At 63.1% G+C, this 87,440-nt stretch carries 69 protein-coding genes and 2 pseudogenes; 26 read left to right on the top strand and 45 right to left on the bottom strand.

All coding sequences use genetic code 11. From position 1 onward, the window contains the following. Positions 1-36: 36 nt before the first annotated feature. From ACF8K2_RS21475 to mnxG, 19 genes are all read right to left on the bottom strand, one after another. The gene (locus ACF8K2_RS21475; RefSeq protein WP_186553254.1) at positions 37-873 is read right to left on the bottom strand and encodes a CsgG/HfaB family protein; all 837 of its coding nucleotides are present in this window, start codon (positions 871-873) and stop codon (positions 37-39) included. Between the two features lie 34 nt (positions 874-907). Next, complete coding sequence (locus tag ACF8K2_RS21480) at positions 908-1,336, bottom strand: curli assembly protein CsgF (protein ID WP_186553255.1); 429 nt, start codon at positions 1,334-1,336, stop codon at positions 908-910. Beyond that, positions 1,333-1,728: a curli production assembly/transport protein CsgE gene (gene csgE / locus ACF8K2_RS21485; protein ID WP_186553256.1), complete on the bottom strand. Its 396-nt coding sequence runs from the start codon at positions 1,726-1,728 to the stop codon at positions 1,333-1,335. The genes ACF8K2_RS21480 and csgE overlap by 4 nt, the downstream gene beginning before the upstream one ends. Further along, entirely contained in the window at positions 1,725-2,252 is a 528-nt protein-coding gene (locus tag ACF8K2_RS21490; RefSeq protein ID WP_392467500.1) for a type II secretion system protein, read from the bottom strand. Before ACF8K2_RS21490 ends, csgE begins: the two co-directional genes overlap by 4 nt. Then, positions 2,227-2,601 (bottom strand): type II secretion system protein, encoded by a 375-nt coding sequence (locus tag ACF8K2_RS21495; protein ID WP_264234626.1) that lies wholly within the window; start codon positions 2,599-2,601, stop codon positions 2,227-2,229. The genes ACF8K2_RS21490 and ACF8K2_RS21495 overlap by 26 nt, the downstream gene beginning before the upstream one ends. A gap of 5 nt (positions 2,602-2,606) precedes the next feature. After that, on the bottom strand, positions 2,607-3,080 hold the full coding sequence (locus ACF8K2_RS21500) for a type II secretion system protein (protein WP_264234625.1): 474 nt from the start codon (positions 3,078-3,080) through the stop codon (positions 2,607-2,609). Continuing rightward, complete coding sequence (locus tag ACF8K2_RS21505; RefSeq protein ID WP_368972672.1) at positions 3,077-4,954, bottom strand: secretin N-terminal domain-containing protein; 1,878 nt, start codon at positions 4,952-4,954, stop codon at positions 3,077-3,079. The genes ACF8K2_RS21500 and ACF8K2_RS21505 overlap by 4 nt, the downstream gene beginning before the upstream one ends. Continuing rightward, positions 4,951-5,469: a hypothetical protein gene (locus ACF8K2_RS21510; RefSeq protein WP_392467504.1), complete on the bottom strand. Its 519-nt coding sequence runs from the start codon at positions 5,467-5,469 to the stop codon at positions 4,951-4,953. Before ACF8K2_RS21510 ends, ACF8K2_RS21505 begins: the two co-directional genes overlap by 4 nt. Then, complete coding sequence (gene pilO, locus ACF8K2_RS21515; RefSeq protein ID WP_392467506.1) at positions 5,466-6,020, bottom strand: type 4a pilus biogenesis protein PilO; 555 nt, start codon at positions 6,018-6,020, stop codon at positions 5,466-5,468. The genes ACF8K2_RS21510 and pilO overlap by 4 nt, the downstream gene beginning before the upstream one ends. After that, positions 6,007-6,549: a pilus assembly protein gene (locus tag ACF8K2_RS21520; protein WP_186553263.1), complete on the bottom strand. Its 543-nt coding sequence runs from the start codon at positions 6,547-6,549 to the stop codon at positions 6,007-6,009. Before ACF8K2_RS21520 ends, pilO begins: the two co-directional genes overlap by 14 nt. Position 6,550: 1 nt before the next feature. Next, complete coding sequence (locus ACF8K2_RS21525) at positions 6,551-7,333, bottom strand: hypothetical protein (RefSeq protein WP_186553264.1); 783 nt, start codon at positions 7,331-7,333, stop codon at positions 6,551-6,553. Then, positions 7,314-9,020 carry a GspE/PulE family protein gene (locus ACF8K2_RS21530; RefSeq protein WP_392467508.1) on the bottom strand — a complete coding sequence of 569 codons (1,707 nt, stop codon included), beginning with the start codon at positions 9,018-9,020 and terminating at the stop codon, positions 7,314-7,316. Before ACF8K2_RS21530 ends, ACF8K2_RS21525 begins: the two co-directional genes overlap by 20 nt. 69 nt (positions 9,021-9,089) lie before the next feature. Next, complete coding sequence (locus ACF8K2_RS21535) at positions 9,090-9,623, bottom strand: response regulator (protein WP_312156050.1); 534 nt, start codon at positions 9,621-9,623, stop codon at positions 9,090-9,092. 240 nt (positions 9,624-9,863) lie between these two features. After that, the gene (locus ACF8K2_RS21540; RefSeq protein WP_392467511.1) at positions 9,864-10,505 is read right to left on the bottom strand and encodes a SurA N-terminal domain-containing protein; all 642 of its coding nucleotides are present in this window, start codon (positions 10,503-10,505) and stop codon (positions 9,864-9,866) included. A 12-nt stretch (positions 10,506-10,517) separates the two neighbouring features. Further along, a complete protein-coding gene (locus tag ACF8K2_RS21545) occupies positions 10,518-12,038 on the bottom strand; it encodes an ABC transporter substrate-binding protein (protein WP_392467512.1) in 1,521 nt (506 codons plus the stop codon). A 5-nt stretch (positions 12,039-12,043) separates the two neighbouring features. Next, complete coding sequence (locus ACF8K2_RS21550) at positions 12,044-12,709, bottom strand: SCO family protein (RefSeq protein ID WP_368972677.1); 666 nt, start codon at positions 12,707-12,709, stop codon at positions 12,044-12,046. Next, positions 12,706-13,371 carry an SCO family protein gene (locus ACF8K2_RS21555; RefSeq protein WP_264234614.1) on the bottom strand — a complete coding sequence of 222 codons (666 nt, stop codon included), beginning with the start codon at positions 13,369-13,371 and terminating at the stop codon, positions 12,706-12,708. Before ACF8K2_RS21555 ends, ACF8K2_RS21550 begins: the two co-directional genes overlap by 4 nt. Continuing rightward, positions 13,368-15,344, bottom strand: a complete 1,977-nt coding sequence (locus ACF8K2_RS21560) for a cytochrome D1 domain-containing protein (protein WP_392467515.1) — start codon at positions 15,342-15,344, stop codon at positions 13,368-13,370. Before ACF8K2_RS21560 ends, ACF8K2_RS21555 begins: the two co-directional genes overlap by 4 nt. 18 nt (positions 15,345-15,362) lie before the next feature. Beyond that, positions 15,363-21,230, bottom strand: a complete 5,868-nt coding sequence (mnxG, locus tag ACF8K2_RS21565; protein WP_392467517.1) for a manganese-oxidizing multicopper oxidase MnxG — start codon at positions 21,228-21,230, stop codon at positions 15,363-15,365. A gap of 754 nt (positions 21,231-21,984) precedes the next feature. On the opposite strand from mnxG, the gene ACF8K2_RS21570 reads away from it, so the two are divergent. Both ACF8K2_RS21570 and ACF8K2_RS21575 read left to right on the top strand, forming a co-directional pair. Next, on the top strand, positions 21,985-22,371 hold the full coding sequence (locus ACF8K2_RS21570) for a VOC family protein (protein ID WP_186553273.1): 387 nt from the start codon (positions 21,985-21,987) through the stop codon (positions 22,369-22,371). A gap of 125 nt (positions 22,372-22,496) precedes the next feature. Then, positions 22,497-23,066 carry a hypothetical protein gene (locus tag ACF8K2_RS21575; RefSeq protein ID WP_186553274.1) on the top strand — a complete coding sequence of 190 codons (570 nt, stop codon included), beginning with the start codon at positions 22,497-22,499 and terminating at the stop codon, positions 23,064-23,066. 70 nt (positions 23,067-23,136) lie between these two features. Here ACF8K2_RS21575 and ACF8K2_RS21580 read toward each other — a convergent pair whose 3' ends face one another. From ACF8K2_RS21580 to ACF8K2_RS21595, 4 genes are all read right to left on the bottom strand, one after another. Then, the gene (locus tag ACF8K2_RS21580) at positions 23,137-24,807 is read right to left on the bottom strand and encodes an MFS transporter (protein WP_392467520.1); all 1,671 of its coding nucleotides are present in this window, start codon (positions 24,805-24,807) and stop codon (positions 23,137-23,139) included. A 225-nt stretch (positions 24,808-25,032) separates the two neighbouring features. Then, entirely contained in the window at positions 25,033-25,809 is a 777-nt protein-coding gene (locus ACF8K2_RS21585) for an alpha/beta fold hydrolase (protein WP_392467574.1), read from the bottom strand. After that, a complete protein-coding gene (locus ACF8K2_RS21590) occupies positions 25,809-26,228 on the bottom strand; it encodes a VOC family protein (protein WP_264234609.1) in 420 nt (139 codons plus the stop codon). Before ACF8K2_RS21590 ends, ACF8K2_RS21585 begins: the two co-directional genes overlap by 1 nt. 75 nt (positions 26,229-26,303) lie before the next feature. Continuing rightward, the gene (locus tag ACF8K2_RS21595) at positions 26,304-27,218 is read right to left on the bottom strand and encodes an alpha/beta fold hydrolase (protein ID WP_392467522.1); all 915 of its coding nucleotides are present in this window, start codon (positions 27,216-27,218) and stop codon (positions 26,304-26,306) included. Between the two features lie 190 nt (positions 27,219-27,408). On the opposite strand from ACF8K2_RS21595, the gene ACF8K2_RS21600 reads away from it, so the two are divergent. Beyond that, positions 27,409-32,268, top strand: a complete 4,860-nt coding sequence (locus ACF8K2_RS21600) for a dermonecrotic toxin domain-containing protein (protein ID WP_392467524.1) — start codon at positions 27,409-27,411, stop codon at positions 32,266-32,268. Between the two features lie 11 nt (positions 32,269-32,279). Here ACF8K2_RS21600 and ACF8K2_RS21605 read toward each other — a convergent pair whose 3' ends face one another. Further along, the gene (locus tag ACF8K2_RS21605; protein ID WP_392467526.1) at positions 32,280-34,751 is read right to left on the bottom strand and encodes a UvrD-helicase domain-containing protein; all 2,472 of its coding nucleotides are present in this window, start codon (positions 34,749-34,751) and stop codon (positions 32,280-32,282) included. Positions 34,752-34,971: 220 nt separating this feature from the next. Between ACF8K2_RS21605 and ACF8K2_RS21610 the strand changes: the two genes are divergently transcribed. After that, a complete protein-coding gene (locus ACF8K2_RS21610; protein ID WP_392467528.1) occupies positions 34,972-35,670 on the top strand; it encodes a pirin family protein in 699 nt (232 codons plus the stop codon). A gap of 117 nt (positions 35,671-35,787) precedes the next feature. Here ACF8K2_RS21610 and ACF8K2_RS21615 read toward each other — a convergent pair whose 3' ends face one another. The 7 genes from ACF8K2_RS21615 to ACF8K2_RS21645 all read right to left on the bottom strand — a co-directional run bounded on the left by ACF8K2_RS21615 (position 35,788) and on the right by ACF8K2_RS21645 (position 45,918). Further along, positions 35,788-37,170, bottom strand: a complete 1,383-nt coding sequence (locus ACF8K2_RS21615) for an MFS transporter (RefSeq protein ID WP_392467530.1) — start codon at positions 37,168-37,170, stop codon at positions 35,788-35,790. Beyond that, entirely contained in the window at positions 37,167-38,378 is a 1,212-nt protein-coding gene (locus ACF8K2_RS21620) for an acyl-CoA dehydrogenase family protein (RefSeq protein WP_392467532.1), read from the bottom strand. The genes ACF8K2_RS21615 and ACF8K2_RS21620 overlap by 4 nt, the downstream gene beginning before the upstream one ends. A gap of 10 nt (positions 38,379-38,388) precedes the next feature. Next, positions 38,389-40,101 (bottom strand): dipeptide ABC transporter ATP-binding protein, encoded by a 1,713-nt coding sequence (locus ACF8K2_RS21625; protein ID WP_392467534.1) that lies wholly within the window; start codon positions 40,099-40,101, stop codon positions 38,389-38,391. Then, positions 40,098-40,961 carry an ABC transporter permease gene (locus ACF8K2_RS21630; protein WP_392467536.1) on the bottom strand — a complete coding sequence of 288 codons (864 nt, stop codon included), beginning with the start codon at positions 40,959-40,961 and terminating at the stop codon, positions 40,098-40,100. The genes ACF8K2_RS21625 and ACF8K2_RS21630 overlap by 4 nt, the downstream gene beginning before the upstream one ends. After that, the gene (locus ACF8K2_RS21635) at positions 40,958-41,947 is read right to left on the bottom strand and encodes an ABC transporter permease (protein WP_225915596.1); all 990 of its coding nucleotides are present in this window, start codon (positions 41,945-41,947) and stop codon (positions 40,958-40,960) included. Before ACF8K2_RS21635 ends, ACF8K2_RS21630 begins: the two co-directional genes overlap by 4 nt. Continuing rightward, on the bottom strand, positions 41,944-43,536 hold the full coding sequence (locus tag ACF8K2_RS21640) for an ABC transporter substrate-binding protein (protein ID WP_392467575.1): 1,593 nt from the start codon (positions 43,534-43,536) through the stop codon (positions 41,944-41,946). The genes ACF8K2_RS21635 and ACF8K2_RS21640 overlap by 4 nt, the downstream gene beginning before the upstream one ends. A 216-nt stretch (positions 43,537-43,752) precedes the next feature. After that, on the bottom strand, positions 43,753-45,918 hold the full coding sequence (locus tag ACF8K2_RS21645; protein WP_392467537.1) for a TonB-dependent receptor: 2,166 nt from the start codon (positions 45,916-45,918) through the stop codon (positions 43,753-43,755). Between the two features lie 259 nt (positions 45,919-46,177). Here ACF8K2_RS21645 and ACF8K2_RS21650 point away from each other — a divergent pair, with 259 nt between their 5' ends. Further along, positions 46,178-47,038 carry a CAP domain-containing protein gene (locus ACF8K2_RS21650; RefSeq protein WP_186553289.1) on the top strand — a complete coding sequence of 287 codons (861 nt, stop codon included), beginning with the start codon at positions 46,178-46,180 and terminating at the stop codon, positions 47,036-47,038. A gap of 89 nt (positions 47,039-47,127) precedes the next feature. Here ACF8K2_RS21650 and ACF8K2_RS21655 read toward each other — a convergent pair whose 3' ends face one another. Next, positions 47,128-48,084 (bottom strand): GlxA family transcriptional regulator, encoded by a 957-nt coding sequence (locus ACF8K2_RS21655; RefSeq protein ID WP_264234599.1) that lies wholly within the window; start codon positions 48,082-48,084, stop codon positions 47,128-47,130. Positions 48,085-48,183: 99 nt separating this feature from the next. Here ACF8K2_RS21655 and ACF8K2_RS21660 point away from each other — a divergent pair, with 99 nt between their 5' ends. Further along, positions 48,184-48,795 (top strand): LysE family translocator, encoded by a 612-nt coding sequence (locus tag ACF8K2_RS21660; RefSeq protein WP_186553291.1) that lies wholly within the window; start codon positions 48,184-48,186, stop codon positions 48,793-48,795. Positions 48,796-48,868: 73 nt separating this feature from the next. On the opposite strand, the gene ACF8K2_RS21665 is transcribed toward ACF8K2_RS21660, so the two are convergent. Beyond that, positions 48,869-50,071: an MFS transporter gene (locus tag ACF8K2_RS21665; RefSeq protein WP_392467540.1), complete on the bottom strand. Its 1,203-nt coding sequence runs from the start codon at positions 50,069-50,071 to the stop codon at positions 48,869-48,871. A 113-nt stretch (positions 50,072-50,184) separates the two neighbouring features. Next, entirely contained in the window at positions 50,185-51,084 is a 900-nt protein-coding gene (locus tag ACF8K2_RS21670) for a LysR family transcriptional regulator (protein ID WP_186553293.1), read from the bottom strand. A 74-nt stretch (positions 51,085-51,158) separates the two neighbouring features. On the opposite strand from ACF8K2_RS21670, the gene ACF8K2_RS21675 reads away from it, so the two are divergent. The 3 genes from ACF8K2_RS21675 to ACF8K2_RS21685 all read left to right on the top strand — a co-directional run bounded on the left by ACF8K2_RS21675 (position 51,159) and on the right by ACF8K2_RS21685 (position 55,580). After that, the gene (locus ACF8K2_RS21675) at positions 51,159-51,488 is read left to right on the top strand and encodes a cupin domain-containing protein (protein ID WP_392467543.1); all 330 of its coding nucleotides are present in this window, start codon (positions 51,159-51,161) and stop codon (positions 51,486-51,488) included. A gap of 279 nt (positions 51,489-51,767) precedes the next feature. Beyond that, positions 51,768-54,185, top strand: a complete 2,418-nt coding sequence (locus ACF8K2_RS21680) for a glucose/quinate/shikimate family membrane-bound PQQ-dependent dehydrogenase (protein ID WP_392467545.1) — start codon at positions 51,768-51,770, stop codon at positions 54,183-54,185. A gap of 114 nt (positions 54,186-54,299) precedes the next feature. Continuing rightward, on the top strand, positions 54,300-55,580 hold the full coding sequence (locus tag ACF8K2_RS21685; protein WP_392467547.1) for a carbohydrate porin: 1,281 nt from the start codon (positions 54,300-54,302) through the stop codon (positions 55,578-55,580). 81 nt (positions 55,581-55,661) lie between these two features. On the opposite strand, the gene argE is transcribed toward ACF8K2_RS21685, so the two are convergent. Then, complete coding sequence (gene argE / locus ACF8K2_RS21690; protein ID WP_392467549.1) at positions 55,662-56,816, bottom strand: acetylornithine deacetylase; 1,155 nt, start codon at positions 56,814-56,816, stop codon at positions 55,662-55,664. Then, entirely contained in the window at positions 56,809-57,483 is a 675-nt protein-coding gene (locus tag ACF8K2_RS21695; RefSeq protein ID WP_186553298.1) for a DUF1028 domain-containing protein, read from the bottom strand. Before ACF8K2_RS21695 ends, argE begins: the two co-directional genes overlap by 8 nt. A gap of 335 nt (positions 57,484-57,818) precedes the next feature. On the opposite strand from ACF8K2_RS21695, the gene ACF8K2_RS21700 reads away from it, so the two are divergent. Together ACF8K2_RS21700 and ACF8K2_RS21705 are read left to right on the top strand one after the other, a co-directional pair. Beyond that, a complete protein-coding gene (locus tag ACF8K2_RS21700; protein ID WP_312154803.1) occupies positions 57,819-59,138 on the top strand; it encodes an NAD(P)/FAD-dependent oxidoreductase in 1,320 nt (439 codons plus the stop codon). After that, positions 59,138-59,554 (top strand): RidA family protein, encoded by a 417-nt coding sequence (locus ACF8K2_RS21705; protein ID WP_186553300.1) that lies wholly within the window; start codon positions 59,138-59,140, stop codon positions 59,552-59,554. The genes ACF8K2_RS21700 and ACF8K2_RS21705 overlap by 1 nt, the downstream gene beginning before the upstream one ends. A gap of 95 nt (positions 59,555-59,649) precedes the next feature. Here ACF8K2_RS21705 and ACF8K2_RS21710 read toward each other — a convergent pair whose 3' ends face one another. After that, positions 59,650-60,555, bottom strand: a complete 906-nt coding sequence (locus ACF8K2_RS21710) for a LysR family transcriptional regulator (RefSeq protein ID WP_186553301.1) — start codon at positions 60,553-60,555, stop codon at positions 59,650-59,652. A gap of 180 nt (positions 60,556-60,735) precedes the next feature. After that, entirely contained in the window at positions 60,736-61,656 is a 921-nt protein-coding gene (locus ACF8K2_RS21715; protein WP_186553302.1) for a LysR substrate-binding domain-containing protein, read from the bottom strand. 187 nt (positions 61,657-61,843) lie between these two features. Here ACF8K2_RS21715 and ACF8K2_RS21720 point away from each other — a divergent pair, with 187 nt between their 5' ends. The 4 genes from ACF8K2_RS21720 to ACF8K2_RS21735 all read left to right on the top strand — a co-directional run bounded on the left by ACF8K2_RS21720 (position 61,844) and on the right by ACF8K2_RS21735 (position 65,828). Continuing rightward, complete coding sequence (locus tag ACF8K2_RS21720) at positions 61,844-62,593, top strand: SDR family NAD(P)-dependent oxidoreductase (protein ID WP_392467554.1); 750 nt, start codon at positions 61,844-61,846, stop codon at positions 62,591-62,593. Positions 62,594-62,668: 75 nt separating this feature from the next. Beyond that, complete coding sequence (locus ACF8K2_RS21725; RefSeq protein ID WP_186553304.1) at positions 62,669-63,967, top strand: MFS transporter; 1,299 nt, start codon at positions 62,669-62,671, stop codon at positions 63,965-63,967. Positions 63,968-63,984: 17 nt separating this feature from the next. Beyond that, positions 63,985-64,833, top strand: a complete 849-nt coding sequence (locus ACF8K2_RS21730; protein ID WP_392467556.1) for a transketolase — start codon at positions 63,985-63,987, stop codon at positions 64,831-64,833. Beyond that, complete coding sequence (locus ACF8K2_RS21735; protein WP_186553306.1) at positions 64,830-65,828, top strand: transketolase family protein; 999 nt, start codon at positions 64,830-64,832, stop codon at positions 65,826-65,828. Before ACF8K2_RS21730 ends, ACF8K2_RS21735 begins: the two co-directional genes overlap by 4 nt. On the opposite strand, the gene ACF8K2_RS21740 is transcribed toward ACF8K2_RS21735, so the two are convergent. Then, entirely contained in the window at positions 65,812-67,026 is a 1,215-nt protein-coding gene (locus tag ACF8K2_RS21740; RefSeq protein WP_392467559.1) for an MFS transporter, read from the bottom strand. The genes ACF8K2_RS21735 and ACF8K2_RS21740 overlap by 17 nt on opposite strands. Before the next feature lie 257 nt (positions 67,027-67,283). Between ACF8K2_RS21740 and mexE the strand changes: the two genes are divergently transcribed. The 3 genes from mexE to ACF8K2_RS21755 are packed head-to-tail and all read left to right on the top strand — an operon-like array spanning position 67,284 to position 73,129. Further along, a complete protein-coding gene (mexE, locus tag ACF8K2_RS21745; protein WP_186553307.1) occupies positions 67,284-68,525 on the top strand; it encodes a multidrug efflux RND transporter periplasmic adaptor subunit MexE in 1,242 nt (413 codons plus the stop codon). A 12-nt stretch (positions 68,526-68,537) separates the two neighbouring features. Beyond that, complete coding sequence (locus ACF8K2_RS21750; RefSeq protein WP_186553308.1) at positions 68,538-71,717, top strand: efflux RND transporter permease subunit; 3,180 nt, start codon at positions 68,538-68,540, stop codon at positions 71,715-71,717. Continuing rightward, on the top strand, positions 71,714-73,129 hold the full coding sequence (locus tag ACF8K2_RS21755) for an efflux transporter outer membrane subunit (RefSeq protein WP_392467562.1): 1,416 nt from the start codon (positions 71,714-71,716) through the stop codon (positions 73,127-73,129). Before ACF8K2_RS21750 ends, ACF8K2_RS21755 begins: the two co-directional genes overlap by 4 nt. Before the next feature lie 408 nt (positions 73,130-73,537). Here the strand turns inward: ACF8K2_RS21755 and ACF8K2_RS21760 are convergent, their stop codons facing one another. After that, positions 73,538-74,560 (bottom strand): zinc-dependent alcohol dehydrogenase family protein, encoded by a 1,023-nt coding sequence (locus ACF8K2_RS21760; protein ID WP_186553310.1) that lies wholly within the window; start codon positions 74,558-74,560, stop codon positions 73,538-73,540. A gap of 214 nt (positions 74,561-74,774) precedes the next feature. Between ACF8K2_RS21760 and ACF8K2_RS21765 the strand changes: the two genes are divergently transcribed. The 6 genes from ACF8K2_RS21765 (at position 74,775) to ACF8K2_RS21790 (ending at position 81,928) form a co-directional block, all read left to right on the top strand. Next, positions 74,775-75,689 (top strand): LysR family transcriptional regulator, encoded by a 915-nt coding sequence (locus tag ACF8K2_RS21765; RefSeq protein WP_392467564.1) that lies wholly within the window; start codon positions 74,775-74,777, stop codon positions 75,687-75,689. 151 nt (positions 75,690-75,840) lie between these two features. Further along, entirely contained in the window at positions 75,841-77,106 is a 1,266-nt protein-coding gene (locus ACF8K2_RS21770; protein WP_060494678.1) for an integrase arm-type DNA-binding domain-containing protein, read from the top strand. A 267-nt stretch (positions 77,107-77,373) separates the two neighbouring features. Then, entirely contained in the window at positions 77,374-78,294 is a 921-nt protein-coding gene (locus ACF8K2_RS21775; RefSeq protein WP_060494677.1) for a LysR family transcriptional regulator, read from the top strand. A gap of 294 nt (positions 78,295-78,588) precedes the next feature. Next, a complete protein-coding gene (locus ACF8K2_RS21780; RefSeq protein ID WP_060494676.1) occupies positions 78,589-79,890 on the top strand; it encodes an MFS transporter in 1,302 nt (433 codons plus the stop codon). Positions 79,891-79,921: 31 nt separating this feature from the next. Next, a complete protein-coding gene (locus ACF8K2_RS21785) occupies positions 79,922-81,103 on the top strand; it encodes a M20 aminoacylase family protein (protein WP_060494675.1) in 1,182 nt (393 codons plus the stop codon). Positions 81,104-81,220: 117 nt separating this feature from the next. Then, positions 81,221-81,928, top strand: coding sequence for an OprD family outer membrane porin (locus tag ACF8K2_RS21790; RefSeq protein WP_081237911.1), 708 nt, complete (start codon positions 81,221-81,223; stop codon positions 81,926-81,928). Positions 81,929-81,943: 15 nt separating this feature from the next. Here the strand turns inward: ACF8K2_RS21790 and ACF8K2_RS21795 are convergent. Next, positions 81,944-83,093 (bottom strand): annotated as a pseudogene (locus ACF8K2_RS21795) (IS3 family transposase). Between the two features lie 196 nt (positions 83,094-83,289). Here ACF8K2_RS21795 and ACF8K2_RS21800 point away from each other — a divergent pair. Then, positions 83,290-83,607, top strand: coding sequence for a hypothetical protein (locus ACF8K2_RS21800; protein ID WP_063423934.1), 318 nt, complete (start codon positions 83,290-83,292; stop codon positions 83,605-83,607). A 312-nt stretch (positions 83,608-83,919) separates the two neighbouring features. Here the strand turns inward: ACF8K2_RS21800 and ACF8K2_RS21805 are convergent, their stop codons facing one another. The 4 genes and pseudogenes from ACF8K2_RS21805 to tnpB form a co-directional block, all read right to left on the bottom strand. Then, positions 83,920-84,246, bottom strand: coding sequence for a hypothetical protein (locus tag ACF8K2_RS21805; RefSeq protein ID WP_155737824.1), 327 nt, complete (start codon positions 84,244-84,246; stop codon positions 83,920-83,922). A gap of 147 nt (positions 84,247-84,393) precedes the next feature. Next, positions 84,394-84,909, bottom strand: a complete 516-nt coding sequence (locus tag ACF8K2_RS21810) for a hypothetical protein (RefSeq protein ID WP_063423933.1) — start codon at positions 84,907-84,909, stop codon at positions 84,394-84,396. Between the two features lie 97 nt (positions 84,910-85,006). Then, positions 85,007-86,539 (bottom strand): annotated as a pseudogene (gene tnpC / locus ACF8K2_RS21815) (IS66 family transposase). Positions 86,540-86,557: 18 nt separating this feature from the next. Beyond that, positions 86,558-86,917 carry an IS66 family insertion sequence element accessory protein TnpB gene (gene tnpB, locus ACF8K2_RS21820; protein WP_028699721.1) on the bottom strand — a complete coding sequence of 120 codons (360 nt, stop codon included), beginning with the start codon at positions 86,915-86,917 and terminating at the stop codon, positions 86,558-86,560. Between the two features lie 297 nt (positions 86,918-87,214). Here tnpB and ACF8K2_RS21825 point away from each other — a divergent pair. Then, on the top strand, positions 87,215-87,440 hold a 226-nt coding region (locus ACF8K2_RS21825; RefSeq protein ID WP_392467572.1), incomplete at its 3' end, for a hypothetical protein.

Consider the following 87,440-nt stretch of genomic DNA (forward strand, 5'->3'; position numbering starts at 1 on the left):
GCGGGCTTGCCCCGCGATGAGGCCGGCAAGGCCACCTCACTGTTGCTGGTACTGGCTCAGGTACTTGTCCACCGTCGCTTTGTCGCCGCTGCCTTCGACCTGCCACAGCCGCCGCTCGATACCCTGGGCCAGCAGATGCCCCACCGCCGCCTCGATCGCCGAGAGCACACACAGTTGGGCCGGCTCGTTGGTGGTGTAACCGACCTCGGCTTCGAGCAACTTCTTGAACTCGATGAACTTGAACACCCCGGCGCTGCGGCCAACCGAGTAGATGGTCTTGCTGGTCATGACGTTGGCCAGCACCTGGCCGGTGCGCACGTCGACCGCGCGCAGGTTGACCGTGACCTGGTCGACCCGGTACTCACGGGAGATGTCGATGCCCAGGTAACGCGCCCCCTCGCCGCCGCTGCGCACGTTGGTGTCGTAGGCGATGATGCCGCCTTCGAGCATCAGGTTGGCGGCCTGCAGCGGTGGCAGTTCGCTCTGGATGTTGGGCGCAACGTCTGGCTTTTTCTGCGAGGCGCGGATGATCTTGCGCTCGGTCAACAGGTTTTGCAGGCCTTCGCGCTCCAGCACCACGAACCAGCCACTGGCGCTCAGGGCGTCCATCAGCATGCTGGCCGCGCCCTGGGTGACGCTGGTGGAGAAAGAGCTGGCCGGAGTCGGTTTGTATTGCCCGGTCTGGTCGCGAAAGCCATAGACCACCGCCATCAGCCGGCCCTTGGGCCGGGGCATGTTGATCAGGTCGTAGTAGGTCGAGGCGCGCGGGGTCAGGGTGGGCGAATCGGTGTCCTGTTCGGCGGGCATCGGTTCGCGCAGGCCGCAGCCTTGCAAGGTGGCGAGGATCAGCAGTGTGCTCAGCAGACGTTTCATGGTCGTTCTCCCCTAAATGCTAGTCCCGTCCCTCTCAGGGGTTCAGGCCGCTGACCTCGATGATCGAAACTTCACCGGTCGCCCGATCGGTGACCTTGATGCTCAAGGCCCCGGAATCGTCGATGACGTCGATGAGGAAGGTGTCGGTGGACATGCTGCCGGTGTTGCCGTTGCTGATGTTGTCGAGCAACTGCGAAAGCATCCGCGACTCCAGTTGGTTGGTGAACCGCTCCAGGGCCGAGGTGCCGGCGAACGAGGTGCGATCCTTGAGGTCGGGGTCGTCATAGTCGTTCTGCGCCTGGGCGTTGTTGAGCAGCCAGGTGCCATTCAACGGGTTGCCACCGAACGCTGGGTTGACCGGGGTGTAGACCAGCTCGGTGGCCTGCGCCTGGCTAGCCAGGACACCAGCCAGCAGGCTGGCGGCGAGGCCACGTAGAAGCTGCTGTGGAATGTGCTTGCTCATAGCTCGTCCCTCTCCAGATCGGTGGTGTCCTGCAACAGGCGTTGCAACTTGCGTTGGATGATCTGCTGCTTGACCAGGTCGGCGGCCGCGACGGCCTCGTCGGTAAGTTGGGTGGTGTTCGGGGGCAGGAAGCGCCGGTACAGCACGTCGCTTTCAAACTCCACGGTCACCAGGCTGCCCCAGCGGGCGTCCGGGCGTTCGCGCACCACCAGGTTGAAGTCCAGGCGGCTGGTGGCGCGCAGGCGCTCGGTGAAGGCGTTGTAGAAGTCGTGGCCGATGTGCGAGATGGTGTTGTCGACGATAAAGCCCATCATCTCGTCCTCGGGGCCGGCATTGGCCGCGCCGTGGTTGAGCAGCAGGCACAAGGCCAGGACGAACGTTCTGCGGTTCATGGCGCATCTCCCTGGGCGCTGGGCCGACGCTCGCCGTTGCCACCTTCGGCAAAAGCTTGCTCGGCGACGAACTGCCAATCGCTGTAGTGTTCAAGGCCCTCGAAGGCCGACCATTGGGCATCGAAGCCGCTGCGTTTGAGCGGGGCGGCATCGGCGCGGCTGTGCACACCGGTGATGCGCCCGTCGATCGAGCGCAGCAGGCCCCACTCCTCGCCGACGGCAATCGGGTCGGGATACAACCTGCGGATATGCCGCTTGGCCGTGGGGAAGCGGTTGTCTTCGAGCAAGTCGTTGAGATCTTGCGGGTACTGGGCCAGGCCCGGTGATGCGCGGTAGTAGCTGCGCAGGGCCTGGGCGTACTGGCCGCCAACCCAGAGCAATTGCCGCTCACGGTCACGCAGGGCGCTGGTCGACCACAGGGTGCCGGTAGCGGCCAGGGCCATGCTGCTGATGGCGATCAGCAGCAGCACGCCCAGGTAGGTGAAGCCGGCGTAGGCCTTACCACTCTGCATAGAGGCTGCCATCACGCGCCCTCCCGCTTGCACCGCTCTTGATGTCCGCCACGCCGCCGGGCACGCCCTCTGGTGGTGGCACCAGCTGCCAGGCATCGCTGCGCTCGGTGATCGGATCGACTGGGGTGTTGCGCAGATAGCGCTGCTCGACCAGTTGCTCGAGCGATTCGGGGTAGCGGCCGGTGTCGCCGTAGTAGTGGTCGAGCGATTCGCGCAACACCGCCAGGCTCTGGCGCAAGGTGGCCTCGCGCGAGGCATCCAGGCTGTTGAAGTAGCGCGGCATGGCGATGGTCATCAGGGTGGCGATGATCGCCATCACTACCAGCAACTCGATCAGGGTGAAGCCTTGGCTGCGTTTCATGGCCGTCACCATTGCCCGTAGGGGATGCTGTTGAGGCCCTTGCCACGGGCCTTGGAATACACGTCGAAGACGTCTTCGCCATCGCGTGGGTTGTCGGCGCTGCTGTCGTAGGCACGCAGGCCCCAGCCTCCCTGGTCGTCGTCCTTGACCGCCAACAGCGGGTCATGTGGGATGCGCCGCAGGAAGTAGAACTTGGCGCCCTTGGCGCTGCGCACATCGCGCACGCCATCGACCAGCACTTGCAGGTTGGGCGGATAGCCGCTGGCATTGAGGCGCTTTTCGATGTAACCGGCGTCGAACGCACGCTTGTAGGCATCGATGGCATCGCGAATCTGGTACAGCGCTTCGCGCAGCTGTTGCTCCTTGCCGCGCCGTACCACGGTCTCGGTCAGTGGTGCGGCCATGGCGGCAAGCATGCCGAGCAGGGCCAGGGTCAGCACCACCTCGATCAGGCTGAAGCCACGGGCTTGGCGTTTCATGGCTGGACAGTCCGGTTGGCTGGGACCACGGCCATTTGGCCATTGACCAAGGGCGCCTCGGCGGGCGCATCGCCCGGTGTATCACTAGGCAAGGCGCTGGCCGGTAGCGGCTGGGCCAGTTGCCGCACTTGCAGGCTCGACTCGGTGCCAGTAGCGAACTCCATGTCCGAGGGGCTCTGGTACGGCAGGTTACGCACGATCCGTGGGGTGATCGCCAAGACCAGCTCGGACTTGGTCATGTCGTCCTTGTTGCTGCCAAACAGCCGGCCCAGGCCGGGTATATCGCCAAGCCCGGGGATCTTGTTGCCGCTGGCGTTGTGGTCGTTACGCACCAGGCCGGCCAGTACCTGGGTTTCGCCGTCGTGCAGGCGCAGGCTGGTCTGCGCGTTGCGGGTGTCGACCTGGACCGGAATGGTGCCTTGGCGGGTGGCCTCAAGCGGCGTGGCATTGCTCACTTCCAGCGCCACTTTGATTGCCACTTCGTTGTTCAGGTGCACGGTGGGCTGCACTTCGAGCTTCAAGCCGACGTCCAGGTAGGTGATGCTCTCGGTGATCACCGGGCCTTGGGTCGAGGGCACCGACGTGGCGCTGATGATCGGCACCCGCTGGCCGATGTGAATGCGCGCCTGCTCGCGGTTGCTGACCCGAATCACTGGGCTGGCCAGGGTGTTGATGTCTTTGTCCTGGGCGTTGATCTTGGCTTGCGGCGCCGGGGCGATGCTGATGCGGCTGGAGTCGATCCCGCGCAGCTGGTCGAGCACGCTGACCGATTTACCTTCACTGGTAAGCAGGCCGAAGGTGTTCGGCCATTGCAGGCCCAGGTCGAGGATCCGCGAGCGGGCCACTTCCATCACTTCGACTTCCAGCACCACTTCAGGGTTGGACTGATCCTGCGATTGCAGCAGTTTCTCGGCCATGCGCACGGCGTCGGGCGTGTCGCGCATGGTCAGGGTATTGAGCCGCTCGTCAACGAACACGTCGCGCGTCTTGAGCATGGTCTTGACCATGTTCATCGCGGTGTTGGCATCGATGCTGGTCAGGTAGAAGGTGCGCATGACCAGTTCCTGGTAGTCCTTGGTCTTTTGCGGCGAGTCGGGGTAGATCAGCAGGGTGTTGTCGTTGACGATCTTCTGGTGCAGCTGGTTCTGCTCCAGCAGCAGGGCCACGGCGTCCTCGATGCGCACATCGCGCACGAAGATAGTGGCTTTCATTTCCGGACGCAGGTCTTTGTCGAAGATGAAGTTGATCCCGGCGACCTGGGCCAGGACCTCGAAGATGGTCTTCAGGTTAGCGTCACGAAACTCCAGGGTCACCGGCCGTTCCAGCTTGCTGCGCAGTTGCGGGAACGGCTGCGCAGTGCGCGCCTGGACGTTCTCGATGTCGCTACGCAGCATGATGCCCTTCTGGTTTTGCGGATCCAGGCGCAGCACGTCACGCACGATACGCTCGGCGCCGAACAGGTCGCCCTGGCGCAGCGAGGCCTGGCCCAGGGCGATGCGGTCTTCGAGGGTGCGCATCAGCTCGATCTGGCGAATGCCTTCCTGGGCGCGGCGGTTGTTCGGCTCGAAGGTCAGTACCCGGCCGTAGCCCATGCGGGCGCCGGCAAAATCATGGCGGCTGCGGTCACTGTCGGCCTGGGTCAGCAAGGCCTCGACCGCCGCCTGGCGGCCATGGGCCAGGGCGATGTTCAGCTCGGTGTCGCGCGGGTCTTCGCGCAGGGCATCTTCCAGGCGAGCGATGCCGGCCTCGTACTGGCCCTCCTTGAACAGCGCATCGCTGTCTTTGCGCACCGCGCTGGAGCCGCACCCGGCCATCGCCACGCACAGCGCCAGGAGCAGGAATGGAGCAGGCTTGCACAACTTCGAAGGCTTCATGGTGCGCTCCCGACAGACAGGGTCTGTGGCTGGTGCAGTGGCAGGTAGACCAGGCTCAGCTCGGTGGCCGAGACGTGATCGAGGCGGTAGGTGTCGTCAATCACGTCGCCTTGGCGCACGACGTAGAGCTTTTCGCCGCTCTGCAGAAAGATCTGCAAGTCGTCGCGATCGCCGATGCGACCGATGAACTGGAACGGCAGCATGGGCGCCGTGGGGGCGGCGGCAGCGACCGGGGTGGGCAGCGCCGGTTGCTCGGTGACCGTGGCCAGGGTTTGCGCTGCGCTCCAGCGCTGTACCGGGAACAGATCGCGTGATGGCTTGCCTGCGGCCTTGTCGCCGGGCACGCCCGCCGTCACGCGCCGGTCCGTTGCCCGCTCGGCAACGGGGGCGCGGGCTTGCCCGGCCAGGGTTTCAACGCTGTCTTGGGTCTGGCCAAACCAGCGCCCAGGCGCCCAGGCCAACGCCGCGCTCAGGCCAAGAAAGCCAATCCATATCGCCGTGCGCTTGCTGTTCATGACGACCTCGACAGGTAAAGGGTCATGCGCAGGCGACCATTGAGTTCGCTGTCACCGATGCGCTTGCGCTGCAGCTCCAGGTCTTCGAGCACCAGGGTCGGCAGTTGCCCGAGCAGGGCCTGGAGGAAGCCGCGAATCTGTGGGTAGCTGCCGCGCACCGGCAGGACGATCTGGTAGCGCGCCAGCTGCGTCTTGGGGTCGACGCCCAGGGCGTATTCACCGCGCGCCAGGCTGATGCGCTCGGCACTGGCCAGGCGGTACAGGCGCTCGATCAGCTCGCTGGCCTGCGGTTGGCCTGGCAGTTGCTGGCGCAGGGTGTCCAGCGCCTGCTGTTCAGGCTTGACGGCAATTTTCAGCTCGCCGCGCTGCAAACGCTGGACCTGCACGCTGGCGTCGGCTTCGTTGGCGCGCAGTTCGCGCACCGCTTGCCACTGCGGCAGTACGCTGGCCACACCGAACACCAGGGCAAGGCCACTGACCAGCAGCGCGCCGAGGCCAGCGCGACCGAGGCGGCGCGCCTGTTCATGCAGGATCAGGCTAGGGACGCGCATGGCCGATCTCCCAGGTGGCGGTAAGGTTGAAGCGCACCGGGTGCTCAGGCTGGCCGGCGACCACTTCGTGGTTGAGCAGCGACACATCGCGCAGCTCGGCGCTGCGTTCCAGGCGCTGGTGGTACTGCAGCATCGCTTCCAAGTCGCGCGCTTCGGCGGCGATGCGCACCTGGCCCTTGCGCGCATCCGGGGTGATGGTCAGTAGCGCGACGTCTTCCTGCGGCATCGCTTCGAGCATCGCGAACAGTTGCTCCCACGGCCGTTGCAGCTGCTGCGAGACGTTGCGCATCTGCGCCAGTTGCTCGGCCTGTTCGCGGCTGGCGGCGCTGCTCAGCGGCGCGGCGGTAGCGGGTCGGCGGCCAAGCTTGAGCTCAAGGTTGTGCACGCGCGCCTCCAGGTCGACTTGCTCGCTCTGCAACTGCTGCTGCACCAGCAACAGCAGCGCCAGCACTGCGCTGCCCAAGGCCAGCAGCGACCAGGCCAATGCGCTGCTGCGGCGGGGTTGGAATTCCAGATCGAGGCGGCGCATCTCAGGCCACCGCCCGCCACATGGCGCACAGCGGGTCGCTGTCGCCTGCGCTCTGGCACAGCTGCACGGCGGCCAGCTGTGGTACATCGCTGCGCCCTGGGGCATGCAGGTAGATGCGTGGCAGATGCTCGCCGTACAGCTCGCAGGTGCGTTCGATCAGCGCTTGCAGGGCCTGGTCAGTGTCGGCGCAACCCTGGGCCAGGACTTGCTGCCAGGCGCCGCCAGCGGCCAGCAACAGCACACTGCGCCGGGGCTCGGCGAGGACGAACAGGAAGTCGCCCTGCTCCAGCTGGGCGCTGCAATGGTTGTAGGCGGCCATCAGGTAGGGTTGAACCGAGCGCAGGCCCAGCCGGCGCTCCTTGGCCAAGGCTTGCAGCCCTTGCATCAGTGCTTGCGGCAGCGCCGTGGCGATCCGCGCAGCGCCGGCAGCTTCGGGCGAGAGGACGATGCGCCAGTCATCCAGCGACTGCCCGTAGAGGTTCTCGAAGCATGCCCGGGCGTAGGCATCGAGTTCGCGGGGGTGGCCGATGGCATCGCTCCAGGGCACCAGGCAGAAGCGGCTGTAGCGCGCCGACAGCAGTACCCGCAGCTGCGCGCCAGGCAGCGCGTGCTCGCTGAGCAGCGCGTCCAGCGCTTGCAAGGCAGGTGCCCAGGCCGGTTGCGTGGCATCGCAGGTAAAGCCGCAGCTGCCCAGCCATTGATGTTGGTTAGCGTGCCAGCGACCCAGGCCGACACCCTCAGCGCCGAGTACGGCGCAATAGCGATCAGGCGATAAATGTGACACGGTTGATCTCCTCAAGCGTGGTACGGCCCTCGCGGACCAGGTCCAGGGCGGATGCGCGCAGCAGGCGCAGGCCGCGTTGGCAAGCCAATGCCTTGATCTGCGCCAGCGGGCGGCGCTCGACGATCATCTGGCGCAGGTCGTCATCCAGGTGCAGCAACTCGGCAATCGCGTTGCGGCCGCGATAGCCACTGCCGCGGCACTGGCCGCAGCCTTGGCCGCGAACGAAGTGCCACCCACTGACCGCCTCGCGGCTAAGCCCGGAGACCGCCAGCAGCTCATCGTCCGGCTCGCAAGCCACTGCGCAGTGCGGACAGGCCAGGCGAATCAGGCGCTGGGCGAGCACAGCGTTGAGTGCGGAGACGAAGCTGTAGGGGTCGACCTGCATCTGGCTGAAGCGGCCGATCACATCGAACACGTTGTTGGCGTGGATGGTGGTGAACACCAGGTGCCCGGTGAGCGCCGACTGCACGGCGATCTGGGCGGTGTCGGGGTCGCGGATCTCGCCGACCAGGATCTTGTCCGGGTCATGGCGCAGGATCGAGCGCAGGCCGCGGGCGAAGGTCAGGCCTTTTTTCTCGTTGACTGGAATCTGCAACACCCCCGGCAACTGGTACTCGACCGGGTCTTCGATGGTGATGATCTTGTCTACGCCATGGTTGATCTCGCTGATCATCGCGTAGAGGGTGGTGGTCTTGCCGCTGCCGGTGGGGCCGGTGACCAGGATCATCCCGTAGGGCTCGCTGGCCAGCCGGCGCAGCGCACGCAGGGTCTGCTCCTGAAAGCCCAGGGCTTGCAGCTGCACACCGCTGACCTTGTCCGACAGGTCTTGTTTGTCGAGCACCCGCAGCACCGCGTCTTCACCGAAGATGCTGGGCATGATCGAGACGCGGAAGTCGATCTGCCGCTCGCCCACCGCCACCTTGAAGCGGCCGTCCTGGGGTACGCGCTTTTCACCAATGTCCAGTTCGGCCATGACCTTGATGCGCGAGATCACCTGCTCGGCAAAGGCGCTGCCGCTGGCTTTACCGGCGCCGTTGAGCACGCCGTCGATGCGGTACTTGATGGTCAGGCCCTGGCCGGTCATGCCCAGGTGGATGTCGCTGGCATGTTGCTTGAGGGCATCGTAGAGGGTCGAGTTGACCAGCTTGACCACCCGGCTCTGGTCTTCGCTGATGCTGGTCAGCGACAGCCGTTGCAGCGGGTCGGCCTCGCTGCCGGGTTCGCCGTCCGGGTCCATGGCGTCGACGGCGTGGAAGCTTTCTTCGTGGCGGGCCAGGAACGCTGCCAGGTCGGCGGCGTGAGCCAGGTACAACGCGGCGCCTTGCAGGTTATCGTCGATCCAGGCCAGGCGGGCATGATCGAAGGGGTCGGCGAACACGCCGATCAGTTCGCCTGCCTGTTGGACCAGTACGAACTCGTGCTTCAGGCACTGGGCCAGGCTGACCCGCTCGAACACCGGGGTGCAGGCGAACAGGCTGGGGCTGTCCAGAAGCGGGTAATGCAGGGTGTGGGCCAGACGCTGGGTGAAGGTGGCCGGGGCATCGTTGCACAGCCGTTGCAGGCAGTTCAGCAGGCGTTCTTCACCGGCTGCCAGGCGGGCCTGGGCGAGCAGTTCACGGGGGAAGCTGACGATCTGCAGCGCCGGATCTGGATGCTCGGGTGGGTTCTGCTCAAGTACATCGGACATGGCCTGCGACTCCGCTCAGGGGCGCGTCGCAGGTTGGCTCGGTGGGGACCGGGGTGGCCGCGGGCGCCGCTATTCCCCGGTGAGCAGTTGGTCGTCGTCAGGTCCAGGAGGTCGTGCGCCATGACGGCGGCGGTCGGCCAGTACCCAGCTTCCATCGAACAACTGCATGGGGAACGTATCGTTCCTGTTCTGGCGTCGTTCGACGAAACCTTCTGCCGGGTTGTCGCTTGCCCTGCGCTGGCGCTCTACCCCGGTCAGGTCGGAGACTGCGCGGGCCAGTTCCACCAAGGGGAACGGCTTGAACAGGACATGAGTGACGCCGAGTTCGGCGGCCCGCTCACGGACCTCGGCGGTCGGGTGGGCGGTGATCAGCACGAAATGGCACTGCCTGTTCCTGCGCACGGTCTCCAGAACCTGAAACCCCTCCATGTCGGGCAAGCGGTAATCCAGCACGATCACATCGGGTTTGAGCTTCTCAGCCTGCTCAATACCGCTGAAACCGTCGTGGGCAACATCAACTTCCAGGCCTTGCGCTTGCAGATACGCCTGCAAGTTCAGCGCGAGGGTCTGCTCGTCATCGACTACCAATACTCTGTTCACCAAGGTCGACTCCCAAGAACTACCCGGTTTCCCGGTCTGCGAAGTGCGGCCTTGTAGAGGCTTGAGCAGGCTTCGTGCCAGGCATGAAAGGTCATGTTGCACCACTGTAAGTCTTTGATTTTGCTAAGCCATCCAGATACCCAGAAAAACACCCGAGCACCCAGTTCCCCACAAGCGGGGAGCTTGATGGCACTTTGCCCAGAGATATGTCCCCACACTTGGGGAAATCTATGCCAGAGCGTATCAGTCTGCGCGCTCGACGTGGGCCGATTCACGCAAACGTTGGCGTACCGTTTGCCGCGCCTGGGCGCTGAGCTGTTCGGCGAGCGCGAGCCTGGCCATCTGCAGGCCCTGTTCTGGTATGACAGAAGTGTTATCACTTTGGTTCTGCGCTCCTTGCAGTCTTTCTCGATTGGCCTGGTAGAAAGCGTGGACGTCAGCCTCGGACGGCGCCGCTACCGCGCTCAGCTGCGCGTAGACGCGCTGGGCAGCCATTTCGTGACGAGTGTAGTCGGCAAACTCTGCCCGATTAAAGCCCGCCTCGCCCAGCCGCCGCTCGAACACCACAGGGCTGCCGAAGGCCTGTTCCAGTTGGCCGATGTGCGCCGAAACCTGTTCATCGCTGACGACGATGCCGCGCCGCTGCGCCTCCTGCCAGAGCAGCTCCTTGTCGATCAGCTCATCCAGGGCCTGCTCGCGCAGGCGCTTGTACAGATTGGGGTTGCGGATACTGCTCAGCGCCCGCCCCTGCGCCTGCAGGTACTCGCTGAAATAGCGCTCCAGGCGCATGACGCTGATCTCGACGCCATTGACCCGCGCGGCGGCAAGGTCGGCCCAGCTGATCGGGGTGATCCCCAATAACAGGCACAGCAAGACGATACGCATGGCAACCTCCGTTCAAGGGGTGTCCGGCAGCGGCCGGTACGGCGCAACTTCGGCAAAGCGCGGCCCAGGCAGGGCCACCGCCACCACATGAGCCCCGGCCATGCCCTGGCGCCGGCCCGGGCCGAAGCTCAAGGCCGGGGTCAGGCCGGTGTCGATGTCATGCAGGCCTTCCAGGGCGCGCACCAGTTGTTCGCGGCTGGCATCGCGGCCAATCTGCTTGAGCGCCTCGCTGAGCAGGCGCAAGGCGCACAGGGTGTTGACCTGCAGTGAGGCCTGGCGCGCATCCAGGCCCTGGCGCTGATGCAGGCCTGCCAGCCGGGCGCGACCCTGCTCGGTCCAATCGCCGGGGACGAATGGATAGGCCAGGAACACCCGCTGCGACCACTGCGGCGCAAGGTTCGGCAAGCTCCCGGCGACCTGGCTGGCGGCAGCGAACAACAGCGGCGCTCGTCCAGCGGCGTTGAGCGCCTGGGTCAGTTGGCCAAAGGCGTGCGCGTGGCCGAGGAACACCACCCCCTGGCCGTCCGGCGCCTGCCCGGTGAACGCCTGCGCGGCGGGCACACTCCAACCGGCCTGCTGCAGCCGCTGGCGCAACTGTTCGGCCAACGTGGCCTGTTCGGCATCGGCGTAGACCACTCGCAGTCCATCGGCAGGCAAGCCCAAGCCGTCGCGAGCATGCACAGCCAGGCTCAGCAACTGTTCCAGCAGCCCCGGCATCGGGTCGAAGATCTGCGGGCTGGGGCCGCTGCGTGGAGTACTGCCGATCAACGGCACGCCACGCCGTTCAAGGGCTGCGGCCAGACGCTCATCGAGCATCGGCGCCAGCGGCGAAACCACGGCGAATACCCCCTCCTGGTCCAGCAAGCGGTCCAAGGCGCGGCTGGCGCTGCCCAGGTCTGCACCCGGATCCAGCACCACCAGTTGCAAACGCCGGCCATTGATCCCGCCTTGCTGGTTGAGCTGCTCCAGCCCGTCGTTAAGCACGGCCCGCACCACCCTGCCCGCCTCGCCCAAGGGCCCGGAGCCAGGCAACAAGGTGCCCAGGCGCAATACGCTGTCCTCCACGCCCGGATCACGCTCCTCGCCCAGGCGCTTGAGATAAGCGGTGAGATTGCGTTGATCGGCCTGGCTCAAGACAAAGCGCGGCATCGCCGGATCGAGCCGGTTGCCAGCCGGATCGATGCCCTGCTGCACCGCCCGGGCCAGGCCTGACGCGTCGTAGGCCGGGTAACTGCGGCCATTGGCCTGGCGCTCACCGGCGCCGACGCTCAGGCGCTGCCAATCCAGGCTTGGCGGACGCACACCGCCTTCGGCGCGGCCCTTGCCATCGTTACCATGACAACTGGCACAGGGCAGCACGCTGGCCGGCACGCTCATGTCACTGACACCGACCCGGGCGACCACCTGGGCGTCGCCACTGGCAAGGCCCTCACGGTACAGGCGCTTGCCGGCCTGTTCCTGAGCGGTCAAGTCCAGGGCCAGGGCTGTGGTGCACAGCGACAGCCCCAGCCACAGTGCCAGCAGCCGGCCCACGGCGCTCACCGGCCGGCCAGTGGTTGAGTGAGCAACTGCATGCGCTGGGCGATGGCCGCAGGTGGCGCGTCGGGGCGGATCTTGCTCCAGCGTTTGCTCGCCACATCGCCAGCGATCAATTGCGTTGAGTGCTGCTCTGGGCTGGGCAAGAACTGCCCAAGGCGCCCCAGCACCAAGTCGACATTGGCCTTGTCACCGGTCAGGAACAGCCAGTTAGGGCCATCCACGCCTTGTTTTTCGGCAAACGCCTTGAGCACTGCCGGGGTATCGTTGAGCGGATCACTGCTGACCGAGATGAAGGTCACCTGGCTGGCCAGTTCGCTGCCCATGGCCTCACGCACCTCGCGCAACTTGCGGGTAATCAGCGGGCAGGCGTCGTTGCAGTGGGTGAAGATCACATTGAGCATCACCACCTTGTCCTTGAGCACATCGCTGTAGAAGCGCAGCTCGCGACCGTTCTGATCCTTGAGCACGGTATCGGTGAACCAGGCCTGGGCATCGCGGGTGCCGCCACCGCTGCTGATCGTCGGCGGTGCTGGTTGCGGCGCGGGGGCTGTCGGCGCATGGCCCTCGTGGGCCAAGGCAACGCTGCTGAGGATCCACAGGCAGCCGATCAGGGTCAGCCAGTCGAGACCGCGCATGCCGCTTCGGCGGCTGGTGAGACTGCTCATGGTTGTGCCTCCTGGGCGGCAGGGTCTGGGGTTGCGGCGATCGCAGTGCTCTTGGCGTGCACACGGCGGGCGCTGAGGCGGTTGATCTCGGCGACCAGCACGGCCGGATCGGTGAAGCCGTAGTAGCGAGTCCAGTGGCCGCTGCGACCATCACCGACGATGATCATCGGTGGGTGCTGGGTCAGGTCGGCGCTGAAGCTGCCCAGGCCCTTCAAGGTCTGCGTGATGGCATAGGGTGAGCCGGTCAGCCAACTCCAGCCCGGCCCCTGCTGAAACGCCTTGGCGTAGCTGGCCAGGCGCTTGGCATCGTCGCGCTGCGGGTCGACGCTGATCGACACCAGCTGGATCTCCTCACCAACCCGCCCGCCCATCTGCGCCTGGACCTTGGACATGATCGACGACACCACCGGGCACACCGTGGTGCAGCTGGTGTAGATAAAGCCCATGACCACCAGGTGATCGCCAACCAGGTCCTTTTCCAGGCGTACCGGCATGCCGTCCTGGTCCTGCAGGGCGACATCGGCAAAGCTGACGCTGGCCTTTTCCTGGCGCGCCGCTGGCGGTTGCGGGGCATGCCCACTGTGATCATGACCGGCATGCGCCCAGGTCAGGTTACTGGCGAGCAGCAGGCTCAGGGCGAGCAGTTTGCTTGGGCAGTTCATCGCACACTCCTGGGCTCCCCTTGGGAAGCGGTAGACGCTGCGGCCGGCAGGACACGCAGGCTGGTGTAGTTCTCTTCGGCAAACGTGCGGCCCAGTGATGGCGACTGCACGTGCAGGTACCAGGCACCGGCTTCGGCCAACTCCAGCGAGGCTTGGTAGACCCCCTCACCCACCTCGGTCAGGGGCAAGCTGCGCGGCAGCGACGACGGCGCCAGGAAGTAGCGCAGGCTCAAGTCGCGCAGGCCCAGGCGAGGCTGGCCGTCGTCACCGAGGATGCGCACGCGGGCAACGAAGGGGCTGTTTTGCAAGGCCGGCTGATCATTGCCGATGAACTCGGCGTGAGCGCCGTTGCGCTTGGCCGCCTCAGGCGCCACGGCGATGTCGGTGCTGAAGCAGTGGATGATTTGCGGCTGGTTGAGCAGAAAGGCCACGTCGAACTTGCCCGCCGCCGGCATCTTCACCGTCGAGCCATACACACCTGGGGCCAGCTCGCGCAGGCTGCGGTCGATGACGATCGCCGCCCGCGCCTGATGACCGCGGTTGTTGTAGCCGGACATCGGCGCGTTCATCCCCTCGGCGTAGAAGTAGGTGGTGTTGTCCACCGGGTTGACCACGAACACCGAGTTGTTGTCGCGGGCCACCGACAGGCCTTGGGCCAAGGGCAAGTCACCGGCCTGGCGCGGTGCGGCGGGGCCGGCCTCGAAGCCTTGGACGATGGGCTGGCGGCCCTCGCCCAGGCTACCCAGGTTGATCATGCTGACCTTCGGCGACGACAGCCCACGCACGTAGGCATACCCCTTGGTGAAGGTCAGCTGGTACGGTTCGGCCGCCACTGCAATGCGGTGGATCAGCGTGTCGGTACTGGCATCGATCACCAAGGCCTGGCTTTCCAGGGTGTTGAGCACGATACCGTAGCGGCCATCGTGGCTAAAGCGCATCGGCCCCAGCCCCTGCTCTGCCTTGACCGTGTGGCGCAGCTGATGACTGCGTGCGTCGATGACGCGCACCGTTCCCTCCTCGCCATCGGCCACATAGACCGCCTGGGACAGCGGCGAATAGGCCACCGACAACGGGTGCGGGCCAACGTCGAGGGTTTTCACCAGGCGCATCTCGGCAGCATCGATGATGCTCAGCGTGCCGCCATCGCGATTGGTGACGAAGGCATAGCGCGAATCACTGCTGAAGGCGATCTCATGATGCCCGGAGCCGGTGGCGAACGACTTGAGCATGCTACGGCTGTGCACATCGATCACGGTTACCCCGCCCTTGGCCGGATCATCACTGTTGTTGCCTACCCACAGCAGCCGCTGGTCGGGCTGCAGGGCAACCCGCAACGGCTGGGCGCCGGCCTCCAGGGTCGCCACGCGGCGGAAGGTTTCGGTGTCGATCACCGCCACCTGGCCACGCTCGGGCATGGACACGAACACCTGCTTGTCATCGCCCGTGGCCGCCCAATCCATCGGCCGGCCTGGCAGGTCGATACGCGCCAAGGTGCTGGTGACCCCGCCCACCGACACGGTGGGGTCGATCACCGTCAGGCTGGGGTCCTTGTTCAGCACCAAGAGAAAGTAGCTGTTCAGGTCCAGCAATGGCCGGGCGCCGATGCTGCTCTTGAGAAACAGCGCCACGCGCGCCTTGCAGCTGCTGTCGCGGTCACCTGCCGGGGCCGACTGGGCCGGGTCCAGCCAGGCCCCCGGTGACATCCCCGACAACGGTTGGCCACTGCTCTGGTCGCTGACCTTGAAGCGCACGTTGGCAAAGCTGCCTTCACGCAGCTGGCCACCGTCCATGGCCTTGGCTTCGAACTCCACGGTCACCCCGTCGCGGCTGAGCCGGTGCAGGGCCTGCGGGTCGGCAGCCTCCTGCAACAGCTCGCGCGGGTCGCACCAGAGCTTCTCGTAGGCCACCCCCATGCCGATCAGCGCCACTCCCAGCAGTACCCCCAAGTAAGCAGGGCGAGTCTTTTTGTTCATGCTCGCGCTCCCCTTCTGTCATTGCGCCGGGGCGGTTGCCGGCGGCGCTTCGTTGGTCACCCGCAAGATCCCCCACAGCCCCGAGGCATTGCCGTAGGCGGCGTAGTCGCGGAACAGATAGTCACCAGGGATGGCGTTGGCACCGCCGGCGCTTGGCAGCATGAAGCTGAAGTGCGCGGCCGGCAGCACGCTTTCCTGGGCGCCGATGTAGATCGACATCGGGTTGTAGCCAAAGCGCACCGAGCCAATGCCCGGCAGGCTCATGGGGTAGCCGTCGAGGTCGTTCTTCTCGGCCTGGTAGGCGTGCAGTGGCCACAGGTGCCCGTCCAGTTGGTAGGTGATACCGCGGCTACCCCCGCTGGGCATCAGCACGTGGCTGCGTGCCGGTTGCCCAGGCTTGGCCCAGAGCACTGGGGTTTGTGGATCGCCACCGACCAGGGCATTGCTGTAGGCCATGTGCGCGTTAGGCACATCGGCGAAGCCAAAGCCATCGGCATGCCCGAACGGTGCGTCCGGCGCCAGGCCGAAGCGCAGCCACAGCGGCTCGGTCTTGTAGTTCATGGCCATGTTGCCGTTGTCTTTCGGGTCACCCGGCACGCCGTTGCCTTCGGTGGCGATGCCCTCAACCGGCCGACCATCGGCCCAGCGCATGTTCAGCGAACGCTGCCAGACAGTGACGAAGTCGCGGTAGTCGGGCTGGCCACTGACCTTGACCGTGGCCTGGGCGCGGCTGGCGTTGTCCTCGGTCCAGGTCGCACTCTGCGGCAGGATGCTCATGCCACCGACCAGGCCCTTCTGCGGCTGCTTGATCACATCCGAAGGGGTCAGGTTGAGGCCGCCGAACTCGATCGCGGTGGTGTTGATGTTGTCCACCGTACGGCCCAGTTGCAGCACAGGCTTGCCTTCGCGCTCCAGGTGCCCGGCGTAGTACTGATACACCTTGCTCGGGTAGGCGCCGCTGCTACCCGCACGCGGGGGTACGGTCTGGATCGGGTTGAGGCCCACGTTGGCACCATCGGACTTGGTGATGTCGTAGCTCAGAAGCTGGGCATGCAGGCCAACGTGGCTGGAAGGTCGCATCAGGTTGTTGTTGAAGGCGGTGGAGCCTTCGCTACCGTTGCGATCACGCTTGACCACGTTCTGCATCACTGCGGTGCTGGGCAGGTCCGGCATCATCAGCGGCAGGCGGTTTTCCAGGGTGATGCTGATGCAGTCGCCCGCGTTGGCGCGCAGCACCAGCGGCTCTACCGGCACCCCGGCCTTGAGCTTGCCGGTGCTGGTGTCCAGGTCGGCCTTGCGCACATACAGCACCGCAGTCGGGTCATGCAGCGGTGCGCTGTGACCGCCGATGGTGAAGGTGGCACCGTCCTCCTCGTCGGTTACCGTCACTTGCGGGATGCTGGTCTTGCGGCTGTTGAACACCAGGGTGCCGCCATTGGCCTTGAGTGGACCGCCGACATGCTGGCCGATACCCGCCGGGTCGGCGATGCTCACGCCATGACGGTTGTCGAGGATGTCGTTGGCCAGCGCTGCGACGATCTCATAGTTGCGTTTGACCGTCGGTTTGCTGCCCACGCCATTGGTGTTGGCGGTAGTCCTCGGGCAGATGCCGTCGAACGCCACGGTGTTGCGCATGGCCACCGGCTGCGGGTTATTCGGCAACGGGAACAGGTCGGCGCGCTGCGCGGTGTAGTTGCGCATGAGGCCCCAGATGCCGTTCCAGTAGCCCTCCAGGGCCGCGTCGAGCGAGTACAGGTAGTCACCGTTGGTGGCTGCGGAGCTGGAGATCATCGACACCGGCGCCATGAAACCGAGCTGCTCGGAGATACCGATCATCTGCGAAGCTTTCCAGCCCGAGTTGGAGCTGTTGCCGAAGCCCGAACCGTTTTGCAGCCATTTGACCCCGTGCAAGGTGACGTTGTGCTCCTCTTCATGACCGCCGGCGTGCATGCGCAGGCGCACGTTGTCGCCCGAGTAGGTACGCAGCAGCGGGGTGAACGGGTCGCCTGGCTCGCTGCCCTTGTTGATGTGCGGCGGGAACAGCGTGGTGCCGCCGGTTGGGCCGAGCGCCGAGGTGATCGCCGAGGGCGCCAGGTTCATCGCCGGGATGGCGCGGTCGGTACGGGTCTGCAAGGCATAGCTCAGGTCTCCCGCCAGGCCATCGGCCTGCATGCCGCGCTTGCCATCCGGGCCGACCTTGTTCGGGTCGAACACGCGCAGGGCCAGCGGCTCGTTGCGGTAGTTGACGACGAACATGCCAGGGTCATCCACCGAGATCGCTTGCGGGCACGGCCGGCTTGGGCAACCTGGGCTCAGGCCGCCGCGCGACTCGACCACCGACTCGAGCAGGTTGGAGGCTGCTTGGCGCACCGGTGGGTTGATGGCGTAGCGGAAGCTGTCACTGGTGGCCGGATACGCCTGGCCATTGGGCACGCCATCGGGGCCGGCGCCAACATACACGCCGGCTTCATAGGCATGTTGGAAGTCGCTGTACTCAAGGAAGAACTCGCGATAGCTGTCGTTACGCCCGTCGCCGTCGTGATCGCCGGTCTGGATCACCGCTTGCCACGAGGTCGGCCCACCGTCCTGGCGAATCGCCGGGTTGTAGAGCTTCTCGCCGGTCTCGGCGTGGTACCAGGTCGAGCCGGCAGGTTCGGCCAGCACAGTGGCATACAGGCCCAGTTGCTGGTGGGTCGATGGGCCAAGGTGGTCGTGGGTGAAGATGGTGCCCAGGCCGCGATCGACGTTATGCACGTTGATCAACGGGTCGGCGAACCAACGCTGCATGGCGGTGCGCGCACCGAGCCAGTCTGCCCTGCCGAAGCGGCCGAAGTACGGGTGCTGCTTGGCTTTCGGGCAAGCGGCGCTGCCATCACGGGCATCGCCTTCGCTGCAACCATTGAAGCTGCGGATGGCCTGGATGCGCTCGACCACACTGCCGGGCGAGAGAATGCCGTCTTCGTAGTTCCAGCCGTTGGCCGAGCCGTCGGCGGCGGTCAGGTCCCACTTGGGCAGGTGGATGTGCTGGCCGATCACGTCGGTTGGGGTGCGCACCTGGTAGTCGTCCATCTCATAGAACGACGGGATCAGGTTGGTGTGGGTGTACATGGTGCAGTCGAAGGTGTTCATGCGCATCACCAGTGGCTCTGGTGGGCGCTGCTTGGTAATCACCGGCCAGGCGTCTTCCCACAGGGCCAGGATGCGCGCCTGCGGGAAGTGGTAGCCGACCTTGTTGTATACCGCGTCGAACTGGATGTTGGCGCCTTTGTAGATCCGCGGACGGTCGGCGGTGAAGGTCGAGGCACCGCGGAAGTTCAAGCCAGTCAGGCTCTCGCCGCTGAAGAACTCACCCGCGCCGGAAGCTTGCGTCAGGCGCTTGCCCCGGTCATCCATGCACGGTTCATAGAACGGTGCCCCAGCAGTGGGCAAGGCGCCGTTGGTGCGGAAGTTGCGCGCCACCGGCTGGCTGCCTGGGATCAACGCGTAGCTGGCGTGCTCGGCCTTGGCGTGGAACTGCATGGCGGCCTGCTCGACGTCGGTGCCCTCCTCGGGCATGTAGATCGGCTTGGCTTTGTGCACCACCTTGGAGAAGTCCAGCTTGGTGGTGGTCGACACCGCTTCGCCGCCAGCGGAAATGCCATCCAGCGCGTGCCGGCCCAGGCCCCCATCCCAGCCATCGACCTGACCGGCATCAAGGTTGGCCCACAGGGCGTTACCGCTGTTCTTGAGCTGTTGCGCCAGGACAGGGTCGAGCATGTCCAGTGGTGGCGTCGGTGGACGTTGGCCGACGCTGCTTTCCATGCCGCCGATCCAGAACGGATAGCCAGGGTTTTTCAGGCTGCCGTCGGCGTTGCGGTTGCTTTCGCTACGATCGACCAGGGCCAGCGAGCCGATGGCCCGCGGGGCGCCGTCATCATTGCCATGATGGCCATGGTCGTCGTCGCCCTCGTCCTCTTCCTCCTCTTCATGTTCGGCGACCAGCTGTTCAGCCAGCTTGGGCACCACTACCACCTTGCCGGGCATCGGCGCCATCGCTTTACCAGGCAGCGGCACGATGGCCGGAATCGGCGTACCAGCAATGATCTCGCCATCCGGCAAAGCCCGGGCGCCCGCTGCTGGCTTGCCACTGCGCAGGGCAAACGGCGTGCTGTGGTAGCCGTTCTGCGCCTCGCCGCTGACTTCCAGGCGGGTGCCTTCTTCGAACACATCGTGTACCCGCCACATGGCCCACATGCCTTGGGCAAAGTGCGGGTAGAAGTGGCAGTGGTAGATAGCATCGCCCGCTACCCGGTTGCGGTTGCCCGAACCGCCGTTGGCGATCTCGTAGGTGTAGCCGATGCCTGGGCCAATGCCCTGGGCATCGATGTAGTCGGAGTTATCGTCGTTGGGGTTGAACAGCCACTGATGGCCATGCAGGTGGAAGATGTGCTGTTCATGGCCGTTGTGGGTGTTGCGAAACTTGGTGAAGTCACCGATATAGCTGTGGTGCACGTTGGCCGGCTCCGACGGGTACAGGGCCATGCTGGCCTTGACCCCAACGGCATTGGCCGGCGGTGTTTCACCTGGGCGAATGTGCTCCAGGCCAACGTTGGCCGGGACATCGACCAAGGTGCCGATATCGCCCACGGTGTGGGCACTGAGGAAGAACTCCTCGTAGGCGCAGGACAGGCAGTCATGCATCGGGCCAACGCCCAGGCGGTTGGCCACCACCTCAGCGCCCATGCCGCCTGAGCCATAGTTGATCATGAACGAGTCACGCGTCGGTTCCAGCACATGGCCCATGATCGGGTCGGCCCAATAGCCAGGGAATGCCTGGGTGCCGGCCACTTCGTCGGCGAACTGCGAGCCGAAGTCGCGGAACGCTTCCAGCCGGTTAGGCAGTGCCGGGTTACGTTTGTTGATGCTTTCCAGTGGATAGGTCGAGCGCGGGAAGCTGCCGTCAGGGTTGGGGCCCATGACGATGGCGTCGGTCTCGCTGCTGAGGATCTCGCTGCCGTCGATCATGGCGATGATCGGCTTGCCAGCCTTGCCCTCGCTGATCCAGGGTTCCACTTGCGGGTAACGTGCTTCGTAGTCGAGCACCGGTTGACCGGTGGGTGCACGGCCAGTGCTGGCCAGGCGCATCTCCTCTTCGGTCAGGGTGTTGCGGTAGGTACGGCCGCCTTTAGGCACTACCACCACTTGGCCGAACAGGCCATTGGCGACGTTGCCAGCACCACCCTGGCCGCCAAACGTAGCGCCCTGGCTGGTGGCGGCGAAGGCGCCTTCGCGCTCGGCGTACAGGGTATAGCTGCGGGTGCCACCGGGGGCGACCAGGAAATTGCCATTGCGCCCGGTGTTGGCGGCAATATCGCTGATACCGTTGACTGCCTGCATGCCATTGACTTGGAAGCCCACGTGACGGTCGGTGACTTGCTCGTCGGCGATGAAATGCTCACCGCCCTCGTTTTCCAATTCACCGGCTTCGTTCTCGTTCTCTTCCTCGCCCTCGACTTCGTTGTCGTCGTGGTCGATGCCGTGCTTATTGGGGTTGGCCTGGTAGGCCAGCAAGTTGGTCAGGTTGACCGTCAGGCAGTCACCGGCGGCGACGCGCAATACGATCGGACGTGGGCGTTTGTCTGGACGCAGGGTGACCTTGCCAGGCACGGCCGCGCCGCCCTTGGTCAGCGGGATATGGTTTTCGTCGACCACATCCTGGCGCAGGGCGAACATCATGCCGTTGGCGTTCTGCGCGCCGAGGCGGTTGAACATCAGGGGCTGGTCCAGGGCCACTACGTTGGCGACCAGGTTGCGCTGGCATTGCACCGCCGCTTCGCTGGTCGCTTGCCAGCCGAACAGGGCTAGCACGAGTGATGTCAGGACTGAGCGTTTGAGCGGGGTCATCATGCTGCACCTCCGGGGGACACAGGGACTCTGCGAGGAGGTGGAGCAAGGTGTATGCCATAAAAATTATTGTTGTTTTTCAGGTGGTTGGGGTTTGAAGTGCAACGGATTGGGGAGGATTCCCCAGTAGGTTTCCCCGAATTGGGGGTTTGGGTTTGGGTTTGGGTTTGGGTTTGGGTTTTTAGAAATTTGGGCATATCCAATGGCGAAGGCGACGCTGAGTCACCTTTCCGCCCTTACGGCGGGTCACTTTTGGTCGTGGCCAAAAGTAACCAAAAGCCGTGCGCTCCACCATCAGTCCCGCCCGTGGCGGGATCCCCTCGCGCCGGTGCCTTCCGGGCCCGCGCGGCCTACGATTTGCTACGCAAATCTACATCTCGCGCCTTCGGCTACGCCGAAGGGTGCTGCGCACCTGGCCCTCCAGACACCTCTGCTCGGCCTCCTGAAGTCGCGAAGTTAGTGGCGGCGCCTGGGCTGGCTTTATCTGACGATAGGGCCAGGTGTGGTGGATATACCGGCCTCTTCGCAGGCACACCGCCAGCTGGAAGAACCGCGCGGTACCTGTGGGAGCGGGCTTGCCCGCGAAGAGGCCAGAACAAACAACACAAAAGCAGCACTCAATGCTTGGCTTCGTCTTCGTCTTCGTCTTCGGCTTCGGCTTCGGCTTCGGCTACTGCGAGAGCGCAGCGCCTGGTTAACTCAGCCATACCAGCTTTACTTGAAGAAAAACAAAACCCGTCACAGAGGGAAGTGCCCCATGAAGATTGTGGTCACCAGCATTCTTGTCGACGATCAAGCCAAGGCATTGGCGTTCTACCACTACGTACTGGGCTTCGAGCCCAAGCACGACATCCCCATGGGCCGCCACCGCTGGCTCACCCTTACCTCCCCCAATGACCCCAACGGCGTCGAGCTGTTGCTCGAACCCGACGCCCATCCCGCCGCCAAGGCGTACAAGACCGCCATCAAGCAAGACGGTATCCCCGCCACCTCGTTCGGCGTACGCGATATCCACGCCGAGTACACCCGCTTGTGCAAGGCCGGGGTCGAGTTCACCCAGCCACCCACCGACCTGGGCCCGGTCATCGTCGCGGTGTTCGACGATACCTGTGGCAACCTGATCCAGATCGCCCAGCGCCATTAATCAGCCATCCCCCCCCCCCCCCCCCAGTACCGGCAATTTCCCAGCGCGGATGCCGGTACTGACACCTGCCCAGCCTTCCGCTACAGTCTCAAGACCCCCAGCGCATCCAGAACAAGGAAAACACCATGCGCTATGAGTTCAACGAAGTGCTCAACGACCTGGTCGATTACTTCCTGCTCGGTGACATCCAGCTGCTAGCGCGCTTCAAGCAGGAAAACGACTTGCCTGATGACCTGGCCTACGAGTTCACCCACAACGACAGCGGCGATCAGGCAGTCCTTGAAGGGGTGGTCCTGCCCCTGGCCGGCATCGAGAACCTGCCCTACACGATCATTTTCAGTGTCGATGAAGACAACCCGGCCCTGCTCGAAGCGGGCAGCCGCTTGCAACATCGGCGCGGCGGCTATGTACTGCGGGTAGAAAACCGTGCAGTGATGCTGTTCACCTGGAGAATCCTCCAGCACTTCACCAACAAGACCTTGGGCGACCTGCTGGCGCGCTACCAGATGCCGAATCGGCCGATCATCGAGCTGGAAAACGGCTGGTACAACGTTGAGGTGCTCGCTGGTGCGGTCAAGCGCGACGGGCTCTACGAGCCGACCTTCGAGTTTCTGTTGAAAAAGTCCTGGAGCCGCGGCGACGCCTCCGGGGTCGATACCAGCTATGCCTTTACCCTGCGCGGGGATTTCGCTTGAGCGACTGGCCCTACCGACGGTATCGCCAAATAATACCCAGGCAATACCGTCGATAGCGTCCAGAGCGCGATCAGGTGATATCGCGATCCTTGGTTTCCGGCAGGAACAAGATCCCTAGAATCGCCGTCATCACTGCAATCACGATCGGGTACCACAACCCGTAATAGATGTCGCCGGTGGCCGCGACCATGGCAAATGCCACCGTTGGCAGGAAGCCACCGAACCAGCCATTACCGATGTGGTATGGCAGCGACATCGAGGTGTAGCGGATGCGCGTCGGGAACAGCTCCACCAGCCAGGCGGCGATCGGCCCGTAGACCATGGTCACGTAGATCACCAGGATGGTCAGCAGCAACAGCACCATCGGGTAATGGATCTTGGCCGGGTCGGCCTTCTCCGGATACCCCGCCTCTTTCAGCGCGCCACCGAGGGTAGCGGTGAAGGCATCGTTCTGCGCCTTGAAGTCTGCCGCCGCCATCGTCCGGCCATCGAAGCTTGGGATCACCCGCTCGCCGATGCGGATCTGGGCCACGCTGCCAGGCTCGGCACGTTGGTTCTCATAGGGAATAGCGCGCTTGGCCAGCAGGCTCTTGGCGATGTCGCAGGAGCTGGTGAATTTGGCCTTGCCGACCGGGTCGAACTGGAACGAGCACTGGTCAGGGTCGGCGACCACCACCACAGGGTTCTGCTCCTGGGCTACGAACACGTCCGGGTTACCGTATTCGGTCAGGGCTTTGAAGATCGGGAAGTAGGTTAGCGCAGCGATGATACAGCCGGCCATGATGATCTTCTTGCGCCCGATCCGATCCGACAGGCTGCCAAAGATGACGAAGAACGGCGTGCCGATCAGCAGTGAACCGGCAATCAGCAAGTTGGCCGTCTGCGGGTCGATCTTGAGCGTCTGCAAGAGGAAGAACAGCGCGTAGAATTGGCCGGTGTACCACACCACCGCTTGGCCGGCGGTGCCGCCAAGCAGCGACATGATCACCACCTTGAGGTTGTCCCAGCGGGCGAAGGATTCAGTCAGCGGTGCCTTGGATGACTTGCCCTCGGCCTTCATCTTGAGAAACACCGGCGATTCGTTGAGCTGCAAGCGGATATACACCGAGATCGCCAGCAGCAGGATCGACAGCAGGAACGGGATGCGCCAACCCCACGCTTCGAAGGCCTCGTTGCCAAGCACGGTACGACACGCGAGAATCACCAGCAGCGAGAGGAACAGGCCCAGCGTGGCGGTGGTCTGGATCCACGAAGTGAAGAAACCGCGCTTGCCCTTGGGCGCATGCTCGGCCACATAAGTTGCCGCACCGCCATACTCACCGCCCAGCGCCAGCCCTTGCAGCAGACGCAGGGTTATCAGGATGACCGGCGCCGCCACGCCAATGCTCGCGTAGCTGGGCAACAGACCGACGATCGCGGTGGACAGACCCATGATGACAATGGTGATCAGGAAGGTGTGCTTGCGCCCGATCATATCCCCCAGCCGACCGAACACGATGGCGCCGAACGGGCGCACGGCAAAGCCTGCGGCAAAGGCCAGCAAGGCGAAGATGAATGAGGTGGTTTCGTTGACGCCGGCGAAGAAGTGCTTGGCAATGATCGCGGCCAGTGAGCCGTACAGGTAGAAGTCGTACCATTCGAACACTGTGCCTAGGGATGAGGCGAAGATGACCTTGCGCTCCTCCCGGGTGATGCCGCGTTGGGGCGCGCTGCCCGTCGATGTGCTGTCGATAACCGCCATGGGTTGCCTCCGTCTTGTTCTTGAAGGCCTGAGTACCTCAAAGATCAACACCGCACCCTGGCCCTTGGGCTTGTTTGGCTCACGGTTGCGCGAAGCACGACGAGACGAACCGCCTCGGATCGCAGCAAGGTAAGCTCAAGCATAATCGGCTTTGCGCGGATATCCACCCGCCAGGCCGCGCCCTTCACCAGCTACAGCGCAGGCGGCGGATGAATCACGGCATGCTCAGGCCAGAAACTGCCTGACGGCGCTCAACACCACGTCTTCATGTTCGCGATGAGGCACATGCCCACAGCCGGGCAGCATCCGCATCACGCTCGGCCCGCCGGCCATGGCGATGAAGCGGCGCGGATGGGCGTCGGAACCGAACTCGTCCAGATCGCCGTGCAAACTGAGTAGCGGGCAGCGCACCTGGGCAAGCACTGCATCCAGGTTCCAGCCGGCGAAAGCGTCGGACAACCAGTTGTCTACCCACGCACGCAACACCCAGTGCGCCTTGTTGCCGTGGTACTTGCTCAGCCGTTCGATCTGCCCAGGCTCGGCGAACTGGCGATCGGCGGCGCGAATCCCGGCAAGGGTGCGCGCCTCGACAAAGGCCTGGGCCGATTCGGTAATCAGCCCCTGGCAATGCTCGGCAAAGCGTGCCGCGCAGCTGATCGCCATGCCGCCACCGACACTGTGGCCAAAGACGATGAACGCATCGATGCCGAGCTGGCTGCGCAGCGCGGTAAATTCCTGCTCAGCTTGCGCTTCGACAAAACCCAGGCGCAGTTGGCCAGGGTGGCGGTCGGAGCGGCCAAAGCCGAGCCGGTCATAGGCAATCACCCGATGCCCGGTAGCGCGCGCCAGGCGCTCGGGAAACTCGCGCCATAACGCCACGCAGCCTAGCGAGTCATGCAACAGGATGATCGGCACGCCCTGCTCGGCCTCGGGCGTCCAGTCCTGGGCGAATAGCCGCCCCTGTGCAGTTGCGATCCAGTGCTGCCTGACCTGCGGCTGCATCATGGTTTCTCCTGCACCGGCCCTTTGAGCTCGACCTGGTTACCGTCTGGATCGAAACAGTACAACGACAGCCCCTCACCCTGGGCGCCGTAGCGCTTCTCGGCCGGCTCGACAATTACCCCAGCGGTTTTGAGGTAGTCGCTCAGCGCTTGCTCATCGAACGGCTCGATGCGCAGGCAGAAGTGATGCAGGTTGCGCCCCTGATCCTGGGCAGCGCGACCTCCCGGCAGGCCCAACGGGCCGTCGATGCGCACCAGGTCGATCATCGCGCTACCGGCGGCCAGATGGACCATGCCCAGGTCTTCGCGAATCCGACTGACCTGACAGCCGAGCAGGTCTCGATAAAAGCCGATGCTGCGCTCAAGATCGCTAACCCGCAGGACTAGATGGTCGATCTGTTCGATGGTGAAAGGCCGCATGCCGCATCTCCCTGTGGCGACGTGGAAACAAGTGCACCAACATAGCCCATCACAGCCTGCGGCAACAGACCCGTGTTACTCGTTGACCAGCCGCTGCACCGCCCCCTGCTCATGCCGGGCCAGTACTCGCAAGATCTGGTCGACAAGGGCGCGCTCAGGCGCCTCCAGGTGCAGATGATGCCCACCCGGATGCCAGGAGACCTTGGCCTGGCGCGGCAGAGCCGCCTCACGGCGGGCGAAACCGTCACCGGCAAAAGCGCCCTGACGACCCAGCATCAGGTACAGCGGGCAGCTGACCTGCGCCAGCAGTGCGCAGGCTTCACCTTCGGTCAGCGGCATGGGTTCGGGCAATACCAGGCGCGGATCATGGCGCCAGCAATAACCATCGCCGACCTGCAACAGATCCCGCAGCGCCAGGAGCCGCGCAGCGTCCTCCGACAAATTGCCATCGAGGCGACTACGGCGCTGCTGCAATGCCGCGTCAAGGCTGTCGAACTGGCTGCCATCCGGTTCGCTGAAGCCCTGCAAGCGACTGCGCCGCACCAAGCGCTTGAGTCGATAGGCCTTGGCCAGATGCTGCACGCGATCACCCTCGGCCACGGTAAACGGTGCGCCCATGCCATCGAGCAGGATCATGCTGGCAATGCCACTGGTCATTGCCGCAAGCAGGGTGGCGATGCCACTGCCCATGCCATGGGCGATCAGATGAAACTGGCTTAGGCCGAGGCTGTCGACCACCGCCAGCATGTCTTCGGCATGCTCCCACAGGTAGTAGCCACTGTCGTGACGGCGGTGATCGGAGCGGCCATGACCGACCAGGTCGGGGGCCACCACGAAGCAGCCATCGAGCAACGGCGCCAGGCGTTCAAATGAGGCGGCATTATCCAGCCAACCGTGCAGGGCCAACACCGGGATACCATCCTCCGGTCCCCAGGTACGCACGGCGATCTCGATGCCGTCGAGGTCTAGCAGGTGATCCTTGGGCCTCATGGGCACTCTCCATGACTGCGCCCGACGCCCACGCGCCGGGCCGGCAGCCTACCATCGCCTAGTGCGCAGCCAGCTGCTGGCCCGTCACCGACGACGACATGCGCGACACCGACCCTGAGCGCTAGTTATGTACCGCAGCGCGCAACGCCCATTGCGGCTTGATAGGGCTCCACTTGTCAGGAGCAACCGCATGTCCAGTACCTCCGCCTACCATCACGCGCAAATCGTTCGCACGCTGCCCTCGTGGAGCAAGCAACTGTATCCAAGCCATGCCAGCAAGATGATCCAGAGCCTGCGCAAGGACTATCTGGATGAACAGGGCCAGCCTTACCCCTGGTTTGCCAACGCTCGTCCCGACTATCAAGATGGCATACGCAGGGCGATCGCCAAGCGCGATGCCAGCCGCAAGGCCCTGCAACACGCACTGGCGCCGCTCAAGAGTATCAGCGAATTTTGCACCCCGCTGCTCGCGCAACGACTGGCGCTCAACGTTGCGGTAGACCAGGCGCAATACCGTTTTCAACCCTTTGAAGAAGTCGGCGACATCTGGGTGACGCCGATCGACGTCGAATATCCGCTAGAGACCGGTCGAGAAACCGACGTCACCGCGATTCGCCCAAAGGGGCCTGCGCAACTTTGCAGCTTGCTCGAAGCAGCGCTGCATAATTTCGAGGGTATCTCCCAAGCAGGCCCCTTCAGTGCCCTGCAGTACAGTGGCACAGATGCTCGGGCACTCCCCAACCTGACAGTGGCGCAGTTCATTGACCATTGCCGCGCCCTGGACCTGGGCGCTCGCTACCAGGCGCATCTGGACGCCATCTATGGCGGCGCTGCTGGCGCCGCGCTCGAAGCGCTGCTGATCGAGGCAAACCGTGATGAGCTCCGACTCAGAGCGCGGATCGCTTCGCTGCAGGGCCTGCTGTCTGCTCATGGCCTGCATGCGGTGCAGCAGCTGAGCAGCGACCTCGCGGCGCCGCGTTATAACCAGTCTGCACTGCACTGCTGGCGACTCGACCTGTTCGACATCAGCCTGCACGAAGTGCTGCTGATCGGCCCGGACCAACCCGGCCAGGTCAACCCCGTCATCCTCTACATTCCCGGTGATGACCTGCAACCGCTGCGCGAGTACCCGTCGCTTCAAGAAGCGGGACGGCACTTGAGTGCGCTGCTGCTCAAAACCACCTTTCGCCGGCAGATCACAGCCTTGGCGCCAGCACCCTTGCAACCCGCGCTGGCGGCCAAGCTGCAGCAGGCGCTGTTTGAAAGCCGCGAACTCAACGACAGCGTGGTTCAGCATCCTCGCCGTAAGGCAAACATCCGTCTGAACACCACCCGCTTGCCCAGCCAACCCTGGGCCACGTTGCACACGTTGCATGTGCAACGGCTCAAAAGCGACGCTGCCTGTATCGCGGTCCCCACGGCCAATGTAGACGCTCAAGCACAACGTGAGCGCCTAGAGCATTGGTTCGAGATCGGTATGAATGTGCTCAACGTCGCTGCCATGTTCATCCCCGGGCTCAACAGCGTGATGCTGGCGATCGGCGCCAGCCAGGTCCTCGAAAGCGTGTTCCACGCTGTCGACGCCTGGGAGGAAGACGATACCGCCCAGGCCTTGGCGCAGCTTAAGTCGATCATGGTCAACCTTGCCGTTGTCGGCGGCCTTGCTGGCGCAGCAGGGCTGATCAAGGCCAGCGGATTTGTCGACCTGATGAAAAGCGTCTGGATCGACGGTGAGGAGCGTCTTTGGTCAGCCAACCTAGCTGCCTACCGCAGCCCGGTCGAACTGCCTGATACGCTTGAAGCCAACACGCAGGGCCAATATGTGCTACAGGACAAGTACTACATCCGCCTGGACGGCGAGGTGTATGAGCAGGTCAAGACTGGCGAGGACTCCTGGCAGTTGAAGCACCCTGAGGATCCTCAAGCCTACCGCCCGCGCCTGAGCCACAACCGCCAAGGCGCCTGGCGCGTGGAGCACGAACAGCCCATGGACTGGGACACCACGCGTTTGCTGCGCCGCCTTGGCCCAGCTAGCGCAGGCTTGCCCGACCAAGAACTGCTGAGCGCACTGCGCAGTACCGGCCTGGACGACGATGTCCTGCGCTACACTCTCATGGCCGACAAACCCGCTCCGGCGCTGCTGGCAGACGCCCTGACCCGCCTCAAACTCGACTACGAAGTGGACGACATCATCGCCCGCATCGGTGACGGTCGCTCACTCGCCGCCTACAAGAACTACGCAGTCCCCGCGTTACTGGAACTGCCAGGTTGGCCAGAAGATCACGCCATCCGCGTATTTGAAGGCTCACAGTTGCAGGGCAGCTCCACACGATTTGGCCAAGGCAGTGTGGAGATCCTGCTCAGCAGAAGTGATCTGCAACAAGGCGAGCTGGCCACAGCAGTGCTGGATCAGCTGGACGAACAACGTGCCAACGCCTTGGTGCCAAGCACCGCCCCCGAACTACGCGCCACAGGCCTTCAGGACAAACTCGCAAACCAGCTCAGTAGCCAGCGCCAGGCGATGTTCCAGAGCCTGTATCAGGGCCACCGCGCACCGCTCAACGCCGCCGCACAGACCCTCGGTGGCCAATTCACGGGGCTTGCAAGACCAGCCCTTGAGGAACTTGTCGAGCATGCCACACCTGTGGAACGCAACCGTCTGGCAGAGGGCCGCGTTCCCTTGCGCATTGCCGAAGAAGCCCGGCGGCTGCAAGCACGAGTGCGCCTGGACCGAGCATTGATTGGCCTGCACCGGCCGACCCTGGCCAACGCCGATACCCGCTTGTTGCAAGAGGCCATCGTTGCGCAACGACCAGACCTGACCAATGCCACGCCCGCCCAGCTATTTGCCCTGCTGACCCGCGATCGCCCGCTGGCCGCCCAGCTGCTTGGCCAACAACCGGTCAGGCCGGGGTTTCGCTCGCCCTTGCGCCTTAGCGATGGGCGCGTGGGCTACCCCCTGAGCGGCAGGCTGGGCAATGCAAGTAACCGCTTACGCAACCTGTATCCGACGCTCAATACCGCCGAGCGCCAAGCCTTGATCCGGCAACTGTCGCAACGGGGTGACTTGGCCACTCAAATCAACCTGCTGGAAGAACAATGGCGAAACCTCGATGCCAGCCTGGACGCCTGGTCACGCGCAGTCGGGGAAATATCCCGCGCGAGTCGAGAAGTCTTCAGCGACTGTATTCGCAGCGCCTGGCGGCGGGAGACCGGAACCAGTCTGGAACTGGCTTCCATCGATCTGGAAACGCTACCACCACTACCGGCACAACTGCAGCACATCACAGCCATCACAGTGCGAGATGCCGGCGTGCACCACGTGGCCGAGGGGTTCTTGCAGAGCTTCCCCGCACTTGAGCGGCTGCGCCTTATCCAGAACCCCGAGGTGGACAGCCAAGTACTGTTTCAAGCCCTACGCCGCAGCACTCGCCTGCGCGAGCTGGATCTGCGCAGCAACCAATTGACGACGTTGCCGGCAAATGCCATGCAGACCCTCAGGGAACTGCGGCAATTACGTAGCTTGAGCCTGTACAACAATGGCTTGAGCTTGAGCCCCGAACAATGGCGTGCCATTACCCAACTGCCACTGGAAACGCTGGACCTTAACCGCAACGCCATCGAACTCAATGCCACCACCAGCGCCTACTTCCAGGACATGGTGCACCTGCGCCGCCTGACGCTTGCCGCGAACCCGCTGCAGGTCGCGCCGGATGTACGCTACCTGGCGCGTCTTGAACACTTGAACCTGAGCAGAGCTCGCCTGAGCGCCTGGCCTGAAGGCCTGACCACCCTGATGAGCCAGCGCAATTATCAGCTGCGCCTGATCGATCTGAGTGACAACAACATTCTCCGACTGCCCGACTTCGAGACGCTCTTGGCCACACCTTTTGCCCAGGAACTCAGCAGCGGCCGTACCACAGTCCGTTGGTTTTTCAACTACAACAGACTGGTGGAAGAACAAGCCCTGCGCCTGCGCGAGATCCATGCCAGCGTGATCGAGCACCCGGTATCCGAATCAGAAAGCGAGGGCGGCTGGCTGGAGGCTGGTTCAGCGCAGCAACGCGCACGCGCAGAAGAACTGATGAGCAGCGCCGAAAACGAGCCATGGGTCGATGTTCTGGATCGGCTGACGCTCTCCGCTGAAGCACTGTACGATCCGCAAGGTATGTACCGACGCGTTTGGACATTGATAGGCCGTTTGACTGACGATGATCAGCTGCGCCAGCGCATCGTCGAGGTCGCCCGCCAATACCCAGCCACCTGCGGCGACGCTGGAGCCGATGCCTTCAGCGCGCTGGAGCTAGAGGCCCAGGCGTACGATCAAACCCAATTCGCCGGGCTTCCCCCGCAGTACAGCTTCAACTTCTATCGCCGCTTGTTCCGGCGCGCGCAAGTTAATGCTGTTGCCGACAACATTGCACTGCGCAGAGCCATGCGCCGAGCTGCGTTGGTGGAAAATCGCGCTGAGCTGCCTGAGCTCGCTCCAGAAGATGACATCAGTGACGATGATCTGCGCATCTCGCTGGTCGACGATATTGAGATCCGCCTGGCACTGCGCCAAGCGCTGGCACCTGAGGCATTACTGGACTTCCCAGAGCCAAGCCGAGGCATGCTCTATCGGCAGACGGCAATGATCACCAGAAGCATCGAGTACAATGTCGAGCAACACGTTTACCAACTCGACAGCGTGCCCGCCAACCGTCATGAATGGATGATCGAGCAACCGGCCTGGCAGCTGTTTCTCCAGCGTGAGTACGCTGAGCAGTTAAGCGCATTGACCGAGGCCTGGCTGCATGGCTCCAACTACCTTTCCGGGTTGTATGAGCTGGAAGATGGCCCACTCACTCCTGAAGTGACCCAGGCGCTGACGGCCGCCGTAGGACACAGCCCAATTGAGAACGGCCAATTGCGCCAGGCCGAGCTTGAGGGGCAAGCGCTGATCGACGCCTGGGCGTCGTTCAAGCAGGCCAAGGAACGTGCTGATCGCGCACTCCGGCTCAGCCTGACAGCGGCCTTGGATCGCAATAACCGAGGGCCAAATTCATAGCGTGAATCACCCTACTGGCCGCGCAGGTCTTCGAAGAACACCTGCCGGCCATCAACTTGGCTGGAGGCACGCGACAACTTGGCAGTCTCGCCAGAAGCCGCCTCCACATGCCAATAGCAGTGCCTGACTGCGCGGGTCACCGCCACGTAGGCCAGGCGCTGCACTTCTTCTTTCTGCGCGGTATCGAACGGCTGGGCGTCGCCAGCGCGGCCAAGATCTGCCAGACGATAGACCTGGTTCTTGTACGGCGAGCTGGTCAGGTACTGGCAGTCGCCGAGCATGAACACCGCATCGGCCTGCAAGCCCTTGGCGCTGTGGTAGGTCAGTTGGCGCAGGCGGCGCTGCTCGGCCGGCAAGCTAGAATCAGCTTTAACTACAGCCTGAATATGATCTGAAATCAGTAACTTATCGATACTTTTTCGAAACAATATCATCACCGATTCGCCGCGCTCGTAGTGTTCGATCACGGTCTGTCCAAGGGCCGCCTCATCACGATCGAAAATCCGCACCGGTGACAACGGCAGCGCTGCCGCCACGCCACTGGCTCGGGCCTTCTTGCCGGCAATCGCCTGCGCGCCTTTGACCAGATGCTCAGCGGCATCGATAACCTGCTGCTGGCTGCGGTAGTTTTCCACCAGCATCACCCGGGTATTGGCCGGTGACGGGAAGGTCTTGGTGAACTCCATGAAAAACTTCGGCGAGCTGCCGCGCCAGCCATAGATCGACTGCCAGTCATCGCCCACGCACAGCAACGATGAATGCTGGGCGCTACGCCCCACATGCATCGCCGGGCCGCGCCGGCGAATCTCGGCGAGGCTGGCGCGCAGCCAGCTGACGATCTGCGGCGAGACGTCCTGGAACTCATCGATCATCAAATGCGCCAACGGACGCAGCAATGGATCGGGCAGCAGTTGCAGGTTCTCTGGGTTGTTCTCGCCAAACAGGGCAAACATCCGGTTGTAGGTCATGACCGGAGGCGACTGGGCCAGCAGGTGCGCTTCCAGGGCTCGCCAGTACAGCGCCAAGGCCTCGAAGAATTGCCCATCGCTGTCACCTGGCGGGAAGCTCATGGCGGTAACCGCACCGCCCACTTCCAGGCCGAGGTTTTCGATGAAGCTCGCAGCCGCTACGAAAGCATCCAGCAAGGGCGCCGGCGCCAGCTCGCCCTTGACCTTGTATTCAAAGCCAGGCCCGGCTACAGCGTCGCCCGCCAAGGAGGCGGCCAGGCGCTTAGCCGATGCATAATTATCAAGCCATATCAGTGGCTTATCGCAGAAAGCTTGAAACAAGGTGCGTTTTACCGCCCACTCTGCGCGCACCGCAAGCTTGGCCCCCGGGCGCTGATACTGAGCACTTTCATTAGGGTCGAAGCCCAGCACCACCCACCCATCCTGGCCTTGCAAACGCCCATGCACATGGAAGCTGTGGCCTCGAATCTGCACGGTTTCGCGGCATGGCTCGATGCCCTTGATCGGCCAGGCACCGGCAGCGAACCACAGATCCTCGATCACGTCGCACAGCTCTTCGTCGCGCTGAGCGGCCAATTGGGTCACCTGCACGCGCTTTTGCACGTCGGGGTGGTCCGGGTCCAGCGGCTTGAGCTGCAAGGCCTCGCGGCGCAAGGCGCCTATCAGCTCGGCGAAACGCGGGCTGTCGCGCAACAGGTCGCGATAACACAGGTTGAGCTGCTGGCGCTGGGCGTCGTTCAAGCGCAGGTCGAACGGGTTGCTGTCGGCCCCAGCCTCACTGCCAGCGGGCATCTCGTTGCCCAGGGTTTCGAAGGCGCGTAGTTGGCCAAAGCCAGGCAGGCTGCGAACCAGCGGCAGGATCCGCGAATGGAAGGTACGCACCAGCTCGCGGGCGCTGACCGCTGGCAAGTCGAGCTGCCAAAGCGCGAACACCTGTTGCAAACGCTTGATGAAGTCTTTGCGCGACTCACGCGTGAAGGTCACCACGGTCATGGCGTCGAGCTCATAGCCCAGGTAATGGCGCAGCAACAGGATGCGCAGCACCAGCGAGGTCGACTTGCCCGCGCCCGCCCCGGCCACCACACAGGTTGACGGCGTATCGCTGAAAATCAGCTTCCACTGCGCAGCGCTAGGCTGGGCCTCGGCCGGGAGGCGCTGGGCCACATCAGCCTTGAAGCGCTTTTTCAGCTCGGCGCTCAGCGGCAGGCGCCAGTCATCGAACAGTTTGTCGTCCTGTCCGGGTACCCCAGGGTTTTCCGGGCGAGTATCGCGGATCACCAGAACCTGGCGCCCGGCCTCATAACCCTCGGCCCGGCCACGCTCGTAACCCTCGCGCAGGCCATCGGTATGGCCGCTGCGCTGGCCAGTGGCGTGGCCGAGGAACCAGGAGTCGCGGTGCTGCGCTTGCAGACGACTCAGGCCACGGCCCAACAGGCGTGCCGCCAGACGCCGAAACCAAGGCAGTTGGGCAGGCGGAGACAGGTCCGCTGGGACAAGGGGCTGCTCGTGTGGCACGGTCACTCCGTTGAAAATCCAATCAGCTGTGCATGTTCGCCGTATCCGCCAAAAATCACCAGCGAATGCTTGAAGATCAGTGAATTAGGCGATGAAACGCATAAAGCACCGCACCTTTACATATCTATAATTACGATCATATTTAGCCGATATTTACGCTTATTTTCGATCATTCAAACGCGCATCATGGCCCCATTCCACCGACTCAAGGAGCACGATCATGCTGCAACTGCGACCCTTCGATACCCTCGGCCATGCCAACCACGGCTGGCTCGACGCCCACCATCACTTCTCGTTCGCCGAATACTACGATCCGGCCCGGATGCACTGGGGCAACCTGCGGGTGTGGAACGACGACCTGATCGCCGCCGGCAGTGGCTTCCCGCCACATCCGCACCGCGACATGGAAATCATCACCTATGTGCGTGAAGGCGCCATCACCCATGAAGACAGCCTGGGTAACAAAGGCCGTACCGAGGCCGGTGACGTGCAGGTGATGAGTGCCGGTAGCGGCATCGTGCACAGCGAGTACAACCTGGAGCAGGTCGATACGCGGATCTTCCAGATCTGGATCATTCCACAGCGGGTCGGCGATGCGCCGTCCTGGGGTACCCGGCCATTCCCTAAAGGCCAGCGCGGCGAAGGCTTCGTGACCCTGGCCAGCGGTCGCGAGGGCGATGAGCAGCAACTGCGCATCCGCACCGATGCGCGCCTGGTGGCGGCTACCTTGCAAGCTGGGGAAAGCGCAGAGTACCGCTTTGACCTGGGCCGCCGTGGCTACCTGGTGCCGGCCAAGGGCGCGGTCGAGGTCAATGGGGTACGGGTCAATGCCCGGGATGGCCTGGCGATCGAGCAGGAAGCGCTGTTGACCGTCACGGCGATCGAGGACAGCGAGATCGTCCTGGTCGATGTAGCCTGATCACGATGCCCTTTAGCACCTCATCGCGGGGCAAGCCCGCTCCCACACGATCCGCGTTGTTCGCCGATTGTGTAGGCGCGGGCTTGCCCCGCGATGAGGCCCTAGAGGCCGCTTACCTCAATTGGCCAAACGCCGAAACACCATCCCCGATACCCCGCACAACCCCGCACACACCAGCATGACCGTGGTGACATCCGCCACCGACGTCTCCGCCCTTCCGTCCACCCCCGCCAACACCCCCAGCATCAACCCCGCCAGGCTCACCGACATGGCCATGGTCAACTGCCCCGACATCGACGAAAGCGAGGTGGCAGCAGCCGAGCGCTCCCCCGGCACGTCCTGATAGCTTGCCGCCCCCAGGGTGGAAAACTGCAACGAGCGCACCAGCCCTGCGACGAACAACACCAGTGCCATCAACCAGATCGCCGTATCCCGGTCGAACCAGGCGCACAGGGCAATCCCAGCGCCACTGAGCACGGCATTGCAGCTGAGCACCTGGCGATAGCCGTAACGGCGCACCAGAGGCACTGCCAGCAGCTTCATCAACAAGGCGCCGACGCCGCCGCTGACCACCAGCCAGCCCGCAGCCATCGGGCTCATGCCCAGGCAGTTTTGCAACAACAGCACCAGCAGGAAGGGTTGCGCCGCCGAACCGAGGCGAAACAGCCCGCCGCCGGCCTGGGTCACGCCAAAGCTGCGCAGGCGCAGCAGCGACAGGTCAACCAGCGGGTTGGGATGGCGCCGCGCATGCAGCAGGTAACCCAAGGCGCAAGCCACGCCGCCGCCGATCAAGGCCAAGGCCCACATCCGTGGCAGTTGGCCCAGCCCGAGCGACTCAAGGCCAAACACCAGCATGGCCAGTGCGCCGCCACTGAGCAGCAAGCCGCGCCCATCCAGCGGTGGCACCGCGCGCGGGGGGAAATCCGGAACGTGCTTGAGGATCAGCAGGCATCCCAGCAGGCAGATCGGCAAGTTGATCAAGAAAATCCAGTGCCACGACAGCGCCGTCACCAACAAACCACCCAGCAACGGCCCTAGCAGCGGCCCCACCAAGGCAGGCAAGGCCAGCCAGGACATGGCCTGGAGCAATTGCTCGCGGCTCGACCAGCGCAGAATGATCACCTGCCCCACCGGCGTCATCAGCGCCCCCGCCGCGCCCTGCAGCATACGCCCCAGGCATAGCTGCCAGAGCGACTCGGCCAAGGCGCACGCCAGTGATGCAGCGGTGAACAGCCCCATTGCCAGCAACATCACCTGACGCGGGCGAAAGCGCTCGGCGGCCCAGCCGCTGAGCGGCACGCACAGGGCCAAGGCCAGCATGTACAGCGACACCACCAGGTTCATGCGCAGGCCCGGCTCGCCAAAATCCGCCGCCATGCTCGGCAGCGCGGTCATCACCGCAGTGCTGTCGAGCAATTCCATGAACAGTGCGGCGCCGATGATCACCGGCACCTTGGGGCTTTGCAGATGGCCGACCAGGGCGGCCGGCTGTGCCGTCAAAACAGCCCCGAGACAGGTGGCCGGGTGCCTTTGAGTTGCCAGGCGCCCACCACCGCCGCCTTCCAGTGACGCGGGTTGTGGTTGGCCACGGTGCGGGCATTGCGCCAGTGTCGATCGAAGTTGTGCTGGCGGCCAGTGGTCGAGGCGCCGCCGACGTCGAACAGCGTTTCGGCGGCTTTGAGGGCCAACTCCGCCACCAGGTATTGGGCTTGCGCCACGTCCAGGGCGGCCTGCTCCACTGCGGCTTCGTCAAGCTGTGCGGTCCAGGCCCGGTCGATGCTCGCTGCTGCCTTGAGCACCAGCGCCTCGGCGCCAAAGGCACGCGCCGCGATATCGCCTACCGACAGCTCGACGTAAGGGTCATCGACCGAGCGGCTGGCGCTGCTGTGCTTGATCGGCCGGGCGTGCTCGCGGGCAAACTGACTGGCATCGTTCAAGGCATTGCGGGCGATCCCGGCCAGCACGGTGCCGAGAAACAGCTGCAAGAACGGCGTGACGATGGTGCGCTGGCCGTCTTGCACCGTGCGCGTGCGGATATCACTGGCCTCGACCCGCACGTTGTGCAAATGGGTGGTGCCGCTGGCGGTCAGGCGTTGGCCCATGGCGTCGAAATCGTCGACCAGCTCCAGGCCTTCTCGGTCACGCGGCAGGATGAACGACACCGGTTGTTCGTCCTCATCCAAGGCCACCGCGCTGACGTAGTCGGCGAACAGCGCCCCGGTGCTGTAGAACTTGCTGCCGTTGGCGCGGAAATGGTCGCCCTCGCGCACCAGGCGCGCGGCGATGGCGCCATTGGCGCCGCCCAGCTCCCAACCGGCATTGCCAATCACCGCGCCGTCAAGGTAGCGGGCGAACCAACGCTCACGCTCCTGTTCGGCGCCTTCGGCGGTTGCGGCCAACAGCCCCTCGACGAAGGCAAAGCCAGGGCGCAGGGCTTGGGCAACGTTGGAGTCGACCGAGGCCACCTGCAACAACAGCTCGATCACATCGCTGACACTGCCGCCCGGGCCGCCGTATTGCTGGGGAATGCGCACGGTGTACAGCCCAGCGGCGGCGAGCTGGGCGATGGCCGCATGCGGCAGGCTGCGCTCGCGTTCGCGCAGGGCTGCCCCGGCGGCGATCTCCGGCAGCAAGACTGCGATACGCGCTTTGAGTGCGGCGACAGTGGCAACGGGCGCCTGGGCAGGGAAACGTTGAAAGGTGGTCATGGGGCAGTCCTTAGATGGCAATTTTCCACAGTCGTGATTCATCGAACAGGTCGAAGGCTTCGTGTTCCAGGTCCAGCGGCGGCACTACCAGTTCGGCGCCGGCGCCCGGCAGGCGCGGCACCGAGCCGAGCAGGCGGCGGGTGTATTCATGTTCAGGGCGCTCGAACAACTGCTCGACGGGAGCCTGCTCGACCACCTGGCCATGGCGCATCACCAGCACGTCGTCGCTGACATGGCGGATCACCCCCAGGTCATGGGAGATGAACAGGTAGGCCAGGCCCAACTCGTCCTGCAGGTCAGCCAGCAAGTCGAGCACCTGGGCCTGCACCGAGACATCCAGCGCCGAAACCGGCTCGTCGCAGATGATCAGGCGGGGTTCGCTGGCAATCGCCCGGGCGATCGCCACCCGCTGGCGCTGGCCGCCCGACAGTTGCAATGGCCGGCGCTGGGCAAGCTCTGCTGGCAGGCGCACCTGGTTAAGCAGCAAGGCGATCCGGGCCGGTCGCGCGGCAGTATCGATACCCGCCACTTGCAGGGCATCGTCGAGGATCTGCGCCACGCTCCAGCGTGGGTCGAACGAGCCGAGCGGGTCTTGGTAGATCACGCTGATCTGGCGCCGCAGCGGCCGTCGGCTGGCTTCGCTGACCGCCTCGTCCGGCAAGTTCCACGGCTGGCCGCGGTACAGCACCTGGCCCTCGTCTGGGCTCAGCAGGCCCAGGGCGATACGCGCGACGGTGGTCTTGCCAGAGCCCGATTCACCGACGATGCCCAGCGTGCGCCCAGCGCGCAGGGTGAAATCAACCCCCTGCACCACTTGCCGCACCAGGCCATCGGGGCCGGCATAGCGCTTGCCCAGGCCGCGCCCTTGCAACAATACATCGCCATGCCCGCGGGCAACGGCTGGGCGGGTTACGCCCGCTGGCTGTGGCGACAGCCGCGTACCACGCGGGTGCTCGGCCGGCACTGCGGCGAGCAAGGCCTGGGTGTAGGCATGCTGGGGCTGGCGCAAGACCTGCTGCATCGGCCCCTGCTCCACCACCTCGCCGTGGCGCAGCACCAGCACCTCGTCGGCCAGCTGGGCGACCACCGCCAGGTCATGGCTGATGATCAACAGCGATGCGCCACGCGCCTTGATCTGCTGGAACACCTCAAGGATTTGCGCCTGCACCGTGGCGTCCAGGGCCGTGGTCGGCTCGTCGGCGATCACCAGCGCAGGGTCAAGGGCCAGCGCGCTGGCGATTAGCGCGCGTTGGCGCAGGCCGCCAGACAGTTGCCCCGGGCGCTGACGGGCGCGCAGGGCAACGTCCGGCACGCCGACTCGCTCCAGCAGCTCCAGCACCCGCGCATTGCGCTGCTGGCGGTCGCCGTAGCGATGGGTCTGCAGCACTTCGAGGATCTCCTTGCCGACCGGGCGCAAGGGGTCGAGCGAAACCAACGCATCCTGCAGCACGAAACCGATGTCCTTGCCGCGCACCTGGCGCCATTGGCGTTCGCCCAAATCGAGCAGGTCATGGCCGGCAAAACTCAGCTGGCGCGCGGTCACTTCACTGTTGGGCCCGGTCAGCCCGACCAGGCTACGCGCGCTGACGCTCTTGCCCGAGCCCGATTCACCGACCAGCGCCACGCAGCGCCCCGGGGCCAGGGTGAAGCTCACGTCGCGGACCACGCTGTTGCCGGCGAAGGACACTGACAGGCCTTCGACGATCAGGGTCTTGTCAGTCATGGCAGGCGGCCCTCCAGGCGTTGTTGGATATAGCGGCCGGTCACCGTGGTGGCCAAGGTGGTCAGCACGATGAACAGTCCTGGGAAGAAGGTCAGCCACCAGGCGTTGGCGATGAAGTCGCGGCCCATCGACAGCATGGTGCCCCACTCCGGTGCCGGTGGCCGGGCGCCAAGGCCGAGAAAACTCAAGGCCGAAGCCCAGACGATGGCCTGGCCGACGCCCATGGTCAGGGTCACGATCAGCGGCCGCATGGCGTTGGGCAGGAGCTGGCGCACAATGATCCGCGAGGTCGGATGGCCGAGCGCCCGCGCCGCTTCGATGTAGCCTGCGTTGCGCACCGCCAGCACCTGGCCGCGGACCATCCGCGCATAGCCCGGGGCGCCGCCCAGGCCGGTGGCGACGATCAGCGGGCCGATGCCGCTGCCGAACACCGCCACGAACAGCAGCGCCAGCACCAGGCTGGGAAAGGCGAACAGCACTTCCAGCAACCAACCGACCCCACGGTCGAGCTTGGCCCCGCCCAGCCCCCCAAGCAGCCCCAGGCTGATGGCGATGGCCATCGACAAGGCCGTGGCCGCCACGCCGATCAGCAGGCTCTGGCGGGCACCGTGGATGACCCGGGCGAAAATATCGCGACCGGACTGATCGGTGCCCAGCCAGTGCGCCCAGCTCGGCGGCTGGAACGCTTCGCGGGGCACGATGGCCAGCGGGTCGATGCGGGTGAACAACTGCGGCGCCAGGGCCGCCAGCAGCAACCCGGCGAGAAACAACAGAGCCAGGCTCGCACCCAGCGGCGGCAGGTGCAGCCGCCGTTGCCGGCGCAGCGGGGCCTGCGCCCGCTCAAGGATCAGTTCGCTCATGGCTTGGCCTCCTGTTGACGGGGATCGATCCACTGGTAGAGCAAGTCGACCAGAATGTTGGCCAGCACGTAGCCGGCAGCCACCACTAGGCTGATGCCGATCACCAGTGGCAGGTCCTGCACTTGCACCGCTTGATACAGCTGACGGCCGACGCCTTTGCGCGAGAAGATCACCTCGCACACCACCGCGCCGCTGATCAGCGCGCCAATCGCCCAACCGGACAACGACACCCCCGGCAGCAGCGCATGGCGCAGGGCATGCCGAAAGCGCACGGCCAGGTCGCTCAAGCCGCGACTGCGGGCGGTGAGGATGAACGGCTGGTCCAGGGTCAGTTCGAGCGATTCGCGGGTTACCTGGGCAATGAAGCCGGCCAGCGGGATGGCCAGGGAAAACGCCGGCAGCACCAGGCTCGCCAAGCTGTCGCTGCCCGCCGGCGGGAACCAGCGCAGGCCAAAGGCGAACACCGCCAGCAGCACCACGCCGAGCCAGAAGTGCGGTAATGCCGCGCTCAGGGTTTCGGCCATCGACGCCAGGCCACCGACCAGCCTGCCACGCCCGGCGGTCACCACCGTCAGCAGCAACACCAGCAACCAGGCCAGCAGCAGCGCCGCCACGGTCAGCTCCAGGGTTGCCCCGCCCTGCTCGGCCAACACCTGGGTCACCGGCTGGTGTTGCGAGTAGGACACGCCCAGGTCGCCCTGTAGCAGGCGGCCGAGGTAGAACACGTACTGCACCGCCAGCGGCTGGTCCAAGCCGTATTCCTTGCGCGTGGCTTCGATCGTCTCCGGGCTTGGGTTGGCGCTGGGACCGCCGAGGATCGCCAACACCGGATCGCCCGGCATCAAGCGCAGGGCGAAGAAGGTCAAGCTGGCCACGGCCCACAGCACCAGCACGCCACCGGCCAGGCGGATGACGGCGCGTCGGCCCAGGGCGGCCAGGCGTTCGCGGCGTGGGTCGGTCACTGCCAGGGAAGTTGCGCTGCTCATTTGCTCACCCATGCGTCATACAGATAAGTCACCGCCAACGACGGCTCCAGGCGCACGCCGTGGGCGGTCTTGTAGATGCCCAGGCGCGTGCTTTGCGGGTAGGTGTTCAGTTGCAGGTACTGCGCGGCCGCCTGCTGTTGCGCCCGGTGATAGAGGGCCCGGCGCTGCTCGGGGTCCTGGGTGGCCAGGGCGCTTTCGAGCAAGGCATCGAAGCCGGGGTCGGCATAGCCCGAGGAGTTCTGGTGGTAGCCGCCGACGCCCGCAGGCTGGACGAACGCCGAGCTGAAGATGATCCGCAGCACATCGGGGGTATTGGTATTCCAGTAGCCGGTGCGGATGTCGTAGTCCCAGGCCGCCTGGCGCGCGGTGACCTGGGCGTCGCTCATCTGGTCCAGCACCAGCTCCAGGCCGACCTGGCGGGTGGTGGCCTGGACCTGCTCCCACAAGGTCAGCTCCGAGGGCGGTGTGCGCGCGCCGATCAGCACGGTGGCGCTCAGGCGCTTGCCATCCTTGGTGCGGTAGCCGTCGGCGTCACGCCCGGTCCAGCCGGCTTCATCGAGCAGCTTCGCCGCACGGTCCGGCTGGTAGTTCTGGCTGTCTTCAAAATCGCCGCTGTAGAACGGCGTGGCCACGCTCAGTGGCCCGGCGGCACGCGGAAACTCGCCAAAGTAGACACTCTTGAGCGCGCCCTCGACATCAGCGCTGCGCACGAACGCCTCGCGCACCCGAATATCGTCGAACGGCGCACGGCGCATGTTGAAGGTGCCGTTGGTGGGGTTGCCGGGGCGCTGGGCGACGATCAACTCGACGTCCGGGTTGCGCCGCGCGGCTTCGTGGGATTCCGGCGGCAGGGTTTCGATCACATCCACCTCGCCCGCCTGCAGCGAGGCAAAACGCACCGAAGGCTCCTGGATGAACTTCCAGACGATCCGCTCCAGATACGCTGGGCCTTGATGCTTGGCGGTAGGCGGCGCCCAGTTGTAGTCCGGGTTACGGACCAGCTCGACCTGGTTCTGCCGGTCCCAACGGGCCACCTTGAACGGGCCGCTGCCCACGGGGCTTTCGCAGTTCTGGTCACGGCTGCGCTTGAGCGCGGTGGGTGACTGGATACCCAGAAAGCCCTGAGCCAAGACTTCGAGGAACGCCGCATAGGGCGTGGCCAGGCGCACCACGGCGGTGTAGTCGTCGAGCACATCGGTGCCGCGGTACTGGCGGATATAGCCGCCGGCCGTGCTCGATTGGGTCTTGGGGTCGGCCATATGGTCGAGGTTGGCCTTGACCGCCTCGGCGTTGAATGGCGTGCCGTCGGTGAAGCGCACGTCGCGGCGCAGGTGGAAGGTATAGCGCAAGCCGTCGGCGGACACCTCCCAGCGAGTCGCCAGCCACGGGCCGATACGCCCGTCGCTGTCCATCGACACCAACGAGTCGAGGTACTGCTGGGCGACGAACACCTGGGGCATGTCGCCGGCAACGTGCGGGTCGAGGCAGGTCGGCTCGCGGTCGGTTGCGTAGACCAAGGTGCCGCCATGCACCGGCTGGTCGCTGTGGACCGTACGCTGCTCGGCGCGCTCGCAGCCGACCAGGGCCAAGGCGGCACATAGCGGGATCAGGGGAAGGATTGGATGATTCAAGGTCGCTCCTGCGCAAGGCCCAAGGATGGTCAATGGGCTATTGCAGGAGTTGTGCCGGGTTCAAGGGCCTGATTTTATTGGGGTTGGCGACGTTTGCAGTGAATCAGGGCGGGCAAAGTGTAGGGCTGCTGTTGGCCTGCCAACAGTTGCCGCCTCATCGCCAATCGACGCCACTTAAAAATCGATCGAGCCTGAGAACTTCACCAACCGCGGATCGCCCTGGGTCAGGTAACCACCATTGGCCGAGGCCCAGTAATTCTTGTCGGTGAGGTTCTCCACATTGACCCGCAAGGTGATGTCCTTGCGCTGCACGCTAAAGCGATAGCGCGCGCCGACATCGAAGCGGTTCCAGGTCGGCAGGCTGAGCGTGTTGCCAGGGTCGGCATACTGCCCGCCGGTGCGCAGCATGCGCGCATTCAGCGCCAACCCCTCAAGCCCCGGCACATCCCAGTCGACGCTGGCGTTGAGCTGGAAGGTCGGCACCCCGACAGCGTGGTTGCCGTCATTGCTGCCATCCAAGGTGTTTTTCAACTCGGTGTCCATGCGCGTGCCGCCGGCCATCAGCCGCAAGCCGGCAATCGGTTCGCCGAACACACTCAGCTCCACGCCCTTGTTGATCTGCTCACCATCCTGGACGAACACGTTGCCCTGGACAAAGCCATCAGTGGGCCGCTCGATGCGATAAACCGCGAGGTTGGCGCCAAAGCGCTGATAGTCGAACTTGACCCCGGCTTCGACCTGCTTGGTCTCGGCGGGCGCAAATACCTCGCCGGCATTGATCACCTGCCCTGAAGCCGTTGCGCCCTGGGCCAGGCCTTCGATGCGGTTGGCGTACAGCGAGATCGACGGATTGAGCTTGTAGACGATGCCATACACGGGCGTGGTGACCGCTTCATCGTAGAAGGCATTGCGCCCAGCATCCGCGCCCTCGCCGTCATAGGCATAGCCCTCGACCCGCAGTTGCTGGCGGCGCACCCCTGCGGTGAGCAGCAGGGTGTCGTCGAACAGGCCCACGGTATCGGAGATGGCGATACTGCGGTTGCGGGTTTTGCCGGTCACGCCCGGGTCGTCCAGCTTGCCGCCGACGAAGGTCGGCGTGGTCGGTTTGGGTAGCGGGTCGGTGTGGTAGATGTTGGTGTCTTGCGAGTTATAAAAGACGAAGGCGTTCTCCTGTTGGGTCCAGATACTTGCCGCGCCGATATTCAGCTGATGGCTCAGCGGCCCGGTCTGGAAGCGGCCGTTGATGCCGCCCATGAAGGTCGTGTTGTCCTCGTTGTGGGGGATCTTGGAGCCACCGATAGTCGCCGCGCCGCTGCTGTCGGTAAGGATCGGCGTACCGTAGAAGCCATTCTCGTGGGTGTGCTTGGCGCCACCGGCCAGGTAGCCGCTCCAGTTGTCGTTAAAGTCATAGTCGCCGCGGACCATGCCGAAGGTGTCCTCGGTTTCGGTCCAGGCCCACTCCTGGCCGTAGTTGTGATCGGCGTCGGGGGCGCGTGGAATATCCGTCAGGCCGGCGCCCAGGCGCACCGAGTTGCGCATGTGGTTGACCCGCTGTTTCTGATAGCCGAAGTCGGTCGAGAGCTTGAAGTTGTCGCCACGGTAATCCAGGCCGATCACGAACAGCTTGCTGCGCTGGTGCTGATCATCCACCGCGGTTTCACCCTCGCGCTGAGACAGGTTCAGGCGCACGCCCAAGCGGTTGTCCGCGCCAAATCGCTGACCGAGGTCCAAGTGCTCGCCCAGGCGCCCATCGCTGCTGATGTCCTGGGTGTAGCGACGCGTTGGCGTGTCGCCGGCGCGCTTGGGTTGCAGGTTGACGTTGCCGCCCAAGCCGGTGCCGGTGGGGCTGGCGCCATTGAGAAAGGCGTTGGGGCCTTTGAACACCTCGACGCGCTCGACGGCATCAGGCGAGATCATCTGCCGCGGCAGCACGCCGTACAGCCCGTTGAAGGCGACGTCATCGCCATTGAGCGGCAGGCCGCGAATGACGAAGACCTGCGATTGGTTGCCGAAGCCGAACGACTGGCGCACCGAGGGATCGTTGAGCAGCACGTCGCCGATGTCTTCGGCCTGTTGATCCTCGATCAGCTGCGCGGTGTAGCTGGTCATGGTAAAGGGCACGTCCATCATGTCCTGGTTGCCCAGGATGCCCATCTGCCCACCGCGCGCCACTTGGCCGCCGGCAAATGCCTCGGGCAATTGGCTGGGCGATGGCTTGGCTGCCTCGGCGTTGACCGCGGTGGCATCGAGTTCGATAGGGCCGTCAGCCGCCTGGGCGTTGACGGCGAGGGAACAGCACAGGGCCAGCAAGGTCGGACGAACAGGGCAAGGTCGCGCCATGAAAAGCTCCGCAAGCGGTAGAGGGACGCCTTCCTGGCAGATGAGAAATGGAGAACAACTGAGTATTGTTTCTAGACGAGGTTACGAATTATTACCAAATCATCGCACTTTCGACGCGACCAGCGGTCTACTGCCTCTTTTGCCGCTTCTATGTCATAGCCGGCCGTTTTATTCGAACTGCACGGCAGAGGGCCAAAAGCCCCGTGCTTGTGTAGGATGAGCAGCGCAAACCAAGGCGCTGCCAGATAGGGAGATATACATGCGCGTCCTGCCATCCGTTGCCTGCATTGCCATGCTGTCGATGGGCCTGCTCGCCGCCACCAGCGCCCAGGCCTTCACTGGCGAAGAAGGGCAACTGATCGAGTCGATCAACGCTTACCGCAGCCAGGCCCAGCGCTGCGGCGACGCAGGCTCGCTGGAGCTGCCACCGCTCAGTAGCGATACTCGCCTGGCGCTGTCGCCAGAGGGCACCCGCGACTTGCAACAGGCGATGACCCGCGCCGCCTACCCGATGGTCAACGTCCAGGCCATCAGCCTGTCCGGCCCGCGCGATGCGAAAGCGGCGATGCACGCCATTTCCGAAAGCTTCTGCCAGGTGGTACTCGATCCGCAGTTCGTCGACATCGGCGTCAGCCAGGAAGGCCGCGACTGGCGTATCGTGCTCGCCCGCCCCTTGCTCAGTGGGCGGCTGGGTGATTGGCAGGCCGAGGGGCAGAAACTGCTGCAAGAGATCAACGCCGCGCGCAAGCTGCCGCGCCAATGCGCTGGCCAGCCGTTCGCCGCAGCGCCGGCGCTGGCCTGGAACACGACCTTGGCTGGCGTTGCCGCCAACCATACCCGAGCCATGGCCAACCAGAACTTCTTCGACCATATCGACCGCGATGGCCGCACCCCAGGCGATCGCGCCGAGCTGGCCGGCTACCTGTACCGGCAGATTGGCGAGAACATTGCCGCCGGGCGTGACACCCCGCGCAAGGTGGTCGATGGCTGGCTGGCCAGCCCTGGGCATTGCGCGACGCTGATGAACCCTGACTTCACCGAGTTGGGCGCCGCTTACGCGGTCGACCCCAAGAGCGATGCGGGCATCTATTGGACTGGGCTATTCGGCGCGCCGCAGTAACGCTATCGCGGGGCAAGCCCGCTCCCACGCAAGGCACGGATCAGGCCCCTGAATACCTCGCGTGGGAGCGGGCTTGCCCCGCGATAGCGTCAAACGCCCTTACGCAAAGCCATTGCGGTACACCCAAAGCGCCGCCGCACGCACTTGCCCAGATACCCCGCATCGCCCAAGCCCACCTCATCGGCAATCTGCGCCAGGCCGTGGCTTGAGTTGAGCAAGCGCCAGCGTACTTGCTGCAGGCGCATCTCCAGCCACCAGGCCTTGGCGCTCATGCCATGGCTGGCGAGAAACTGTCGATCCAGCTGGCGCCGGCTGATACCCAACTGCGCCGCCAGTTGCTCGACGGTCATCGACGCGCTCAAGTGGTGACGCATCAATGCCGCCGCACGCTGCACCTGCCCTGCCCCAACTTCCAACGAACGCAAGGCATGGCGACTGTCACGGGTTTCATCGACCAGCATATCGGCCAGCCCCTTGAGCGCCCGCGCTCGGCCGCAGTTGCGCGACAACAGCTCCACCGCCAGGTCGATCGCGGCACTGCCGCCGGCGCAAGAGATGCGCGCCCCATCGAAGCAATACAACTGCCCGGTCAGTAGCTGTAAATGCGGAAAGGACGCCCGAAACTCGGCTTCGTGGCGCCAGTGCACCACCACCTTGTGCCCTTCCAACAGGCCGCAGGCAGCCAGCAGAAACGCGGCGTTGTCGACACACACCAGCTTCACCCCTGCCCTGGCGGCGCGTTTGAGCAGCGCCCGGTAGTCAGGTGCCAAGGCAGCAGTGGCCGCGGCATTGCGCCCGCCGAACAGCACCAGATAGTCGTAGCCGGCGAAGTCCAGCGCCTGCGGCGTGACTTCCACTTGCACCACCGCCCCGCTGCTGGAGGGCACAGGTTGATCGCTCAGGCCTAGCAGCGTCCAACTGCAGTAGCGCTGCTGGCTGTAATCCTCGTCATCGGCGCTGAAGCGCAGCTTGTCGAGGAACGCGCCAAACGCCAGCAAGGCGAATTCCGGCAGCGGCAGGATCAGCAAGCGGATATCAGGCGTCATGCAGCCGTCCAGAAATAACCCTCAGATGTCCAGATCATACCCTGGGTTTAGCCACATTTGGCCTAGACTGGCGCCCTCTGACACTGCAAGGCATACCCCATGGCACTGGATACCTGGCTTATCTACCTGCTCGCCAGCATTGGCCTGTCACTGACCCCTGGTCCGAACAGCCTGCTGGCGCTGACCCACGGCGCGTTGTATGGCGCACGGCGCACACTGTTGACCATCGTCGGCGGGGTGGTCGGCTTTAGCGCGCTGATCGCCCTGACCATGTTCGGCCTGAGCGCGCTGCTGCAAACCTCGGGCTCGGTGCTGCAGGTGCTCAAGTGGGTGGGTGGGGCTTATCTGGTGTGGCTCGGCATCCAGCTGTGGCGCAGCCCGGCGATGCGCCTGGAGTTGACCGAGGGGGCTACGCGCTTGAGCAATGCGGGAATGATGCGCCAGGGTTTTCTGTCGGCCATGGCCAACCCCAAGGTGCTGCTGTTCTATGGGGCTTTCTTGCCGCAGTTCATCGATCCACAGCGTGGTTTGCTGGTGCAGTTCGTGGTCATGGCGGCGACTTTTGCCAGTGTCGAATTTGTTGTCGAATACCTGTTGGCGCGCCTGGCGTTTCGGGTTCGGCCTTGGCTGGCCAAGGGCGGAACGGGGTTTAACCGCTGCTGTGGCAGCCTGTTTGCGTTGATCGGGATCGCCTTGCCACTCGGCCGATGAGCCAGGCTGCCCTTGATCCTCACGCGTTCCGTGTGGGAGCGGGCTTGCCCGCGAAGGGGCGTGAAGCGCCCCCCTAAGAAGCACGCCGCGAAATCAACAGGAAAACCACCAGCGCCAGCAGCGGCAACCCCGCGCCCACCAACACCACGCCATGCCAGCCAAACTGCGTGTACAGCGGGCTGGCCACGGCCGACCCTAGCGCCCCGCCGAGGAAGATACTGGTCATATACAGCGCATTGAGGCGCCCCCGGCTAGCCGGATCCAGCGCATACACTTCACGCTGGCCGATCACCATGTTCATCTGCACGGCAAAATCCAGCAGCACCCCGGTCAGGCCCAAGCCAATCACGCTCAAGCCCGGTGCACTCAAGCCCAGCAACAACGCCAGCGGCGCCAGCAACAAGGCCAACAGTGAAGCGCGCCGAGCATGCCCGGCGTCGGCCAGGCGGCCCGCGATGGGCGCGGCGATCGCCCCCACCGCCCCGACCAGGGCAAACAGCGCGATCTGGCTTTGGCTCAAGTCATGCTGCCCCGCCAGCGCCATCGGCACAGCGGTCCAGTACAAGCTGAACGCAGCGAACATCAGCGCCTGGTACAGCGAGCGTTGGCGCAACAGCGGATAGCGACGCAGCAGGCTGACCAGCGAAGCCATCAGCCTGGCATAGCTGGCCTGGTGATCCGGCACCCGCCGCGGCAGGGTGAGGGCCAGCAACACAATGATCGCCAACATCACCCCTGCCGCGCCGATGAACACCGCACGCCAGCCAAAGTGATCGGCCACCAGGCTCGACAGCGGCCGCGCCAGCAGAATGCCCAGCAGCAAGCCGCCCATGATGTTGCCCACCACCCGCCCGCGCTGCTGCTCAGGTGCCAGGTGCGCGGCCAGCGGGATCAGCATCTGCACCGCCACCGAGCTGAAGCCGATCAGCAAGGCATAGCCAAGGAACAACCCCCCTTGGCCATGGCCGCTGCTACCGGCCAACAGCAGGCTGACGCACGCCAATATCGCCGTGGCGATCATCAACCGGCGGTTTTCCATCAGGTCGGCCAGCGGCACCAGTAACAACAGGCCCAAGGCGTAACCGAGTTGGGTCAGCGAGACGATCAGGCTGGCCCGCTCGCCAGACAGGCCCAAGTCTGGCGCGATCAAGCCGACGATGGGTTGGGCATAGTAGATGTTGGCGACAATCGCGCCGCAGCAAAACGCCAGCAGGGTCACCAGGGCCCGGCTCAGGCCCCCGGCAGACGACTGGGTAACAGCGATGGAAGGGTTCATTGCAGGTGCCTCGGCAAATGACGGTATATGCCGCGCACCTTACCCAGGCGCGAGGAGCGGGAGAATCCAGCGCCTGCGCAACGCGCTTTTGCGTCAGGCGCAACGCTGGGGTTTCAACGGCTGAGCAGCGCCTGGCAAAAATCGACGAAGACCTGCACCCGCCGCGAGCCGCGATGGTTGGGCAGGTACAGCGCGTTGATGGCGCTGCTGGCAGTCCCCGGGCTGATCTGCCAGTCGGCGAACAGCCGCTGCAAGCGCCCGGCCTGGACATCTTCGCGCACCAGCCAATCGGCCAGCAGGGCAATCCCGCTGCCGGCCAGCGCAGCTTCACGCAGCAGGTCGGCATTGGCGCTGCGCAGGGGGCCGCTGACGTCCAGCTCCAGCGCTTGTTCGCCCTGGCGCAGCCGCCACGGCCGGCCGGACTGACCATAGCGAAAACGCAGGCAGGCCTGTTCGAGTAACTGCTGCGGATGCACCAAGGGTGCGCTAGCGCAAAGATAGGCGGGGCTGGCGACCAACCAGCGCTCAAAGCATCCCAGGCGCTTGCAGACCAATTCGTCGTTCGGCGCAGCTTCGCCCAAGCGGATCGACACGTCGTAGCGACCATCGAGCAGATCATCGAAGCGGTCACTCAAGTCGATGTCCAACTCCAACCCCGGGTGCGCGGCCAAGAATCGTCCCAGGTGCGGAGCAATCACCCGTCGACCGAACTCCACCGGTAAACACAGGCGCAGTACGCCGACCGGCTCCTCGCCGCGATCGGCGACACTGGCATCGGCCTCGGCCAAGGCTTGAACGATCTCCCGCGAGCGCTGGTAGTAACCGACCCCGGCCTCGGTCAAGCTGACCTGACGGGTCGAGCGGTTGAGCAAGGTGGCCCCCAGCTCGCTCTCCAACGCATCGACCAGGCGCGTTACCGAGGAGGTGGCAACGCCCAGCTTGCGCGCGGCGGCGGAAAACCCGCGAGCCTCGACCGTGGCCATGAACGTCTTGATCGCCAGCAACTTGTCCATCGGCTGTTTCTGTCCGCCAAATCCTGGAACCTTCCTACAATCAGGGTTGGGAATCAACTCAGCGCGAGCCACCCATGCCAGACAATCTGTTTGCTGCCCTGCCCCTGCCTGACGTGCATGCCGCCGAGCAGTTCGACGAGCTGTTGACCCGTCCGGGCCTGCGCATCGAACGCATCGTTTCCAGTGGCCAGGCCAGCCCGGCGGGATTCTGGTACGACCAGGCTGAGGGGGAGTGGCTGGTCGTGCTCAGTGGCAGCGCCGGATTGCGCCTGGAGCATGAGGCCCAGGTGCGGGTGTTGCGCGTTGGGGATTATCTGGATATCCCCGCTCATTGCCGGCATCGGGTGGAGTGGACCGAGGCTGGAGTGATTACCGTGTGGCTGGCGGTGTTCTATTGCGCTTGATCAAGTGGGGGGATTTAGACGCCATCGCGGGGGCAAGCCCGCACGTTGAGTACGATTTGCTGTTGCGAGGGCACCCTACGACCAACGTCGCAATTGCGAAATTTTCACAAGTGAGAAAACACGCCGTTTAGTGACAAATTCACCCCCTGTTCTATGCTTTTCGGTGCATCTTAGCTTGCAAACGCCTGCGACAATCAGCCTCACATCGAAATGTACTAACTTGTTAATTAGCTTGCTAAGGGCTTAAACTGCGCACATTCCACCTGCGAGATCCCTGGCATGAACGAAACACCGCGCGCCTCTGGCGCCTCGACATTGATCATGGTCGGCTTGGGCGTTGTCATCGCCCTGCTCGGCTTGCTCCTGGCTGCTGGCGGCGTCAAGCTGGCCGGCCTGGGCGGTTCCTGGTACTTCCTGATCGGCGGCCTGGCCATGGCCATCGCCGGTATCCTCATCGCCCGGCGCAAAACCGCTGGCGCCTGGCTGTTCGCTGCGTTCCTGGTAGGCACTGCCATCTGGGCCGTGGCCGATACCGGCCTGGTGTTCTGGCCGCTGTTCTCGCGCCTGTTCATGTTCGCCGCCATCGGCATGGTGGTCGCCCTGGTCTACCCGATGCTGGCGCGCGCCAATGGTCGCAGCGCCGGTCGCGGCGCTTATGGTCTGGCAGCGGTCATGGCCGTTGGCCTGGTGATCGCTGCGGGCAACATGTTCGTCGCCCACCCAAGCGTGGCACCTACCGGCAACGGCCCGGGCATGACCCCGGTCGAGCCGGAAAAAGCCCAGAAAGATTGGGCTCACTACGGCAACACCGAAGGTGGCAGCCGTTTCGCTGCGCTCGATCAGATCAACCGCGACAACGTCGACAAGCTGCAAGTGGCCTGGACCTATCACACCGGTGACGTGGCCATCAGCGACGGTAACGGCGCCGAGGACCAGCTGACGCCGCTGCAGGTTGGCAACAAGGTGTTCATCTGCACCCCGCACAACAACCTGATCGCCCTCGATGCCGACACCGGTAAAGAGCTGTGGAAGAACGCCATCAATGCCCAGTCCAAGGTCTGGCAGCGTTGCCGTGGCATGGCCTACTTCGACGCTAGCGCGCCGCTGGCGCAGCCGACCCAACCGAACAGCTCGCCTATCACCGTGGCCAGCGTGGCGCCTGGCGCCAACTGCCAGCGTCGACTGCTGACCAACACCATCGACGGCCGCTTGATCGCCGTCGATGCCGACACCGGCGAGTTCTGCCAGGGCTTTGGCAACAATGGCCAGGTCAACCTGATGGCCGGCCTGGGCGATGTTCCGGATTCGTACTACCAGCTGTCCTCCGCGCCGCTGATGGCCGGCACCACCGTGGTGGTTGGCGGGCGCGTCGCCGACAACGTCCAAACCGACATGCCAGGCGGCGTGATCCGTGGCTTCGACGTGATCACCGGGCAAATGCGCTGGGCCTTCGACCCGGGCAACCCTGAAGATCGCAACGCACCAGCCGACGGCAGCAGCTATGTACGCAGCACGCCCAACAGCTGGGCGCCGATGTCCTACGATCCGGCGATGAACACCGTGTTCCTGCCGATGGGCTCCTCGTCCACCGACATCTATGGTGTCGAGCGCAGCAAGCTGGACCACACCTACGGCGCCTCGGTGCTGGCCCTGGACGCCACCACCGGTAACCAGAAGTGGGTCTACCAGACCGTGCACAACGATCTGTGGGACTTCGACCTGCCGATGCAGCCAAGCCTGATCGACTTCACCAAGGACGACGGCAAGACCGTCCCTGCGGTCGTCATCGGTACCAAGGCCGGGCAGATCTACGTGCTCGACCGCGCCACCGGCCAACCGCTGACCCAGGTCGACGAAGTACCGGTCAAGCCGAGCAACATCCCTAACGAGCCGTATTCGCCTACCCAGCCAAAATCGGTCGGCATGCCGCAGATCGGCGCGCAGACCCTGACCGAGTCGGACATGTGGGGCGCTACTCCGTATGACCAGCTGCTGTGCCGTATCGACTTCAAGAAGATGCGCTACGACGGCCTGTACACAGCGCCCGGCACTGACCTGTCGCTGAGCTTCCCAGGCTCGCTCGGTGGCATGAACTGGGGCAGCATTTCTACCGACCCGGTGCATGGCTTCATCTTCGTCAACGACATGCGCCTGGGCCTGTGGATTCAGATGATCCCGTCGCAGAACAAAGGTGCGGCTGCCGGCGGTGGTGAAGCACTGAACACCGGCATGGGCGCTGTACCTCTGAAAGGCACGCCGTATGCGGTGAACAAGAACCGCTTCCTGTCGGTTGCCGGTATTCCGTGCCAGGCCCCGCCCTTCGGCACCCTGACCGCCATCGACATGAAGACCCGCCAGGTAGCCTGGCAGGTTCCGGTCGGCACCGTGGAAGACACCGGCCCGCTCGGCATCCGCATGCACCTGCCGATCAAGATCGGCCTGCCAACCCTGGGCGGTACCCTGTCCACCCAAGGTGGCCTGGTGTTCATCGCCGGCACCCAGGACTTCTACCTGCGCGCCTACAACAGCGCCAATGGTGAAGAAGTCTGGAAAGCCCGTCTGCCAGTCGGCAGCCAGGGCGGCCCGATGACCTATGTTTCGCCGAAAACTGGCAAGCAGTACGTGGTGATCACTGCCGGCGGCGCCCGTCAGTCGACCGACCGTGGCGACTACGTGATTTCTTACGCCCTGCCATAAACCACCGTTGACTTCATCGCGGGGCAAGCCCGCTCCCACGCCAACGACTCAACCCGGCGTGGGGGCGGGCTTGCCCCGCGATGAGCCCCCGCAATTCCCCAGGAAAGCCTCGCAATGTTCTGTGCTTTGCCCTTCACCCCGACCCGCATCACCGCCGGCCTGTTGCTGGCCCTGGCCAGCACCTGCGCCATGGCCGAAGCCGATTTGCTCAACCGCAGCAGCCTGACCGGCGACTGGGGCGGCTTGCGTCACCAGCTTGAGGACGACGGCGTCAAGTTCACCGGCGACTACAGCGGTGAGACCGCCTATAACGCCCACGGTGGCCTGCATCGCTCGGCGCGCTACTCGCAGAACCTCAAGCTCGGCGTGCAGTTCGACCTGAGCAAGCTGTACGGTCTGGATAACGCTGGCAAGGTCCAGCTGACCATCAACGACCGTCGCGGTAACAGCGCCTCCGAGGAGCTGGTCGGCAACCGTCTGCCCATCCAGGAAAACTACGGTGGCCTGTACACCCGCCTGACCGAGCTGAGCTACGAGCGCAACTTCACCCCCGCGCTCAACGTCAAGCTCGGCTACATGGCCATGGGCAACGACCTCGGCGGGCTGGACACCGGCATCCTGTGCAACTTCATGAACGCCGGTTTCTGCGGTCACCCCCTGAACATGTCCGGTGGCAGTGGCTGGACCAACTACCCCAACGCGCATTTGGGCGCCCGGGTCAAATACGACTTCTCCTCGTCCTGGCAGCTGCGCGTGGCGGCGTTCAACGTCGACCCCGAGAGCAACGGCAACTCCAGCCGCGCCTGGCACCTGGGGCCCAAGCACACTACCGGTACCGTGGTGCCGGTGGAGCTGGTGTACAAGCTGCAGGGCGAACTGCCGGGTGAGTACAAGCTGGGCTACTACTACGACAGCTCCAACGTCAAACGCATTGGCAGCGACAAGGAAGTGGCCGGTCGTGGCGGTCATTACCTTCTGATCGACCAGGCCGTGTGGAACGATCAAAGCCTGCCGGGGCGCAGCCTGCATGCCTTTGGCCAGTACTCGGCGTCGAGCAAGGCCGCTTCGCCATTCACCAAATGGTATGGCGCAGGCGTAGTGCTGTACAAACCGTTCGAAGGGCGCCCACGCGACACCGTGGCCTTGGGCTATGGCCGCGCCGTGCCTAACCCGCGCAGCCGCGATGTGCTTGAAGACGCAGCGCTGCAAAGTGGCCAGGACTTCCCCGACATCGACAGCGCCGAGCAGTTGATCGAGCTGAGCTACGGCTACCAGGCCACACCTTGGCTGAACCTGCGTCCGGATGTGCAGTACATCATCGAGCCGGGGGCCTTCTCCGGGACCAACATCGATAATGCCCTGGTGGTTGGATTGCAGGTCAAGGCAACCTTCTGATCATCTGCCCGCATCGCGGGACAAGCCCGCTCCTGCACGTGTCTTGCAGGAGCGGGCGTGTCCCGCGATGAGGCCACCCCGTCAATGCGCCTGGAGGTAGTCCACCAGGCGCCGCAACATCGCATCGCACCCCGCCAACTGCTCGACACTGACAAACTCGTCGGGCTTGTGCCCCTGCTCCATGCTGCCCGGCCCGCACACCACAGTGGGGATGCCGGCCTGATCGAACAGCCCACCTTCAGTCCCAAAAGCGACGGTGCCGAACTCAGTCGAGCCACTGAGCAGTGCAACCAATTGCGCCGCCTCGCTCTGAGCAGGCGTGGCCAAGCCCGGATAGCCGCTCAACGGTTGCAGGCGAATGTCGCTAGCCGGATTGACCGCACGCATGCGCGGTAGCAGCTGCGCCTGGGCATAGCGCTGCAACTGGTCGGCCACAGCCTGCGCCGCGAAGCCTGGCAAGGCGCGCACCTCGAAGTCGAACTCGCACTCTTCAGGCACGATGTTCAGCGCCCTGCCGCCCTTGATCAGGCCAGTCTGCACGGTGGAGAACGGCGGATCGAAGCGCGCGTCCTGGTCTTGCGCCAGAACCTCGCCAATCTCGCCCAGCTTGCCGATCAAGCGTGCGGCATACTCGATCGCATTGACCCCATACGGCGCATAAGCCGAATGACAGGCCGCGCCCTGCACCTGGCAGCGCATGGCCAACTTGCCCTTGTGGCCGAGCACCGGCTTGAGCTCGGTGGGCTCGCCGATCAGGCACAAGCGTGGTTTGTGCGCCCGCTGCTGGAGTGCTGCGAGCATCGAACGCACGCCCAGGCAACCGACTTCTTCGTCATAGGAGAAGGCCAGGTGCACGGGGGTTTGCAACGGCTGGGCGAGAAACGCTGGCACTGCGGCCAGGACCGAGGCAATGAACCCTTTCATGTCGGCCGCGCCGCGACCGTACAGGCGCCCGTCACGTTCGCTCAGGCGAAACGGCTCGACCGTCCAGGCCTGGCCATCCACGGGCACCACGTCGGTATGCCCGGAGAGCACCACGCCGCCCTTATCCAAGGGGCCAATGGTCGCGAACAGATTGGCCTTGGTGCCTTCACTGTTGTGAAACAGCTCGCTGTCCACCCCCAGGCCGGCAAGGTAGTCGCGGATAAAACCGATCAACTCAAGGTTCGAATCACGACTGACCGTGGCAAATCCGATCAGCCGCGCCAGCAGGTCGCGGCTGCTTGGCTCATTCATCCCCCGGTACTCCGTAGCTCGGTGCGCTGGTCGGGTTCAGCGCTCGGGTCACGTAGTCCTGCATCTGTGGGCGGTAGGCTTGCCAAAGGCCATCGAGCTGAGCGATCGGGTCTTGATCCGCCCAGTCGACCCGCAGGTCCACCAGCGGCCAGGTCAGCTCACCGGCAATCTTCAGCGCCGCCGAATGAATCGGCCCGGCCTCGCCCCCTGCGGCCACTGCCGCATGCATCGCTGCCAGCAGGCGATCAGCCAGATGCCCGCTGGCCTGTTCGAAGGCGGCGACCATCGCCTCGATCACCTGGATCGACGACAACAGGTTGCCGGCTGCGGCGCATTGCTCACCCGCTACTGCGTTGTGCACACCCAAGGCCTGTTTGCCGGTAAACAGCGCAACCTGGCCGTGGCTGTCGATCACCGTCACCTGGCGGTACTCGCTCCAGCCGTTGGTACTGAGCACCCGGTCCAGTGCCGCTGCCGCAGGGTCACCCTGCTCCAGGGCGTCGAGAATCTGCGGACCAAGCGCCGGCAAGGTGATGTTCTGGGTCGCCACCGCACCAACGCCTGCGCGCACCCACGGGCAACGGGCACCCACGGCAATGCTCGAAGAACTGATGGCAATGCCGACTTGGCCGGTTTCCTGGCAGCGGCCAATGATGGAAAAGGTCATGGTGCAGCTCCTGTCGTGTATTGGCTAATCCAGCGCAAGGCAACTTCCGCTCGATGTTGTACGCATTCTGAACAGAAGCCCAAGGGCCACGAAACGACCTTTTTCCTTGGCCTTGAAAAGGAAAAAACTAAGTCTGTAAACGCGCGCCTCAAACCCTCTTCACACAACCCCAAAACAGCGCTGCAGCCCTTATTCATCAAGGCCTTCGCCAAACTATAGGCAAGCACTAGCTAAATAATATTTTCGCGATCAAAGGCACATCCCTAGTCTGGCTCCAGGCAAAGGCGGTTCACCCACCGACCTGATTAAAACCGCCTTCCAAGAAGGGCTCAGAGATGAACTTGAACACTATTGAAATCGATACCCTCGTGGTCGGCGCCGGCCAGGCCGGGGTTGCCATGAGCGAACACCTGAGCAAGCTCGGCGTGCCGCACCTGGTGCTGGAGCGCAACCGCATCGCCGAGGCCTGGCGCAGTGGCCGCTGGGATTCGCTGGTGGCCAACGGCCCGGTCTGGCACGACCGCTTCCCAGGGCTGGAATTCGACCTCGATGCCGATGCCTTCGCCGGCAAGGAGCAGGTCGCCGACTACTTCGAGCGCTATGTGCGCAAATACAACCTGCCGGTACGCACCGGGGTCGAGGTGAAAAAGGTGGTGCGCAACGCCGACCGCCCTGGTTTCACCATCGAGACCAACCACGGCACCATTCTCGCCAACCGCGTGGTCGCCGCCACCGGTCCGTTCCAGCGCCCGGTCATCCCAGCCATCGCGCCGCAGGATGAGCGACTGCACCAGATCCACTCGGCCGCCTACTTCAACCCCGAGCAGTTGCCTGAAGGCGCGGTGCTGGTGGTGGGCGCGGGCTCCTCTGGGGTGCAGATCGCTGAGGAGCTGATGCGCGCAGGCCGTCAGGTGTACCTATCGGTGGGCGCCCATGACCGCCCGCCGCGCAGCTATCGCAACCGCGACTTCTGCTGGTGGCTGGGCGTGCTCGGCGAATGGGATGCGGAAATCGCCAAGCCCGGCCGCGAGCACGTGACCATCGCCGTCAGCGGCGCACGTGGCGGCCACACCGTGGACTTTCGCGCCCTCGCCCACCAAGGCATGACCCTGGTCGGCCTGACCCAGTCGTTCGCCAACGGTGTGGCGCGCTTTCAGGACAACCTGGCCGAGAACATCCAGCGCGGCGACGACAACTACCTGGCCCTGCTCGATGCCGCCGATGCCTATGTCGAGCGCAATGGCCTGGACCTACCGGAAGAACCCCAAGCGCGCCAACGCCTGGCCGACCCGCAGTGCATCAGTGCACCGATTCTCGAACTCGACCTGGCCCAGGCTGGCGTCACCAGCATCATCTGGGCAACCGGTTACGGGGTTGACTTCAGCTGGCTGCAGGTCGACACCTTCGACAGCCACGGCAAGCCGCTACACCAACGCGGCGTCTCGAAAGAGCCTGGCGTGTACTTCCTCGGCCTGCCGTGGTTGTCGCGGCGTGGCTCGTCGTTCATCTGGGGCGTGTGGCACGACGCCAAGCACGTCGCCGGCCATATCGCCACCCAACGCACCTACCTGGCTTACCGCGATCGCGAACAACGCGATGCCGATGAGCAAGGCCAAGCCTCGGTCACTACCCTCAGCACCCTCGGAGCCCACTGATGCCTACTCATACTCGCGTTCGCATGTTCAACACCAAGGCCACCTACCCTAATCAGTCGCTGGATAACGACCTTTGCCAGGCGGTGCGCGCCGGCAACACGGTGTATGTCCGCGGCCAGGTGGGGACCGACTTCGAAGGGCGTCTAGTGGGTTTGGGCGATCCGCGTGCTCAGGCAGAGCAGGCGATGAAGAACGTCAAGCAGCTGCTTGAGGAAGCTGGCTCGGACATGTCGCATATCGTCAAGACCACTACCTACATCACCGATCCGCGTTTTCGCGAGCCGGTTTATCAGGAAGTTGGCAAGTGGCTCAAAGGGGTATTCCCGATTTCTACCGGGCTGGTGGTGGCGGGGTTGGCTCAGGCGGAGTGGTTGATGGAGATCGACGTGATTGCGGTGGTACCGGATCAAGTGTGATGAGCTGAGAGTGCTATCGCGGGGCAAGCCTGCTCCCACGTGTGCGCACAATTAGCGCAGTGGCACGTGGGAGCGGGCTTGCCCCGCGATGGTGTTCACATCTTGGCCAACTCTTCGCGGCAAAACTCGACGAACAACTGCGCAGGCTTGGTCCACTGCACCCGCTTCAAGCGCGCCGCCGCCAACCCCGACAGGGTCACCGGCTCGGCGATATCCACGGTCACCAGCCGCTGGCCGTCATAGGTGCACTGCGAATGCGGCCGGGTCACCAGCAGGGAAAAACCAAAACCCTGCCCCACCATCCCCCGCACCATCTCGATCGACGGCGAACTGAAGACGATGTTCGGCGTCAGCCCCAGCTCGTTGAACAGGCTGACGAAGTAGGTCCGGCTCGGCGCCACATCCAGCAGGATCATCGGCTCTGGGCACAGGTCGCGCAGCGACACCTGGGCTTGCCCGGCAAAGCGGTGTTTTTCCGGCAACAGCACATAAGGTTTCTGCGGCGGCATCAAGGGTTCGGCTTCGATGGTGCCGTCGAGATCGTGATCGTAGAGAAACGCCAAATCGAAGGTGCCAGCGGTCAAACCCTGGATCAGGTCCTGCTGCTCACCATCGCGCAGGCGGATATCCACGCCCGGGTAACGCTGGCGAAAACCTGCGATCAGCCGCGGCAGGTACAGCGGCGCCACTGTTTCAAAGCAACCGATGTCGATCTGCCCGGCTACGGTGTCGTTGTCGGCCAGGGCGTTCTGCTCGAACTCATGGGCCATCTGCAGCAGTGACTTGGTCTTGGCGTAGAAGCGCTTGCCGCTGGGGGTCAGTGAGACGCCCTGGGCATGGTGGCGGATGAACAACTGCACGCCGAAGCTTTCTTCCAGGCTCTTGATGGCCGTGGATATCGACGGCTGGGCGATGTACAGCTGGCGTGAGGCCTCGGCCACGCTGCCCGCCTCCACCGTGGTGACGAAATACTTGAGTTGTCGCAAGGTATAGGAAGCCACAGGCACCTCTCTGGCGCCGTGGGCGGCGCGCTCGAATCATTCCTGTCACCTTACCTTAGCGCTTGCTCAGCGGGCGTGCGGGTGGGGAAGGATTTAGCTATGACCTGACGATAGTTTTGTGGGGCTTGGGCCGGCCTCATCGCGGGGCAAGCCCGCTCCCACGCAGCTCGCGATAAGGCGTCAATAACTGAAATCATGCCCCAACTGCCCCTGCATCCATTCCAGGAACCGCCGCACCCGGGGCAGTTCGGCATTGCCTCGCGGAAACACCAGGTGATGGGCACTGACGGGGCTTGCCAGGGCCTGGTCGAACACCGGCAGCAGACGCCCTTGGGCCACGTAATCCTCGGACAACAATGAGCTCTCCAAGGCCAAACCATAACCGTGGCTGGCCGCCTCCAGGCTCATGTAAGAGCGATCGAAACTCAAGGCGTACGGCGTCTGCGGCAACGACAGGCCCTGCTGGGCAAACCACTGTGGCCATTGCACCAATGCCGCTTCGGAGAGAATCAGGTTGTGCCCCAGCAGATCAGCCGGGCGCTCGATCGGGCTGCGCGCCAGCAACGCCGGTGCAGCCAGGACGGTTGCTTGTTCATGGCGGATGGTGCGCACCTCAAGGCTCGGCCAGTGCGGGTATCCGTGGCGGATATCGACGTCGATCTGATGGCGGCCAAAGTGCAGCGCTTCATAGGAGCATGACAGGTTGATCTGGATATCCGGGTGACTGCTGCGAAATCGCTCCAGGCGCGGCAACAACCACAGCAAGCCGAAACTTGGCGCCGAGTGCAGGCGCAGGCAATCGAAGCTGACATCACTGCCAGCCCGTTCGGTGGCCGAGGCCAGGCTTTGCAGGATGCCGGATACCTCGCGCAAGTACTGCTCACCCGCTGGGGTCAAGCTGACGCCCTTGGCGCTACGCAGGAACAGCGGGCGGCCGATCAAGGCTTCGAGATTGGCGATCTGGTGGCTGACCGCCGAGGGCGTCAGGTTGAGCTGCTCGGCAGCGCGGGCAACATTGCCGAAACGAGCGGCCTGCTCGAAGGCCTGGATGGCTTTGAGGGGTGGCAGTTGGAGGGGCTTTTTGCCTGGGTCGTAGTTCATGGCGTCCTGCTTTTCCCGCGATGAGGCCAGTACTGGAGGAACCGCTGCGGTCCTGCGCTGTGCTGAATTTTTTTCAGCATAGGCTGAAAGCCACTGCGTTGCCCATCCCCCGCCTGCAGACCAAGCTGTGCCCATCGGTTCTGCCTGGACCGAATGCTCACAACAACAATCATCTGGAGCACTGCTCATGCTACTTGAAGGCAAGATCGCAATCGTCACCGGCGCCGCCTCTGCCCGCGGGATAGGCCGCGCCACCGCCCAGGCCTTCGCCGCCCACGGGGCCAAGGTCGCCATCCTCGACCTTGACCTGGATGCCGCCATTGCCGCTGCCGCCAAGCTCGGCGACGGCCACCTGGGCCTGGCCGTCAACGTCGCCGACGAGGCCCAGGTGCGTGATGCCGTGGCCCAGGTCCTGGCCCGGTACGGGCGGATCGACGTGCTGGTCAACAATGCCGGTATCACCCAGCCGGTGAAGACCTTGGAGATCACTGGCAAGGATTACGAGCGAATCCTCGACGTCAACCTGCGCGGTACCCTGCTGATGTCGCAGGCGGTGATCCCCAGCATGCGTGCCCAGCGTGCAGGCAGCATCATTTGCATGTCGTCGGTTTCTGCCCAGCGTGGCGGCGGCATCTTTGGCGGCCCTCACTACAGCGCGGCCAAGGCCGGCGTGCTCGGCCTGGGCAAGGCCATGGCGCGTGAGCTGGGCCCGGATAACGTGCGCGTCAATTCGATTACCCCCGGCCTGATCCAGACCGATATCACCGGCGGCCTGATGCACGACGAGCGCCGTCACGCGATCATCGACGGCATCCCCCTGGGGCGTCTGGGCCAGCCAGGCGATGTCGCCAATGCCGCGCTGTTCTTGGCCAGCGACCTGTCCAGCTATCTGACTGGTATCACCTTGGACGTCAATGGAGGCATGCTCATCCACTGAGGTCCTGCCCATTGTGTTCTGCATCTGAGCCCCGCCACGGCGGGGCAATCGATAACAACAAGAGATCAGATCGACATGACCACCCTAGCCCTCGACGCGGCCAGCGCCGCGCGCAGCAATGCCTACCGCAAGACCGCGTGGCGGCTGATGCCGTTTCTCATGCTCTGCTACCTGTGCGCCTACCTCGACCGGGTCAACGTCGGCTTCGCCAAGCTGCAGATGATGGACGACCTGGCCCTGTCCGAAGCGGTCTATGGCCTTGGCGCCGGCATGTTCTTCATCGGCTACTTTCTCTGCGAGGTGCCGAGCAACATCATCCTGCACAAGGTCGGCGCACGGCGCTGGATCGCCCGCATCATGATCACCTGGGGGATCATCTCGGCGATGTTCGCCCTGGTCGAGACGGCCTGGCAGTTCTATACCCTGCGCTTTCTCCTGGGTATCGCCGAGGCCGGTCTGGCACCGGGCTTGCTGCTGTACCTGACTTACTGGTTCCCGTCTTATCGGCGGGCCAAGATGACCGCCCTGTGGTTCATTGCCATTCCCCTGTCGGGGATGATCGGCGGGCCATTGTCGGGCTGGATCATGGAGCGCTTTGCCGGCGTGCACGGCTGGGCCGGCTGGCAGTGGATGTTCCTGCTTGAGGCCATTCCCACGGTGCTGGTCGGCATCCTGGTCCTGAGCTACCTCAAGGACGGCGTCGACCAGGCCCATTGGCTCAACGACGAAGAGAAGGCGCTGGTGCGCAAGGAGCTGGCCGAGGATGAGCAACACAAGGTCCAGCACAGTTCGGTGGGCGACTTCATCCGTGATCGGCGCCTGTGGCTACTGGCGGGCATTTACTTCTGCGTGGTCATGGGCCAGTACGCGATCACCTTCTGGCTGCCGACCCTGGTGCGCAATGCCGGTGTCGCCGAGCCCCTGCACATCGGGTTGCTGACCAGCCTGCCGTACATCTGCGCCATCGGCGCGATGCTGCTGGCCGGGCGTAGCGGCGACCGCCACCGCGAGCGGCGCTGGCACCTGGTGATCCCGATGCTCGCCGGCGCCCTGGGCCTGAGCTTGGCGGCGCTGCTGAGCAACCATCTGAGCGGCTCGATCCTCAGCCTGTGCCTGGCGGCGGCGGGCATCCTCTCGGCATCGTCGCTGTTCTGGATGCTGCCTACCACCCTGCTCGGCGGTGTGTCTGCAGCAGCGGGAATCGCCGCGGTCAACAGCTTCGCCAACCTCGCCGGCTTCTGCTCGCCCTACCTGATCGGCTGGGTCACCACCAGCCTTGGCAGCAACGCCATTGGCATGTACCTGATCACCGCCGTACTGGTGTTCGGCGCGCTGCTGGTCTTGCGCGTCCCGGCCAACCTGGTCAACCGTTAACCAACAAGGAGTCACCCATGACTGCTGTGCCTACCCCACAAGGCGCACTGCCCCTGGCTGTGCGCGCCCACAATATCCGTCGCCATGCCCTGCGCATGGGTCAAGTCCAGGGCCAGGGTTATATTGGCCAGGCCCTGGGCGCCGCCGACCTGCTGGCGGTGGCCTACTTCCATGCCCTGCGCCTGGACCCGGCCAACCCCGAATGGGAGCAACGCGACCGCTTCTACCTGTCCATCGGCCATTACGCCATTGCCCTGTATGCGGCGCTGATCGAAGCCGGGGTCATCCCTGAAGAGGAGCTTGAGACCTACGGCAGCGACGATAGCCGCCTGCCGATGTCTGGCATGGCCGCCTACACCCCCGGCATGGAGATCACCGGAGGCTCGCTCGGCCACGGCCTGGGGATCGCCGTCGGCGCCTGCCTTGGACTCAAGCGCAAGGGCTCGGCCAGCTGGGTGTACAACCTGCTTTCCGATGGTGAGCTCAACGAGGGTTCGACCTGGGAAGCGGTGATGTCCGCCAGCCACTGGCAATTGGATAACCTGATCGCGATTGTCGACGTCAACAACCAGCAAGCCGATGGCCACTCCAGCGAAGTGCTGGCGTTCGAGCCGATCGTCGAGCGCTGGCAGGCGTTTGGCTGGCATGTGCAGCGGGTCGATGGCAATCACCTGGCGGCCTTGGTCGAGGCGTTCGATCAGGCTCGCAGCCACCCGGCCAGGCAACCGCGGGTGATCATCTGCGACACGCGCATGGGCAAAGGCGTGCCGTTTCTGGAAAACCGCGACAAGACCCACTTCATTCGCGTCGATGAACACGAATGGGACCTTGCCCTACACGCACTGGACGCCGGGAGCCACCTATGAACTTGCCAACCACCGCCAAGAAACGCCTGACCACCTCGGCGATGATCGCCTCGATCGCCAGCGAAGGCCAACCAACCCGGCCCGCGCCGTTCGGCCACGCCCTGGCCGCATTGGCCGAGCAACGCGCGGACATTGTCGGCTTGAGCGCCGACTTGTCCAAGTACACCGACCTGCACATCTTCGCCAAAGCCCACCCGCAGCGCTTCTACCAGATGGGCATGGCCGAGCAACTGTTGATGAGCGCCGCCGCCGGCATGGCCCGTGAGGGCCTGACGCCGTTCGCCACCACCTACGCGGTGTTTGCCTCGCGGCGTGCTTACGACTTCATCTGCATGGCCATTGCCGAGGAAAATCTCAACGTCAAGATCGTCTGCGGCCTGCCCGGCCTGACCACCGGCTACGGCCCCAGCCACCAGGCCACCGACGACCTGGCGATCATGCGGGCAATGCCCAACCTGATGATCGTCGACCCCTGCGATGCCTTGGAGATCGAACAAGCGGTGCCAGCCATCGCTGCCCACCAAGGCCCGGTGTACATGCGCCTATTGCGCGGCAACGTGCCGTTGGTGCTGGACCGCTACGACTACCGCTTCGCGCTGGGCAAGGCGCAGGTGCTGCGTGGTGGCCGCGAAGTGCTGGTGATCGCCAGTGGCTTGATGACCATGCGCGCGCTGGAAGCAGCCGAGCAGTTGCAGGCCGACGGGGTGGACGTGGCGGTGTTGCATGTACCGACCATCAAGCCGCTGGATGAGGCGACGATTCTGGCCGAAGCGCGCAAGCCAGGGCGCTTGGTAGTCACGGCAGAGAATCACTCGATTGTCGGTGGGCTGGGTGAAGCGGTGGCCGGGCTGCTGCTGCGCAACGGCGTGACACCGACCTTCCGCCAGATCGCCCTGCCCGATGCATTCCTCGATGCTGGGGCATTGCCGACGTTGCATGATCGCTACGGGATATCGACTGAAGCGGTAGCCCGCCAGATCAAAGCCTGGCTGTAGAGTGACCGGGGCTGCCATGCAGCCCCCTTTGCTGTTTTTGCATCCACCGCATCACCCATAACACCAGCAGTACGTTGACCAACGCCAACCCACACAACGTGCCCATCACCCCCATCGCGCCAAAGTGCTCGAACAGATAGCCACCCAGCAACGGCGTCAATGCCTGGCCTATCAACGATGGCCGCGACATACGCCCCATCAGCAACACATAGTGCGCAGGTGGCATCAGTGCCAGCGGCAACAGCCCGCGAACGATGGCCCGCAGGCCGTTGCCACAACCGAAGATCAACAGCCCCAGCGCGGTCATGCCTGGCGCAAAGGCCACCAGCAACAGCCCCAACGCAACCAGCGACACGCAAAACAGCGCGGTCCAGATCGGATGCCGCTTGCCAGCAAGGATCTGCAGAACCCGCGACGCCACCTGGCTCGGCCCCAGCATCGCCGCCAGGCCGATGGCCGCTGGCAGGGAGTGCCCCAAGCCCTGCAACACCGCCACCAATTGCACGGCCACTGCAGTCATGATGATTGCGCCCAGGGCAAAGATCGCCGTCAGCAACAGGTACAGGCGCCGGTCCACCGCAGCGCCCTCGCCCGCTGTGGCGAGCTTGGCCTGTTCGCCCTGACCGCCCTTGGGCAGCACCTTCATGTACAGCGGCGCCACCACCAGCAGCAAGACCAGCGCGTAGGCCACACAAGCCACACGCCAACCGAACTGCTCGATGAGCAAGGCCACGGCCGGCCACGACAAGGTCGAGGCAAAGCCTGAGATCAGGGTAATGCCGGTGATCGCCCGCCCGGCGCCCTCGGCGTACAGCGCACCGAGGGTGGAAAACAGCGCTTCATACAGACCCATCGCCATGCCCACGCCGATCACCGCCCAGGCCAGCAGAAACAACGCCAGGCTGTGACTGCCTGCCATGATCAGCAGCCCTAGTGCGACCACCGCGCCGCTGCCAGCCAGCTGCGAGCGCCCGCCGTAGCGCGCCACCAGTCGGCTGGACAGCGGCGCCAGCAGCGCTGCGACCATCAGGCTCAGCGACAGCGCGCCGTATACCCACTGGCTGGCCCAACCGGTCTCGCGCATGATCGGCTCGGCCATCACCGCCAGGATGAAGAACGAACCGCCCCAGACCAGGATCTGCAGTACGCCCAGGCCAATGATGGTTTGCGTGCTGGGGTTAAGGGGATCAACTTTCACTATTGGACCTTGTACAAGAAAAGCAAAATGAAGCGGGATCTGATCCCGGCTTCGCGGTGTTGCTGCAATGTAGTAGCGCCGCATCGCAGGCAAGCCAGCGCCTACAGTTAACTGCAAGGCCAAGCACCATGCCCGCCATCGATGAAATATCGCGACATATCATTCCGCGTGATAATAACCTTCGCCGCGTTCGATTCGTTCCCTGCGCGCACGAGCCGCAGAATCCGCCCACTATCCAATAATTGGCGGAGTTCTCCATGGAACCATCACTCAAACCCCTGCGCTATCCCCTCGCTGCCCTGGCAGTGCTGGTGATCAGCGCTTGCGGTCGAACCCCCGACGCCGTGCAGGCCCCCGCCGCGCCCAAGGTCAGTGTGGCCAAGGTGATCGAGCAGCCGATCAACGAGTGGGACGAGTTCACCGGGCGCCTGGAAGCCCCGGAAACCGTCGAGGTGCGTCCGCGGGTGTCGGGCCAGATCGACCTGGTGGGCTTCACCGAAGGCGCCCAAGTGAAAAAAGGCGACCTGCTGTTCCAGATCGACCCGCGTCCGTTCCAGGCCGAAGTCCGCCGCCTCGAAGCACAGCTGCAACAAGCCCGCGCCACCGCCGTGCGCAGCGAAAACGAAGCGCGTCGTGGCGAGCGTCTGCGCGACAGCAACGCGATCTCTGCCGAGCTTGCCGAATCGCGCACCAGCGCCGCTGCCGAAGCGCGTGCCGGTGTCGCTGCGATTCAGGCCCAGCTGGACCTGGCCCGCCTGAACCTGAGCTTCACCCGCGTCACTGCGCCGATCAGCGGCCGGGTCAGCCGCGCCGAGTTCACTGCCGGCAACATCGTCACTGCCGACGTCACCCCGCTGACCTCGGTAGTGTCCACCGACAAGGTCTACGCCTACTTCGACGCCGACGAGCGCGTGTACCTCAAGTACACCCAGCTGGCGCGTGAAGGCCAGCGCGGCCAGAGCACCCCGGTCTACCTGGGCCTGACCAACGAAGCTGGCAACCCGCACCTGGGCCAGATGAACTTCGTCGACAACCAGGTCAACCCGCGTACCGGCACCATCCGTGGCCGCGCTGTGTTCGACAACCGCGACGGTCAGTTCACCCCGGGGCTGTACGCCCGTCTCAAGCTGGTCGGCAGCGCCAAGTACGACGCCGTGCTGATCAACGACGAAGCGGTCGGCACCGACCTTGGCAAGAAGTTCGTGCTGGTCATGGACAAGGACAACAAGGCCGCCTACCGCGCGGTGGAGCTGGGACCGAAGCTTGAAGGCCTGCGCATCGTGCGCAGCGGCCTGGGCAAGGACGACCGCATCGTGGTCAAGGGCCTGCAACGGGTACGCCCAGGCTCGCCGGTGACCCCGGAAGAAATCGCCATGGCCAGTGAGCAGACCCTCGCCACCCTGGCCCGTCAGCGCCAGGCGCTCGAAGCCAGCAACCCGGCGCCGCGCGTGGCCGGCTCCAGTGAGAAAGTCGCCAGTGCCCAGGCACCGCGCGGTTAAGGGACAACACCGATGAACTTCTCGAAATTCTTCATCACACGGCCGATCTTTGCCGCCGTGCTCTCGCTGATCCTGCTGATTGCAGGCTCGATCGCGCTGTTCCAGCTGCCGATCAGCGAATACCCGGAAGTGGTCCCACCCACCGTGGTGGTGCGTGCCAACTTCCCCGGCGCCAACCCCAAGGTGATCGGCGAAACCGTCGCCGCACCGTTGGAGCAGGCCATCACCGGGGTGGAGAACATGCTCTACATGTCCTCCCAGTCGACCGCCGACGGCAAGCTGACCCTGACCATCACCTTCGCCCTGGGCACTGACCTGGACAACGCCCAGGTGCAGGTGCAAAACCGTGTCACCCGCACCCAGCCCAAGCTGCCGGAAGAAGTCACGCGCATTGGTATCACCGTCGACAAGGCCTCGCCCGACCTGACCATGGTCGTGCACCTGACCTCGCCTGACCAACGCTACGACATGCTCTACCTGTCCAACTACGCCATCCTCAACATCAAGGATGAGCTGGCGCGCCTGGGCGGTGTCGGTGACGTGCAACTGTTCGGCATGGGCGACTACTCGCTGCGGGTCTGGCTCGACCCGAACAAGACCGCTTCGCGCAACCTGACCGCCAGCGATGTGGTGGCGGCGATTCGCGAGCAGAACCGCCAGGTCGCTGCCGGCCAGCTCGGCGCACCGCCGGCGCCAGGTTCGACCAGCTTCCAGCTGTCGATCAACACCCAGGGCCGCCTGGTCAATGAAGAAGAGTTCGAGAACATCATCATCCGCGCCGGTGCCGATGGCGAGATCACTCGCCTCAAGGACATCGCCCGGGTTGAGCTCGGCTCCAGCCAATACGCGCTGCGCTCGCTGCTGAACAACCAGCCGGCGGTGGCGCTGCCGATCTTCCAGCGCCCTGGCTCGAACGCCATCGAGATCTCCGATGAGGTGCGGGCGAAGATGGCCGAGCTGAAGAAGGACTTCCCTGAAGGGATGGACTACAGCATCGTCTATGACCCGACCGTGTTCGTCCGTGGCTCGATCGAAGCGGTGGTGCACACCCTGTTCGAAGCGCTGATCCTGGTCGTGCTGGTGGTGATCCTGTTCCTGCAAACCTGGCGCGCTTCGATCATCCCACTGCTGGCCGTGCCGGTGTCGCTGATCGGTACCTTTGCCGTGATGCACCTGTTCGGCTTCTCGCTCAACGCCTTGTCATTGTTTGGCCTGGTATTGGCGATCGGTATCGTGGTGGACGACGCCATCGTCGTCGTGGAAAACGTTGAACGTAACATCGGCCTTGGGCTGAAACCGCTGGAAGCCACGCAAAAAGCCATGGGCGAAGTGACCGGGCCGATCATCGCCACGGCGCTGGTGCTGTGCGCCGTGTTCGTCCCGGCGGCGTTCATCTCCGGCCTTACCGGGCAGTTCTACAAGCAGTTCGCCCTGACCATCGCCATTTCCACGGTTATCTCGGCGTTCAACTCGCTGACCCTGTCACCGGCCCTGGCCGCGGTGCTGCTCAAGGAGCACCATGCACCCAAGGACCGCTTCTCGCGGCTGCTCGAGCGGCTGTTCGGCGGCTGGCTGTTCGCCCCGTTCAACCGTTTCTTCGACCGCGCCAGCAATCGCTATGTCGGCGGTGTGGGCCGGGTCATCCGCTCCAGTGGTATCGCCCTGTTCGTCTACGCCGGCTTGATGGGCCTGACCTACCTCGGCTTCTCGTCCACACCGACCGGCTTCGTCCCGGCCCAGGACAAGCAGTACCTGGTAGCGTTCGCCCAGCTGCCGGATGCGGCCAGCCTGGATCGCACGGAAGCTGTGATCAAGCGCATGAGCGAGATCGCCCTGGAGCAGCCAGGTGTGGCCGATTCGGTGGCCTTCCCGGGCCTGTCGATCAACGGTTTCACCAACAGCCCCAACAGCGGCATCGTGTTCACCCCGCTCAAGCCGTTCGATGAGCGCAAGGACCCAAGCCAGTCGGCGGCGGCGATCGCTGCCGCGCTAAACGCCAAGTTCGCTGATATCCAGGATGCCTACATCGCGATCTTCCCACCGCCGCCGGTACAGGGCCTGGGCACCATCGGCGGCTTCCGCCTGCAGATCGAGGACCGCGGCAACCTGGGCTATGAGGCGCTGTACAAAGAAACCCAGAACATCATTGCCAAGAGCCACAACGTGCCGGAGCTGGCGGGCCTGTTTACCAGCTACCAGGTCAACGTGCCACAGGTCGATGCTGCCATCGACCGGGAAAAGGCCAAGACCCATGGCGTGGCCATCAATGACATCTTCGACACCCTGCAGGTGTACCTGGGCTCGCTGTACACCAACGACTTCAACCGTTTTGGCCGCACTTACCAGGTCAACGTCCAGGCCGAGCAGCAGTTCCGTCTCGACGCCGAGCAGATCGGCCAGTTGAAGGTGCGCAACAACCTCGGCGAGATGATCCCGCTGGCGACCTTCCTCAAGGTCAGCGACACCTCCGGGCCTGATCGGGTGATGCATTACAACGGCTTCATTACCGCCGAAATCAACGGTGCTGCGGCCCCCGGCTACAGTTCCGGCCAGGCCGAGGCGGCCATCGAGAAACTGATCAAAGAGGAACTGCCCAACGGCATGACCTTCGAATGGACCGATCTGACCTACCAGCAGATCCTGTCCGGCAACACTGCACTGCTGGTATTCCCGCTCTGCGTCTTGCTGGCCTTCCTGGTACTGGCGGCCCAGTACGAAAGCTGGAGCCTGCCGCTGGCGGTGATCCTGATCGTACCGATGACCCTGCTGTCGGCGATTACCGGGGTGATCATCTCTGGGGGCGACAACAACATCTTCACCCAGATCGGCTTGATCGTACTGGTGGGCCTGGCGTGCAAGAATGCCATCCTGATCGTCGAGTTCGCCAAGGATAAACAGGCCGAAGGCCTGGATCCGCTGGCTGCGGTATTGGAGGCCTGCCGTCTGCGCCTGCGTCCGATCCTGATGACCTCGATTGCCTTCATCATGGGTGTGGTGCCACTGGTGTTCTCTTCCGGTGCCGGTAGCGAGATGCGTCATGCCATGGGTGTTGCGGTGTTCTCGGGAATGATCGGGGTGACGCTGTTCGGCTTGTTCCTGACCCCGGTGTTCTTCTTCCTGATCCGCCGATTCGTCGAGCGTCGCCAGGCCCGCAAGGCTGCGCACGCCAAGCCGCTGGAGAACCATGCATGAAGCTGCTCAAACCCCTGACCCCAAGCCTGCTGGCGTTGGCCTTGGCGGCCTGCGCAGTGGGCCCGGACTACCAGGCGCCGAACACCGAACCGGCAAGGCTGGACACTGACGCACAGGCCAAGGCGTTCGATCGCAGCCGCTTCGAAAGCGTGTGGTGGAAGCAATTCGACGACCCTGCGCTGAACCAGTTGGTGCAAGCCTCGCTGCAAGGCAACCGTGACCTGCGCGTGGCGTTTGCCCGCCTCAAGGCCGCCCGGGCGATTCGCGAAGATGCCGAGAACGACAATTTGCCGGTGGTCAGCAGCCGTGCCAGCAGCGAGCTAGGCAAGGGCCAGATTCCTGGCCAGACCGAGCGCCGGGTCAATAGCGAACGCTATGACCTGGGCCTGGACATGGCCTGGGAGCTTGACCTGTTCGGCCGCATTGCCCGCCAGATCGAAGCCAGCGAAGCCCAGGAAGCGGCAGCCGAAGCCGACCTGCAACAATTGCAGGTCAGCCTGATCGCCGAGCTGGTCGATGCCTATGGGCAACTGCGCGGTGCGCAACTGCGCGAGAAAATCGCCCTGGCCAACCTCAAGACCCAGCAGGACTCACGCAGCATCACCGAGACCCTGCGCGATGCTGGCGTGGGCAACGAGCTGGACGTGGTCCGCGCCGATGCCCGGCTGGCAGCAGTCGAAGCCACGGTGCCGCAGTTGCAGGCCGAGCAGGTACGTGCACGCAACCGCATCGCCACCCTGCTTGGGCAGCGGCCCGACGCGCTGAGCGTGGATCTGTCGCCCAAGCAGTTGCCGGCGATTGCCAAGGCGCTGCCAGTGGGTGACCCGGGTGAGCTGCTGCGTCGTCGCCCAGACATCCGTAGCGCCGAACGGCAGCTGGCAGCGGCCACAGCCAATGTCGGCGTGGCCACCGCCGACCTGTTCCCTCGGGTCAGCCTCAGTGGTTTTCTCGGCTTCACCGCCGCCCGCGGCTCGCAGATCGGCTCGTCCGCCGCCAACGCCTGGGCGCTTGGCCCGAGCATCACGTGGGCAGCGTTCGATCTAGGCAGCGTGCGTGCCCGCCTGCGCGGGGCCAAGGCCGATGCCGATGGCGCGCTGGCCAACTATGAGCAGCAGGTATTGCTGGCGCTGGAAGAATCGTCCAATGCCTTCAGCGATTACGGCAAGACCCAGCAACGTTTGCAGGCGTTGATGCGCCAGAGCGATGCCAGCCGCAAAGCCGCAGAGCTGGCTTCGGTGCGCTACCGCGAAGGCACGGTGGATTACCTGGTACTGCTGGACGCCGAGCGCGAACGGCTCAGTGCCGAGGATGCCCAGGCCCAGGGCGAGGTCGAGCTGTATCGCGGCATCGTCGCGATCTACAAGGCCTTGGGCGGTGGCTGGCAGCCTGAGACGGTGGCCAGTGTGCGCTGATTCTTGATACTGATTTAACGACTCCTTTGGTTGGCTCCTCCCCCAACCGTTTGCCCCGCTGGCCTTGGTCCGCGGGGCTTTTTTATGGGTTGCAAAGCGCAGGTCGTCAGCCGCACCCGCTGCTGTACCGACGTTGTCACTACGGTGTGTGGCTTGGGAGGCAGAGGCTGCCTGACGCAGGGTCATCGCTGCTGAATGAACGCAGGTCCTGCGGGCCCAGGACATAACTTAGGTAAAACGGCGGCTGAGCAGCCCTGTGGGTCGTCAGCAGGTCTGGCTAAGGGTTGGCTAAGGCAAGGGAGAATCAACACCTCAGATCGGCCTCATAGCCCCATAAAAGCAAAACGCCCGATGCGATGCACCGGGCGTTTGAGGGTTAAGGCCTAGTTTGAACTAGATAGACAGCACTCAGGCTTGCCCCATGTCCAACACCACACGACCACCGCATGGGCACTCGTCCATGTAACGGTGCGCCTCGACCACCTGCTCGAACGGGTAGACCTTGATGATCTGCGGCGTCAGCAGCTTGTCGGCGGTGAACTGGTTGATATCGCGCAGCGCCCGTTGCAGCGCCACCTGGTCCTGGCTGATGCCCAGCTCAGGCTTACCGGTGAAATTGCCGATGCAGTGCACGTAGAACTGAATATTCTTCTGGAACGCAGCGCACGCCGGAAATGGCGTCTGGTTGCCGCCCTGCAGCCCATACAGCACCAGGCTGCCACGTGGTGCCAGAACATCGCCCAGCAGCGACATCTGCGGGCCACCGAGGCCGTCCAGGACCATATCGACGCCACGCCCATCGGTGTATTTACCGATCTGCATGAGCAGGTCCTGCTCTTCGGTGACGATGACCTTGTCAGCGCCCAGGCTCAGCAGGTAATCACGCTGCTCCGGCTCTTTGGTGGCGGCAAATACCTTCAGCCCCAAGGCCTTGCCCAGCTGTACGAAGGCCGGCCCTGCGCAGTGGCTGGCATCGGTCACCAATGCAGTCTGCCCGGCCTTGGCCCGGGCCAGGTCGACATAGGCGAAATAGGCGATCAGCAGCGGCGTGTAGTGAACGCTGGCCTCGATCGGCGTCAGGTTATCGGGGTAACGGGTTATGGCCGTGCGCGGCAAGACGATGACATCGCCATAGACCGGGTGATCATTGGCGCTGGTGGCCGGGAAGCTGGCCACCCGGTCGCCGACAGCAATATCGTCGACGCCTTCGCCGACTGCCGTCACCACACCGGCCATTTCATGGCCGATGCCCGCTGGCAGGCGCGCCTTGGACGGTGCCAGGTTCTGTCGCCAGAGCACGTCGTACCAGCTGACGCCGATCGCCTCGACGCGGATCTGCAGCTCGCCGGCGGCGGGCGACGGCTCGCCCTGCTCCTCGCAACGGAGCACATCGGCCGCGCCGAACGTATGGAATCGGATCATGCGGGACATCGCATACCTCGCCTGTGTGAACCTCGTATTACCATGGACTTTATCCGGGCTTTGAGCGTTAGACCATCAGTGGCCGTTAATAGTCGACATGCTTGTCATTGATTGGGCCCCTGGCAATTTCGCACATTGGCCCCCGGAAATCGGTGCAGGGTAACAGCCTTTGGCCTTAAGATTCACCCCTGCCCCACCTTTGGCGAATAGGCTAAGCGCATCGATGAACCGTAACGACCTGCGTCGCGTAGACCTCAACCTGCTGATCGTGTTCGAAACCCTGATGCACGAGCGCAGCGTGACCCGCGCCGCCGAGAAGCTGTTTCTCGGTCAGCCGGCGATCAGCGCCGCCTTGTCGCGCCTGCGCAACCTGTTCGACGACCCGCTGTTCGTGCGGACCGGGCGCAGCATGGAGCCCTCGGCCCGCGCCCATGAAATCTTCGCCCTGCTGTCGCCCGCGCTGGACTCGATCTCCACCGCCGTCAGCCGCGCTGCCGAGTTCGATCCCGCCACCAGCACCTCGGTGTTTCGCATCGGCCTGTCGGATGACGCCGAATTCGCCCTGCTGCCGCAGTTGCTCAAACGCATCCGCGCCGAAGCGCCCGGCATCGTCCTGGTGGTGCGCCGGGTCAACTACCTGCTAATGCCCACCCTGCTCGCCTCGGGCGAGATCTCGGTGGGCGTCAGCTACACCAGCGACCTGCCCGCCAACGCCAAGCGCAAGGTGCTGCGCCGCAGCAAGCCCAAGCTGCTGCGCGCCGACAGCATGCCCGGCAGCATCACCCTGGACGACTTCTGCGCCCGCCCGCATGCGCTGGTGTCGTTTGCTGGCGACTTGTCCGGCTTTATCGACGAAGCGCTGTACGAGATCGGCCGCAAGCGCCATGTCGTGTTGGCGGTGCCTCAGTTCAACGGCCTGGGCAGCCTGCTGGCGGGGACCGATATCGTCGCCACGGTACCGGACTACACCGCCGCAGCCCTCACCGCTGGCGGCGGTTTGCGGGCTGAGGATCTGCCGATTGAAGTGCGTAGCTTTGAGCTGCATATGGCCTGGCGTGGGGCGCAGGATAATGATCCGGCGGAGCGTTGGTTGCGTTCGAGGATTCAGATGTTTTTTGGGGATCCCGATAGCTTGTGACTGACTTCCATCAAGATCCGCAAACACCAATAAAATCAGTATCTTAACCTGATCCTGCGTCCAAGGCCGTCCGTCGTATTCCGCTCATTTCCAATGCGCTTGCGGGTATATTTTTGGGTACTTTTTACATTTCGAAAAAAAGTACCCGCACATGACGACTTCCCTCCCCACGCCTGCATTGCGGCGTAAACTCAGCGATGCCTTCTTGCGTGCCATTGCTGAACCCGGCAAGTACGCCGACGGCGAGGTACCCGGTCTTTACCTGCATGTTCAGGCCTCGCAGAAGTCGAACAAGCCTGCCGCAAAATACTGGCGGATGAGGTATCGCCTGAACGGCAAGGAGAACGTGTACGCGATCGGCCGTTATCCCGACATTGGCTTGAAAGACGCCCGCGACTTGGCCCGAGCCGCGCGCCAGAACGTAGCTCATCACGTCGCCCCGCTGAAGGCCAAACGCAAGAAAATCGCCGATCAGCTACTCAATGAGGAACGCACATTCAGTTACGTCGCTGAACAGTGGCTGGCCTTCAAGTCGCACGACCTCGTGAGCAAATCCCTCGCGGGCTTTCGCGGCGCTTTGAACAATCACATCCTGCCCACGATCGGCAACATTCCCGTCAGCGAGATCAAACTGGACCACATCATCGAGATCATCGCTACCCTGCGCCGAGCACGCACACTGGCCATGGCCAAGCGCGTGCGTACCATCATCCGTGCCGTGCTCGGTTTCGCTGAGGGCCGTGGCTGGGTGGAGCGTAACGTGGCGCTGAGCAACACCGAAGAGCTCAAGGTTCGCCATGTGGTGACCAGTAATCCAGCGATCGAACGACCAGCCGATTTGGGCCACCTTCTGCTTCGTCTGGATGAGCTCAGCCCGAGCAGCGTGAGCACTGCGATGCGCTTGCTGGTCATGCTGCCGGTTCGCCCCGGCGAGTTGGTGAAAATGCGTTGGGAAGACATCGATCTGGTCAGCGCCGACTGGCGCTATGTCGTAGGGAAAACACGCCATCTGGATAAGAGCAAACACATCGTGCCACTGCCGGAGCAAGCCCTTGTGCTGTTGCGTGAACTACATGAACGGCGGGTGGTGGATGAAGCGGGCAATGGCTGGGTCTTTGTATCGCCGGTCTACCCAGGCTATCCAGTTGACGCCACATCTCTGGCCAAGGCCTACCAGCGGATCTGGCCGGAATACCGCATCACTGCGCACGGTTTCCGCGCCACCTACCGCACTATCGCTCACGAACATTTAGGTATCGATCCGATTGTACTGGAGTTGTCGTTATCACACCGCATGCCAGGTGCACTGGGTGCCGTGTATGCCCGCGCGCAGTTGCTGCCGCAGCGTCGGGAGGCCGCACAGCAATGGACGGATTACTTAGATCGGTTACGCAAGAATGCCGCACTGGCTGAGTAAGTTCAGGTTCGTATGCGGGAGTTGAATCACCGTTGAAAACGATGATACGAAGCGGGAAACGAGACTCGCATCGGGCCTGCGAGCTGTTGAAAGCAAAGGGTTTTTACGTCATTCCTGGAAGCGGAATAGCCTTGATTCTGGACTCATCTTTCGACGCTAGCAAGTGAATCGCCCTGCTAGCCTTACTGGGTCAGTCGTGCTTCTCACCCAAAGGGTCGATCTGGCACACTTGCCGGTAAAAAGCGTAGCTACATCGCTAGGAAAATAATGAAACTTCATCAACTTCGCGCGCTGGTCTCCATCCACGAAACCGGCAGCCTGCAAGACGCATCGGCGGTCCTGCACCTCACTCAGTCGGCACTAAGCCGGGCGATCAAGGAACTGGAGAGTGAACTGGGCATCACATTGCTGGTGCGCTCGAACAAGGGTATGAAGCTGACCGAATATGGCCAGCGCATGCTCGGGCATGCCCGCCAAGCACTGGAGAGCGTGCGCCGTGCGCGCCAGGAAATCGAAGACATGAAAGGCCAGGTGGTCAGCGAGATTACCGTGGGCGTTACTCCGGTGACAGCGCTGCTGGCCCCCCTCAAGCAAGTGCTATTGGCATTCCAGCAGAAACATCCCGAGGTCATGTTGCGGATACTGGAAATGCGCCCGACGCAACTGCTGCAACACCTGCGCGACGGCTTGCTGGACTTTGCCTTGACCTCACAACTGCCGGCCAGCACCGTTGGCCTGGACTGGCAGCCGCTGTGCAGGCTCGCGGGCGTGGTGGTGGTACGCAAGGACCACCCGCTGCGCCATGTCAAATCCCTGCGCCAGTTGCAGCAAGCCACCTGGATCAGCGTTGACCCGTTGAGCGATGCGCAGTCACAGTTCAACCAGTTGTTCCAGGGTAGCGCCCTGGCCCGCCCCCGTCAGGTAATTGAATGCACGGCCATGAACCTCGCCGTCAAGATGCTGATCGACAGCGATGCGGTGATGCCCATCAGCGAGCCGGCGCTGGGGCATGACCTGGTTGGCTTAAGCGATATGTCCAAGCACTTTCACACGGTTCAGGTACAAGAGCCGATACCGGACTACTTCATCAACCTGGTGTGCATCAACCGCAGCTACCTGACCACTACCGCCAGCCTGTTACACGGCCTGCTGCGCCAGTCGCTGGAGACCGCCACACAGCAGCCCTAGGCACCCGGATTTACCAATACTCAAGACCTTGAGGAACGCGCCGGCAAAGCTCTGCGTCATCCGGATTACACGCCTTTTCTGGCCCGTATTAACTGCACAAGCTACCAATCGAAACACTTTCTGCCCACGCGTGGTGCACATGATGTCGAATCTGCCCAGCAGGCTGCCCACGCAGCGCTGCAGGACACCTGCGCCTGTACCGTTTGTGAGGGCCTTGCAGAAATGCCAAGTGCAGATATTCCGGCAAGCCTCAAAACTGGCGGCACAACAAGCAGATGGGTTCAGGAAAGCAGAATGAAAACCACAACCGCTAGTGCGACCTCCGCGACAGCCGACCAGTCACGTGCACAGCCAACCTCGCCTGACATGCGCCGGGTGGTCATTGCCTCATCCCTGGGCAATGCCCTGGAAATTTACGATTTCACGGTCTACAGCTTTTTCGCCGCCATCATCGGCAAACTGTTCTTCCCCAGCGATTCAGCCTTCGCCGGCCTGTTGCTGTCGTTGGCAACCTTTGCCGTGGGCTTTCTGATGCGCCCACTGGGCGGTGTGTTGATTGGCCGGGTCGCTGACCGTCACGGGCGCAAGGCCGCCTTGTCGTTGACCATTGGCCTGATGACCGTCGGCACCGCAATCATCGCCTTTTGCCCAACCTATGCCAGCATCGGCATCAGTGCCACCGTGCTGTTGGTGTTCGGGCGCCTGCTGCAAGGCCTTTCGGCCGGTGGCGAAGTGGGCACTGCCTCGGCGTTTCTGATGGAGTCCGGCACCACCGCAAACCGCTGCTTCATGGTCAGTTGGCAGGGTGCCAGCCAGGGCGCCGCGGCGTTGCTGGGTGCCCTCAGTGGGCTGCTGCTGAGCCACCTGCTCAGCCCTGAAGCCCTCGAAGTCTGGGGCTGGAGGGTGCCTTTCGTGATTGGCCTGCTGATCGGCCCGGTAGGCTGGTACATTCGCCGCCACCTGGATGAAACCCACGCCCCAGGCGATGCAGCCACTCCCCTGAGCCAGCTGCTGAACACCCAACGGCGCACCCTGCTGCTGGGCATCGCGACGATGGCCAGCTCTACGGTCAGCATGTACCTGGTGGTGTTCTACATGCCGACCTACCTGATTCGTACCCTGCAGTATCCAGCCAGCACCGCCTTCGCCCTGGTCGGCTTGGCCAGCGCCCTGCTGGCGATCATGCCGCCGATCGCTGCGCGCGTGGCTGACCGCATGCCCCGCCGCAAGCCAATGCTGTATTGGACCATGGGCATGCCGCTGATTATGGTCTACCCCTCCTTCCTGCTGTTGGGCAGTGGCAATTCGCTGCTGATGATGCTGGCCATCGTGCTGTTGATTATGCCGCTGGCCGTCGGCATCGGACCGTTCATGTCCCTGCTGATGGAAGCCTTCCCACGTGAGCAACGTGTGACCGGCATGTCGATCATCTACAGCTTCGGCGTCACCCTGTTCGGTGGTTTTTCGCCGCTGCTGGTGACCTGGCTGATCGGCCTGACCGGCAACCCGCTGACGCCGGCGGCCTACCTGATTGGCGCCGTAGCGCTGAGCCTGGCCGCGCTGCGGCTGTTCCCTGAACACCCAGGCCGCGCCTGAACCTCACTCATTCGCCAATAAGGACTCAGCCATGAGCATTTTCAAGATCATCAATGAACTGCAAGACAGCGCAGCCCATTTCGCCCTGATCCGCCAGGACATTCACCGCGCGCCCGAGCTGGGCGGCGACACCCCGCGCACTTCAGCGCTGGTTGCCGAGATGCTCGGCGGCTGGGGCTACGAGGTTCACACCGGTATCGGCGGCCACGGCGTGGTGGGCGTGCTGAGGCGCGGCGACGGCGAGCGTAGCCTGGGTATCCGCGCCGACATGGACGCCCTGCCAATTCTGGAAAAAAACGGCCTGCCGTGGGCCAGCCAGCACCCAGGGCGCATGCACGCCTGCGGTCATGATGGCCACACTGCTACCTTGCTGGCCGCCGCCGAACAACTGGCGCGTTCGGCGAGCTTCGATGGCACATTGAACCTGATTTTCCAGCCCGATGAGGAAGGCTTGGCCGGGGCCAAGCTGATGATCGAGGATGACCTGTTCAAGCGCTTTCCTTGCGACGCGGTGTACGCCTACCACAACATGCCTGGCCTTGAAGTTGGCCAAGCCGTGGTGCAAAGCGGCGGCTTCATGGCCTCTTCGGAGCGTGTGACCATCACCCTTAACGGGCGCGGCGGGCATGGCGCAATGCCCGAGCGGGCAATCGACCCGGTTCCCGCGCTGGGCGCAATCATCGGCGCCTTGCAGACCGTGGTCTCACGCAACCTTGCCGCGGACGATGCGGCCGTGATCACGGTCGGTACCGTGCACGCCGGTAGCGCCTACAACATCATCCCGCAAACGGCTTGCCTGCAAGTAAGCGTGCGTACCGCCACGCCAAAAATCCGCGCGTTGGTGGAGCGGCGCATCCGCGAAATCGTCGCCGGCCAAGCCGCCAGTTACGGGGTCAGCGCTGAGATCGACTACCAGTTGCTGGCCCCGGTGCTGGTCAACAGCGAAGCCGAGACCGAACGCTTGCGCACCGTGGTCGAGGCGGTATTGGGCGCTGAGAACGTGCTCAAGCAAATGCCGGTGCGGTTGATGGGCAGCGAAGACTTCGCCTGGATGCTCAACGCAAGGCCGGGTTGTTATTTCGTCCTCGGCAATGGCAATGGCGAGTTCACCGGCTGTTCGGTGCACAACGATCATTACGACTTCAATGACCGCGTCATTCCACTGGGGGCCACCTGCTGGGTGGCGTTAGTCCAGGGTTACCTGCACAGCTGAAAGGCGTGGGCGCTCTTCGCCGATGCGCAGAGCGCCCTTGGGTCGCAAACATCATTCGCGGCGACCGAGCGTGATTGCACCTTCACAACAATAAAAAGATCCATAAGGAAGCACGTTATGCATACCGTTCGTTCGACCCAAGTCGTCGTAGGGCTTTCGGCCGTGTTCATTTTGACGCCGATGATCGCCGAGGCCAAAGAGGCTGGCTTTATAGAGGACAGTTCGCTGACCCTCAATACCCGCCAATGGTACTCCCACGAGATCGCCAGCAAAGACACTTACTATTACGCCCAGACATCCGAAGGACGCCGCCCGGTGCGTGACCGCACGGCATGGCTGGAAGGGTTCAAGCTCGATTATGTTTCCGGGTTTACTCAAGGCATGGTCGGCTTTGGCCTGGATCTGTCGCTGTACTCGGCCATGGCGCTCGAGCGCGGCAAACTGGCAACCGCAGGCGGCAGCAATCGGCTGTTGGTGGACAAGGACGGTAACGTGGTCGATGACTGGAGCAAACTGGGCATTGCACTGCTGAAGTTCAACGTCTCGGACACCGTCCTGAAAGTTAGCAGGCATCAGGTCAAGACACCCGTCATGGCGTATGCCGACACTCGAACACTGCCGTCGTCCTACGATGGGGTATCACTTGAAAGCCACGAAATAGAGGGGCTGACGGTCAAGTCCGGTTACTTCGACAAAGCCACGCCACGAACCGGTGCCGGCAGCCAGGACTTGAGCCCAAGTTTCGGCTCGCGCCGAGTCAGCGGCGACTGGGTCGCTTACGCGGGTGCCGATTACCTGGCCAAGAGCGGTTGGCGCGCCAGCTGAATCGCCCCTGGTTTCCTAGACACTCTCCAACCTCAGGAAATAGCGTTTCTCATACTCTACTGGAGACAGCTGCATAGCACTACTGTGTCGGCGTTTAGGGTTATAGAACATCTCGATATAATCGAAAATATCACTTCGGGCTTCTTCACGGGTTGTGTAGATCTTTCGTCGGATTCGCTCCCGCTTCAAAAGCTGGAAAAAACTCTCGGCTACGGCATTGTCGTGGCAGTTTCCCCGCCGGCTCATGCTGCTGATTACATTGTTGGCCTTCAAGAAACTTTGCCAATCCGAGCTACTGAACTGACTGCCTTGATCCGAGTGAATCATCACTTGCTGCTGAGGTTTGCGTCGCCAAACAGCCATCAACATCGCGTCGATAGCCAGGTCGCTGCTCATCCTTGGCTTCATTGACCAACCAATTACTTGGCGTGAAAACAGATCCAGCACTACCGCGAGGTAGAGCCACCCTTCATAGGTGCGGATGTAAGTGATATCTGTCACCCAGACCTTGTTCGGCTCACTGACCTTGAACTGCCGCGCGAGGTGGTTGGGCGAGGCCACTGTTGGTTTTCCTCCGTAAAACCCTGGACGCCGCCGATAGCCCGTTTGCGAACGCAGCCCCTCCTCCTGCATCAAGCGCCCGACTCGATTTCGTCCGCATTCCTCTCCCAGCTCACGTAGGTCATCGTGAATTTTGCGGTAGCCATACACACCTCCGCTTTCTAGCCAAGCGTGTTTGATCAAGCCAAGCAGACGTTGATCTTCTTTTGCTCGGGCAGATTGAGGCTCGGCCAGCCAGGCGTAGTAGCCGCTGGGGTGCACCTTGAGGGTTTGGCAAAGGCGCCGCACCGAGTAATCCGTCGAGTGCTTCTTGATGAAGGCGTACTTCAGCCGCACTCCTTGGCAAAGTACGCGGCGGCCTTTTTTAAGATGTCTCGCTCTTCCGTCACGCGCTTGAGTTCAGCGCGTAGCTTACGCAATTCGGCCTGCTGATCGTCGTCTTGTTGACGCTGCTCTTGGGGCTTGCTGTAGACCTTGATCCAGGCGTAAAGGCTGTGCACGGACATGCCCAGGCGCTGGGCGACCTCGGCGACAGGTTTGCCTTTTCGGTCACTTGCTTGACCGCTTCGATCTTGAATTCTTCGGGGTAACGCTGACGACTCATGGCACCTCCTATTTGGGCCTCATTATGAGGCTTGGAGGTGTCTACGAAACTATGGGCGATTCAGTTCCCCCACGGGCTATTATCCCTGATAGAGTTAAATTCCAACTTTTGTCTCACCAAGACTTTCGTGCGATGGCAAATAAATTGACAGCCTTGTAGGTTGTGTATATGCTTGGGAAAAGAGGAGTGCGTGGCAATGGATAAAGCAAAGGATTATGAAGGCGCAGTCATTCAGATCAATAAATCAATTCGTGAATTAGAAAAGATAATTCTATCCGACCGAATCGAAGGGGTTAAAGTTTTAGAGTTTTTCCTTTCTTTCAATCCTGCAATATTTAATCAAGACGATTTGAGCATTAAAATGGATGCATGGCGACTTCTTGATGGGCATTGCAAAGCTCATGCACGCCTGATTGTTGAACAAAGCATATCCTTTGATATACCCATCTGGAAAACCTATCGGGAGAAAATCCAAAAGGTGATTGACCTTAGAAGAGAAGTTTTCTCGGTCTAAGCAAAATTATTGGATTAGGAGGGAGAAGGATTCGCCAAGATGCTCCCCTTACGGGATTGTTTAACCAAAGGCAAAAGCATCATCCTCTCCAGTGTAGAACATCCCTCGGGCCATTTCTGGTGGGATTTCTATTTGCTGTTCAGTTCGTAGCAGGGACTGCTGAAAATCAGCCAGTAGTTTAGGCGTAACCAAAACCTTACCTATTGTTATATTCGACCTGCTATGATTATCCCAATGCCATTCTACCAATTTATTCAGCGAAAACTCATGCTTTTTGAAACTGAGAGTAGATTCTTCGTTTTCACCACCGAACTACATACGCTGAAGAGTATTTAGGTTTTTACTAAACTGACGACCATGAACAAATTTATCAAATACTACGGCAAGGGCAGGAAGATCATCAACCTGATAGTAAAAGAGGCATGCACTTACACGATCTAATTTGAGATCACCAAGATAGTGCTGATTGGTTATACCACTATAAGAGAGACTTTTACGCTCCCATTCACCAGCGTAACACTCCCAAAAACTATCATTTTCAATACGATAAATATCAAAGCCCTGCTTTATAGTCAGCCTGGTCTGTATTTCGCTTTTTAGTCCCTTGTTAAGGGTGAGATTGTAGATTTTAAATGTCATGTAATGCCTAATATTTTTGTTTTTATATCGTAAAGATTAAAGTTAAAAAATCAAGAGCAAGACAATGATTTAATGGTCTTTCGGTGCTGGAAATTGCAAGAGCAAAACCATGTCTAAAAGGCAGATTCAAATAATACTTACCCCCCCTCACCGCAGTACCCCCTTAGATAACAGGACGAAGTAGTTCACCCCACTTGCAACCCCCCAAGTTTGCTGCCTTTGTAACTTCTTACGCTTGCAATAAGTCGTTCTGCCTACTCCTAACTTTTCCCATGGCTTAGTTCGGGCATCACTATTCTTCTGTTCACTCGTTCCACGCTGCCTGCGCTCCCATATTTTCCTTTCTTTTCCTCGGCGTGCTCTTTCCACTGGATCAATGATAGTAATCATGTGTTGTTGTTCCTCCGGCGTGATATTGAAAGCACGTATCAGCGTTGAATTACGGGGAGTGTAGAGTGGCTTATAGCTTTCCCCTTTAAACTCGACCTTCTCACCTCTGCAATGCTGACAGACCTTCTCAAACACGGTTCCAAGCGCCGCTTCTTCCCAATCACCATTGGGGAAGAACCTCTCTGCTACGGCTTTGGCCTCAACCCAAAAGTTCATACTGTTGACCTGGAAGCTCATACCCATGAAATTGAGTGACCAGAACAGGAACAGCATGCGCTGTCCTTCCTGAACGCCACCACGGAGGCTCGCCAAGGTGCGAAGGTCTGTAACCGATCCATGAACCCCACCTACCGCAAGGTGGAAGCCAAGGTTACCGTGGCATCTCTGGCGAACAGTTCCATGGCAGCAGCGCTTCGTAGTCTGCTACTGACGACGCATGCGGCAGTCGCTCAAGTACGTGGCGCAGCCACGTATAGGACTCTTGGCCGTTGATCTTGGCGGTTTCGACCAAGCTGTAGATCTGCGCGCTGGCCGTGGCTCCCTTGGGCGTGTCACTGAACAGCCAAGCCTTGCGCCCGATCACAAACGGCTTTATGGCCCGCTCTGCCAGGTTGTTGTCGATCGGCAGGTGGCCCGCCTCGACGTAGCGTTCCAGGCGGTTCCAATTGTTTGCCAGATAATGCAACGCCTTGCCCAGTACGCTTTGCGGTGTCACTTGCGAGTGCGTCTTGTCGAGCCAACTTTTCAACTGCTCAAGGATCGGCAGGCGTCGTTCCTGACGACCGATAAATCGATGTTCATCGCTGGCATCCTTGAGGTCGCGTTCGATGCCATACAGTTTGTTGATCATCGTCAGCTCAACATCGGCGCGACCGGTCTTGCCCTTGGGCTGCACCTTCTGCGCTTCGACGAATTTACGCCGGGCATGCGCCATGCACGCCAGTCGTTCAACACCCGGCTGTAGCGCCAACGCGTTGTAGCCAGCGTAATCATCGGTCATCACGTAGCCGCGATAGCCCTCCAGCAGGCGCAGCGGCACCTCCTGCGCGCGGCTGGTGGTGTAATCGAACAGCACGACTTGTCGATCAGGCGGGCCACTGGCCTGCACCCACATCCAGGATTGACTGGTCGGATCACGATCCGGCTCTTTGAGCACCTGCACTCTGGTTTCGTCGCAATGGATCACCGGGCTTTCCAGCAAGCGGTCACGCATCAGGTTCAGCAATGGCTGAACGTGTTCGCTGCACTGGATGACCCAGCGGGCCAGGGTTTGCCGGGGAATCTCGATACCATGTCGGCTCAGCACCGTCTCGAAGCGGTGCAACGGTAGGCCATCGACGTACTTGGTGGTCAGCAACATGGCCAGCACGCTGGGACTGGCCATGCTCTTTTCGATCAATTGCGCCGGCTTGCCAGCGGTGACCGGCGCAGTTTCGCAACCACGGCAGCCATAGACTTTGCGTACGTGTTTGAGCACACGGATCTGCATCGGCACGATGTCGAGCTGTTCGCTGGTTTGCTCGCCAATCACGTGTTTGCGGCAACCACAGGCGCAAGTCAGTTCGTGATCGGGCAAGTCATGAATGACTTCAATACGTGGTAGGTCAGCCGACAGGGGTTTGCGTTTGCCACGCGGCTCGGTCGGGGCAACAACGTCTTCGTCGGCATCATCAGCGGCAGGTACCCACTGGCTTTCAGGTTCGTTAAACAACGCCAGTTGGGGTGTGTTGGACTCGACGGTTTGCTCGGACTTGCGATTGAACAGTCGGTCGCGCAGCAGCTTGACCTGTTATTTAAGATCGACGATCTGGCCTTTATCGACCGTGCGCTCGGCCAACAACTGCGCAAGCAGTTGTTTGAGCGCGGCAGGGTCGTCAGGAAGGTCATCGGGCACTGAAATCATGGCCCGGATTATACCGGCTCAAGCGACGAAACGGGGTGTCAAAACCTGATGCGGACGGTTGCGCCAGAGATCGAAACCGTCAAGTAGCCAATTCAGTTCCTGGACGGTCAGAATGATAGCTTCGTCGGTGGCGTCGGGGGAGGTTTTGAAACGCTCGGCTTCGAGGCGCTTGAGCCAAAGGCAGAAGCCGTTGCGCTCCCAGTACAACACCTTAATGCGGTTGCGGGCTTTATTGAGGAAGACGAAAAGTACCGGGTCGAACACGGCGACTTTGATATCCAGTTCGACCAGGGCAGTGAGCCCGTCGATGGACTTTCGAAAGTCCACGGACTTGGGATAGAGGTAGACTTTTTCGACTTTGCTGTCGGGACGCATCATGGTGGGCTGGCTCCAGAAAGAAATCGGGAGCGCAGCATCGTGAATCAGGTGGACGCTTGGAATGTGGGGATGATGGATCCCTTACATTTGTCCAGCGCCTCGGACTTGTCCGAGGCTTTGGTTTTTAGCCGGATTTGTCCGGCTGGCCCTGACTTGTTAGGGCCAGCATTTGGCGCTGGATTTGTCCAGCGCCGTCACGCATAGCGTGATGGTTGAAAATGCTCATATAGCCCCTATGCAACCCCACAGAGATATGGCATAAGACGGAAATAGGAAGTCATGGGTGGTGCGGTGCGCATGAAAAAGCTCGAAAAAAGCACTCTGTGCTATTTAGCTGGATGCCTGACAGTTGGAGTGCTGTTCTCATTTGGAGTGACACAGCTTTTATGGTTGGCTAGTGCAGATAACAGGATAGAGTCCCACGCTAAGGTTATTCTCAATCATGCCGAAATGGTCGCAGGAAACCTTACAGCTGCACTTGATGAGCTAAACAATACCTCTGACGAGTCTTGCGGGCTAACTG

Origin of the sequence: Pseudomonas sp. xss_2, from assembly GCF_043104195.1 — a bacterium.
GTDB classification, from domain to species: Bacteria; Pseudomonadota; Gammaproteobacteria; order Pseudomonadales; family Pseudomonadaceae; genus Aquipseudomonas; species Aquipseudomonas urmiensis.

Excerpts from the sequence above, each read along its gene's own strand:
- ACF8K2_RS21475 (WP_186553254.1), bottom strand. The coding sequence starts at position 873 with ATGAAACGTCTGCTGAGCACACTGCTGATCCTCGCCACCTTGCAAGGC.
- ACF8K2_RS21480 (WP_186553255.1), bottom strand. The coding sequence starts at position 1,336 with ATGAGCAAGCACATTCCACAGCAGCTTCTACGTGGCCTCGCCGCCAGC.
- csgE (WP_186553256.1), bottom strand. The coding sequence starts at position 1,728 with ATGAACCGCAGAACGTTCGTCCTGGCCTTGTGCCTGCTGCTCAACCAC.
- ACF8K2_RS21490 (WP_392467500.1), bottom strand. The coding sequence starts at position 2,252 with ATGGCAGCCTCTATGCAGAGTGGTAAGGCCTACGCCGGCTTCACCTAC.
- ACF8K2_RS21495 (WP_264234626.1), bottom strand. The coding sequence starts at position 2,601 with ATGAAACGCAGCCAAGGCTTCACCCTGATCGAGTTGCTGGTAGTGATG.
- ACF8K2_RS21500 (WP_264234625.1), bottom strand. The coding sequence starts at position 3,080 with ATGAAACGCCAAGCCCGTGGCTTCAGCCTGATCGAGGTGGTGCTGACC.
- ACF8K2_RS21505 (WP_368972672.1), bottom strand. The coding sequence starts at position 4,954 with ATGAAGCCTTCGAAGTTGTGCAAGCCTGCTCCATTCCTGCTCCTGGCG.
- ACF8K2_RS21510 (WP_392467504.1), bottom strand. The coding sequence starts at position 5,469 with ATGAACAGCAAGCGCACGGCGATATGGATTGGCTTTCTTGGCCTGAGC.
- pilO (WP_392467506.1), bottom strand. The coding sequence starts at position 6,020 with ATGCGCGTCCCTAGCCTGATCCTGCATGAACAGGCGCGCCGCCTCGGT.
- ACF8K2_RS21520 (WP_186553263.1), bottom strand. The coding sequence starts at position 6,549 with ATGCGCCGCCTCGATCTGGAATTCCAACCCCGCCGCAGCAGCGCATTG.
- ACF8K2_RS21530 (WP_392467508.1), bottom strand. The coding sequence starts at position 9,020 with ATGTCCGATGTACTTGAGCAGAACCCACCCGAGCATCCAGATCCGGCG.
- ACF8K2_RS21540 (WP_392467511.1), bottom strand. The coding sequence starts at position 10,505 with ATGCGTATCGTCTTGCTGTGCCTGTTATTGGGGATCACCCCGATCAGC.
- ACF8K2_RS21550 (WP_368972677.1), bottom strand. The coding sequence starts at position 12,709 with ATGAGCAGTCTCACCAGCCGCCGAAGCGGCATGCGCGGTCTCGACTGG.
- ACF8K2_RS21555 (WP_264234614.1), bottom strand. The coding sequence starts at position 13,371 with ATGAACTGCCCAAGCAAACTGCTCGCCCTGAGCCTGCTGCTCGCCAGT.
- ACF8K2_RS21560 (WP_392467515.1), bottom strand. The coding sequence starts at position 15,344 with ATGAACAAAAAGACTCGCCCTGCTTACTTGGGGGTACTGCTGGGAGTG.
- mnxG (WP_392467517.1), bottom strand. The coding sequence starts at position 21,230 with ATGATGACCCCGCTCAAACGCTCAGTCCTGACATCACTCGTGCTAGCC.
- ACF8K2_RS21570 (WP_186553273.1), top strand. The coding sequence starts at position 21,985 with ATGAAGATTGTGGTCACCAGCATTCTTGTCGACGATCAAGCCAAGGCA.
- ACF8K2_RS21575 (WP_186553274.1), top strand. The coding sequence starts at position 22,497 with ATGCGCTATGAGTTCAACGAAGTGCTCAACGACCTGGTCGATTACTTC.
- ACF8K2_RS21580 (WP_392467520.1), bottom strand. The coding sequence starts at position 24,807 with ATGGCGGTTATCGACAGCACATCGACGGGCAGCGCGCCCCAACGCGGC.
- ACF8K2_RS21585 (WP_392467574.1), bottom strand. The coding sequence starts at position 25,809 with ATGCAGCCGCAGGTCAGGCAGCACTGGATCGCAACTGCACAGGGGCGG.
- ACF8K2_RS21590 (WP_264234609.1), bottom strand. The coding sequence starts at position 26,228 with ATGCGGCCTTTCACCATCGAACAGATCGACCATCTAGTCCTGCGGGTT.
- ACF8K2_RS21595 (WP_392467522.1), bottom strand. The coding sequence starts at position 27,218 with ATGAGGCCCAAGGATCACCTGCTAGACCTCGACGGCATCGAGATCGCC.
- ACF8K2_RS21600 (WP_392467524.1), top strand. The coding sequence starts at position 27,409 with ATGTCCAGTACCTCCGCCTACCATCACGCGCAAATCGTTCGCACGCTG.
- ACF8K2_RS21610 (WP_392467528.1), top strand. The coding sequence starts at position 34,972 with ATGCTGCAACTGCGACCCTTCGATACCCTCGGCCATGCCAACCACGGC.
- ACF8K2_RS21620 (WP_392467532.1), bottom strand. The coding sequence starts at position 38,378 with ATGACCACCTTTCAACGTTTCCCTGCCCAGGCGCCCGTTGCCACTGTC.
- ACF8K2_RS21625 (WP_392467534.1), bottom strand. The coding sequence starts at position 40,101 with ATGACTGACAAGACCCTGATCGTCGAAGGCCTGTCAGTGTCCTTCGCC.
- ACF8K2_RS21630 (WP_392467536.1), bottom strand. The coding sequence starts at position 40,961 with ATGAGCGAACTGATCCTTGAGCGGGCGCAGGCCCCGCTGCGCCGGCAA.
- ACF8K2_RS21635 (WP_225915596.1), bottom strand. The coding sequence starts at position 41,947 with ATGAGCAGCGCAACTTCCCTGGCAGTGACCGACCCACGCCGCGAACGC.
- ACF8K2_RS21645 (WP_392467537.1), bottom strand. The coding sequence starts at position 45,918 with ATGGCGCGACCTTGCCCTGTTCGTCCGACCTTGCTGGCCCTGTGCTGT.
- ACF8K2_RS21650 (WP_186553289.1), top strand. The coding sequence starts at position 46,178 with ATGCGCGTCCTGCCATCCGTTGCCTGCATTGCCATGCTGTCGATGGGC.
- ACF8K2_RS21655 (WP_264234599.1), bottom strand. The coding sequence starts at position 48,084 with ATGACGCCTGATATCCGCTTGCTGATCCTGCCGCTGCCGGAATTCGCC.
- ACF8K2_RS21660 (WP_186553291.1), top strand. The coding sequence starts at position 48,184 with ATGGCACTGGATACCTGGCTTATCTACCTGCTCGCCAGCATTGGCCTG.
- ACF8K2_RS21665 (WP_392467540.1), bottom strand. The coding sequence starts at position 50,071 with ATGAACCCTTCCATCGCTGTTACCCAGTCGTCTGCCGGGGGCCTGAGC.
- ACF8K2_RS21670 (WP_186553293.1), bottom strand. The coding sequence starts at position 51,084 with ATGGACAAGTTGCTGGCGATCAAGACGTTCATGGCCACGGTCGAGGCT.
- ACF8K2_RS21675 (WP_392467543.1), top strand. The coding sequence starts at position 51,159 with ATGCCAGACAATCTGTTTGCTGCCCTGCCCCTGCCTGACGTGCATGCC.
- ACF8K2_RS21680 (WP_392467545.1), top strand. The coding sequence starts at position 51,768 with ATGAACGAAACACCGCGCGCCTCTGGCGCCTCGACATTGATCATGGTC.
- ACF8K2_RS21685 (WP_392467547.1), top strand. The coding sequence starts at position 54,300 with ATGTTCTGTGCTTTGCCCTTCACCCCGACCCGCATCACCGCCGGCCTG.
- argE (WP_392467549.1), bottom strand. The coding sequence starts at position 56,816 with ATGAATGAGCCAAGCAGCCGCGACCTGCTGGCGCGGCTGATCGGATTT.
- ACF8K2_RS21695 (WP_186553298.1), bottom strand. The coding sequence starts at position 57,483 with ATGACCTTTTCCATCATTGGCCGCTGCCAGGAAACCGGCCAAGTCGGC.
- ACF8K2_RS21700 (WP_312154803.1), top strand. The coding sequence starts at position 57,819 with ATGAACTTGAACACTATTGAAATCGATACCCTCGTGGTCGGCGCCGGC.
- ACF8K2_RS21705 (WP_186553300.1), top strand. The coding sequence starts at position 59,138 with ATGCCTACTCATACTCGCGTTCGCATGTTCAACACCAAGGCCACCTAC.
- ACF8K2_RS21715 (WP_186553302.1), bottom strand. The coding sequence starts at position 61,656 with ATGAACTACGACCCAGGCAAAAAGCCCCTCCAACTGCCACCCCTCAAA.
- ACF8K2_RS21720 (WP_392467554.1), top strand. The coding sequence starts at position 61,844 with ATGCTACTTGAAGGCAAGATCGCAATCGTCACCGGCGCCGCCTCTGCC.
- ACF8K2_RS21725 (WP_186553304.1), top strand. The coding sequence starts at position 62,669 with ATGACCACCCTAGCCCTCGACGCGGCCAGCGCCGCGCGCAGCAATGCC.
- ACF8K2_RS21730 (WP_392467556.1), top strand. The coding sequence starts at position 63,985 with ATGACTGCTGTGCCTACCCCACAAGGCGCACTGCCCCTGGCTGTGCGC.
- ACF8K2_RS21735 (WP_186553306.1), top strand. The coding sequence starts at position 64,830 with ATGAACTTGCCAACCACCGCCAAGAAACGCCTGACCACCTCGGCGATG.
- mexE (WP_186553307.1), top strand. The coding sequence starts at position 67,284 with ATGGAACCATCACTCAAACCCCTGCGCTATCCCCTCGCTGCCCTGGCA.
- ACF8K2_RS21750 (WP_186553308.1), top strand. The coding sequence starts at position 68,538 with ATGAACTTCTCGAAATTCTTCATCACACGGCCGATCTTTGCCGCCGTG.
- ACF8K2_RS21755 (WP_392467562.1), top strand. The coding sequence starts at position 71,714 with ATGAAGCTGCTCAAACCCCTGACCCCAAGCCTGCTGGCGTTGGCCTTG.
- ACF8K2_RS21760 (WP_186553310.1), bottom strand. The coding sequence starts at position 74,560 with ATGTCCCGCATGATCCGATTCCATACGTTCGGCGCGGCCGATGTGCTC.
- ACF8K2_RS21765 (WP_392467564.1), top strand. The coding sequence starts at position 74,775 with ATGAACCGTAACGACCTGCGTCGCGTAGACCTCAACCTGCTGATCGTG.
- ACF8K2_RS21770 (WP_060494678.1), top strand. The coding sequence starts at position 75,841 with ATGACGACTTCCCTCCCCACGCCTGCATTGCGGCGTAAACTCAGCGAT.
- ACF8K2_RS21775 (WP_060494677.1), top strand. The coding sequence starts at position 77,374 with ATGAAACTTCATCAACTTCGCGCGCTGGTCTCCATCCACGAAACCGGC.
- ACF8K2_RS21780 (WP_060494676.1), top strand. The coding sequence starts at position 78,589 with ATGAAAACCACAACCGCTAGTGCGACCTCCGCGACAGCCGACCAGTCA.
- ACF8K2_RS21785 (WP_060494675.1), top strand. The coding sequence starts at position 79,922 with ATGAGCATTTTCAAGATCATCAATGAACTGCAAGACAGCGCAGCCCAT.
- ACF8K2_RS21790 (WP_081237911.1), top strand. The coding sequence starts at position 81,221 with ATGCATACCGTTCGTTCGACCCAAGTCGTCGTAGGGCTTTCGGCCGTG.
- ACF8K2_RS21800 (WP_063423934.1), top strand. The coding sequence starts at position 83,290 with ATGGATAAAGCAAAGGATTATGAAGGCGCAGTCATTCAGATCAATAAA.
- ACF8K2_RS21805 (WP_155737824.1), bottom strand. The coding sequence starts at position 84,246 with ATGACATTTAAAATCTACAATCTCACCCTTAACAAGGGACTAAAAAGC.
- ACF8K2_RS21810 (WP_063423933.1), bottom strand. The coding sequence starts at position 84,909 with ATGCTGTTCCTGTTCTGGTCACTCAATTTCATGGGTATGAGCTTCCAG.
- tnpB (WP_028699721.1), bottom strand. The coding sequence starts at position 86,917 with ATGATGCGTCCCGACAGCAAAGTCGAAAAAGTCTACCTCTATCCCAAG.